97 protein-coding genes (1 of these 97 running past the window's edge) are annotated in these 103,018 nt (G+C 39.0%); 61 read left to right on the top strand and 36 right to left on the bottom strand.

The window, feature by feature from the left end; all coding sequences use genetic code 11:
* From DFQ12_RS28235 to DFQ12_RS24130, 5 genes are all read left to right on the top strand, one after another.
* Window positions 1-449, top strand: a 449-nt coding sequence (locus DFQ12_RS28235; protein ID WP_120261605.1) for an ABC transporter permease, incomplete at its 5' end; no start/stop codon positions are given.
* A gap of 24 nt (window positions 450-473) precedes the next feature.
* Window positions 474-2,921 (top strand): FtsX-like permease family protein, encoded by a 2,448-nt coding sequence (locus DFQ12_RS24145; RefSeq protein ID WP_120261604.1) that lies wholly within the window; start codon window positions 474-476, stop codon window positions 2,919-2,921.
* Between the two features lie 254 nt (window positions 2,922-3,175).
* Entirely contained in the window at window positions 3,176-5,578 is a 2,403-nt protein-coding gene (locus DFQ12_RS24140; RefSeq protein ID WP_120261603.1) for an ABC transporter permease, read from the top strand.
* Between the two features lie 99 nt (window positions 5,579-5,677).
* Window positions 5,678-6,337 carry an ABC transporter ATP-binding protein gene (locus DFQ12_RS24135; protein ID WP_120261602.1) on the top strand — a complete coding sequence of 220 codons (660 nt, stop codon included), beginning with the start codon at window positions 5,678-5,680 and terminating at the stop codon, window positions 6,335-6,337.
* Window positions 6,338-6,433: 96 nt separating this feature from the next.
* Complete coding sequence (locus DFQ12_RS24130; protein ID WP_306429556.1) at window positions 6,434-7,285, top strand: transglutaminase-like domain-containing protein; 852 nt, start codon at window positions 6,434-6,436, stop codon at window positions 7,283-7,285.
* A gap of 13 nt (window positions 7,286-7,298) precedes the next feature.
* Here the strand turns inward: DFQ12_RS24130 and DFQ12_RS24125 are convergent, their stop codons facing one another.
* Complete coding sequence (locus DFQ12_RS24125) at window positions 7,299-8,444, bottom strand: hypothetical protein (protein WP_120261600.1); 1,146 nt, start codon at window positions 8,442-8,444, stop codon at window positions 7,299-7,301.
* Window positions 8,445-8,621: 177 nt separating this feature from the next.
* Here DFQ12_RS24125 and DFQ12_RS24120 point away from each other — a divergent pair, with 177 nt between their 5' ends.
* From DFQ12_RS24120 to DFQ12_RS24065, 12 genes are all read left to right on the top strand, one after another.
* Window positions 8,622-9,272: an epoxyqueuosine reductase QueH gene (locus DFQ12_RS24120; RefSeq protein ID WP_120261599.1), complete on the top strand. Its 651-nt coding sequence runs from the start codon at window positions 8,622-8,624 to the stop codon at window positions 9,270-9,272.
* 102 nt (window positions 9,273-9,374) lie between these two features.
* Complete coding sequence (locus DFQ12_RS24115; RefSeq protein ID WP_120261598.1) at window positions 9,375-9,911, top strand: YceD family protein; 537 nt, start codon at window positions 9,375-9,377, stop codon at window positions 9,909-9,911.
* Window positions 9,912-9,925: 14 nt separating this feature from the next.
* Window positions 9,926-10,117 carry a 50S ribosomal protein L32 gene (rpmF, locus tag DFQ12_RS24110; RefSeq protein WP_077437804.1) on the top strand — a complete coding sequence of 64 codons (192 nt, stop codon included), beginning with the start codon at window positions 9,926-9,928 and terminating at the stop codon, window positions 10,115-10,117.
* A 106-nt stretch (window positions 10,118-10,223) separates the two neighbouring features.
* Window positions 10,224-11,162, top strand: coding sequence for a phosphate acyltransferase PlsX (gene plsX / locus DFQ12_RS24105; protein WP_120261597.1), 939 nt, complete (start codon window positions 10,224-10,226; stop codon window positions 11,160-11,162).
* Window positions 11,163-11,168: 6 nt separating this feature from the next.
* Window positions 11,169-12,158 carry a beta-ketoacyl-ACP synthase III gene (locus DFQ12_RS24100; RefSeq protein WP_120261596.1) on the top strand — a complete coding sequence of 330 codons (990 nt, stop codon included), beginning with the start codon at window positions 11,169-11,171 and terminating at the stop codon, window positions 12,156-12,158.
* 75 nt (window positions 12,159-12,233) lie between these two features.
* Window positions 12,234-12,704, top strand: a complete 471-nt coding sequence (gene accB / locus DFQ12_RS24095) for an acetyl-CoA carboxylase biotin carboxyl carrier protein (protein WP_120261595.1) — start codon at window positions 12,234-12,236, stop codon at window positions 12,702-12,704.
* A gap of 71 nt (window positions 12,705-12,775) precedes the next feature.
* Window positions 12,776-14,131 (top strand): acetyl-CoA carboxylase biotin carboxylase subunit, encoded by a 1,356-nt coding sequence (gene accC, locus DFQ12_RS24090; RefSeq protein WP_120261594.1) that lies wholly within the window; start codon window positions 12,776-12,778, stop codon window positions 14,129-14,131.
* A 76-nt stretch (window positions 14,132-14,207) separates the two neighbouring features.
* Window positions 14,208-15,068, top strand: coding sequence for a twin-arginine translocase subunit TatC (tatC, locus tag DFQ12_RS24085; protein ID WP_120261593.1), 861 nt, complete (start codon window positions 14,208-14,210; stop codon window positions 15,066-15,068).
* 13 nt (window positions 15,069-15,081) lie between these two features.
* Window positions 15,082-15,528: a ribose 5-phosphate isomerase B gene (rpiB, locus tag DFQ12_RS24080; RefSeq protein ID WP_120261592.1), complete on the top strand. Its 447-nt coding sequence runs from the start codon at window positions 15,082-15,084 to the stop codon at window positions 15,526-15,528.
* A 269-nt stretch (window positions 15,529-15,797) separates the two neighbouring features.
* Window positions 15,798-17,372: a M28 family peptidase gene (locus DFQ12_RS24075; protein WP_120261591.1), complete on the top strand. Its 1,575-nt coding sequence runs from the start codon at window positions 15,798-15,800 to the stop codon at window positions 17,370-17,372.
* A gap of 127 nt (window positions 17,373-17,499) precedes the next feature.
* Entirely contained in the window at window positions 17,500-18,435 is a 936-nt protein-coding gene (locus tag DFQ12_RS24070; RefSeq protein WP_120261590.1) for a DnaJ C-terminal domain-containing protein, read from the top strand.
* A 4-nt stretch (window positions 18,436-18,439) separates the two neighbouring features.
* Complete coding sequence (locus tag DFQ12_RS24065) at window positions 18,440-18,730, top strand: chaperone modulator CbpM (protein WP_120261589.1); 291 nt, start codon at window positions 18,440-18,442, stop codon at window positions 18,728-18,730.
* 36 nt (window positions 18,731-18,766) lie between these two features.
* Here DFQ12_RS24065 and DFQ12_RS24060 read toward each other — a convergent pair whose 3' ends face one another.
* The 5 genes from DFQ12_RS24060 to DFQ12_RS24040 form a co-directional block, all read right to left on the bottom strand.
* Complete coding sequence (locus DFQ12_RS24060; protein ID WP_120261588.1) at window positions 18,767-19,660, bottom strand: hypothetical protein; 894 nt, start codon at window positions 19,658-19,660, stop codon at window positions 18,767-18,769.
* A gap of 12 nt (window positions 19,661-19,672) precedes the next feature.
* The gene (locus DFQ12_RS24055) at window positions 19,673-21,712 is read right to left on the bottom strand and encodes an energy transducer TonB (RefSeq protein WP_120261587.1); all 2,040 of its coding nucleotides are present in this window, start codon (window positions 21,710-21,712) and stop codon (window positions 19,673-19,675) included.
* Window positions 21,713-21,741: 29 nt separating this feature from the next.
* Window positions 21,742-22,110 (bottom strand): BlaI/MecI/CopY family transcriptional regulator, encoded by a 369-nt coding sequence (locus tag DFQ12_RS24050; RefSeq protein WP_120261586.1) that lies wholly within the window; start codon window positions 22,108-22,110, stop codon window positions 21,742-21,744.
* Between the two features lie 149 nt (window positions 22,111-22,259).
* The gene (gene arfB, locus DFQ12_RS24045) at window positions 22,260-22,664 is read right to left on the bottom strand and encodes an alternative ribosome rescue aminoacyl-tRNA hydrolase ArfB (protein ID WP_120261585.1); all 405 of its coding nucleotides are present in this window, start codon (window positions 22,662-22,664) and stop codon (window positions 22,260-22,262) included.
* Window positions 22,661-23,380 (bottom strand): DUF1003 domain-containing protein, encoded by a 720-nt coding sequence (locus DFQ12_RS24040; RefSeq protein WP_120261584.1) that lies wholly within the window; start codon window positions 23,378-23,380, stop codon window positions 22,661-22,663. The genes arfB and DFQ12_RS24040 overlap by 4 nt, the downstream gene beginning before the upstream one ends.
* Window positions 23,381-23,588: 208 nt before the next feature.
* On the opposite strand from DFQ12_RS24040, the gene bshA reads away from it, so the two are divergent.
* From bshA to DFQ12_RS24020, 4 genes are all read left to right on the top strand, one after another.
* Window positions 23,589-24,731 (top strand): N-acetyl-alpha-D-glucosaminyl L-malate synthase BshA, encoded by a 1,143-nt coding sequence (gene bshA / locus DFQ12_RS24035; protein WP_120261583.1) that lies wholly within the window; start codon window positions 23,589-23,591, stop codon window positions 24,729-24,731.
* 74 nt (window positions 24,732-24,805) lie between these two features.
* The gene (gene pyrH / locus DFQ12_RS24030; RefSeq protein WP_075991132.1) at window positions 24,806-25,510 is read left to right on the top strand and encodes a UMP kinase; all 705 of its coding nucleotides are present in this window, start codon (window positions 24,806-24,808) and stop codon (window positions 25,508-25,510) included.
* Window positions 25,511-25,538: 28 nt separating this feature from the next.
* Window positions 25,539-26,102, top strand: coding sequence for a ribosome recycling factor (gene frr / locus DFQ12_RS24025; protein WP_120261582.1), 564 nt, complete (start codon window positions 25,539-25,541; stop codon window positions 26,100-26,102).
* A gap of 252 nt (window positions 26,103-26,354) precedes the next feature.
* Window positions 26,355-27,338 (top strand): sugar phosphate isomerase/epimerase family protein, encoded by a 984-nt coding sequence (locus DFQ12_RS24020; protein WP_244211839.1) that lies wholly within the window; start codon window positions 26,355-26,357, stop codon window positions 27,336-27,338.
* Between the two features lie 43 nt (window positions 27,339-27,381).
* On the opposite strand, the gene purE is transcribed toward DFQ12_RS24020, so the two are convergent.
* From purE to glyA, 8 genes are all read right to left on the bottom strand, one after another.
* A complete protein-coding gene (purE, locus tag DFQ12_RS24015; RefSeq protein WP_120261581.1) occupies window positions 27,382-27,891 on the bottom strand; it encodes a 5-(carboxyamino)imidazole ribonucleotide mutase in 510 nt (169 codons plus the stop codon).
* 7 nt (window positions 27,892-27,898) lie between these two features.
* On the bottom strand, window positions 27,899-29,041 hold the full coding sequence (locus tag DFQ12_RS24010; protein ID WP_120261580.1) for a 5-(carboxyamino)imidazole ribonucleotide synthase: 1,143 nt from the start codon (window positions 29,039-29,041) through the stop codon (window positions 27,899-27,901).
* Window positions 29,042-29,073: 32 nt separating this feature from the next.
* Window positions 29,074-29,577 (bottom strand): NADH-quinone oxidoreductase subunit B, encoded by a 504-nt coding sequence (locus DFQ12_RS24005; RefSeq protein ID WP_104384901.1) that lies wholly within the window; start codon window positions 29,575-29,577, stop codon window positions 29,074-29,076.
* Window positions 29,578-29,579: 2 nt separating this feature from the next.
* A complete protein-coding gene (locus DFQ12_RS24000; RefSeq protein ID WP_120261579.1) occupies window positions 29,580-30,167 on the bottom strand; it encodes an NADH-quinone oxidoreductase subunit A in 588 nt (195 codons plus the stop codon).
* Between the two features lie 127 nt (window positions 30,168-30,294).
* The gene (gene ffh, locus DFQ12_RS23995) at window positions 30,295-31,635 is read right to left on the bottom strand and encodes a signal recognition particle protein (protein WP_120261578.1); all 1,341 of its coding nucleotides are present in this window, start codon (window positions 31,633-31,635) and stop codon (window positions 30,295-30,297) included.
* Window positions 31,636-31,770: 135 nt separating this feature from the next.
* Entirely contained in the window at window positions 31,771-32,466 is a 696-nt protein-coding gene (locus tag DFQ12_RS23990; protein WP_120261577.1) for a zinc metallopeptidase, read from the bottom strand.
* 233 nt (window positions 32,467-32,699) lie between these two features.
* Window positions 32,700-33,248 carry an RNA polymerase sigma factor gene (locus DFQ12_RS23985; protein ID WP_408022393.1) on the bottom strand — a complete coding sequence of 183 codons (549 nt, stop codon included), beginning with the start codon at window positions 33,246-33,248 and terminating at the stop codon, window positions 32,700-32,702.
* Window positions 33,249-33,883: 635 nt separating this feature from the next.
* Window positions 33,884-35,155 (bottom strand): serine hydroxymethyltransferase, encoded by a 1,272-nt coding sequence (gene glyA, locus DFQ12_RS23980; protein ID WP_120261576.1) that lies wholly within the window; start codon window positions 35,153-35,155, stop codon window positions 33,884-33,886.
* Window positions 35,156-35,440: 285 nt separating this feature from the next.
* Here glyA and DFQ12_RS23975 point away from each other — a divergent pair, with 285 nt between their 5' ends.
* The 7 genes from DFQ12_RS23975 to DFQ12_RS23945 all read left to right on the top strand — a co-directional run bounded on the left by DFQ12_RS23975 (window position 35,441) and on the right by DFQ12_RS23945 (window position 43,297).
* A complete protein-coding gene (locus DFQ12_RS23975; RefSeq protein WP_108635906.1) occupies window positions 35,441-35,791 on the top strand; it encodes a HesB/IscA family protein in 351 nt (116 codons plus the stop codon).
* 335 nt (window positions 35,792-36,126) lie between these two features.
* Entirely contained in the window at window positions 36,127-39,540 is a 3,414-nt protein-coding gene (gene ileS, locus DFQ12_RS23970) for an isoleucine--tRNA ligase (RefSeq protein WP_120261575.1), read from the top strand.
* Window positions 39,541-39,543: 3 nt separating this feature from the next.
* On the top strand, window positions 39,544-39,930 hold the full coding sequence (locus DFQ12_RS23965) for a TraR/DksA family transcriptional regulator (RefSeq protein ID WP_046674049.1): 387 nt from the start codon (window positions 39,544-39,546) through the stop codon (window positions 39,928-39,930).
* Window positions 39,931-39,984: 54 nt separating this feature from the next.
* Entirely contained in the window at window positions 39,985-40,635 is a 651-nt protein-coding gene (locus DFQ12_RS23960; protein WP_120261574.1) for a lipoprotein signal peptidase, read from the top strand.
* Window positions 40,636-40,766: 131 nt separating this feature from the next.
* The gene (locus DFQ12_RS23955; protein ID WP_120261573.1) at window positions 40,767-41,711 is read left to right on the top strand and encodes a M20/M25/M40 family metallo-hydrolase; all 945 of its coding nucleotides are present in this window, start codon (window positions 40,767-40,769) and stop codon (window positions 41,709-41,711) included.
* 129 nt (window positions 41,712-41,840) lie between these two features.
* Window positions 41,841-42,755 carry an SDR family oxidoreductase gene (locus DFQ12_RS23950; protein WP_120261572.1) on the top strand — a complete coding sequence of 305 codons (915 nt, stop codon included), beginning with the start codon at window positions 41,841-41,843 and terminating at the stop codon, window positions 42,753-42,755.
* Window positions 42,756-42,769: 14 nt separating this feature from the next.
* On the top strand, window positions 42,770-43,297 hold the full coding sequence (locus DFQ12_RS23945) for an acyl-CoA thioesterase (protein WP_120261652.1): 528 nt from the start codon (window positions 42,770-42,772) through the stop codon (window positions 43,295-43,297).
* A 119-nt stretch (window positions 43,298-43,416) separates the two neighbouring features.
* On the opposite strand, the gene DFQ12_RS23940 is transcribed toward DFQ12_RS23945, so the two are convergent.
* The 4 genes from DFQ12_RS23940 to DFQ12_RS23925 form a co-directional block, all read right to left on the bottom strand.
* Entirely contained in the window at window positions 43,417-43,827 is a 411-nt protein-coding gene (locus tag DFQ12_RS23940; protein ID WP_120261571.1) for an EVE domain-containing protein, read from the bottom strand.
* 27 nt (window positions 43,828-43,854) lie between these two features.
* Window positions 43,855-44,205: a gliding motility protein GldC gene (gene gldC / locus DFQ12_RS23935; RefSeq protein WP_088160288.1), complete on the bottom strand. Its 351-nt coding sequence runs from the start codon at window positions 44,203-44,205 to the stop codon at window positions 43,855-43,857.
* A 78-nt stretch (window positions 44,206-44,283) separates the two neighbouring features.
* The gene (locus DFQ12_RS23930; protein WP_120261570.1) at window positions 44,284-44,529 is read right to left on the bottom strand and encodes a hypothetical protein; all 246 of its coding nucleotides are present in this window, start codon (window positions 44,527-44,529) and stop codon (window positions 44,284-44,286) included.
* 6 nt (window positions 44,530-44,535) lie between these two features.
* Window positions 44,536-45,903 carry a DEAD/DEAH box helicase gene (locus DFQ12_RS23925; protein ID WP_120261651.1) on the bottom strand — a complete coding sequence of 456 codons (1,368 nt, stop codon included), beginning with the start codon at window positions 45,901-45,903 and terminating at the stop codon, window positions 44,536-44,538.
* A gap of 176 nt (window positions 45,904-46,079) precedes the next feature.
* Between DFQ12_RS23925 and DFQ12_RS23920 the strand changes: the two genes are divergently transcribed.
* Window positions 46,080-48,218: a S46 family peptidase gene (locus tag DFQ12_RS23920; RefSeq protein WP_120261569.1), complete on the top strand. Its 2,139-nt coding sequence runs from the start codon at window positions 46,080-46,082 to the stop codon at window positions 48,216-48,218.
* A gap of 118 nt (window positions 48,219-48,336) precedes the next feature.
* A complete protein-coding gene (locus DFQ12_RS23915; RefSeq protein WP_045753606.1) occupies window positions 48,337-48,516 on the top strand; it encodes a hypothetical protein in 180 nt (59 codons plus the stop codon).
* Between the two features lie 75 nt (window positions 48,517-48,591).
* On the opposite strand, the gene DFQ12_RS23910 is transcribed toward DFQ12_RS23915, so the two are convergent.
* The 7 genes from DFQ12_RS23910 to DFQ12_RS23880 form a co-directional block, all read right to left on the bottom strand.
* The gene (locus tag DFQ12_RS23910) at window positions 48,592-49,383 is read right to left on the bottom strand and encodes a GLPGLI family protein (RefSeq protein WP_120261568.1); all 792 of its coding nucleotides are present in this window, start codon (window positions 49,381-49,383) and stop codon (window positions 48,592-48,594) included.
* A gap of 1 nt (window position 49,384) precedes the next feature.
* Window positions 49,385-52,102 carry an outer membrane beta-barrel protein gene (locus DFQ12_RS23905; RefSeq protein ID WP_120261567.1) on the bottom strand — a complete coding sequence of 906 codons (2,718 nt, stop codon included), beginning with the start codon at window positions 52,100-52,102 and terminating at the stop codon, window positions 49,385-49,387.
* Window positions 52,103-52,398: 296 nt separating this feature from the next.
* Window positions 52,399-53,187 (bottom strand): GLPGLI family protein, encoded by a 789-nt coding sequence (locus DFQ12_RS23900; RefSeq protein ID WP_120261566.1) that lies wholly within the window; start codon window positions 53,185-53,187, stop codon window positions 52,399-52,401.
* Window positions 53,188-53,203: 16 nt separating this feature from the next.
* Window positions 53,204-55,948: an outer membrane beta-barrel protein gene (locus tag DFQ12_RS23895; protein WP_120261565.1), complete on the bottom strand. Its 2,745-nt coding sequence runs from the start codon at window positions 55,946-55,948 to the stop codon at window positions 53,204-53,206.
* Window positions 55,949-56,133: 185 nt separating this feature from the next.
* Entirely contained in the window at window positions 56,134-56,484 is a 351-nt protein-coding gene (locus tag DFQ12_RS23890) for a hypothetical protein (protein ID WP_120261564.1), read from the bottom strand.
* Entirely contained in the window at window positions 56,477-57,028 is a 552-nt protein-coding gene (locus DFQ12_RS23885; RefSeq protein ID WP_120261563.1) for an RNA polymerase sigma factor, read from the bottom strand. The genes DFQ12_RS23890 and DFQ12_RS23885 overlap by 8 nt, the downstream gene beginning before the upstream one ends.
* Before the next feature lie 7 nt (window positions 57,029-57,035).
* Window positions 57,036-57,350: a hypothetical protein gene (locus tag DFQ12_RS23880; RefSeq protein WP_120261562.1), complete on the bottom strand. Its 315-nt coding sequence runs from the start codon at window positions 57,348-57,350 to the stop codon at window positions 57,036-57,038.
* 106 nt (window positions 57,351-57,456) lie between these two features.
* Here DFQ12_RS23880 and DFQ12_RS23875 point away from each other — a divergent pair, with 106 nt between their 5' ends.
* The 20 genes from DFQ12_RS23875 to DFQ12_RS23780 all read left to right on the top strand — a co-directional run bounded on the left by DFQ12_RS23875 (window position 57,457) and on the right by DFQ12_RS23780 (window position 81,769).
* Window positions 57,457-58,827: a dipeptidase gene (locus tag DFQ12_RS23875; protein ID WP_120261561.1), complete on the top strand. Its 1,371-nt coding sequence runs from the start codon at window positions 57,457-57,459 to the stop codon at window positions 58,825-58,827.
* 61 nt (window positions 58,828-58,888) lie between these two features.
* Window positions 58,889-59,791: a LysR family transcriptional regulator gene (locus DFQ12_RS23870; protein WP_120261560.1), complete on the top strand. Its 903-nt coding sequence runs from the start codon at window positions 58,889-58,891 to the stop codon at window positions 59,789-59,791.
* 80 nt (window positions 59,792-59,871) lie between these two features.
* On the top strand, window positions 59,872-60,852 hold the full coding sequence (locus DFQ12_RS23865; RefSeq protein ID WP_120261559.1) for a c-type cytochrome: 981 nt from the start codon (window positions 59,872-59,874) through the stop codon (window positions 60,850-60,852).
* Window position 60,853: 1 nt separating this feature from the next.
* The gene (locus tag DFQ12_RS23860; RefSeq protein WP_208642615.1) at window positions 60,854-61,327 is read left to right on the top strand and encodes a DsrE family protein; all 474 of its coding nucleotides are present in this window, start codon (window positions 60,854-60,856) and stop codon (window positions 61,325-61,327) included.
* A 1-nt stretch (window position 61,328) separates the two neighbouring features.
* On the top strand, window positions 61,329-62,246 hold the full coding sequence (locus DFQ12_RS23855) for a substrate-binding domain-containing protein (protein WP_244211836.1): 918 nt from the start codon (window positions 61,329-61,331) through the stop codon (window positions 62,244-62,246).
* Window positions 62,247-62,312: 66 nt separating this feature from the next.
* Window positions 62,313-63,104 (top strand): lysophospholipid acyltransferase family protein, encoded by a 792-nt coding sequence (locus tag DFQ12_RS23850; RefSeq protein ID WP_120261558.1) that lies wholly within the window; start codon window positions 62,313-62,315, stop codon window positions 63,102-63,104.
* Window positions 63,086-63,844, top strand: coding sequence for an ABC transporter ATP-binding protein (locus tag DFQ12_RS23845; protein WP_120261557.1), 759 nt, complete (start codon window positions 63,086-63,088; stop codon window positions 63,842-63,844). Before DFQ12_RS23850 ends, DFQ12_RS23845 begins: the two co-directional genes overlap by 19 nt.
* Before the next feature lie 122 nt (window positions 63,845-63,966).
* A complete protein-coding gene (locus tag DFQ12_RS23840) occupies window positions 63,967-64,188 on the top strand; it encodes a DUF2795 domain-containing protein (RefSeq protein ID WP_028072584.1) in 222 nt (73 codons plus the stop codon).
* Between the two features lie 79 nt (window positions 64,189-64,267).
* A complete protein-coding gene (locus DFQ12_RS23835) occupies window positions 64,268-64,735 on the top strand; it encodes a hypothetical protein (RefSeq protein ID WP_120261556.1) in 468 nt (155 codons plus the stop codon).
* A 390-nt stretch (window positions 64,736-65,125) separates the two neighbouring features.
* Window positions 65,126-66,115 carry an anthranilate phosphoribosyltransferase gene (trpD, locus tag DFQ12_RS23830; RefSeq protein ID WP_120261555.1) on the top strand — a complete coding sequence of 330 codons (990 nt, stop codon included), beginning with the start codon at window positions 65,126-65,128 and terminating at the stop codon, window positions 66,113-66,115.
* Window position 66,116: 1 nt separating this feature from the next.
* A complete protein-coding gene (locus tag DFQ12_RS23825; RefSeq protein WP_120261554.1) occupies window positions 66,117-66,743 on the top strand; it encodes a phosphoribosylanthranilate isomerase in 627 nt (208 codons plus the stop codon).
* Window positions 66,740-67,924 carry a tryptophan synthase subunit beta gene (trpB, locus tag DFQ12_RS23820; protein WP_120261553.1) on the top strand — a complete coding sequence of 395 codons (1,185 nt, stop codon included), beginning with the start codon at window positions 66,740-66,742 and terminating at the stop codon, window positions 67,922-67,924. Before DFQ12_RS23825 ends, trpB begins: the two co-directional genes overlap by 4 nt.
* A gap of 3 nt (window positions 67,925-67,927) precedes the next feature.
* Window positions 67,928-68,689: a tryptophan synthase subunit alpha gene (gene trpA / locus DFQ12_RS23815; RefSeq protein WP_120261552.1), complete on the top strand. Its 762-nt coding sequence runs from the start codon at window positions 67,928-67,930 to the stop codon at window positions 68,687-68,689.
* A gap of 289 nt (window positions 68,690-68,978) precedes the next feature.
* Entirely contained in the window at window positions 68,979-69,572 is a 594-nt protein-coding gene (locus DFQ12_RS23810) for an RNA polymerase sigma factor (RefSeq protein WP_120261551.1), read from the top strand.
* 83 nt (window positions 69,573-69,655) lie between these two features.
* Window positions 69,656-70,843 (top strand): FecR family protein, encoded by a 1,188-nt coding sequence (locus tag DFQ12_RS23805; RefSeq protein ID WP_120261550.1) that lies wholly within the window; start codon window positions 69,656-69,658, stop codon window positions 70,841-70,843.
* 194 nt (window positions 70,844-71,037) lie between these two features.
* The gene (locus DFQ12_RS23800; protein WP_167457345.1) at window positions 71,038-74,382 is read left to right on the top strand and encodes a SusC/RagA family TonB-linked outer membrane protein; all 3,345 of its coding nucleotides are present in this window, start codon (window positions 71,038-71,040) and stop codon (window positions 74,380-74,382) included.
* A 14-nt stretch (window positions 74,383-74,396) separates the two neighbouring features.
* Window positions 74,397-75,836, top strand: a complete 1,440-nt coding sequence (locus DFQ12_RS23795; protein WP_120261548.1) for a SusD/RagB family nutrient-binding outer membrane lipoprotein — start codon at window positions 74,397-74,399, stop codon at window positions 75,834-75,836.
* A 5-nt stretch (window positions 75,837-75,841) separates the two neighbouring features.
* Window positions 75,842-78,307, top strand: a complete 2,466-nt coding sequence (locus DFQ12_RS23790) for a phosphocholine-specific phospholipase C (protein ID WP_120261648.1) — start codon at window positions 75,842-75,844, stop codon at window positions 78,305-78,307.
* 350 nt (window positions 78,308-78,657) lie between these two features.
* Window positions 78,658-79,077, top strand: coding sequence for an HYC_CC_PP family protein (locus DFQ12_RS28695; RefSeq protein WP_120261547.1), 420 nt, complete (start codon window positions 78,658-78,660; stop codon window positions 79,075-79,077).
* Between the two features lie 103 nt (window positions 79,078-79,180).
* Window positions 79,181-81,769, top strand: a complete 2,589-nt coding sequence (locus DFQ12_RS23780) for a TonB-dependent receptor domain-containing protein (RefSeq protein ID WP_120261546.1) — start codon at window positions 79,181-79,183, stop codon at window positions 81,767-81,769.
* A gap of 39 nt (window positions 81,770-81,808) precedes the next feature.
* Here the strand turns inward: DFQ12_RS23780 and DFQ12_RS23775 are convergent, their stop codons facing one another.
* From DFQ12_RS23775 to DFQ12_RS28230, 3 genes are all read right to left on the bottom strand, one after another.
* Window positions 81,809-82,390: a Maf family protein gene (locus tag DFQ12_RS23775; RefSeq protein ID WP_244211835.1), complete on the bottom strand. Its 582-nt coding sequence runs from the start codon at window positions 82,388-82,390 to the stop codon at window positions 81,809-81,811.
* Window positions 82,390-82,908, bottom strand: coding sequence for a KdsC family phosphatase (locus DFQ12_RS23770; RefSeq protein WP_120261544.1), 519 nt, complete (start codon window positions 82,906-82,908; stop codon window positions 82,390-82,392). Before DFQ12_RS23770 ends, DFQ12_RS23775 begins: the two co-directional genes overlap by 1 nt.
* A 402-nt stretch (window positions 82,909-83,310) precedes the next feature.
* Complete coding sequence (locus tag DFQ12_RS28230) at window positions 83,311-83,502, bottom strand: hypothetical protein (protein WP_120261543.1); 192 nt, start codon at window positions 83,500-83,502, stop codon at window positions 83,311-83,313.
* Between the two features lie 6 nt (window positions 83,503-83,508).
* Here DFQ12_RS28230 and DFQ12_RS23760 point away from each other — a divergent pair, with 6 nt between their 5' ends.
* The 7 genes from DFQ12_RS23760 (at window position 83,509) to DFQ12_RS23730 (ending at window position 92,792) form a co-directional block, all read left to right on the top strand.
* Complete coding sequence (locus DFQ12_RS23760; RefSeq protein ID WP_120261542.1) at window positions 83,509-86,940, top strand: GAF domain-containing hybrid sensor histidine kinase/response regulator; 3,432 nt, start codon at window positions 83,509-83,511, stop codon at window positions 86,938-86,940.
* Window positions 86,941-86,957: 17 nt separating this feature from the next.
* Window positions 86,958-87,767 carry a CheR family methyltransferase gene (locus DFQ12_RS23755; protein ID WP_120261647.1) on the top strand — a complete coding sequence of 270 codons (810 nt, stop codon included), beginning with the start codon at window positions 86,958-86,960 and terminating at the stop codon, window positions 87,765-87,767.
* Window positions 87,768-87,773: 6 nt separating this feature from the next.
* Entirely contained in the window at window positions 87,774-88,334 is a 561-nt protein-coding gene (locus tag DFQ12_RS23750; RefSeq protein WP_120261541.1) for a chemotaxis protein CheB, read from the top strand.
* A 22-nt stretch (window positions 88,335-88,356) separates the two neighbouring features.
* Entirely contained in the window at window positions 88,357-89,958 is a 1,602-nt protein-coding gene (locus DFQ12_RS23745; protein ID WP_120261540.1) for a response regulator, read from the top strand.
* Window positions 89,959-90,013: 55 nt separating this feature from the next.
* Window positions 90,014-90,547 carry a plastocyanin/azurin family copper-binding protein gene (locus DFQ12_RS23740; RefSeq protein ID WP_120261539.1) on the top strand — a complete coding sequence of 178 codons (534 nt, stop codon included), beginning with the start codon at window positions 90,014-90,016 and terminating at the stop codon, window positions 90,545-90,547.
* A 366-nt stretch (window positions 90,548-90,913) separates the two neighbouring features.
* Window positions 90,914-92,320, top strand: a complete 1,407-nt coding sequence (gene lpdA, locus DFQ12_RS23735; protein WP_120261538.1) for a dihydrolipoyl dehydrogenase — start codon at window positions 90,914-90,916, stop codon at window positions 92,318-92,320.
* A gap of 67 nt (window positions 92,321-92,387) precedes the next feature.
* Window positions 92,388-92,792: an acyl-CoA thioesterase gene (locus tag DFQ12_RS23730; protein ID WP_120261537.1), complete on the top strand. Its 405-nt coding sequence runs from the start codon at window positions 92,388-92,390 to the stop codon at window positions 92,790-92,792.
* Between the two features lie 152 nt (window positions 92,793-92,944).
* Here DFQ12_RS23730 and DFQ12_RS23725 read toward each other — a convergent pair whose 3' ends face one another.
* Window positions 92,945-93,244, bottom strand: a complete 300-nt coding sequence (locus DFQ12_RS23725; RefSeq protein ID WP_120261536.1) for a DUF3817 domain-containing protein — start codon at window positions 93,242-93,244, stop codon at window positions 92,945-92,947.
* A 244-nt stretch (window positions 93,245-93,488) separates the two neighbouring features.
* Between DFQ12_RS23725 and lpdA (DFQ12_RS23720) the strand changes: the two genes are divergently transcribed.
* Window positions 93,489-94,877, top strand: coding sequence for a dihydrolipoyl dehydrogenase (lpdA, locus tag DFQ12_RS23720; protein WP_120261535.1), 1,389 nt, complete (start codon window positions 93,489-93,491; stop codon window positions 94,875-94,877).
* A gap of 77 nt (window positions 94,878-94,954) precedes the next feature.
* Here the strand turns inward: lpdA (DFQ12_RS23720) and DFQ12_RS23715 are convergent, their stop codons facing one another.
* The 4 genes from DFQ12_RS23715 to DFQ12_RS23700 form a co-directional block, all read right to left on the bottom strand.
* Window positions 94,955-95,959: a LacI family DNA-binding transcriptional regulator gene (locus tag DFQ12_RS23715; protein ID WP_120261646.1), complete on the bottom strand. Its 1,005-nt coding sequence runs from the start codon at window positions 95,957-95,959 to the stop codon at window positions 94,955-94,957.
* Between the two features lie 131 nt (window positions 95,960-96,090).
* On the bottom strand, window positions 96,091-96,621 hold the full coding sequence (locus DFQ12_RS23710) for an HAD family hydrolase (RefSeq protein WP_120261534.1): 531 nt from the start codon (window positions 96,619-96,621) through the stop codon (window positions 96,091-96,093).
* A gap of 74 nt (window positions 96,622-96,695) precedes the next feature.
* Window positions 96,696-97,175, bottom strand: coding sequence for a hypothetical protein (locus DFQ12_RS23705; protein WP_244211834.1), 480 nt, complete (start codon window positions 97,173-97,175; stop codon window positions 96,696-96,698).
* 119 nt (window positions 97,176-97,294) lie between these two features.
* Entirely contained in the window at window positions 97,295-97,945 is a 651-nt protein-coding gene (locus tag DFQ12_RS23700) for an ABC transporter ATP-binding protein (protein WP_208642616.1), read from the bottom strand.
* A 172-nt stretch (window positions 97,946-98,117) separates the two neighbouring features.
* Between DFQ12_RS23700 and sucC the strand changes: the two genes are divergently transcribed.
* The 3 genes from sucC to DFQ12_RS23685 all read left to right on the top strand — a co-directional run bounded on the left by sucC (window position 98,118) and on the right by DFQ12_RS23685 (window position 101,794).
* The gene (gene sucC, locus DFQ12_RS23695) at window positions 98,118-99,311 is read left to right on the top strand and encodes an ADP-forming succinate--CoA ligase subunit beta (RefSeq protein WP_120261531.1); all 1,194 of its coding nucleotides are present in this window, start codon (window positions 98,118-98,120) and stop codon (window positions 99,309-99,311) included.
* Window positions 99,312-99,560: 249 nt separating this feature from the next.
* Window positions 99,561-101,006 (top strand): asparagine--tRNA ligase, encoded by a 1,446-nt coding sequence (gene asnS / locus DFQ12_RS23690; protein ID WP_120261530.1) that lies wholly within the window; start codon window positions 99,561-99,563, stop codon window positions 101,004-101,006.
* A 167-nt stretch (window positions 101,007-101,173) separates the two neighbouring features.
* Window positions 101,174-101,794: an L-threonylcarbamoyladenylate synthase gene (locus DFQ12_RS23685; RefSeq protein WP_120261529.1), complete on the top strand. Its 621-nt coding sequence runs from the start codon at window positions 101,174-101,176 to the stop codon at window positions 101,792-101,794.
* A gap of 401 nt (window positions 101,795-102,195) precedes the next feature.
* On the opposite strand, the gene DFQ12_RS23680 is transcribed toward DFQ12_RS23685, so the two are convergent.
* The 3 genes from DFQ12_RS23680 to DFQ12_RS23670 form a co-directional block, all read right to left on the bottom strand.
* Complete coding sequence (locus DFQ12_RS23680) at window positions 102,196-102,450, bottom strand: SRPBCC domain-containing protein (protein ID WP_120261645.1); 255 nt, start codon at window positions 102,448-102,450, stop codon at window positions 102,196-102,198.
* Between the two features lie 16 nt (window positions 102,451-102,466).
* On the bottom strand, window positions 102,467-102,628 hold the full coding sequence (locus tag DFQ12_RS23675) for an SRPBCC family protein (protein WP_120261528.1): 162 nt from the start codon (window positions 102,626-102,628) through the stop codon (window positions 102,467-102,469).
* 254 nt (window positions 102,629-102,882) lie between these two features.
* On the bottom strand, window positions 102,883-103,018 hold the final stretch of the coding sequence (locus tag DFQ12_RS23670) for a Crp/Fnr family transcriptional regulator (RefSeq protein WP_120261527.1). 428 nt of this gene lie beyond the right edge of the window; the window shows 136 of its 564 coding nt (coding positions 429-564); the start codon falls outside the window, past its right edge — the gene reads right to left on this strand; it ends in the stop codon at window positions 102,883-102,885.

Genomic DNA, 103,018 nt, shown 5'->3' with positions numbered 1-103,018 from the left:
ATCAAAAAATCAATTACAGCTTTTTGGATGAGGGCTTTGCTTCCCTTTATCAAGATGTTGAACGGACGAAAAATATATTCAGCTGTTTTGCAATCGTCGCCATTTTTGTGGCTGCCCTTGGACTCTTTGGTCTGGCCACCTATGTGACACAACAGCGGACAAAAGAAATCGGTGTACGGAAAGTGCTTGGCGCAAGTTCCCTCAGATTGCTGAAACTGTTGTCCGGAGACTTTATAAAATTGGTGTTTGTTGCCATGGTCATTGCCTCACCTGTTGCGTGGTGGGCAATGAACCAATGGCTCAGAGACTTCAACTATAAAATAGATATCAACTGGATGTACTTTATTCTGGCGGGTATGGGGGCTATCCTCATCGCTTTAGGTACCATTAGTTATCAAACATGGAAGGCTATCCGGACCAATCCGGTCGATAGTCTGAGGGATGAATAAAGTCAACATGTTAATTTTATTATTATGATCAGAAATTACCTAAAGATTGCTTGGCGGAACATGACCAACAACAAACTCTACTCAACCATCAAGATTGGTGGTTTTGCATTTAGCGTTGCAATCTGTATACTCATCTTACTGTACATCAAACATGAAACAAGCTATGATAGGATGTATCCGGATATGGACCGTGTATTCCGGCTAGTCATTCAAGCTCCGGACGGGGACAAATCAGTGCAGTATCTTTCATTTCCGGCCCCCGCCGCTAAGACCCTCCAGGCCGAAATACCTAGTATTGAATCAGTAGGGCGGGTACTCCCCAACACTTTATTTGGCGCCGGAAGTAACCTCTTCACAGTGAATGGCAACGCCGAGAATCACTTAGACGCAGGTTTCGTTTATGTTGATCAGTCTATCCTGGAAATGTTTCCACTCCCGATTATTGCAGGACAGTTAAATCATGCTTTAGACAAACCCAATAGCCTGGTCATTACAAAAAGTAAAGCGCAGAAGTTTTTCAAGGGAAATGCTGTTGGGCAAACAATCTATCTGAACAATAACAAGAACGTTCTGTACAATATCACAGCCGTTATTGATGATGTACCAAGCAATTCAAGCCTCTATGGTTATGATTATTTTATCTCGCTTGCCGGTCAACCTTTTTACCAAGGTGAACAAAACAACTGGGGAGCAACGAATTACATCACTTACGTTAAGCTTAAAGAAAATACGGATCTCGGAACGGCACAACATGCTATTTCAAAGAACTATGTCGAGGATCATTACATTCCGATCAACAAAAAAAACGGAATGAAAATATCCCCGGAAACCATGCAATCCAAGGTGTTACTTCAAAATGCATTGGACATGCATTTATACTCCAAAAATATTTTAGAATACGCCATGGCAACGCAATATCAGGGTGATATCAAAATGGTCTGGGTATTTGCCGGGATTGCATTTTTCATCCTACTGATCGCATGCATCAATTTTGTTAATCTGTCTACCGCCAATGCCGCTACACGAGCTAAAGAGATCGGTATCCGCAAAACCATTGGATCCAGTCGAAGTACTTTAATCACCCAATTTATGACTGAGGCGGTATGTTACAGCTTAATTTCTTTAATTATTGGTCTTTTACTAGCTTGGACATTACTACCTCTTTTTAATAGTTTGGCCAATAAGACCTTAGTTATCCCTTGGGCAACATGGTACTTTATACCCTCTTTGATCTTAACCATGTTGACCATAGGCGGCATAGCTGGTATATATCCTGCGCTATACCTCTCTGGATTTCAACCGATCAATGCCCTAAAAAGTAAATCAGGTTCCAACCCAAAAACAGCATTATTGCGTAATGGGCTTGTTGTTTTCCAATTTGCAACCTCCATCATCCTGATGGTCTCTGCCTTGATCGCCAATCAACAGATCAGCTATATGCTCAACAAAGATATTGGCTTCAATAAGGATCAAGTCATTGTACTCCGTGGCATAAATAGCATTACCTCAGAAGTACAAAACCTGAGAAATGAACTGAAAGCCATTCCGGCTGTGAGCAATGTATCCATAGGTGATTATCTCCCAGTGCCATTGGATGGTGTAAAACGTAATGGCAACCCATTTTGGGCTAAGGGAAAAGAAGACCTCGAACTGCCAGAAGCTGGACAATTTTGGAATATTGATGAAAATTACGTTTCCACTTTTGGACTTCGATTAATCGCAGGTCGAAATTTTAATCCACAGATTGCTTCCGATAGTAGTGGTACCATCGTCAATAAAAAAATGATCACAACGCTGGGTATTAAAGGTAATCCAATCGGTGCACAGATTACAAACGGAAGAACATGGACAATTATCGGCGTTGTCGATGACTTTATTTTTGAATCATTAAAAGGTGAGGGATATGTCCCTGTCTGTATGACCTTGGCCAGCAGCCCATCGCTCCTTTCGATCAAGACCAAGTCAACTGATATGGCTAAAACTTTGGCTGACATAAATACCGTATGGGACAAATTTGCACCTCATCAAAAAATCAATTACAGCTTTTTGGATGAGGGCTTTGCTTCCCTTTATCAAGATGTTGAACGGACGAAAAATATATTCAGCTGTTTTGCAATCGTCGCCATTTTTGTGGCTGCCCTTGGACTCTTTGGTCTGGCCACCTATGTGACACAACAGCGGACAAAAGAAATCGGTGTACGGAAAGTGCTTGGCGCAAGTTCCCTCAGATTGCTGAAACTGCTGTCCGGAGACTTTATAAAATTGGTGTTTGTTGCCTTGGTCATTGCCTCACCTGTTGCGTGGTGGGCAATGAACCAATGGCTCAGAGACTTCAACTATAAAATAGATATCAATTGGATGTACTTTATCCTGGCGGGTATGGGGGCTGTCCTCATCGCTTTAGGTACCATTAGTTATCAAACATGGAAGGCTATCCGGACCAATCCGGTCGATAGTCTAAGGGATGAATAAAATCAGAAGATCTTAAAAATTGGTGTTTGTTGCCTTGGTCATTGCCTCACCTGTTGCGTGGTGGGCAATGAACCAACGGCTAAAGGGGGGATGAATGTTCGATTGTGAACGAAAACTGTCCGAAATCGAACATAAAAAACGCAGCAAAGCCACCTAACAAACTCATAATAAAAGCATTAAAACAATGGCAAGGGGATTGTATTTTTTAGCGGCGGATTTGATACGGAAGAGATCGAAACATAAAACCTTACAACATGGCACAAAATGATTTCAAACTAGCTTGGCGTAAACTCTTAAAAAATAAGGGTTTCACGTTCTTGAACATTATCGGATTGATGCTGGGTTTTACCGGTTTTATCCTTTCCTATCAATACATCAATCGGGAAACAAGCTTTGATAAATGGAATCCAAACTATAAGGAAATCTATCAGCTTGGTCTGGAAGCAGAAGGTGCTTTTACGGACGAAACCTCTCCTTCCCTTGCTCCGTTGCTAAAACAGAATTTACCGGATATTGTATATGCTGGTAGAAAAATGGTTTACAACTATGGTAGCTACCCACTCTTTGGGGAGAAGACGGTGCTTATCAAAAATGCTGCATTAATTGATTCTTCGACTGCGCGGATCTTTCAGGTAGAAAATGCCAACGGACCGCTATACAAAAACAAAGATCAAAAGGACGCGACCATGGTCAAAAGTCCTATTGCCGAACAGCTTTTCAAAAAGGAGGATTTAACATTTGACAGTCCCCATTCCATTCCGTCTGTTAGCCTTGCTCTGGGTGTGCGTGATATGATTTACGGCACCATCAAAAAGCAAGATCTTTCGATGATTGATTATGACCTTCTTTTTATCCGTGAACCACAGGATCTCTTTGCTGAAAATAATCCTTTTTTATACCAGACTTTTATTCAGGTCAGACCGGGTACAGATATCGCTAAGTTGACCGATCAGATCAACACAATTTATCACAAGGAAATCGCCCCAAAAGATAAAATACGCTCTTCCGCTTATGCCAAAGGCAAGATTTACTTAGATCCATTGGCCAACCTGCATCTGCGACCAAAAACCGGAAGCAACACCGCCTATATCATGACATGGATTATCGGTATTCTTTCCCTATTGATCCTCCTGCTCGCCTCCGCCAATTTCGCCAACATGATTATGGCGCAAGCCGATCAACGTCTTAAAGAGCTTGCCCTCAAAAAGATATTAGGAAGTTCGCGCTGGGCTATCGTAAGGCAATTGTTATTGGAAGTGTTTATACTGACCAGCAGTGCTGCAGTATTGAGTTTTATTACCTTGGCACTTACCGGGAACATATTACAAAGATGGTTCAATGATGATCTGAGAAGTTATATTTTAAGTTCTGAAACCATTATCCAGCTCTGTGTCGCTGTACTATTAACAACAATCCTTTCGGCAATATACCCTGCCATAGTTCTTTCAGGTTTCAAATCCGTCAATCTGCTCAAAGGAGGATTATCGGCAATACTTAAAAAAGGAACATTCCGAAATGCTTTACTAACCTTTCAGATCAGCATGGCGATTCTGTTTATTTCAGGTATGCTGGTCATTAGGGCCCAGCTACAGTACATGCAGCATACAGATAAAGGGTTTGAGCCAGCGCAAGTGGTCAACTTCAAAGGAGTGGGCATGTATTACGACTCCAAAATTGATGGTTCTTTCCACCAATTGAAACGGCGATTAGAAAATGATCCGAGCATTGAGGTGGTGGCTTCCGCAACAAATATCCCGGGAGAAGGGGAGCAACCTCCCAAAATGGAGTTCTCCTATGCACAAAAGAATATTTCCTTTGCTCATGTCGGTATCGATCCGGGCTATTTCAAAACATTAAATATCCCTAATCTACAGGGGAATATCAATCTGTCAATAGATCAGTTGCTCCGTGATTCCCTTTCCAACTATGCGGTCATCAATGAATCAGCCGCTAAAAGTTTGGGACTTTCGAATCCCATTGGCGCGAAAATCAGTGGCTGTGACGCAAATTTCGAAATCGTCGGCCTTGTCAAAGATAGTAAGGCCTATGGCTTTGAAAATGCCGTTCAACCTACCCTCTATTCATTTAAAAATGAGTGTGGGAGCATGCGTTTCCAAACGACACTTATGGTGAAAACAAGATCTGGAATGGTCGATCAGGCAATTGATGCTGTCAAGAAAGAATGGACAAAAAATACATCGGCAAAAGATCTACCTTTAGACTATTCTTTTATGGATCAGCAATATGCATTACAGCACAAGAAACAACAGGAACTACAGATCGCTTTCAATAGTTTCGCCAGCCTTTCGGTTATTATCGCCGCATTGGGACTGTTCAGTATGGCCGCTTATCAGGCCGCATTACGCAAAAAAGAAATGAGTATCCGGAAAGTACTCGGTGCCTCGGCACAACTGCTCTTTGTCCAATTAAATAAACCGTTTTTCAGGCTATTTATGATCGGTATCGTCATAGCCCTTCCTTTAGCATATTTACTCATGGACAAATGGCTTTCCAATTTTGCATACCATGTCAATATACAATGGTGGTCGTTTTTGATCCCGATATTTTGCATATTTATCTTAATATTGATTTCCATTAGCTTCCAATCGTTGAAAGTTGCAAGAACAAATCCGGTAGATAGCCTGCGGGATGAATAAGTAAAAATTAAAAGACAAAATAAAAAAGAGATACCGGGTAAGCCGAGGCTTGTACAACCAAAATCTCAATACTCAATACTAAAATCTCAATACTAGAAAATGATACAATTAAAACATTTATTCAAGTGGTATAACGTAGGTGGTACACGCTCATTTGTGCTCAAAGATGTCAGTTTAGATATAGCAGAAGGTGATTTCATATCCATAATGGGCCCTTCGGGTTCAGGAAAATCCACCCTGTTGAATATTATTGGTATGCTGGACGAACCGGATGAAGGTGAATATATCTTTATGGATGAAAACGTATTGGAGATGAAAGCAAAAAAACGGTCGCAGCTCTACCAATCTCATATTGGATATGTATTTCAGGCTTACCATTTACTGGATGAATTGACAGTATATGAAAATATAGAAACACCACTGATCTATAAAGACATTTCCAGCAAAGAGCGCAAAGCCATTGTGGCTGATATGCTTGACCGTTTTGGTATTGTAGGAAAGAAAGATCTATTTCCGGCTCAGCTGTCCGGAGGGCAACAACAGATCGTTGGTATCGCACGTGCGTTGGCGGGATCTCCGAAACTCTTGTTGGCAGATGAACCTACGGGTAACCTCAATTCCAAACAAGGCGAAGAGATCATGGAACTGTTCAAACAATTGAATGATGACGGTGTCACGATCATACAAGTTACCCACTCCGAAAAAAATGCGGAGTACGGTAAAAGAATTGTCAATATGCTGGATGGTCAGCTCAAATAATTGTATACCAATTTAACCTGAATAATCCCTACCTGGTACATGAATACTGTAGGGATTTTTTTGTATCATTTCTCAATTCATTTTTTTAACTTCGTTATGATGAATGAGAGAGAGCTGAAATCGTTAATATTCCTGTTGGACGATACCGATCAACAGATTATTCAGGAAGTGGAACATCAGTTAAAAAGCCAAGGTCCTGAAATTGTTCCTTATTTGGAAAAATTCTGGGAGTCGAGCTTTGATCCAAGAGTCCAAGGGCGGCTGGAAAACATTATCCATGAAATTCAATTCGACCAGACCAAAAATGAGTTACAGATCTGGAATCTGAGCAATTCCTTCAATCTGCTGGAAGGACTTATCATTCTCAATAACTATCAATATCCTTCTTACGAAGACCATAAAATCGTGTTGAAGATCGAAGATCTGAAAACAGAGGTCTGGCGTGGACTACAATACGATATGAGTCCATTGGAGAAGGTGAACCTGCTGAACCATGTGCTATTTGGTTCCTTTGGTTTATCTGGCAATACAAAGGATTATCACCATCCGCAAAACTCCTATATCGGTCAGGTTTTGGACACGAAGCAGGGGAATCCGTTGACCTTATCCTGTATCTATAGCATTATTGCGCAAAAGCTAGATATCCCGATCTATGGGATCAATTTACCCAAGCATTTTATCCTGGCTTATATGGATTCGGATGAGGAAGGAAATGAACATGTTTTGTTTTACATCAATGCATTTAACCGGGGGCAGATCATGCAAAAAAGTGATGTTAATTCGTTCCTGAAACAGTTAAACTTAGGTCCAGATCGGGAATTTACATTTCCCTGCGACAATGTGACTATCCTAAAGCGCGCTTTGCGGAATCTCCTGTCAGCGTATGAAGCTCATGAAAGTTCAGGCAAGCAACAGGAAATCAGAGAACTGTTCGAATTGCTTGCTTGACAGTGTGTATAAATTAAAAATTTGTCCTTTCTCGGGCATCCAAAAAGATATAATTTGGCGTCAATGTCCCATACTCTTGTGTTAGTTCCGGTGCTACATTGCCTTCATCCGTCAATTTAAACCGACTGATTTTCCTATTCTTCGCATCTGAAATATAAAGAAATTTTCCATTTTCAATACGGTCATCAATGGCAACTCCCGTAGGCTCTTCCAACCCAGTAACGGAACCACCGATCACATAATCGGCAGGGACAGTTTTTTCTCCAGTTCCAGTAAACAATTCCTTCGGGTTCCTAAAGAACAATACTTCTGCTCCTGATGTAACGGCCAATAATTTTCTATTGGGCGCATAAGAAACAGCTCCCAAGTCTGTTTTTCCCTGCACATAGACCTTCAGTGTCGGTACAAATCTAGACGCCGCAACAATCGTATCTCGAGGCCGATCAATCAGTTCTTGTTTAAGAATTGTATAAACAGCGAAACCATTACCTTTACTTGTACCATCATTTTCAAATCCTACGAGCAGCAGTTTTTCATTTTTATCAGCTGTATTCCCTTCTAATAAGGTCAATGAGGTTGGAATAATCGTCCCGAGGCTAATCTGTTTATCGATGATCTTGGAACCACCTGTTGATCCTCCTTTTCCTTCGGGGCGGCTTATCGCATATAACATATTGCCACCTGTCGCTGCAAGTAGAAAGTTGGTCACTGCCGATCCCCCAGGACCATTTTGTTGCGCATAGCTGTAATAACCTAATCCTACTACATTTCTAAAACCTGTAAACCCAAGTTGACTAGCATCACCGGGATTCCCATAAATGTCGTCCAAAGGAATCCGTTGGATAAAGGTATCTTGAGTAACGGCTCCCGAGCTTGCCTGGAAAATAGATGTTGCATTGGGATCAAAGAGCACCGGTCCACCACCTTTCGCTGGGGAAAGATATTGAACGGTATTATTCAGTGTATTGGTGTCCGCAGGATCAACAATCATAAGATTCTTGATCGAATTATTTGTTCGATAGTCAGAGAAAGAAATATACAATCGTGAAATAAGTGTCGGCAGACCATTTTCTGGTTCATCATCCAGTTTTTTACAGGAAGCAACACCTATTAAACTGGCAAATAATACAATAACACAGGTTTGAAATGAAAATTTCATATTTTTTTATTATAAATAGCTTATTGCGTCAAACATACAAATCTACTAATATATGCAGAATATCAATGAATTTATCTCATTCTTTTAGACGGATACTATGATGACTAAAACGGAAATATTTGCCATTTCGCTACTTTTTGATTAAAATTGCCTTTGTTTTTGATATCACATACGATTATGGAAAAGAAGGAATTTGTACGGGAGAAGTTGGCATTACCAGGAGAGGGCAAGAAATTGCTTTTACATTCCTGCTGTGCACCTTGTGCCGGAGAAGTCATGGAAGCATTGATTGCTTCGGATATCGATTTTACGATTTATTTCTACAATCCCAATATCCACCCACGCAAGGAGTATGATCTGCGCAAAGATGAGAATATTCGTTTTGCAGAGAAGCATAATATTCCTTTTATTGATGCAGACTATGATGTAGACCATTGGTTTGATCTGGCTAAAGGTATGGAACAGGAGCCTGAGCGAGGAATCCGCTGTACCATGTGTTTTGATATGCGTTTTGAAAAAACTGCAGAATACGCGGCGGCTAATGGCTTTGATGTGATCTCTAGTTCATTGGGTATTTCCCGTTGGAAAAACATGGAGCAGATCAACGACTGTGGCTTACGTGCAGCTTCCCGCCATCAAGATATGGAGTACTGGACGTTCAACTGGCGCAAGAAAGGTGGTTCGGCAAGGATGTTAGAAGTCTCCAAAAAAGAGAAATTCTACATGCAGGAATATTGCGGCTGTGCTTATTCGCTACGTGATACCAATAAATGGCGCATGGCAAATGGACGCGAAAAGATAGAGTTAGGTAAAAATTATTATGAATAAGTCGTGCTCTGTGTATATATAAATCATTCGGCTGGAATATTTAAAAAAATATTTCCATCCTAATGATTTTATACATACCTTTGCAGGCTCAAATGCAAGATTGTGAAACATCTAAAACAATACAGAATTCCCTTTTCGGGACTCAACGCTGGAAAGCACAATTTTGAATTTGACATTAATAAAAAGTTCTTTGACTGCTACGAACATTCGATTGTAAAAGATGGCAATCTGAAAGCAGAAGTTGAATTGCAAAAACAGGAGAACCTGTTGATTTTGCATTTTGATATCCAAGGCGAGATCCAATTGACTTGTGATACCTGCTTAAAAGAGTTTATGTCACCGATTTCAATTCAAGAACGGATATTGGTCAAATTCACGGATGAAGATTGGACAGACAATACCGAAGAGGTGTTGATCTTATCAAAAAGCGACCATGAGTTGGATATAGCTGAGCTGTTGTATGAATACATCAATTTAGCTGTTCCCTATATTGTGAAATGTGAAGAGCAGGGAGAAGGCATACAATGCGATCCTGAGATGTTGGCTTTATTTACAAGCGAGCCGGATTCAGAAGAGCAAAAAGAAGAAGAAATTATCGACCCACGTTGGGAAGCATTGAGAAATATTAAAAATAACTAAAACAAAAATACGAGATGGCACATCCAAAACGTAAAACTTCTAAATCAAGAAGAGACAAAAGAAGAACACATTATAAAGCTGAAGCTCCTAGCTTGACAGTATGTAAAGAAACTGGCGCAGTTCATTTACCTCACCGTGCTTACAAAGTAGACGGAAACTTGTACTACAACGGTAAATTGATCATTGAAAATACAGCTGTTGTCTAAGGTAAACCTTTCATAACACCAAAACATCCCAAACAAGCAATATTTTAGAAATTTGCTTTATTTTGGGATGTTTTTTGCGTATTATTGATTTACTAAATAATAACGGATGAAGATTGGTTTAGATATTTTAGGAGGAGATTATGCTCCTAAAGCAACGATAACAGGTGCGATTGAAGCACAAAAACAGCTTACTGGAGACCAAAAGATAGTCCTTTTTGGTAAAACTGAAGAGACTAAACAATTAATCGATCAAGCCGGAGGAAATTCATCTGACTTTGAATATGTGGAAGCTCCAGAAGTCATTGCGATGGGTGAACATCCAACCAAAGCAATAACTCAAAAACCCAACTCAAGTATTGCGAAGGGATTTGAATATTTAAAAAACAAAGAAATCGACTCATTCGCATCCGCCGGTAACACCGGAGCCATGCTCGTGGGATCGATGTTCAGCGTGAAAGCTATCCCAGGCGTATTACGCCCAGCCATAGCATCAATTGTTCCAAAATTGAAATCAGGATTCGGAATCTTACTGGATGTCGGTGCAAACGCAGACTGTAAACCAGAGATGCTGAATCAATTTGCAATGTTGGGCAGCCTCTTTGCCGAGCATGTATTCAATGTATCCAACCCTAAAGTAGGATTATTGAACATCGGAGAAGAAGAAGAAAAAGGAAACATCCTGACAACCTCTACCTACCCCCTACTTAAAGCCAACGACAAGATTAACTTTATCGGAAATGCAGAAGGCCGCGACCTGTTCAGTGACCATGCCGACGTATACGTCTGCGATGGATTTACGGGCAATGTGGTCTTGAAACTTGCAGAATCATTTTATGTAGTGACCCTGAAAAAAGGTTTTAAAGATGATTTCTTCGACCGATTCAACTACGAGCAGTACGGCGGTAGTCCAATCTTAGGAGTTAACGCTCCTGTCATTATTGGTCATGGTATTTCAACACCTGAGGCCATTAAAAATATGGTTTTATTTTCAAGAGATATGATCGAGTCTAAATTCATTGACAGTATCAAATCTATTTTCAATTAAGTATTTATGTCAAAGATTCATGCCGCGATTACGGCTGTAAATGGTTACGTTCCGGATTACATCCTCACCAACAAAGAGTTGGAAACAATGGTCGATACCAACGACGAGTGGATTGTATCACGAACAGGAATCAAAGAAAGACGCATCTTAAAGGGCGAAGGGCTTGCTACATCAGATCTTGCTGTACCTGCCGTTCAGGGTTTGTTGAAAAAGAGAGGAATAGAAGCGACGGATATCGATTTAATTATCTTTTGTACAAGTACACCTGATATGCTGTTTCCCGCTACGGCAAATATTTTAGCCGATAAAATCGGTGCGACAAATGCATGGGGCTTTGATCTACAGGCAGCGTGTTCGGGCTTCTTGTTCGGACTGAATACCGGAACACAGTTTATCAAAGCAGGTACGCACAAAAAAGTGCTTGTCATCGGTGCTGATAAAATGTCATCGGTAATCAATTATCAAGACCGTAATACCTGTATCCTTTTTGGAGATGGTTGTGGCTGTGTGTTATTAGAGCCAAATGAAGAAGGATTGGGTATACAAGATGCGATTTTGAAGACAGATGGTTCTGGTGGCCAATTCCTAAATATTAAAGGTGGTGGTTCATTAAACCCTGCCTCCCATGCTACGGTCGATGCAGGATTACATTATGCGTACCAAGAAGGCCGTACAGTATTCAAATTTGCAGTGACCAATATGGCTGATGTTGCTCATGATGTCATGGTGAAAAACAATTTGAAGTCAGAGGACATTGCTTGGTTGGTACCGCATCAGGCCAACAAGCGTATCATCGATGCAACAGCAGAACGTGTAGGTCTTCCGGAAGAAAAAGTGATGGTAAACATCCAAAAATATGGAAATACAACCAGTGGAACAATCCCTTTATGCTTATGGGAATGGGAATCTCAATTGAAAAAAGGAGATAACCTGATCCTTGCCGCTTTCGGTGGTGGTTTTACCTGGGGATCCATCTATTTAAAATGGGCGTATTAATTGTCCATTTTATGGTATAATTTATTACTTTTGACAGTTAGAATTTTTTAAGAAACAAACAAAACCTAGAATACTATGGGTATGGATATCAAACAAATTCAAGACTTGATTAAATTCGTTTCAAAATCAGGTGTGAATGAAGTCTCGATTGAAGAGCAAGATTTTAAAATTACAATAAAGACAAATCAAGAGCCTACGTACGTAACAGCTTCTGTTCCAGCTGTAGCACCAATTGCCGCTGCTCCTGTTGCTCAAGCAGCTCCAGTAGCTACCCCTGCAGCACCAGCTGCTAGCGCTGACGCAAACTTGATTACTGTTAAATCACCGATGATCGGTACATTCTACCGTTCAGCTGGACCTGGTAAACCATCTTTCGTTAATATTGGTGATGATATCAATACAGGTAATGTATTGTGTATTGTTGAAGCAATGAAATTGTTCAACGAAATCGAATCTGAAGTTTCTGGTAAAATCGTTAAGATTTTGGTAGAGGATGCTCAACCTGTTGAGTATGACCAACCATTATTCTTAGTTGAGCCTAAGTAATTTACAAACGTAAATGAATACTATGTAGCCTCCAAAGGGCTACATTTTTGTAAACTTCATAATTCAAGACAATGTTTAAAAAAATATTAATTGCAAATAGAGGAGAAATTGCCCTGCGCATTATCCGTACCTGCCGTGAGATGGGTATCAAAAGTGTTGCAGTATATTCGACCGCAGATAGAGACAGCTTACACGTACGTTTTGCTGATGAAGCGGTTTGTATTGGCCCTCCACCGAGTAAAGATTCTTACTTAAACATTCCGAATATTATTTCTGCAGCTGAATTGACAAATGCAGATGCTATTCACCCAGGATATGGTTTCTTATCTGAGAACGCACGTTTTTCGGCAATTTGTGCAGAGTATGGTATCAAATTTATTGGTGCTACTGCTGAGCAGATCGAAAAAATGGGCGATAAGTCCCGTGCGAAGGATACCATGAAAAAAGCCGGTGTACCTACTGTACCCGGATCAGATGGTTTGATCTCAAACGTAAAAGAAGGGATCACGCTAGCCAATGAAATAGGTTACCCTGTTATTATCAAAGCTACTGCCGGTGGTGGTGGTCGTGGTATGCGCATCATCTGGAAAGACGAAGAGTTTGAACCAGCTTGGGATTCTGCCCGTGTTGAATCTGCTGCTGCATTTGGTAATGATGGTATCTACCTTGAAAAATATGTTGAGGAACCTCGTCACATTGAATTCCAGATTGTAGGTGATCAGTTTGGTACAGTATGTCACTTGTCAGAACGTGACTGCTCGATCCAACGTCGTCACCAAAAATTGATCGAAGAATCTCCTTCACCATTTATGACGCCTGAATTAAGAGCTGAAATGGGTGAAGCTGCTGTGAAAGGTGCAAAAGCTGTAAACTATGAAGGTGCCGGTACAATCGAGTTTTTGGTTGACAAACACCGCAACTTCTATTTTATGGAGATGAATACACGTATTCAGGTAGAGCACCCTGTAACAGAAGAAGTGATCAACTTCGATCTGATCAAAGAACAGATCAAGGTTGCTGCAGGTATTCCGATCTCCGGAAAAAATTATGAACCGGAAATGCACGCGATCGAATGTCGTATCAATGCAGAAGATCCATTCAACAATTTCCGCCCTTCACCGGGAAAAATCACTAACTTTCACTCTCCGGGAGGTCATGGTGTGCGTGTAGATACACATGTATACTCAGGCTATACCATTCCACCAAACTATGACTCTATGATCGCTAAGTTGATCACTGTTGCACAAACACGTGAAGAAGCGATCTGTACCATGGAGCGTGCATTGAGCGAATTTGTGATTGAAGGCATCAAAACAACCATTCCTTTGCACCTGAGATTAATGCGTGACCCTAACTTTAGAGCAGGCAATTTCACAACAAAGTTCATGGAAACATTTGACCTAACTGAATATCCTGTAGAAGATTAAATAAAATTATCTTTACATACATAAAAAATACCATTCTTTACAATAAGAATGGTATTTTTGTTTCCAAACAATTTTTATGAGTACACCAAATTCGAAAGATCTAATACAAGCTATCAAAAATAAGGGGAAGAATATAGAAGCAGAGATGTCCTTCTTTGACCATCTTGAGGTCTTAAGATGGCATTTGGTCCGTTCAGCTATTGCAATCTGTATCTTTGCAGGTATCGCTTTCACATTCTACGATTTCGTCTTTAAAGATATTATCATGGGCCCAAAAAATCTAGATTTTTGGACCTACCGCATGATGTGTAAAGCGGCGGATGTATTTAATTTAGCCGACTTCTGTGTCAAGAAAATACCTTTTAATATTATCAATACGGAATTGGCCGGGCAATTTATGCTCCAGATCAACTCCTGCTTGTTGATGGCTTTGATGATGGGTTTCCCCTATCTTCTTTTCGAAATTTGGTTGTTTGTGAAACCGGCATTGACAGATGTAGAAAGACGTTCTGCCCGTGGGTTTGTATTTTACGCTACAGTATTATTTGTTTTGGGCGCTCTTTTCGGATACTATATTGTTGTACCATTATCCATCAACTTCCTAGCGAATGTATCCTTAAGTGACGAGATCGTCAACCAGATTACGATAGACAACTACCTGTCTACCATTGCGACATTGACATTAGGCTGTGGAATCGTATTCCTACTGCCGATCATGGTATTTATTCTGTCTAAAATAGGTATTATGACGCCTGAATTTATGCGTGCCAGTCGTCGTTATGCAACAGTAATTATTTTGCTTATAGCAGCCGTAATCACACCTTCTGCAGATATTATCACCATGTTGACCGTTGCTGCGCCGATGTTCTTATTGTATGAAATAAGTATCATGGTCTCCGCGGATGTCAAAAGAAAAAAATTAGCAAAAGAACAATAAAATAACAATAGAAATGAGCAGCGTAAAGAAAATTGCGATTGGAAGTGACCATGCAGGTTTTGAATACAAAACAGCATTGGTTAGCTTTTTAAATGAATTGGGTTATGAAGTAACCGACTTTGGAACAAACTCTCCAGATTCAGTCGATTACCCAAATTTTGCACATCCGGTCGCATCGGCGGTAGAGAACAAAGAGGCTGATGCTGGTGTTTTGATCTGTGGCAGTGCCAATGGTGTTGCGATCACAGCCAATAAACATCAAAATATCCGTGCTGCAATCTGTTGGTTGGAGGAAATTTCGGCATTGGCACGTCAACATAATGATGCCAATGTGGTGTGTGTCCCAGCCCGTTTTATCGATCTTGATCTCGCTAAAAAGATCGTATCAACTTTTATGACAACCGAATTTGAAGGTGGACGTCATGCCAATCGTGTCAATAAAATAGCTTGCAGCTGTTAATAAATTAACATATTTTAAGAAGCGGATGAAGAGTAGAATATACTTTTCATCCGCTTTTTTAGTTATATTGTGTACTGATCTAAGGTGCTAAAGATTGGCATTGCTATCATTTCATAGTGTTATGGACATAATGATACGCTGTTGTTAATTGTTATCCTTGATCATCTGATATACATACTATTTTAAACGATAACAAAGTATTGCGTACAGCAGAGCCCACGCTTACAGCAGCAGGATCTCGATACTAAATACTACATACTAAATACGAAATGAAGAAAATACATAACCTGATTTGGGTAGCGCTTTCTGTGGTGAGTTGTGCTCAGGCACAGGATGTCAGTACCAAATATGCGAATGAAATCACTGTAGAATCGACACAAAAACATCTACGAACGCTTGCTTCGGTGGACTTTGAAGGAAGAGGAACAGGACAGAGAGGTGGTCAGTTGGCTGCGGACTATATCGCAAATGAGTTCAAAAAATACGGACTTTCAGCACCCGTAAATGGATCATATTTCCAACCCCTACAGCTTATTCATAATAGTTTTAAGGTCAAGCAATTTACAATCAATGACCGGCCTTTTCAAAATGGGAAGGATATCTTTGTCATTGGAAACAATGAGGAGAAACTCTTTGAAAGCAATGAAATAATCTTCATTGGCTATGGAATTGATGATCCAAAGTATTCCGATATCACGGGCTTAGACCTGACCAATAAAGTTGTCCTGTTATTGAACGAAAGTGAACCTACGGATGATAAGGGAAATTCATGGATCACTGGAAAGAAGACTCCATCTGACTGGTCGACCAGCAGGAATAAGAAAATCAAGGAAATTCTCAAGAAGAAACCAAAGTTGGTGTTGGCTGTCAACAGCCAATTATCCCAATTGCTTGAAGAGGCAGGAGACCGCGCGACAGAAGGACGTTATAACCTAGCTGTAGATCAGCCTGCGCCCGAAAAGTCGCCCATGATCCCAGTCGTCAACATAACGGATCATGCTGCGAATTATATCTTTAACCTTGCACGTACAAATCTAGCCGCTGTTGTCGGCAAAATCAACCGCTCTGGACAAGCAAATTCTTTTGTAATTAACACCAATCTCATGGCCGACTTCGGTACAAATGCAAAACCTTTAGCTGATCCAAATATCCTGGGATACCTAGAGGGAACCGACAAAAAAGATGAAATTGTTGTCATTGGTGGACATTACGATCACGATGGCAAAGATTCCAAAGGAAACATCTTCTTTGGTGCTGATGACAACGCCTCCGGAACAACCGCTGTACTGGAACTTGCCCGCAGTTTCTCCCGCGCAAAAGCAGCTGGTAATGGTCCAAGACGCAGTATCCTTTTTATTACTTATGCGGCTGAAGAAAAAGGCCTACTAGGTTCTAAATTCTATACTGAAAACCCAGTTTTCCCACTTGCAAATACTGTTGCCTGCATCAACATCGATATGATTGGCCGTGTGGATGATAAGCACCTCAAGGGGAATCATGACTATATACATGCGATTGGTTCAGATAAACTGAGTTCTGAACTTTATCAGATCAATAAAGATGAAAATGAAAAAAACACCAAACTGGAAATAGATTATATGTATGATAATCCAAAGGATCCAATGCGTCTGTATTACCGGTCAGACCATTATAACTTTGCAAAGAAAGGCATACCATCTATCTTCTATTTTTCGGGCCTTCATCCAGACTATCATACCCCTGCGGATACGTATGATAAGATCGACTTCCCGCTTATGGTCAAACGCGAGAAGTTGGTCTTTTTCACGGCATGGCAGATCGCTAATAGAGAAAACCGCTTGGCAATAGACAGTAATAAAGAATAAGCGCATTGCTTTTCAATAAAGGCAAAAAGTCCTGGGTATTGAATACCTGGGACTTTTTGTTTTTGATCAAAATAAAGAACAAAGCCCTTATAAATTTGTTATATTTATTATAACACAGCAAAGATATATGGCTTTTGTAGATTACTATAAAGTGCTTGGCATTGATAAAACAGCCTCGGCTGATGATATCAAAAAAGCATATCGCAAATTAGCGCGTAAATACCATCCTGATGTAAACCCGAATGATAATGAGTCTAAACAGCGGTTCCAGGAGATTAATGAAGCAAATGAGGTATTGTCCGATCCTGAGAAACGCAAAAAATACGACCAATATGGTGAACATTGGCAGCATGGGGAGGAATATGAAAAAGCGCAACAACAATACAGACAATCCCAATCTAGTGGCGGAAACCCGTTTAGTGCTGGAGGAAATCCATTTGCTGGTAGTGGCGGTTCGCAAGAATATACCGGAAATTTTGATGACGGCCAATTCTCAGATTTTTTCGAACAGATGTTTGGAAGTAGACGTGGCGGTGGTAGGCAAAGTACTTTTCGCGGGCAGGACTTTAATGCCGAATTGAGTTTAAGCCTCCAACAGGCCTATACAACCCATCAACAAACCTTTAATATCAATGGTAAAAGTATTCGTATTACAATCCATGCAGGTGTAGAGGATGGACAGAAAATCAAATTAAAAGGATACGGTAGTGAAGGGATCAACGGAGGCCCTAAGGGCGATTTGTATATTACAATCAATATCACTCCCGATGCAACCTTCAAACGACAGGGAAATGACCTGTATACTTCGCTAGATATCGATCTCTATACGGCTGTTTTAGGGGGCGAGGCGACACTCGATACCTTTGGAGGTAAGATCAAATTAAAGATAAAACCTGAAAGTCAAAACGGTGCAAAAATGCGGCTCAAGGGTAAGGGTTTCCCACTCTACCGGAAAGAAGGTGAATTCGGAGACCTCTATGTCAGCCTTAATATCAAAATGCCCAGCAATCTTTCCGACGAGGAAAAAGCATTGTTTCAGCAACTGAAGGATTTAAAACAATAATCTCATGGAAACGACACTCATAAAAGTTATTGACTTCTGCCAATCCAGAAAAGTTGAAACAACTTTTCTACAGACCATGGAGGAATATGGCCTTATTCACATTATCATACAACAGGAAGAACAATTTATTGATGAAGATGAACTCAAGAAACTGGAACGTTTCTCAAATCTTTATTACGACTTGGAAGTAAACCCACAGGGAATTCAGGTGGCCAATCACCTATTGGATAAGGTCGAGCAACTTCAACATGAAGTTCTACAGCTCAAAAATAAATTAAAATCCTTGGACTATTAATCCAAGGATTTTATACCAATCCATAAAATAGCATAACTAGAATACAACATCCTTCTCTGTATTGATTTTGGTCTGCCAGACGATTTTATCTTGCAGTGTTGTATAGTGAATTTCATAGTCTCCTTTGCAAACGACAAAGGATCCAAAAAAATCTTTTGGTTTCATTAGTCGATAGACTACCAATGTACGCTTCCCTTGGACCTTCCCGTATGCTTTCATCAGCATATAGCCAGTTTTATTAATCTTCTCGTCAGGAATCTTATAGTCCAAGTGCGAACGGCTTCCATCATCGGGGCATTGTATCTCCGTCCTGCTCGGCGTAAAAACATAGCGATCCCGGTACATCGCTACATTGGATTGCACAATATTCTTCGCCCAGACAATATCATTGAAATCAGGCGGAAGCAGAAAGATCATACTAACCATCTTCTCGTGCCAAAGCCGGTCATTGAACGGAATAACAAAGTGTAGTAGCTTCTTCCCCTTAAATTCACCTATGCTATAAAAATAGCGCCCTTCCTTGTTTTCCTCACGCTGGAAAGTGGTCAAGTCGAGTAAATGACTTTTCTGGTCTTTAACATTCGGATAATTGTTTATCACAGCAAGCATATCATAATTACAATTCCCTTTCAGGCTTCCCGTAAACAATACCTTGTAAGCAGTATCCTGGTAATTTAGATGCTTAAGCACTTTTGTGTATTCTGCCTTGACCGTACTCACATTGATGGGTCCGGTATTTGCACCCCAGTTTTCCTCTTTTAAAATATCATCTCCTAAAAATACAGCAAGATTTTTATCCACATTGATGAAATATTCATCGCCCTCCACTGTATAACCATTAGGCGCTACCTGATAGGATTTGCAGGATACAAGTGTAAAGATTAGCGAAAGGGCGATAAACAAGAATAAGGTACTCTTCTTTCTAAACATCCGATCGATCTCCTACGATTTAATCTTTTGCACCTTTACCCCCTCCCAACGATAAACATTATAAAGATCTGCATTCATCTTCATTAGCCTTAACGTCAGTTCATATTGATTTTTAATTGGACTACCGTCAAGAATACCAGGTTTCCACTTTGTTCCAAATCGCAACAATCGAACAAGCTCATCACCTGCCTTCGTACTAGGAGTACTGATTACTTTAAAATTATTCAGTTGTCCATTTTTTTCGACGACAAACTGCACAACGACGTTCCCGTCTTCACCTGTCGAATTTGGATTAAAATTCTTCATGACATAATCACGCAATGCAGTCATCCCTCCTATAGGTTCTGAAGTGACATCCACCCGGCTATAATTTTTTACATATTCACCACCAGGTTTAAATTTGAAATAAAAAGCTGCCTTTGATTCCACGGGGCGACCATTTTCTAAACCTGGTTCCCACTTGGTCTGTGACAGCAATTTACTTGCCCGGTCACGAAATTCTTGACCGAGATCAGAACCAACAATTAGAGACTTTATGCTGCCGTCGGAATTAATGATGAAAAAACTCTCAATCACTGGATCAGCATCTTTATTGGATATTGCTCTAGGCATTTTAAAATTTTCGGCAAACCAAGTTCTCAACCCTTCGGCTCCAAGCTTAGGTGTAGCAACCGCTTTTTTTGCTTTAGTCGGCTTTTCTTCTTCCCTAGTCAAGTTTAAACGGATAGGTAAAGTATAGGCAACACGTACTTTTCTACCATTTTGTACGCCGGGATTCCATTTCGCAGCACTTCTCATCAACTTCAATGCAGCCTCCCCGGTGCCGTAGCCCAGATCCTTTGTGATTTTAAAGTCCGTTAAGCTTCCATCCCGCTCCACAATAAAGGAAATTTCAATAACACCGTTCACTGTATTTTCCAATGCGGCTTTTGGGTAATCATAATTGTCGGAAACCCAGGTCATAAATTTACGCATTCCATCGACTGGCTCGGGAATAACTTCAACCTCAGTAAAAATAGTGCCTTTCCTTGGACTTGTAGTATCCTGCTGGATCAATCCTGCTCCCTCACCATTTAGTGCAATACGGCCTTCAATACCAGGTTGAATAGGCTCAACAATAGCAGTCAATTTGGGTTTAGGTGTTTCGTTTGCCACCATTAGCTTTTCAAGATCTGTAGCGACGTCTTTTGCTCCTGCAATCTCTACCTGGTTGATCGAACTTTCTACATCTGAAACAATATCCTTTGCACGCGTGGTATTGAATGCCAGTGTAGACCCTGCAACAACTAGCAGCATTGGCAATACAGCGGTATATAACAAACGCTTTTTCCGCGCTGATTTATTCTTAAATAACATCATAATTCTTTTCTTTAAAAATGAATGATTAGAAAACTCATGCGTTAGTGGTAAATGATCCACCTGCAGCGCATGAGCAACCAGCATTTCGGCATAGGCCACCTTATCTGTCGAACAGATTTCGTCGGCAATACACTCATGCTGGAACTTTAACTCCTTTTGAAAGAAATATAAAACCGGATTAAACCAGTTGAAAATTTTCAACAGCTCCATCACAAGCAAATCATAGGAGTGCCCCTGATCGACATGAACACGCTCATGTGATTCAATATTACTTTTCTCCTTAATAGACTCTCCAATGATGATTTTATTGAAAAATGAGAAACTTAGATAATCATGTTCATCTCGTAATGCACGTACCAACTTCATCACTCTAAATAGCAACAACGTGAAAGCAATTGCAACACCTACCCAATACACATAACTCAAGATGTCTATCAAGTAAATTGGTTGCTCTTTGGGGCTATTGATGGCGATCTCCATATAGCCACTCAAATCCACCATAGGTATGGAGTACGCGATTATCTCTGCTTTCGGTAATTCTATAAATATCCCAATGGGTGCCAAGAGCGAAAAAATTATCATCCCAATCAAATAGACGCGATTCCATTGAAAGAAGGTGAGTTTTTGAAAAATCAGCTTATAGAGCGCAAAGCTGATAATCAATGAAACATTGACAATCAATAAGTAAATCATAATCAAAAGTTTATAAGAGGTGGTTGTTGTTACTTACTTTGTTGGATGATCGAAAGAATATCGTTCAATTCTTTGACATCCAATTTATTCTCTTCCAAAAAATAAGAAAGCATGCTTTTGGGAGAATTATCAAAATAATTATTCAACAACTTACCAGTGATTCCTTTTTTATATTCCTCTTTTGAGATCTTCGGTAAATACTGATGGCTTTTACCAAAAGACTCATGCGACACAAAACCCTTGGTTTCGAGAATACGCACTATCGTTGAAACTGTATTGTAAGCAGGTTTCGGTTCAGGTAGTCGGTCAATGATATCTTTGACAAAACCACGTCCCATTTCCCAAAGCTCCTGCATGATCTGTTCTTCTGCTTTAGTCAATTCTTTAAAATCTTCCATAACTCCTTATTATTAACAGTACCGTTGTAATCGATTACAACACAAGTATATAACTAAAGAAATAGTTTTACAACTATTTCTTTAGTTATATACTTAACATACTGAATATTAAATAAATAAAATTTAACTAAATACCTTTTTATAACAAATTAATCCTCAAAACTTCGTCTACGTGAAGCTTTCAATTGGGATTGTTGTTTCTTCCGATCTAATCTTTTCAGCACACTGGAATAAGGTATTTTGGTTTTCTTTCTTGGCTTAGTGGGTACAAGGGCTTCCTTCAGTAGATTAAGGAAACGATCAATGGCTATTTCCTTATTTCGTACTTGTGAGCGGTCCGTATCCGATTCCAATTGCAATATTCCTTCTTTATTGATACGATTCGAAAGCTTATCAGTCACCACAGCCTTTTCTTCCGCGGAGAAAATTGCAGACTGCTCCACATTCCATTGCAGGGTAACTTTGGAGGATACCTTATTGACATGTTGTCCCCCTGCTCCTCCCGATCTTGAAAATTTAAAGGTCAGCTCTCCTATTAATCCTGTTATATTCATTTGTTTTTAAACGCTTCTTCTATTTTTTCCATTTTCTGTAACAGGAAGCCCAATTTTTCTACTTGGTCACGCTGCACATCAACGAGTTCCTGTTCTTTTCTAATAATGAGGTGATCAATTTTCTCATGTAGTTCCCTGATTTCAAGCTCGGCCTTCAGATTAACCATATAATCATTCCGCGCCCGTTCACGATCCTTGGCCTCTTGTCTATTTTGGCTCATCATAATCACCGGGGCCTGCAACGCAGCCACACAGGACAAAATGAGATTAAGCAGAATAAATGGATAAGGGTCGAAACCTTTATTATTTAACCAATACATGTTGACCGCGATCCAGATCAGCAAAAATACAACGAAAGAAATAATGAACGTCCAACTTCCTCCAAATTCAGCAACTTTGTCCGCAACACGTTCGCCCACTGAGGCTGCTGTTACTCCATCGTTATCCATGCTTGCACTAATGACCTTGTTGTCCTTAAAGCTCTGTATAACCTGTTGATCCAATTGACTGAGCTGTCCCGACTCGTCTTTCAAAAATTCGGTAATATAAGCTTCCTTAAACCGTGTCAGTTCTGTCGCTGCAATATATTTATCTTTCCCAAAATTCGGATATTCCTTCCGGATTAATTTAAAAATGGGTTGTCGAATAGAGGCCCCCAAAATACGTTGTTCCAAAGGGAATTGTTGCCCCGAGATGTCACTGGTAAAATTGTCCATATACCGCTTAAATGTCTACTTAAAGATAATGCTTTTTAAGTAATCAAAAAATTCACAAAACTATGGCAATTGGTTTTTGTTATTTTAGGCATAAATAGTCGAAATTTGCAACACAAAAATTAGAGATGAAACCATCATGATTTATTCCATCCGATAAAGGCTGATTAAATCTGAATACGTCATCTGCTTTAAAAATCAATTCATAAAGATGAAAATAGGCATTGTTTGTTATCCCACGTTTGGTGGCAGTGGTGTTGTGGCAACGGAATTAGGAAAGGCTTTGGCAGCCAATGGACATGAGATCCATTTTATTACCTACCGACAACCTGCACGCCTAGATTTCTTTTCGGAAAACCTCTATTACCACGAAGTTGCAGTATCCCAATATCCGCTTTTTGACTTTTTACCTTACGAATCTGCGTTGGCCAGCAAATTGGTTGATGTCGTACGTTTTGAAAAGCTGGATCTGATCCATGTGCATTATGCCATTCCCCATGCTTCGGCTGCGTTCATGGCAAAACAAATATTACTGACGACCTATGGTATTAATATCCCTGTAGTAACCACACTTCATGGTACAGATATTACACTGGTTGGAAAAGATAAAAGCTTTAGTCCTGTAGTCACCTTCTCGATCAATCAGTCAGACGGTGTTACAGCCGTTTCACAAAATCTAAAAGATGAGACACTCCGGTATTTTGATATCACCAGAGATATTAAAGTGATTACCAACTTTATCGATCTTGATAGATTCAGCAATAGGGACCGCTCCCATTTCAAAAAAGCGATTGCTCCAGGCAATGAGCGGATCTTGGTTCATACCTCCAATTTCAGAAAAGTAAAAAATACGGAAGATGTCATCCGTATATTTAAGAAAGTACATGATGTCATCCCTTCCAAACTATTAATGGTTGGTGATGGTCCTGAACGTCGCAACGCGGAGGAACTGTCCAGAGAATTGGATGTATGTATGGATGTTCGTTTTTTGGGTAAACAAGATGCTGTGGAAGAGATCTTGTCCGTTTCCGACCTTTTCTTGATGCCTTCGAGCTCCGAGAGCTTTGGTTTGGCGGCCTTAGAGGCAATGGCTTGCCGGGTTCCGGTTGTTTCATCCAATACAGGTGGATTGCCTGAACTGAATGAAAACGGTGTGACAGGATTTCTGAGCAATGTAGGTGATGTGGACGATATGGCCAAGAATGCGATCTATATTTTGGAAGATGCTGACAGATTAGAGGAATTTAAAGAAGCAGCATTAAATCATGCAAAAAAATTCCAATTGTCCAATATTATGCCTTTATACGAACAATATTACCACGAAGTGATTGATCAAACAACAAAAGCGCAATAAATATCACTTTTGGCCTTAAGGGTTGAAAAAAAAATTTTATCTTTGACCTTTGGAAAATTTCCAAAAAAACAATTATGAAATACAAACGTATCTTATTAAAACTTAGCGGTGAATCCTTAATGGGTGACCAAAGCTATGGTATCGATATTAACCGTGTATCACAATACGCTAATGATATCAAAGAAATTCACGATCAAGGTTTAGAAATTGCAATTGTTATCGGTGGTGGTAACATTTACCGCGGTTTAAGTGCTGAAAAATCAGGGATGGACCGTGTTCAAGCAGACTATATGGGAATGCTTGCCACTGTAATCAACAGTATGGCGCTTCAAGATGCTCTTGAAAAAGTAGGTAAGAAGACACGTTTGCTAACAGCTATCAAGATGGAGCAGATCTGTGAACCATTTATTCGCAGAAGAGCTGTACGCCACTTGGAAAAAGGCCGTATTGTTATTTTCGGAGCTGGTACTGGAAACCCGTATTTCACAACGGATACAGCAGCTTCTTTGCGCGCGATTGAAATCAATGCCGATGCTGTATTGAAAGGAACACGTGTAGATGGTATCTATACTGCTGATCCAGAGAAAGATCCTAGTGCAACAAAATTCGAAGAAATCTCATTCACGGAGGTATACGAGAAAGGGTTAAATGTAATGGATATGACTGCCTTTACCCTTTGTCAAGAAAACAAATTACCAATCATCGTATTTGACATGAACAAGCCTGGCAATTTATTGAAACTTGCCAATGGTGAACATGTTGGAACTGTGGTAAAATAATTAATATCTGTAAAAAACGTAATCTTATATGAACGAACTAATTTCAATTGAATTGGACGATTGTAAAGACAAGATGTCCAAAGCAGTTGCTCACACGGAGTCAGAATTAACAAAAATTCGTGCCGGTAAAGCTTCTCCATCTATGTTAGATGGTATTTCAGTCGATTATTATGGTAGTGCTACTCCACTTTCACAAGTAGCTAACATCAATACAACTGATGCTCGGACTATTGTCATCCAACCTTGGGAAAAATCGATCATCAACGCAATTGAAAAAGCAATTACGGATGCTAATCTTGGTGTCAACCCACAGAATGATGGTATTGTGATCCGCTTGAATATCCCGCCTTTGACAGAGGAAAGAAGACGTGACTTGGTGAAAAAAGTAAAAGAGGAGACTGAAAGAGGCCGTATTGGTATCCGTAATATCCGCAAAGACACCAATGAGTCCATCAAAAAATTAAAAAATGATGGTGCCTCAGAGGACGAAATCAAAACCGCCGAAGGGGAAGTACAAAAATTGACTGATGCATACATTGTAAAAGTTGATAATCTGTCTGAACTGAAAGAAAAAGATATCATGACTGTTTAAGTTCTTATTCTTAAACACAAAACGAGGATGTTCAAAAGCTTGGACATCCTCGTTTTTTTTATTGCTGTTTTGTATCCTCTCCCCTCCACTTAGCAAATGTGCAATTTTCAGCAGGTTTGTTTTTACTTTTTAATCAAGTCTTTCTTATTTTCTGATAATTTAATATTATCCTTTCACAAAAATATTCCCGCATGTTTTATTGATTTTTGAACAAAATAATTGTACATTGTACACTAACACATAATCAGTTATATGATGAACAATTCTCGCCGTCAATTTTTAAAGCAAGCTGGAATAGGTCTTTCGGCAGCTTATCTGATGCCCAACTTGATATCTTGTCAAAACAAAACGGGTGCTGTCAGTGACAATCCTTTGCAGAATATAGGCGTACAGCTGTACTCCATACGTGATTTGATGGATATAGATCCGAAAGGATCTTTGGAGCAGGTCGCAAAAATTGGCTACAAACATGTTGAGCTTTATGGCATAGATTCTACTGCCAAACAATTTTGGAAATTACCCTATAAAGAGCTTAAAAAGATTCTGGATGACAATGGCCTAAAAACGCACTCAGGGCACTATGATATGTCTAAATACCTCAGTAAATCACATACTGATAAAGAAGATTTATCCGTTTACTTTGATGCTGCAAAAGAACTTGGACAGGAATATGTGATTGCGCCAGTAACACCGATGTTCGATATCAATGCGCTTAAAAAAGATGACTATCTCTATGCTGCCGAACAGCTCAATAAGGCTGGAGAACAAGCCAAAAAGATGGGGCTAAAGGTTGCTTACCACAACCATTTTTGGGAATTTAGGGATTTAGGGAACAATACGACAGGTGAAGATGTCATGCTGGCTTTTACAGAACCTGATCTTGTCGATTTTGAGCTTGATCTTTTCTGGACCGAGAAAGCCGGGAAAAACCCCATCTCCATATTTGAAAAATTCCCCAATAGATTTAAACTATGGCATGTGAAGGATATGGACCGTACAAAATCTAATCCGATCGAATGGCCTAAGGATGGTAAGTTACCTGTTGAACAAATCTTTAAGGATATCAGATATACCGAAGTTGGTACCGGAAGCATCGCTTTTCCGGAAATTGTCAAAGAAAAGACTAAAGCTGGCTTAAAATACGCTTTCGTAGAGCAAGACGATATCTATATGCCAAACAAGATGGAAAGTCTTAAAAAAAGCTACGATTACGTTCAGGCAAATCTTATCAAATAAAAAAGGGGAGCAATGCTCCCCTTTTTTATTTGATAAGATTTTATTAGAATTGTGTATCCTCTACTTCGACCGCAGTTTCAATCACTTTACGGGCTAATTCTTCTTTAAAATCAATAATTTTTTTGCTTATTGTCGCATCATGCGTACCTAGGATCTGAGCAGCCAATATACCCGCATTTTTTGCAGCGTTTAGCGCAACTGTTGCGACAGGAATACCATTAGGCATCTGCAAGATGGATAGTACCGAATCCCACCCATCAATAGAGTTAGATGATTTTACAGGTACACCGATTACAGGCAAATGCGTTATTGAAGCCACCATTCCTGGTAAATGCGCAGCACCACCAGCTCCCGCAATAATTACTTTCAAACCACGGAATGCGGCATTTTTAGCATAATCAAACATACGTTGTGGCGTACGGTGTGCCGAAACGATTGTGACCTCAAATTCTACTCCAAGGACTTTCAGGACATCGATGGCATCCTGCATAACCGGAAGATCGGATTTACTTCCCATGATAATGCCTACCTGGGCCTTATTATTGACTGACATAGTATTATTAAGCTTTAACTTTTAATATTTCTTGTACTTTTCTTGCGTTGGAGATGGCTTTATCCCGGTCATCATTGATGATACAGATATGTCCCATCTTACGGAATGGTTTTGTATACTTCTTGCCATACAGATGTAAATAGACTCCCTCCATCGCCAATACCTCTTCTACTCCATCATATTTTGCTAAGCCCTCATAACCATCCTCGCCCAATAGATTGATCATGACAGCAGTTGTCCGGCATCGTGTATCTCCCAATGGTAAATTGAATATTGCTCTTAAATGTTGAGCAAATTGAGAAACATAATTCCCCTCGATTGTTTGATGTCCACTATTATGCGGCCGCGGAGCTATTTCATTCACCAGAATGTCACCATTTTTCGTTAGGAACATTTCCACTGCAAGCAAACCAACGATCTGTAGATCATCCGCGATTTTCTTCGCAATTGCTTCCGCACGTTGCTGAATCTCTACACCATATAATGATGGCGCGATAAGAAACTCCACTAAATTAGCTTGTGGATTAAATTCCATTTCTACCATTGGAAAAGTGGAAACATCACCTCTATCGTTACGTGCAACAATAACAGCAATTTCCTTTTCAAAGTCTACCCACTCTTCAATCAAACTTGGCTCTTCAAAGGCATCCTGGATATCCGCTTCAGTAACGATCTTCTTTACACCTTTTCCATCATAGCCATCTCTACGTAGTTTTTGAATGTAGGGTAAACTCAACGAAGCATTTGTTAAGTTATCTTTAGTTGATATCAATTGAAACGCAGAAGTCGGGATATCATTTTGTTTAAAAAACTGTTTCTGTAATCCCTTATCCTGGATCAGGCGAATAATACGCGACTGCGGATAAACGATCACTCCCTCCTCTTCCAGTTTCTCCAATGCATCCACATTCACTTTTTCGATCTCGATAGTAATCAAATCCAGGTCTTTACCAAAATTATATACTGTCTCGAAATCGCTCAATGAACCACATTCAAATTTATTGCACAGTTTACGACAAGGAGCATTCTTATCGGGATCTAGTATATGAACGTTTACATTGTAATTAATGGCTTCCTGGATTAACATTCTTCCGAGTTGACCACCACCAAGAATGCCTAATTGCAGTTCGCCATAAAAATCTTTTGCCATAATTGATTCTAAAATCTTATAAAATTTATCTTTTAAGCTTTTTCCTTGAACAGCTGTTCACCTAATAAGCTTTCTTTATCTATCTTTTTTTGCAGTTCAATAAAAGCACCTATCAGTGCTTCCGGACGAGGTGGGCATCCCTGAACATACACATCCACCGGGATAATCCGATCCACTCCCTTCACCACATGATAACCATGCTGCCAATAGGGACCACCACAATTGGAACAGGATCCCATTGAGATCACATATTTCGGATCGGGCATCTGCTCGTATAGTTTTTTTATACGGTCAGCCATTTTAAATGTGACTGTACCAGCAATAATAATAACATCTGATTGTCTCGGTGAGGGTCTAGGAAAAACACCCATCCGATCCAGGTCATAAGTTGAAGCCATGGCTCCCATCATTTCGATCGCACAGCAGGCAATACCAAAACTCATCGGCCACATCGAAGAAAGTCTTGCCCAATTTAGCAGATCATCCAATTTGGCAACAACGACACCATTATTTTGCAGTTGACTATCTAAACTCATGCTTACTCAGGTTTTTTAAATCGAGGTTTAAAAGCGATCTTCGGCGCAGCTGCCACTTCTTGCGCAACAGTATTCTCTACGACCGCAGCCGCCGGCTCTCTATAGTCCCGCACTTGATAGCTGCTGTTGTTCAATGTTGAATAAGCACTTTGAGGAATATTTACAGGAACCTTAGGTAGAGATACATTGGGTTTTACCCATTCCAAATCTCCTTTTTTCCAGACAAAAACCAATCCCAAGATTAAAATACCGATAAACATCGCCATTTCAATCATCGTAAACCATCCCCATCTGCCGTCCGCGGCAATGTATTCCGATTGGCCAAATACTGTAGCCCAAGGAAAAATAAAGATGAGCTCAACATCAAAAAGCAGGAACACTAAAGCGATGACGTAAAATCGAGGATTGAATTGTACCCAAGAGGAACCGATAGGATCTTCGCCACATTCGTAAGTACCAGATTTAATGGGATTATTCTTTTTGGGAGAGATTAAACGTGCTAGAAAAATGGTCGCACAGACTAACAATGCCCCTATCAGCAGAATGATAAGGATTTTGCCGTATTCCGATAATTGCGCGGGGTCATCCATAATGTTTACAAATTTAACAATTATTTCGTTTACTCTAGCGAGGAACTTGAAATTACAAATTATTTATTAAAAAAAATGGGGCATTGTATGCGTACAATGCCCCATCGTATATAACTATACATTAAAATTACATTTTTCCAGGCATTTTAGGCATATTACGCATCAACTTCGCAGCCATTGCAGGATTAGACATTTGTTTCATCACTTTACGCATGTCACCAAATTGCTTCAACAATTTGTTCACTTCATTAATGTCAGTTCCTGAACCTTTAGCAATACGTAAACGACGCTTTTGGTCTATTACATCCGGATTTTCACGTTCAAAAGGTGTCATTGAATCAATGATGGCTTCGATAGGTTTGAATGCATTATCATCGACTTCAATATCCTTCATTGCTTTCCCTACTCCAGGAATCATACCCATCAAATCTTTCATGTTACCCATTTTTTTGATCTGTTGGATCTGAGATTTGAAATCATTGAAATCAAATTTATTCTTACGGATTTTCTTTTGAAGCTCCGCAGCCTGCTTTTCGTCAAACTGTTGTTGTGCACGCTCTACCAAGGATACCACGTCACCCATACCTAAAATACGGGACGCCATACGATCTGGGTAGAAAACATCAAGTGCATCCATCTTCTCTCCGGTACCAATAAACTTAATTGGTTTATTGACAACAGATTTAATTGATAATGCAGCACCGCCGCGCGTATCACCATCTAATTTGGTTAATACGACACCGGTAAAATCAAGACGATCGTTGAATGTCTTCGCTGTATTGACTGCATCCTGACCAGTCATCGAGTCAACAACAAATAAGATCTCATCAGGTTTTGTCGCTTCCTTAACAGCGGTGATCTCCACCATCAAAGGCTCATCTATGGCCAGACGACCAGCAGTATCGATGATAACAACATTATGACCATTGCGTTTTGCCTCTTCAACACCTGCTTTGGCAATAGCAATCGGGTCTGTTGATGCTCTATCAACATAAACAGGAACACCAACTTGTTCAGCCAAAACTTCCAATTGATCAATCGCTGCTGGGCGATAAACGTCACCTGCGACCAACAATGGTTTTTTATTCTTTTTATCTTTCAGGAATAATGCTAGCTTACCAGAAAAAGTTGTTTTACCGGCACCATTCAGACCTGCAATCAAAATAACAGTAGGATTTTTGCCAATCTCCAACTCTGTGACAGACCCACCCATCAATTCTGTCAACTCATCATTCATGATTTTAGTCAACAACTGACCCGGAGAAATACTTGTCAATACATTCTGCCCTAAAGCTTTTTGTCTAACATCATCTGTAAAAGTTTTAGCAGTCTTGTAATTCACATCGGCATCCAACAATGCTTTGCGAATTTCTTTCATCGTTTCAGCAACGTTGATTTCGGTAATACTGCCTTGTCCTTTTAATACCTTAAAGGCCCTATCTAGCTTATCTTGAAGATTTGAAAACATAAAATCTGAATCTTATTCTATATAAACAGCAAAGTTAAAAAAATTGTCTGTAGTAACCTCATTAACACCCCATAAAAAATGCGACTATTAAAAATAATCGCATTTCTTTGTATACTCGAGTTACCTAGCCACTCATTAGTCACTCCTACGCCCACCAAATAAGATGGAAGCATAGTATAAAAGTGTTACCAAGGCACTCAAAGCAGCAACGACATAGGTCATAGCAGCCCATTTTAATGCATCTTTAGCACCATCATGTTCCTCACCATTATAAGTAACACCCGCATGGTTCAACCATTCCAAAGCGCGGTTTGACGCATCAAATTCTACAGGAAGTGTGATAAACGAAAATATTGTTGTAATCGCCAATGCACCTACACCTACCGCTAACAACCACGGATTACCGCCTTTGGAAAAAGCAAATAACATCACACCGAGCATTAATACCCATGAAGTTAGTTTGGAAGCCGCATTGACCATTGGTACCATCGCTGAACGGAAACCCAACCATTTATATGCTTTCGCATGCTGGACAGCGTGACCACATTCATGAGCCGCGACCGCTGCTGCCGCTACACTGCGACCACTATATACTTCAGGACTCAAGTTGACCGTTTTATCCGATGGATTGTAATGATCGCCCAAGCGATCAGGGATCGACAACACCTTTACATCATATATACCATTATCATTTAGCATTTTCTGCGCAATCTCAGCACCGGACATTCCATTCCCCAATGGCATCTCTGAATACTTCTTAAATTTGTTTTTAAATCTTGTCTGGACAATTAGGCTTACCACCATTATTCCAATAAATAAAATCAAGTACATAGCTTTTTTATATTTTTATCGTTATTCTCTTTTTAATAGTTTCAATATAATCATCAAACCTCATTCCAATTCCTATAAATTGATAAAGGCATGAACTTCTAAGATAATAAAAAGCGTATAACTGACAAAAAGAACAATTTCTTCTGATGCCGACATGACATTGTAGCATAAAAAAGGGAGTGAAAAATTCACTCCCTTTGCTTGTTATTTTCTAAATTATAGTGCTTATTTCATTATCCCATCTGAAAGACCAAGTCGGAGCCTTCTATCATTTTACGCAAATTACTCAATGCATAGCGCATTCTTCCTAAGGCGGTATTGATACTCACCTCTGTTATCTCCGCAATATCCTTGAAACTCATATCACAGAAGTGGCGCATAATTAAAACCTCTTTCTGATCATCTGGTAGTTTCTGGATCATTTTCTTTAAGTCGACATCGACCTGTTGTTTCAGCATTTTTGATTCAGCACTTTCATCGCTGAATTCCAATACTTCAAAAATGTCGAAACCATCCGCATTAACAATATTTGGGGCCCGCTTGGCTTTTCTAAAAAAGTCAACGATCATATTGTGGGCAATACGGATAGCCCAAGGCAAAAATTTCCCCTCTTCATTGTACTTGCCCGATTTTAATGTGTTGATGATTTTAATGAAAGTCTCCTGGAAAATATCTTCAGCAAGATATTCGTCTTTTACTTTCATATATATAGAGGTGTAAATTTTCGATTTATATCGATTCAACAATGCCTCTAGACCGGACTCTTGGCCCCCGACATACATTTGGATCAATTCTTGATCACTCTTACTTTTCAAAAGTCTCATACGTCACTTACTTTTTAGCAGTTCGCAAATAAATTATCAGTTCTGTTGTAAAATGTAAATGTTTAGCGTATAGTGTTCCTTTCTTATTGTAAAACAATCAATTAATAGTATTTCAAAGTACCGTAAAATTATTGAGTAATCAAATTATTACATTTCAATTTAAGATTTTTTAACATTTAGGAATGTAAAAACTCCATCCACTTCGCAAAAAGGCATTTGATAAAAAAAGCTTATGCCTGATTCAATTTATCCAGTGACTAACTTTGAGACAAATTCGAAACTAACAGGGACTTTATAGGGACCTCACTCGGACCTTGTCCGGACCTCATTCGGATAAAAGCGTATAAAGTACCTATTAATCTCCTATTATATTAGGGTAAAATCCCTTTTAATTAGAAGGTTGGCACACAGTTGCCCGCAAGATAGTATGGCCTTATTTCATAGCAGATACGGAGCATAAAACTTAAAAAAAAATGCATTAATGGCTCGTATGTGGCGGAGCAAGTACGCGGGGGGTATCGTATAAGATCAAAAACGAAAAAAGCGGAATCACCCTAAGATGATTCCGCTTTTCTATATGATAAAGACTTGTCTTATTTATACAATGGGAACTCGGCCATCATGGTTCTCACTTTACCATGAATCTTATCCAATTCAGCATCGTTGGATGCATTTTTCAATGCCTCATCAATTAACTCTCCGATTTGAATAATATCATTTTCTTTGATACCACGAGTAGTGATTGCGGCAGTACCGAAACGCACACCTGAAGTTACAAAAGGAGAACGTGTATCAAAAGGAACCATATTTTTATTAGTTGTGATACCTGCTTTACCCAATACAGCTTCAGCTTCTTTACCAGAAATATCTTTGTTACGTAGATCAACCAACATCAAGTGGTTATCTGTACCACCAGAAATAATCTTATAATCTCGCTCAACGAAGAATTGTGCCAATGCAGCTGCATTTTTCTTCACCTGAACAATGTATTCCATATACTCGTCTGACAAAGCCTCACCGTAAGCAATTGCTTTTGCAGCAATTGTATGCTCCAAGGGACCGCCTTGCGTACCCGGGAAAACAGCTAAATCCAACAATTGCGTTATCGTACGGATTTCACCTTTAGGTGTTTTGATACCCCAAGGGTTTTCAAAATCCTTACCGACCATAATCATACCACCACGAGGGCCACGTAGTGTCTTGTGTGTCGTAGTTGTAACAATATGACAATGAGGAAGTGGATCATTCAATAGACCACGCGCGATCAAACCTGCTGGATGGGAGATATCAGCCAAAACAATCGCACCGATTTCATCAGCAACTTTACGGATGCGTGCATAGTCCCAGTCACGGGAGTAAGCTGAAGCACCACAGATGATCATTTTTGGTTTTTCACGAAGCGCGGTTTCTTCCAACTGTTCGTAATCAATTAGACCTGTTTCTTCTTTTACACCGTAAAATAATGGTTGATAGATCTTACCAGAAAGGTTTGCTGGTGATCCATGAGTCAAGTGTCCACCATGAGATAAATCAAGACCTAAAATTTTGTCTCCAGGTTTGATTGTCGCCAAAAAAACAGCCGCATTTGCCTGCGCTCCAGAGTGAGGTTGAACATTTACCCATTCTGCGCCAAATAATTGCTTTGCACGATCAATTGCGATGGTTTCAATTTCATCCACAACTTCACAACCTCCATAGTAACGTTTTCCTGGGAGGCCTTCTGCATATTTATTTGTCAACACTGAACCAGCAGCTTCCATCACTTGTTTTGAAACAAAGTTTTCCGAAGCAATTAATTCAATACCTTCTTCTTGGCGTTTCAGCTCATCAGCTATTAAATTAAAAATGGCTTGATCTCTTTCCATTGTTTTTAAATGTTGTAAAGTAAATTTTGTTTTTATTTTAATGCCTCAAAGATAGCATATTCCATAAAGAATATCGACAAAAAGCCATATTTTATTAAATGTTCCTAGAAAAATGGGCTTATTTATGCGAATTAGCTAATTAACGTAGTCTCCTTTTAACTCCTATCTGGAGTCTCCCAATCCAATAAAAATCGAATGTTTTGTAAATGTCAAAAAATCTATGGTGGGCGATTTGCGATTAAAAATATGTATTTTTGCTAAAGAATTGGCTAAAACATTATTAAAATGAGCACAGAACATACAGCAATTGCTCCTGTTACCTTAACGCAAGGGGCAATCAAGGAACTCAATAAATTAAAAGATCAGCAAGAAATTTCTGATGATTTTGGTTTACGTGTCGGTGTAGAAGGTGGTGGTTGTTCAGGTATGAGTTATATCCTTGGTTTTGACCAGAAAAAAGATGGAGACAGCGAGTACGAAATTGAAGGAATCCGCATTTTTATGAACAAAGCACATGGCTTATACCTTGCAGGCATGGAAATTGACTTCAAATCAGGGCTTGACGCAAGAGGTTTTACTTTCAATAACCCAAATGCAAGTAGCACTTGTGGTTGTGGAAGTAGTTTTTCAGCATAAGTTGAAATTTACACATATTCTAATGAAAAAGGGATTGCCGAAAGCAATCCCTTTTTTGTATTAGTCCTCTATAACAGCAATCCTAATCAACGGTTTCGAAAAATTCAACTGCCCTTTAATCAACTTATTCCTACTACGGTCGCCCTATCTCCTAGCTTTCAATTCGACTTCATCAGCCACCATGATCGTGTAATCGTTGATCATTGACAGTATTGGGGTTTTTCAAAAATATTTTGCACATCATATAATGATACTACAGCAACAAAGCCCTCTTTCTTTTTCCATCATAATTCACTAAATTAGCGACCTTTAGAAAAGAAGCATACAACAGTCTGATGTACAAAGAATATAAGCAGTTAAATTTACCGGAAATTGGTAAAGAGATTTTGACCCGTTGGGAACAGGAAAAAATATTCGAAAAAAGTATCAATAATCGCCCTGAGAGCAAGTCATATACATTTTTTGAAGGGCCACCTTCTGCGAATGGAATGCCTGGAATCCATCACGTGATGGCTCGTACGATCAAGGATATTTTCTGTCGCTACAAGACATTGAAAGGCTACCAGGTAAAACGAAAAGGAGGCTGGGATACCCACGGACTTCCAATTGAACTTGCCGTCGAGAAAGCTCTTGGTATTACTAAGGAGGATATCGGCAAAAAGATTACCGTAGAAGAATATAATGACGCTTGCCGCAAGGAAGTGATGAAATATACCGATGTATGGAATGACCTAACCAACAAAATGGGTTATTGGGTTGATCTTGAACATCCTTACATCACGTATAAAAACGAATACATCGAAACGTTATGGTATTTGTTAAAAGAGCTCTATAAAAAGGGCTTATTGTATAAAGGTTATACCATTCAACCTTATTCACCTGCTGCAGGTACAGGATTGAGTTCGCATGAGCTTAATCAACCGGGTACATATAAAGATGTGAAGGATACAACAATTGTTGCTGAATTTAGATTGATCAAAAGCCAGCTCCATCCAGCGATTGAAAAGTTAGTGGATGATGAAGCCGAAGATGTTGCATTTATCGCCTGGACGACTACGCCTTGGACCTTACCGTCCAATACAGCTTTGGTTGTTGGCAAGAAAATAAACTATGTCAAAATCAGAACTTTCAATAAATATACAGGTGCACCAGTATCTGTTATATTGGCAAAAGATCTGATCAGCAAGCATTTTAAAGCAGAGGGGCAAGATGCCTCTTTCCAAGACTACAAGTTGGGTGATAAAGTTATCCCTTGGGAACTTGCAACAGAATTTGTAGGGGAAGAGCTTGTCGGCTTGCGCTATGAACAATTGTTGCCTTATATCACCAATGAAGATTTACAAGAGAATGCTTTTCGTGTAATCCCTGGTGACTTTGTGACCACTGAAGATGGTACGGGTATCGTGCATGCTGCGCCGACCTATGGTGCAGATGACTTTCGTGTAGCAAAAGAACACGGTGTACCGGGTATTTTGGTCAAAGACGAAAATGGGAAAGATGTTCCTACGGTAGACCGTACAGGTCGTTTTGTGAATGAAATCACCGATTTTGCAGGACGATTTGTAAAAGAGGAATACTACAGTGCAGAAGAACGTGCGAAAGAAGATTTCAAACCTACTGACGTCTTGATCTCGATCAAACTAAAAGAGGATAATAAGGCATTTGATGTTAAAAAATACGAGCACACCTACCCACACTGTTGGCGTACAGACAAGCCGGTTTTATACTATCCATTGGATAGCTGGTTTATCCGTACTACTGCGGTAAAAGAGGATCTGGTAGCTTTAAATAAAACGATCAACTGGAAACCTGAAGCTACCGGAACAGGACGCTTTGGAAACTGGTTGGAAAACCTGGTCGATTGGAACCTTTCTCGCTCTCGTTACTGGGGTACACCACTTCCAATCTGGCGTTCAGAAGATGAGAATGAAGAGGTCTGTATCGGTTCGTTACCTGAATTAAAGTCTTTGTTAGAGGCCTCCCTGACTTCGGATGTTCTATCGGCAAATGAGAAAGCGAAAAACCAAGCCTATCTAGATAAATTTGACACAGAAAAGCTAGATTTACACCGTCCATATGTTGACGATATCGTTCTTGTTTCTGATGCTGGTCAAAAATTATTCCGTGAGCCTGACTTAATTGACGTATGGTTCGATTCGGGAGCAATGCCTTATGCACAATGGGGATTGGATCATGAGAAACTGGCAAAAGGTGAAGAGTTTCCATTTAAAGATGGATTCAATCATGCATATCCTGCTGACTTCATCGCCGAAGGTGTGGATCAGACTCGTGGATGGTTCTTTACGCTACATGCGATCTCTACAATGATGTATAAATCGGTCTCTTTCAAAAACGTTGTTTCCAATGGATTGGTATTGGATAAAAACGGAAATAAGATGTCCAAACGCTTAGGCAATGGTGTTGATCCTTTCTCAACGATCGATCAATATAGTGCTGATGCTACCCGTTGGTATATGATCAGCAATGCTGCTCCTTGGGACAACTTAAAATTCAACATGGAGGGATTGGATGAGGTACGCCGTAAGTTCTTCGGTACGCTATACAATACCTATGCATTTTTTGCGCTTTATGCCAACATTGATAAGTTCTCCTATGTAGAACCAGATATTGTATTAGAAAACCGTCCTGAAATCGACCGCTGGATTATCTCGTTACTAAATTCACTAACGAAAGAAGTGGATGAATATCTAGCGGATTACGAACCGACGAAAGCCGCACGTGCAATCCAAAACTTTGTGGATGAACACTTGAGTAACTGGTACGTTCGTTTGTGCCGTCGTCGTTTCTGGAAAGGAGAATATACCGAAGATAAGATTTCTGCATATCAGACATTATACACTTGTCTGGATACCATTGCGAAATTAATGTCACCAATATCGCCATTCTTCTCGGATAGACTGTTCTTAGATTTGAATACTGCAACCAATAAGGAACAAGTTGAGTCAGTTCACTTAGCCAACTTTCCAGTATACGATGAAAAACTAGTGGATAAAGATCTGGAAGAACGTATGGCCCTGGCGCAGGATATTTCGTCTTTGACACTTTCACTACGTAAGAAAACGTCGATCAATGTACGTCAGCCATTAAACAAAATCCTCGTTCCTGTATTGGACAGTGCTTTCCAGGAGAAGGTGGAAAAAGTAAAAGATTTGATACTTTCGGAAACCAATATCAAAGATATTGAGTTTATTACGGATACAACTGGTATAATCAAGAAAAAAATAAAACCAAACTTCAAAGCTCTTGGCGCGAAAGTTGGTAAGGATATGAAGTTAGTTTCTTCGTCTATCCAATCGTTGACTATAGATCAAATCAGCACATTGGAATCAGCCGGTGAATTGGCCCTAACAGGTACGCCATATACTATTCTATTAAGCGATGTAGAAATTATAGCAGAGGATGTGGAGGGATGGCAAGTTGCTAATCTGGGTAAATTGACCGTAGCTTTGGATGTTCATATCACCGAAGAATTGAAGAAAGAAGGTTTATCAAGGGAGTTGATCAACCGTCTACAAAATTTACGGAAGGAAAAAGGACTTGAGGTGACTGATAGAATTAACGTAAAGTTAACAGCAGCCTCAGAAGTAGTCAATGCAGCGAAAGAAAATTTATCTTATATTTGCACCGAAATTCTAGCCGATTCATTGGTATTTGAAGATTCACTAACTGAAGGAGAGACCATCGAGATCGATGGCAAAGAACTTAAGGCATTAATCCAAAAAAATTAAATTATGGCAAACAACAACGAGAAAACACGCTATAGCGATTCAGAATTACAAGAATTCAAAGATATTATCTTGGACAAGCTTAGAATAGCAAAAGAAGAGCTTTCCTCGTTGACAGCAACGCTCAATAACAGCAATGCGAATGGTACAGACGATACTGCGGGTACATACAAGACCTTAGAAGATGGCTCTGCAACTTTGGAGAAGGAACAAACCAACCAATTGGCTGCACGTCAAAAGAAGTTTATCGACAACCTGGAAGCAGCGTTGGTGCGCATCGAGAACAAAACGTATGGTATCTGTAGAGAAACAGGAAAACTGATCCAAAAAGAACGTTTGAAAGCTGTTCCGCATACAACCTTGAGTATCGAGGCGAAAAACAAACAATATTAATTTTAGGTAAAAATATATGGTCTTTGCGTAGGCAAAGACCATTTTTATAGCACAATGAAGGGGTATACGAAACCAGTCGCACTAATTGTCGCGATTCTTTTAATAGACCAATTGTCAAAAATATGGGTTAAGCTCTCTATGACAATTGGACAAAGTCATCACATATTAGGTAAATTTTTCCAAATCCATTTTATTGAAAACAATGGAATGGCCTACGGAATGGAATTTGGTGGTGATTACGGGAAATTGTTCCTGACCGTGTTTCGGATACTGGCCGTAGCTGGTATTGGGTATGGTCTACATTACATGATCAAGAATAAATACAACCGTGGCTTTATATTAAATGTCGCCCTGATTCTTGCTGGTGCTTTGGGAAATATCATTGATTCAGCATTCTATGGTGTGATCTTCAGTGACAGTACTTTTTACGACAAGGCATCTTTATTTCCGGCGGGTGGAGGATATTCATCCTTCCTGCATGGAAAAGTAGTTGACATGCTTTATTTTCCTTTAATTGAAGGTACTTTCCCTACTTGGGTACCTTTTTGGGGTGGTGAAGAGTTTCTATTCTTCCGGCCGGTATTCAACATTGCAGACTCAGCTATTTCAGTGGGTGTCGTACTGATACTATTATTCCAAAAACGGTATTTCAAAACGGAAAAAGAAGAGAAATCGAGTATCCATAGTGAAATCGTTGAAGATTAACGAAATATCTTACAAAAGCCTTGTTAATCGCAAGGCTTTTCTTTTAAAACGTTAAAAACGGGGATCGTATTCCGATTATCAAGCAATCTGGTCATATAGGTTATGACGGTCTCCATACTAAATACCAAAAAATGAAAAACATAAACTTATTCCTAATCGTCTGCGCACTTTTTGTGACAAAAGTAGCACAAGCACAACAAATTGAAATCCCGAATCTAAAAAAACATATCTACTACCTGGCGGATGACAAAATGCAAGGTCGCGGGACAGGTAGTAAAGAAGTGTTCAAAGTAGCGGACTATATCGAAAAGGAGTTTAAAAAATATAAATTACAACCCAAGGGCGAAAAAGGCTATCGCCAATCTTTCAAAGCCAAGGTATGGAAGGTAAAAGTAGCTGACAGTATTCGTAATGCTGACAATATTATAGGTTTTATCGATAATGGAGCTCCGCTGACAGTTGTGATAGGTGCGCATTACGATCACCTGGGAACAGGTCGCCAGGGTAGCTCAAAAGACTCGCTAGGTGTTGGTAAAATCCACAATGGAGCCGACGATAATGCTTCGGGTACCGCAGGTTTATTGGAACTCGCCCGTTATTTTAGCAGCAATAAGGAAAAAGAACCTTATAATTTATTATTTATCGCTTTTGGTGCCGAGGAACTGGGTTTGGTGGGTTCCAAATATTTTACCGAACACCCTACCCTACCGTTGGAAAAAATCACGGCAATGCTTAATATGGATATGATCGGCCGCTACAATCCCGACAACGGTCTTGCCGTCATCGGATACGGAACAAGCAGTCAATGGCCGACTATTTTCAAAGATATCCAAGCGCCTATCAAGTTCAACTTAAGCAAAGACGGTAACGGCGGGTCGGATCAGACTTCATTCTACAAAAAGAATATTCCAGTATTATTCTTCCATACTGGCGGACACCCCGACTATCATATGCCAACCGATGATGCAGACAAGATCGATTACAATTCATTAAAATCTATTCTTGATCTAGAGAAATCGGTAATCGAGAATATCATGAAACAATCGAGTAAAATGGACTTTATCTGGACCAACTAAAACGGATAAAATAATCCGTTGATGGCCTTTTAAAATATAGCCTCGGCTCGAGGGCAAACGAGAGCGGATTTATTAAGGTACTTTAGATACCCACGAGATTAAAACACAGATAAAAAAATAAGTATACGGATGAAAAAAATTCTTGTCACAGGATCCAATGGCTTTTTGGGTCAGAAGGTCGTCGACCTACTTGCTGGAAATAATCTTTATGAGGTTACAGCCATTTCAAAAGGCCCGAATAGAAACCCGAATCAAGCGGGATATATTTTCTATCAAGTTGACTTATTGGATCAGACCCTATTAGCGGATTTTTTATCCAACCATATTTTTGATGCGATTATACACACCGCTGCCATGACCAGTGTGGAAGCATGTGAGGCCGATAAAGCAGCCTGCCAGCTGATCAATGTAGATCTGGTACAAACACTAGCAAGTTACTGCGAAAAAAATAAGACACAGTTGATCCATCTCTCTACCGATTTTGTATTTGATGGCAAAAAAGGCACTGCCTATAATGAACTGGATGCACCCCAACCACAAAGTGAGTATGGGAAAAGCAAATATGCCTCTGAGCAAGTACTGGCGCAGTCTTCCTGTCATTATGCGGTCCTACGTACAATTTTGGTCTACGGTATCAACGGAGATCCGAATCGTTCCAATCTAGTCCTTTGGGCTAAGGCAAAGCTCTCCCAAAAAGAAGCTATAAAAGTGGTTAATGACCAATGGAGAATGCCTACCTTTGTAGACGATTTAGCGCATGCTTGTCAATTGGCTATTGAACGACAGGCTCAGGGAATATTTCATATCTCTGGAGCGGAGTTGATGTCCATCAATGAGGCGGTTTATAAAATCGCAGATTATTGGAAACTGGACAAAACATTGATTTCTGAAATCAGCGCATCAAGTATTGGACAAGCGGATAATAGGCCGCGCCAGACAGGTTTTGATCTCAGTAAATCCGAAAATGAACTGGGCTATGTACCAACAACATTTTTGAAATCTTTGGAAATAATTGATAGCCAATTCGAAGCATTTGGACGATAATGACAAAAAACGATATGATAGAGAAATTTGCTAGAGAGTCATACACGGAGATGAACGAATTGGTCCTACCTAACGATACCAATACCTTTGGAAATCTAATGGGCGGCCGTTTATTATACTGGATGGATATCTGTTCAGCGATTGCCGCACAAAAACATTGTAGCAATGTGGTCGTTACAGTATCTGTGGATAATGTATCTTTTAAGCGTTCGATCAAATTGGGTGAAGTGGTCACCATACAAGCGCAAGTGACACGTGCATTTAACAGCTCCCTGGAGGTACGCATGGAAATTTTCGCATCAAATCTGCCCGAGGGCACACGCGTAAAAACCAATGAGGCTTATTATACCTTTGTTGCTGTAGACGCCGACAACAACCCCAAAGCTGTCCCTGTATTGATCCCTGAGACAGAGTCAGAACACAAAGCTTACGAGGATGCGCTACAACGACGAGAACTTCGCCTTATTCTGGCAGGGAAATTAAAACCCGAAAATGCAAAAAAACTAAAAGCATTGGTCAGTTTGTTCAGCCAAAAGAATTGACACCTTATGCGATAATTGCAATAAATAAAAAGAGAGAAAATATATACAAGTTCTCTCTTTTTATTTATAGTCCTGTCCAAACAGGAGCAGTATGTTAGTCTAGCATTCTTCTAAATCAACTAGTCCTCGTTACCTAAGGCTAAGATTCGATCAAATTCCTCCGGTTTAAGTGGCATCACCGATAGGCGGCCCTGTCTTACCAAAGCGATATCCTGTAACTGTTCATCTGCTTTGATCGTCTCCAGGGAGACAGATTTCTTCAATGTTTCAACAGGAGCCAGATCCACGACAACCCAACGTTCATCATCTGTAGTTGGGTCCTGATAAAATTCTTTCACCACTTTCGCGACACCGACCACATCCTTTCCTTCGTTGCTATGATAGAACAGAACCAAGTCCCCTTCTTTCATCGCTTTCATATTATTCCTAGCCTGGTAATTGCGTACACCATCCCAAAACGTCCGTCCATCTTTATTGAATTGCTCCCAACTATATTTAAATGGTTCAGATTTTACTAAGAAATATTGCATAGTCAAATATTTGTTAAGCGTTAAAAACTATTGTTGCGGCATTAATACTTCCATTTTATCCGCAAAATGCGCACAGTAATCACGCAAGTCACCAATAACCTTCTCAGCCATGGGATCTCCACCGGAGGAACGGATAAAGGAATCGCCCAAGGTTTGTAAGGTTTCGTAAAAAAAACGCTTCATTTCATCATAAGGCATGTCTTTGGTCCAAAGGTCAATGCGCATTGAATTTTTATAATGTGAATCCCATAGTGCTAAAAACATCGCTTTAGCAGGTAATTCTTCTGCATTATTCCCATCTGTGGACGACCACATGATGTTTTCAGGAACATTGTTTTCGTCCAGCTCTACTTGTAATTTTATTTCCGCTTTTTTCATTTTAGTATTTAGTATTGAGATTTCAGTTTTGTAAGCCCATGGCATACATCGTATCTCTTCTTATTTTTTTATTTTCCACTACGCAAATGTCACTTTGACGATCAGACTGGCAATACAGACCACTACCAAAAACGCCAACTGTAACATCCACATTTTTTTATTCTCTTTGATAAGTACTCGAAACAAAATATCGACTACCGTCAGTAGTACCATCAAGGCTATAAATGCTCCCCATGTAAAGAGTGCCTTTTCGTCATTGGGATTTTCCATAACAAACCAAGCGACCAAGCATGCACTAGCGATATTTAATGGAGTAAACCGCATTTTTAGCTATCGCTTTTTGAAATTACGATTTGACCCTGTTGCCTTACCACCAGACTTCCCTTTGCTCTTGGCTTTCGGCTTAAAGCCTGAGGCACGTTGTGCTTCACGTACCTCCTTTTGTTTGATCACATATTTCTTTTCATGGAAGGCTCCCTGATAATCTGGATTGTCTTTTTTCTTTTGATTATCAATATCGCGTGCTATATCCTGTTTCTCCTGAAAAGGTGTTTTCTCAATAAATACCTCCTCTGGAATTGGATGCACCGGAATACTCTGCTTAATCAATTTCTCAATTTTTCGAACATAATATTTCTCGGCCTCATTACAAAAAGTGATTGCATCTCCTTCATTGAAGGCTCTACCGGTACGTCCGATACGATGCACATAGTCTTCTATAACAATAGGAACTTCGAAGTTGATTACGTGGCTCACATTGGACACGTCAAGTCCCCGTGCTGCGACGTCCGTTGCAACCAAGATACGGATGTTACCTTCCTTAAATGCATTGATCGAATTTATACGGGTATTCTGTCCTTTATTGGCATGAATGACACGAACTTCATCTTTGCCATATTTACGTTCCAGAAAATGAAAAACGTTATCTGCAACTTGTTTTGTTTTACAAAAAACAATCAGTCTGCTAAAAGCTTCATCATCTTTTAATAAATGCTGAAGTAAATTCAGCTTCGTTTTTTGATTCGGAACAAGATATAATGCCTGACTGACCGTTTTAGCTGGGGTCGCTTGTTCGGACACCTCGATAACGGTAGGAAAAGCAAGAAAATCTCCAGCGATCTTACGAACAAGCTCACTCATTGTTGCTGAAAACAATAAATTTTGACGTTTGCGCGGAACGATTTCTAATACTCGGTGGATTTTGCTGATAAATCCCATATCCATCATCTTGTCCGCTTCGTCCAAAACTAAAAATTTGAGTGATTTAACAACGATATGTCCTTCTAAATATAAATCAAGGAATCGACCTGGTGTAGCAACGATAATATCGACTCCTTTTTCAAGGGTTTCTATTTGAGTTTTTGGGCCTAATCCCCCATACAATACAACAGAACGTAAATCGAGGTAAGTAGAAAATAATTTGATGTTCTCCTCGATCTGCATCGCCAACTCCCGGGTTGGTGTCAAAATCAGTGCACGCGCATCATTTCCCTGTGCATACTTCAATTTCATCAACATGGGCAATACAAATGCAGCTGTCTTTCCCGTTCCGGTCTGGGCTATTCCCATCACATCCTGCCCCGCCAATATCGGTGTAATTGCCTTTTCCTGGATCTCAGTCGGTTGTTCATACCCCGCTTCTGTTATCGCATTTAAGATCTGTTTATTGAATTTAAAATTTTCAAATGATTGCTGCATCCGACAAAGATAAGGAAAAGAGTCCATTTGACTTTCTTTGATAACCAATACGGCACACATTTACTTTGAATTGACATAAAAATTGGGAAAAAGCACAATATAAAGTCTAATATTTTGGTTTTTAATAGAATTAAAGCATTTTTGTAGGGTATAAACAAACTTTTTATCAGGTTGATATGAAAAAATTATGGATGTGTTTGTTGTTGATAACAACAAGCTTTGCTGCATTTGCCGACGAGGGAATGTGGTTTTTAATGTATCTGAAGCGTCTAAATGAGGCCGATATGCAAAAGAAAGGCCTTCGTTTGAGCGCCGAAGAGATCTACAGCATTAACAACTCGAGCTTAAAAGATGCTATCGTGCAATTCAACGGTGGCTGTACCGCAGAGATTGTGTCTGACCAAGGCTTGGTATTCACCAATCACCACTGTGGTTATGGCGCAATTGCCGAATTGTCCACACCCGAAAACGACCACTTAACAAATGGTTTCTGGGCAAAAACAAAAAGCGAGGAATTGAAGCCTAAATCATTATCTGTACGCTTTTTTGTACGCATGGATGATGTTTCGAAACGTATCTTAGGTTTGGTCAACAATAAAATGACTGAAGATGAGCGTAACAAAATCATAGCGGCTGAGATCGCAAAAATCCAAAAGGAAAACAGCGAAAATGGCAAGTATGTTGTTGAAGTAAAATCTTTCTACCAAGGAAATGAGTATTATTATTTTGTATACCAAGATTATAATGACGTACGTCTAGTGGGAACTCCTCCAAATAGTATTGGTAAATTCGGTGGCGACACCGACAACTGGGAATGGCCTCGTCATACAGGTGACTTTTCAATTTTCCGCGTGTATGCAGACAAAAACGGAAACCCAGCGGAATATGCACAGGACAATGTTCCATTGAAACCAAAACATTTCTTGCCTGTCAGCTTAAAAGGTGTTCAGGAAGGCGATTTTGCCATGATCTTAGGTTACCCTGGTCGTACCAACCGTTGGATGCCTTCAGGTGGCATCAATCAAAACGTGAAATTTGCGTACCCTGCTTGGGTAGAGGCTTCTAAAACAGGTATGGATGCCATGAAGAAATTCATGGACCAGGATCAAGCTGTCAAATTAAACTATGCGTCGAAATACTCTCAGGTAGCCAATTACTGGAAAAATCGTCAAGGTATGATTGATGCATTGACCTTACATAAAACAGCGGCATCTAAAGCTAAAGATGAGGTTAAATTTGACAAATGGGCAAATCAAGCAGCCAATAAAGCGGAATACGGTGATGTAATCAAAACAATCAATGCATTCTATACCGCAACAAATGAGAAAGCGAAACACGATAATTACCTGATGGGTATGATCCGTTCCAGTGCAATCGCTACGCTACCTTATTCGATCGGTTCTGGTTTAGAAGTTTATGCTGCGGGTGATGAAGCGCGCAGAAAAGATATTCTTCCACGTTTAAAATCAGCAATCGATGCGGGCTACGAAAAAATGTATATGCCTTTAGAAGAACAGGTATTAATTGATGAATTGAATCTATACGCAAAAAAAGCTGGGAATATCGCTCCTTATGTTGCTGAATTAGCTGCTAAAAACAATAACGATTTCACAGCCTATATCAAAGAATCTGTAAAGAATAGCATTTTTGCCTCTGCTGAGCGTTTAAACAATTACTTGGAAAAACCAAATCCTGAAATTTTGGCAAATGATCCATTGTATAAGTTATCTTCGGCATTGATCAGCAAATACCGTGAGGAAGATCCTAGCGCGAAAGCTGAGCATGACAAGTTTGAAGGTGCTTATCGTAAATATGTTGCCGGTGTATTGGCTTCCAATCCAAAAGGTAAATTCTATCCGGATGCAAACAGTACATTGCGTCTTTCTTATGGCACTATCAAAGGCTTACCAAAAGACCCACGTAACGATGCTGACAAGAACTTCTATACAACCCTAAAAGGTACTATTGCCAAATACAAAAAAGGTGACGAAGAGTTCGATTTGCCACAACGTTTGATGGATTTGTACAAAAATAAGGACTATGGTCGCTACGCTGACAAAAAAGGATATTTACCAGTAAACTTCCTAAGTGACAACGATATAACTGGCGGAAATTCCGGTTCTCCAGTAATAAATGGCAATGGCGAATTAATTGGCCTAGCTTTTGATGGTAATATCGAAGCAATGGCTGGTGATGTGATCTTCGACCATAAGCTACAACGTACAATTTCAGTTGACATCCGTTATGTATTATTTATCATCGATAAATTTGCTGGCGCGACGAACATTATTGACGAACTTAAGATTGTTGAATAGTTTTTTTTAAGCTTTTTTGATAAAAAAAAACGAAATTTATTTTCAAATTGATTCGTTTTTGTATATTTAGGGAGTGTTTAGGAAAAACCATAAAAACTAAAATTATAATTATAAAAAAATGGAAAACTACGTAAAATTAAAAGAGTTAGTAGCTTCTATCGAAGCTGATGCAGACAAGTTCTTCAACAATGGTAATTCTGCTGCTGGTACACGTGTACGTAAAGGATTACAAGACATCAAAACCTTAGCACAAGAAATTCGTAACGAAGTTACTGCTAAGAAAAACGACGGAAAATAATCTTTCTTGAGTTTACATAAAAAAGGCCTTTCAAATGAAGGGCCTTTTTTATGCATTAATGCGACCTAAAACTTGTTACAAGTAGTAACAGCCCATCAGGAGGTTATACACCTTCACACCGAGATAATCACCCAATACAGCATCTAGTTTATCGTAAACTTGCTTTCTATTCAAAGGTTTGTCTTTTTTCTTAAGAAGCTCGTTAGAAGAAATCGTTACAGGACTCAGCTCTACTTTGGTGGCAAACATATTATAGTGAAGCTCCGGAACAGCCAAACCCAAAATCATCCCAGGTAGACCATTGAATGCAGACGGCCCGCCAGATACGGGAATTTGATCTGTATAAAATGCAACTGCATAGATTGAATCAAGTACAAGCCCATTAGCTCTGCGGCATTGGTATCCTGCGATCTCCCTATACTCGTTCGTAATTTTCCACTTAATCTTCAGAGTAGAATCGGCTATCACAATCCGTTCTCCTGCCAATTCAAAAGTAGATTTGAATTCCTTTGTTTTCAAATTCTGATAACTGCTGATTCCCGACTCAAAAATTCCCATTCGCATCAGCTGCTCAGCAGCCTCAGGGTAATCCTCAGGAACATGTTCGCAAAGGACCTCATTTGTAGAAAATTTCAAGGTCTTTTTAAGCACCTGGTTTTCTGGTGCCCCTTCCACTACTCCCTTTATTTGATTTCGGCTCTCTTCATCCTTAGAATAAGCCACATAGCGCTTAATCAAATTTTTAAGAAATACGGTTTTCTCAAAAGTAATCGTTCCCTGATCTGGAAAATAAGCATATTGCCCCTCCGCCACCTTTCCCAAACATAGTATTAAAAATAGGATTATTATATTTCTGATTGTTCTCATTTTATTTTGATTTAACTAACATCTTATTGATTTCCCAACTCAGTTTTACCATATAATACCTACCGATCGTATTAAATCGGCGCTCGGTCAGCAGTGTTCCATTTTGATTTCGCTCAAAGCCAACATTTTGGTTCAACACATCATTGATCATAAATGTCAGTTCCAGCTTCTCGTCTTTCATAAACTTTTTTGACAGTCCGGGACTCAGCACAAAACGCTCAAATTTCTTACTATAAACCGCCGTTGGTGCCTGATATATGTAGTTAAACTCTGTCCGTAATACAAATTTGGCTGGCAGGAAGTATTTAAATTCTCCATTAGAAGAGAATGTAAACCCTTTACTATCTTCCATCATACCAATCGAATTATCCTGGATGACATATCCCGGTGAAACTTCAAGTCCAAAATCCAAACCTTTTGAAGTGGACTTATAAAGTCCATAACTCAATGAATAGGTCTGAAACTTTGCATTGGCTAAAACATTATTCACGTAATTATAATTATTACCGATAGAAATAGCAGGTCCTCCACCGTGTCTCAATTGGTACTTTTTCCATAAAATCCCATAATACATCGGTCTTATGCTAATTTGATTATTGGCGTTATTGTCCAAGTTATCCCAAATAAAGGTCGTTTTACCGACAGAGTCGATTGTGGTATTTTGAACCAAAGCTTTATTCGTTCGGGAGGCATTGATGTAAATAGCATAAAACTCACCCGTAAGAATGGAGAAAGATCTAAAATTTAAATTCAATTCATTCGTATAAGATGGCTTTAGATTTTCGTTTCCTAAATATTCGTTCAATGGATCAAGATTTGAGCGTAGTGGCTGAATCTGATTGAGCGAAGGCAATCCATTTGTTCCTCTATAGATCACGGAAATCGATTTATTTTTTTTAATCTCATAATTTAAATCCAAGACGGGATTATAGACAAAAAAAGATCTGGACAAATGTGCGTCGTCCGCCCTGTTCAATTGTGACAAATCACTATTTTCAAACCTGTTGGCAATGTTAACAACGAATTTTTCCATCGGCTTATAGTTGATCGAAAGATTATAGGTGTTCTTCGTTGTTTTGTACAAAAAGTCATTGCTATACACATCATCCTTATCGTCATATTTTCCTGTGTTCAGATTTTTATTCAGGGATTCTACCGAATTACTATTACGGTTAAAATTAATACCGTATTCAAAAGCTAGTATGACCTTTTTTGATAACGGTTCAGAATATGACAGCTCACCACCAGTTGTAAATGTATTGTTATCAATGACCTTTTTCTGATCCAAGATCGTATTTCCCACAGAATCTCCATTTCTATAATAAACTAAGCTTGAATATAGCTTTTGCTCACCATCCTGCTTACTTCCTGAGGTGAAATAATTGATTGTTAATGAACGCCCCTTTTTCTTAAATCGTTTCACATAAAGTGCTGAAGCATTATACTCCTCTGACTTGGTATCATTGTTAAGATCTCGGGTATTTCCATTAACCAGCTGATCAAATTGGTTGACCGTATTTGAAATAGTCCTTGAAGAGCTGATATCCCGTCTCCTATTGGCGCCTGCCCATACTGTCAAATCGGATAAAGAATCTATTTTAAATTCATATTTCAGTCCAACATTATGTCTTTTATTATCACTGGAAGCAGCGGTATTATTATTACTAATCAAAATGGTATCCCTTGCTGCATTTCTGGTAAATATACTTCTATCCAGATCTACATTTGACTGGCTATATTTATAGTCAATCCGCCAGGAATGTTTCTTATTTGCGGTTTTATCCGAGTATAAGAAACCCGTATTGAGAGACTTTGGAATTCCTTCGCCCTCAAAGTTTCCAGAACCGTCACCATCACCGCCTATACTTGAAGCTTCCTGACCATTCAATCCTGTTTTACCTGTATTACTTGCGATCAAATAAGTTGAAACCCGAAAAGATTGATTGAAATAATTCAAAAAACCCTGACCAAGGTAAAATTTATTGTTTCCTCCTCCAGCATCTACTTTACCAAAAATACCGCGCTTGGCTTCCTCTTTTAACTTAACATTGATGGTCTGCGTGCGTACGCCATCATCAATACCTGTTTTCTCTGCTTTATCGGATTTTTTCTCATAGACCTGAATCTTATCCACCATATCCGAACGGATATTTCGGCTCACCAATTTTGGATCGTCACCAAAAAACTCCTCCCCATCAACAAGCATCTTTTCAACGGTTTTCCCTTGTGCGGTAATCTTTCCAGAGGCATCTACAGTGATCCCCGGCAAAACTTTCAAAAGGTCCTCAACCTTCGCATTCTTTTCTACCTTGAAACTCCTGGCATCGTATTCTGTTGTGTCTCCCTTTATTGTTATCGGAATCCGGCCCGTTACGATTACCTCCTGCAATAAAGTAGCGCTATTTGTAAGCCCGATCGACAAGTTTGAATAATCTCTCTTTGGTAAGATATCGGCATAATATTCGCCATATTTTGGATAGGTGACGATAAGCACATATTGGCCAGTATCTGGTTGTAGTAAAGAGAACCTCCCCTCTTCATCGGATCGGGTGAAGTCTGTCAGAATCGAATCTTTGGCAGTTAACAACATAATCGTCGCATTATGAAGTTTAAGCTTGTCTTTTGCGTCGTTAATTTTTCCCTCGATTTTGGATTGCGCCTGAACTATTCCGCATAAGCAAAGTAGAAAAAGTAAAAGTGATAAACACACTCTTTTCATAAAATTTATTAAATGGTATTTAGTGACAAATTGTAATAACAGGCAAAACTACTATTTTACTGGATATTTTTTACTCCATCATAAAAAAAATAACCATGTAATGAAAAAATCACCAACGAACTAAAGATAAGTCAATAGAAGTCAGATGATATTAACAAAATTTCACATAAGATCATCAATATTAACATTGATTTTATATTACCACTATCGACAAAGGGCTATCCATGGATAGCCCTTTGTCGATCAGAACAACTCCTGTCTTCAAATCACATCGTTTGTTGAATAAGTTGATCTTCCTACAAATTGCCTAGCTCCATAATAAATTGAACCGTTTCCTTATTCATATGCTGTGACAATACGCCTGAAATCTGATCGGTCATTGTCTTTCTGGTCATCCGTTTCACTTTGCTTTTTTCGAATCTCTTTTTATCCATAATCACATCACTGCTTAATTCGACTTTAGTGGCAAAATAGGAAACGTGTTGACTTGGCACCACTAATCCAAGGATCATCCCGGGAAGCCCGTTGATAGACTCAGGTCCACCACTGATCGGGATCTCGTTACAATAATACCCAATCACATAAATCGAATCAGCTGTAAGACCATTAGCTCTCCTACAACTGTATCCCGCAATTTCCCGATATTCATCAGTAACTTTCCATTTAATACGTTTCATGGTGTCTTCCACAATAATCTTTTCACCTACGATATCATTATACCTTTGAAAAGATCGGGTCGTCAAATTGGATAAGGTAACCCCTTCAAAGTCCAATGCAAACATCATAATGTATTGCTTGACCATCTGATCCAGATTATCATCTTTGACAGGTTCAAACAGGGTTTCATTGGTATTAAATTTTAATGTCTTTTTCAACACCACATTTTCGGGTAATTTGGGTAATACCTGTTCAAAAAATGTTTTTGAATTATTATCAGCTTTCGCAATGAATTTCTTACTCACAATATTCTTCATGTACATGGTTTTATCATAGGAAATACTCCCAGACCTTCCGAATAGCGTGTATTGTGCCTTAACGCTTAACATTGTACAACACAAAAAGAGAAAAAAGATATATTTTAACATGGTTATTAACTTAAATTTATAGAAACATTTTTGTGAAGTCCCAAGATAGCTTGAGCATATAGTATCTACGGATCGTATCATATCGACGTTGTGTAAAAATTGATGTTGATGCCGAACGGCTGAAACCTTTATTTTGGTCAAGCACATCATTGATCATAAAATCCAACATAAGTGATTCATTCTTCAGGAATTTTTTACTTACCCCGGGGTGCAACAAAAATTGTTCAAATTTTTGATCAAAAGCCTTCGTTGCTGCTTCGTAGGTATAGCTATAGTTTGTATACACTTTAAAGGTTTTGCCAATAAAATATTCTACACTACCATTTGATCCAAATACAAAGCCGTTGCTATTTGTGTTGCGCTCCAAGCTGGATTTCATTAACCGATATTGCGGACTGAAGTTCAAATCGAAATTCAATCCAGTCTTCGTATCTCTTTTAAAGTTGTATGTAAAATTGAAATTCGTTGTATTGACCTTGTTCAATTGCTGATTGAATAGATTATAATTGTCACTCATATTCAGATAAAACTGTGGCGAATTGGACAAGCCTAATTTTTTGCTCAATTTAAAATGATACCCAGACCAGATGTTCACAGAGGTGTTTGTTTTACCCTTTACATTATTCCAGGTATAGATATTGAGTCCTTTTATCGTATCTATATTTTGCGTGATCGGATTTTTATCCAAAGTGATATTTCCGCCCGCATAGACATAACTTCCTGTCAGAATACGAAATGAGTTATAATTGATATTTAAAGAGTTTCTAAAAGAAGGTTTTAAATTTTCATTTCCCAAATAACGGTTAATCTGATCCGAGTTATCCAGAATAGGCTGAATCTGAGTCATGGAAGGTAACTGATTCTTTCCTGTATAATTCAACCATAATCCTTTGGTTTTTGTAAATGAATATCCCGCACTTACATTGGGATTATACGTAAAATAACTTCTGGAAAGCCCCTCTTGGCTATAGTAATTATATTGTTTCAGTTTGTCATTATTAAAATTATTGGCAACGGTAAACTTAAACTTATCCGTCGTATGCACAATGGCTAATTTATATCTGCTGCTCCGTCTATCAAAATCGTAATTGTTACTGAAACGACTGTCCAGGTCATTATATCCCCCGTCAGCACCTTTATTGAATGATTCAACACGGGAGGAGTTATTACTACTTTCTATGCCCGTTCCGACAACAAGATTCCAAACTTTTGACAAGGGCTCTGTATACGATACCGAAGCGCCTAGCACCTCATTTTTATTATTGCGCTCCTTACGTTGATCTGTAGAGTCTATTGGCGTATAACCTGCGGTATCCTTCTTAGCCAAACTATTTTTAACCTCTGAGAATAGATAACCATCTCCTATCATTTCAGTTCGTCTGACTTGGCCATCAAATGTAAATGAACGTCCCTTTTTCTTAAATTTATGGGTAAAATAAGTACTAAAATTCAACTCGTTGATAGTGTTCTTGATCGTCTCATGAGTTTTTTCAGCTACAGTAGTATCCATATTCTGAGTAAACTGATAGGCTTCACGTTTGTTGTCCGACCAAAGATTTTTGCGGGAAGCTCCGCCGCGGATGGTCAACGTATTTAATGAATCAAAATTCAGATCATATTTTAAATTGGCACGATGTTGATCGTTCTCTGTATCGACGGATTTAGTTGATTTATTATTGATCAGCCCCGTACTAATTGTCTCATCGTCTCCATCACTGCTTAATCTTCCGTATTTATAGTTAATATTGACATTATGTTTATCCTTGTTGAATTTATCCGAAAAATTGACACCCGAATTGATCGCACGTGGTATACCGATAACACCTTGTCCGGAAAAAGGATCCGTAAAATTGGTCCAGGACATGGATCCGTCATCCCCGTATGAAACACCCGAGTCACCACCATATTTCTGTGCATCCTGCCAGTTCATACTTGTCGTCCCATTATTTCCAAAAAGACCATAAACGGAGATCTTTTGAGATCCTTTGAATTTGTTTAACATCAACTGTCCCATGTAATAGTCACTGGTACCGCCACCGAGTAAGGCTTTTCCGAACATGCCATTTTTGGCTCCATCTTTTAGTTTGACATTAATCGTCTGTTCACGTTGACCGTCATCTACACCTGTTCGCTCTGCCTGCTCGGATTTCTTTTCATACACCTGTACCTTATCAACCATATCTGATCGAATATTGCGGGTTACCAATGTCGGATCGTCACCAAAAAACTCCTCACCATCCACCAATACCTTTTTGACAGTTTTACCTTGTGCGGTAATTTTTCCGGACGCATCAACTGTGATCCCAGGCAAGACCTTCAACAAATCTTCAACCTTCGCATTTTTTTCTACTTTAAAACTACCAGCGTCATACTCGGTGGTATCTCCTTTTATAGTAATGGGAATTCGACCAGTAACAATAACTTCCTCCAATAAAGTAGCCGTTTTGGTCAGCCCAACAGCTAACTTGGAATAATCTTTATCCTTAGAAATCTCTGTATAATAATCACCGTATTTGGGATAACTTACGATCAATAGATAAGATCCTGTATCTGGCTTTGATAAAGAAAAAAGTCCATTTTCATCTGATCTCGTAAAACCTGTCAATATGGAATCTTTAGCGGTTAACAACATGACTGTTGCATCAGATAGCTTGACCTGATCTTTTACATCGCTTATTTTTCCGGCAATTTTGGACTGCCCTAGCGCTATTCCATGAACACCGAAAACGAAAAATAAGAGAATTTGCAAAACTCTTTTCATAAAATTATTGGATAGTATATTAATATCAATATAACATTAGTATATAAAACCAATGTTTTGTTACAGTAAATTTAATTTTATTTCTCAAAAAGTATTTTGAAACGGTCTACGGCTAATTGAGACGAAATAAAAAGGTTATATAATCAGGATACAGCAATCGAATAAATTCCACAAAAGATTCGGAATTATTGATAGCTTTTATCGCGTTGTATCTTGATCAATTTCCATAATTGCAGGCAGAAAAAACAGACCAATACCACAAAAACAATCTGGGAGAATATCGCTATATAATTGCGGTATGTGGCCATCATCTCCATCATCTCAAGTTTATTCATCCAATAGCTATTGAGTAGAATACCACAGATTGATCCCAAAAGGAAAAATATAATGGCATATTTTTTATCTGAAAGAGCTTTAGATTTTGCGTTTTCTAAATCTGCGATCTTGCCCATAATACGTTGTTCGAAGTCATCAAAGGGCATGCTTACTTTACTCATTTGCATGGCCTGTTTCATTTTCTTGTGTTCGTTATCCATGATATTCGGATTTTTTAATCAATTGACTCAATACCTGTTGCATATTTTTTCGTGCCCGATGCAGAATGACTTTCGTATTAGCGAGTGTCCAACCCATTATTTCCTGGATTTCTTCCATGGATTGTTCCTCCAGGTAGAATAGACGTAAGGCGACAGATTCCTTGGGAGACAAAATAGCAAGGGCATCATTAATCATTTCTCTTCGCTCATTGTCGATAATTTCATCAAGTATAGACTCATCATAAGCCTGATCATGGTCTGTGAGATCAAAGTCGATCAGCGTCAATTTCTTATACCGTATGCTATTAAAAGCAATATGAACAACGATACGATAAAACCAGGTGCTAAATTTTGATTTACCTTTAAATGAGGACAGCGACTGATAACATTTTATAAAAGCATCCTGAACAACATCCTCAGCCAAATGTTCCTGCTTAACAATGGAAAGCGCAACAGAAAAAGCCATATCTTGATACGTTTTTATAAAATACCGGTATGACTCTACATCCCCGGATAGTACTTTTCGAATATAGATTTCGTCCATTGAATGGCTAAATATCGTGTTTTTTATCCAGTCTATTTGCGACAATCATTGCTATACCAGCAGATATAATCAGAATTGCAACAGCGAGTGAATCTGGTAAGCCGGCGCTCACATAGTTTTGTATTACACCCACAATAAACAGCCCAATTCCTATGCCTAATACCAGAATCCCTGGTTTTTGCCAATCAGTAGGCTGCTTTCTTTTTTCCTCTCCGGGAATATTGATTGCTGTACTGCGATAACGCATGACAAAATAAACACAAAATGTGATACAGGTAAATAATCCCACAGCCACAACTGCTGCCATTGTCTGTTTTTCCATAATATTTGATTTAATTTTAACATTAGTCACTACCGACTCCGAAAAGGTTACAACAAATTGAGTTAAATGTGTCTATTTGTGTAAATTTGTTTCAAATACAAACAATATGCAAAACATTAAAGAATATGTAGAAGCAAACAAGCAACGTTTTTTAGATGAGTTGTTTGATTTATTGCGTTTACCTTCGGTCAGTGCTGACCCCAAATTTAAGGGCGATGTACAGAAGACTGCTGAATTTGTTGCTCAAAAATTGCGTGAAGCAGGTGCCGATAACGTAGAAGTTTGTGCCACTGCTGGTAATCCAATCGTTTATGGCGAAAAAATTATTGATCCTTCATTGCCAACTGTACTGACCTACGGTCACTACGATGTACAGCCAGCAGATCCATATGAGTTGTGGGACACCCCTCCTTTTGAACCGACTATCCGCGATGGTAAAATATATGCCCGTGGTTCGGCAGATGACAAGGGACAGTTTTATATGCATGTGAAAGCTTTCGAATATATGATGCAAAACAATGCTTTGGCATGTAACATCAAATTTATGATCGAAGGTGAAGAGGAAGTCGGTTCTGTTAACCTAGGTACATTTGTAAAAGAAAACACTGAAAGACTTAAAGCGGATGTTATTGTGATTTCGGATACGTCTATGATCAGCATGGCGCAACCGTCTTTGGAAACAGGTCTCCGTGGGCTTTCTTATGTCGAAGTTGAAGTCACTGGACCAAATCGTGATTTACATTCTGGCGTATATGGTGGTGCCGTTGCGAACCCAGCTACTATTCTCACAAAACTCATTGCTTCTCTGCACGATGAAAACAACCATATTGCAATCCCTGGATTTTACGACGATGTCGTTGAATTAACGGCTGAAGAACGCAAAGCATTGAATGAAGCTCCATTTGATATCGAAGAATACAAAGCAGATTTGGGTATTCAGAATATCTGGGGAGAGAAGGGGTATACAACTTTAGAGCGCACAGGAATCCGTCCTACTTTGGAGGTCAATGGTATCTGGGGTGGATATATCGGTGAAGGTGCAAAAACGGTGTTACCTTCCAAAGCAAATGCAAAAATCTCAATGCGTCTTGTTCCAAATCAAAATTCTGAACGCATTACGGAACTATTCAAAAAACATTTTGAGGGTATTGCACCAGATTACGTTAAAGTAGAGGTAAAACCGCATCACGGTGGTGAACCAGTGGTCACTCCAACAGACAGTGTTGCTTATAAAGCTGCTGAAAAAGCATTGCATGAAACATTTGGCGTAAAACCAATCCCTACCCGTGGTGGTGGATCTATTCCAATTGTTGCTTTATTTGAAGACGTTCTAGGACTAAAAACGGTGCTTCTTGGATTTGGTCTTGACAGTGATAACCTGCATTCACCAAATGAGAAATATGGAATCGAGAATTACTTAATGGGTATCTCTACAATTCCTTTATTTCATAAATATTACGCAGAACTAAGCAAATAATTTAGTTTTTCATTAGATAAAGGGTTATTTTTAAATTTTAGAAATAACCCTTTATCGTTTTATGGATTTTGATTTTCGTCTCATCGTTTTCTATACTGCAGCTCAGCATCTTAATTTTACCAAGACAGCTTCGGCACTCTTCATCTCACAACCTGCGGTCAGCAAAAACATCCAGGAGCTGGAAAAAAAACTCGGTGTTCCTCTTTTTGAGAGAAAGGGAAATAACCTTGACCTGACCGAATCGGGGCAAATTCTCTATAAATATGCCCAACAGATTATCAATCTCTACAATCAGGCAGGACAGGAAATACAAGAACTACAAACTGGACGTAAAGGGAATCTTGTATTGGGGGCCAGCACGACAATCTCTCAATATGTGCTTCCAACCTTACTGGCAGATTTTTTATCTCAATACCCAAACAACCGCATCCAATCTTTTCAATCCAATAGTCGAAGCATCGAAGAACAGCTTATTGACAAAACATTGGATCTTGGTATCACAGAGGGATCAACCGACAATAGGGCATTAAAATATATCCCTTTCATGAAAGATGAGCTCGTATTAGTTACCAATAGCGAAAACCCGCTATTAAAACAATTAAAAAATCCCATTCTCTCCGATATAACACGTTTACCTCTTGTTCTTCGCGAACAGGGTTCGGGTACCCGTACGATTATTGAGAATGCATTAAAAGAACAACGGATCAGTCTTGCTGAAATCCAGATCGAAATGATACTCCCATCAACAGAAAGTATCAAAGGATATCTGGCCCGCCGTCATAGTTTTGCCTTTCTTTCTATTCATACTGTTCAGCGGGAGGTATTAAATAATCAATTGACCATCGTCGATATTCCTCATTTGTCTATCGAACGTTATTTCTATTTCACGCATCTATATGGTGGTCTTGCCGGTACTCCAAACCAATTCCTACAGTTCTGTCTGAGACAAAATTTCAAGATATAACATTTGGTTATGTCTCATAAAGAAACATCGTTTTAATCCTTGTCGATAGGCTGGTAGATTTGTACAAACGAATTAGAGGCATGGAACACAAAAAACTAACAAATTATCTAAAAGCGCTCAGTTGGATCATTGTCGCACTGTTTATTACCTGTACAACGCTGTGTGTGTTTCCGCTTAAACATGCAAATAATGACAGGTCAATGGATTCACTTGCTCTCGCTAATGACTCATTGATCACACATGTATCACAATTCAAAGCTGTTTCTTTCAAAGACAATCCGGAAGGGGAAATGGCTAGTTATGGTGAAAAACTGATCAAAAACACTTACGACTACTTTTACGACGGAGACATAAAAATCGGAAATAAATTGGCTTGCAGCAGTTGTCATCTCAACGGTGGGACCAAGGCATTCGCGGCTCCTTATGTTGGTCTCACAAATGTTTTCCCAGTTTACATTGGACGGGAAAACAAAGTAGAATCTCTGGAGGAACGCATTAATGGTTGTTTTGAAAGAAGTATGAACGGTCGTACTATTCCAGAAAACAGTAAAGAAATGCGCGCTATTGTTACCTATATAAAAAACATCAGTATCAATACAGTCAATAAAGGAAGATTAGCCGGACAGGGTTTTGTCAAAATGGAGATCCCAAACCGTGCCGCAGATTTAAAACACGGTCAGCTGGTATTTGAGGGCAAATGCACGAGCTGTCATGGAAAAGATGGACAAGGCATGACCCAGCCTACCGGCAAGGGATATCTATACCCGCCACTTTGGGGAAAAGACAGCTATAACGATGGAGCTGGTATGGCACGATTGCTTACCGCAACACGCTTTATCAAAGCTAATATGCCCTTAGGAGCAAGTTACGACGCACCTCAGCTCAGCGACGATGAAGCTTATGATGTCGCTGCCTATATCAATTCTTTTGACCGACCTAAAAAAGCAAACAAGGAGCTCGATTATCCAAATTTGGCAAAAAAACCAAAGGATAGTCCCTATCCCCCATACGCAGATAATATTAGTTTAGAACAACATAAACACGGACCCTATAATTTTTAATATGATGAAAAAACAACTGACAATTGCTTGCATCCTCTTAGCGATGACAACGATTCAAGCTAAAGCACAAAGCAATAAATTATTACTCAACAACCATCAATATACGGGTGCTGTTGCAAAGAAAAAAATGTATAAGGCGATCTATCAATTGGATAGCAATGATCCAAAAACAATTGAGAAGGCCATCCGAAATATCAACAACGTTTTGAAAGATCCTCGATTAAAAGGGCATCTTCAAATTGAACTGGTTGCTTTTTCAGGCGGGACAGAAGCTTATTTAAAAAAGAATAGTCAGTATGAAAAACCACTGCAGGACCTCGTAGAAAAAGGAGTTATTGTCGCCCAGTGTTTAAACACATTGGAAGAAAAACATATTGCAAAGGAAGAATTATTCGATTTTATCGGGTACGTCCCTAGTGGAAATGGTGAGTTAATCTTGCGGGCTAATGAAGGCTGGGTTATTGTAAAACCATAGTATGATGAAAAAGCTAATCCCCTTCACCCTCGCTATGGCCTTGTTCGTATCGACAAAAACTAAAGCGCAAGAACATCGCTTTGATCCTCCATGGAATAATCCCCCGGAATCAGCACTTAATTTTACGGTTCCTGGGATCGATAATATCCCCGATCTATATGGCGATATCGAAAATCCGCAGCTAACAGTTTTCTTTGCTGGTAATCAATTTATGGTTGTCGATGACCTATTAACATCTTTCAAAAAGGAATATCCTCAGTACGAACGTATTTTTGTAGAAACATTGCCTCCCGGAATTCTGGCAAAGCAGATAAAAGGGGGCTCCATCACCATCGGTAACCTACGCATTACGCACAAACCTGATATTTACACGGCAAGCAAACGCGCAATTAATGACATGGCTGATTATTTCAGTCATACCCAGACCTATTGTTATAACAATATATGTTTGATGATCCCAAAGGGAAACCCTGCAAATATCAAAACATTGAACGATCTGGGTAACTCCAATGTGCGCATTAGCATGCCCAATCCACTATGGGAAGGCATAGGAGAGCAAATTAAAGCATCGTATAAAAAAGCAGGAGGCGAACAACTGGTCAAGAAGATTATGGAGGATAAAGTAAAGGATGGAAGCACGCATTTAACAAAAATACATCATCGCGAAAGCCCGATGCGTATCCTTTATAGTCAAGCAGATGTCGCACCGGTCTGGACATCTGAAGTTGTTTATCAAAAACTTATTGGCCATCCGGTGGAAGGTATCACAATTCCGGACAGTCAAAATACCACGGCAACCTACGTGGCCGCAAAACTAAAAAATGCACCACACGCACAGGCGGCAGATGATTTTCTGAAATTTATGGACTCCCCTACAGCCAAGCAGATTTACAAGAAGTATGGCTTTACAATAGACTAAAAAAGAAAATGGATAATTAATTATCCATTTTCTTTTTTTACTTTAGGTCAAAATTAGTTGAATTGTATGGTTCTATTGCTCAAAAAACTCCATCGTTACTGGTATTTTATTAGCGTTCTACTTGTATTCATCGTATTATTCCCCTATATCTATTTTTTGGCCCAGCATCCAGAAAAGAACTATGCGCGGATTGCACGTATGAGGCGTTGGGTCTCGATTGGAGGATCGGCATTGGCAGGCGTATTTTTTAAAGTAACTTACGAATCGAAAATAGACTGGAACAGACCGATGGTATTATGTCCCAATCATACTTCAGTGCTTGATATCACAGCACTCACCTATTTATGCCCGGTCCCATTTTCATTTATTGGCAAGGCTTCTCTTCTTAAAAATCCCGTTACCCGAATATTTTTCAAAACCATAGATATCCCTGTCACGCGAAGGAGCAAAGTATCTTCATTTAAAGCATTTCAACGGGCTAATGAGCTTGTCCAAAGTGGTCGAAGTGTCGTTATTTTTCCGGAAGGAAAGATCGATGATGGATTTCCGCCTCAAATACATGCATTTAAGTCTGGTGCTTTTCGTATTGCCGTTCAAAATGATGTGGCTGTAGTGCCTATTATTATTGAAAATGCATGGGACATTTTCTTTGATGATGGCGCAAAAAGGGGGTCTCATCCGGGAATTGTTAAGGTACATGTTTTTTCACCTATCGAAACAAAAGACTTTGACGACAACAATGCGTCCGACTTGGAGAAAATTGTATATGACAAAATGCATTCCTATTGGATTATGAAGAATAAATCGTATTTTCATCAACCAGAGAACGTCCAAAAAATATGTCAGGAAAGATATTAATCGAAATTAAAGATATTGCGCGGGAATACCAAATAGGCTCAGAAACAATTCATGCGCTCAGTTCGGTTACACTCAATATCCATAAAGGAGAATTTGTAGCACTTATGGGGCCTTCAGGGTCAGGGAAATCCACATTGATGAATATCCTGGGTTGCTTGGACACCCCTAGTAGAGGTGAATATATCCTCAATGGGATTAATGTAAGTGACATGTCCGAAGATGAGCTCGCTGAAGTAAGAAATAAGGAGATAGGGTTTGTTTTTCAAACGTTCAATCTACTTCCTAAAAGCACCGCACTGGAGAATGTTGCACTTCCTTTGATCTATGCTGGATACAATAAGGCCACACGTGAAGAGAAAGCTACTGGCGCACTGGAAAGTGTTGGACTGGGACATCGTATGGATCACAGACCCAATGAGCTATCTGGTGGACAACGTCAGCGGGTCGCTGTTGCGAGAGCGCTGATCAATGATCCTTCCATTATATTGGCTGATGAGCCTACAGGAAATCTTGACACAAAGACATCCATTGAAATCATGGGTCTGCTCGAAGAGATCCACTCCAGGGGAAACACCATTATCTTGGTCACACACGAAGAGGATATTGCACTACATGCCCATCGTATTGTACGCATGCGCGATGGACTAATTGAAAACGATTATCCCAATGCTGATATTAAATCTGTATCGCCACGACTAAGTGCGCTGAATGAAAAGGGGAGCGACTTTGAGAATATTTAAAAATATTATTTCATTATAAATCAAACACTTATATTATTGACACAAAAATAACAGTTGATTTACTTGTTTAAGTTAAATTAAATGATAGTTTTGCGAAAATAGAGAACTTAAATTGTTTTTATATGTATTGGACATTAGAATTAGCTTCGCATCTAGAAGATGCACCATGGCCAGCAACAAAAGATGAATTAATCGATTACGCTATTCGTTCGGGTGCACCAGTTGAGGTGATTGAAAACTTACAATCTCTTGAGGATGACGGTGAGCCATATGAAAATATTGAAGAAATTTGGCCCGATTATCCAACAAAAGATGATTTCTTCTTCAATGAAGATGAATACTAGAAAATAAAAACGCCTTTAGTTAAAGGCGTTTTTTATTTCAGTAAATTAATCCATTGCCGTGAAGTTCAGTCTTAAGCTTATGAAAATAAAAGTAAAGGTATTGTTGTTAACGTTTGTAAGCTGTATACTCTATATTTCCGTGTTCGCACAGGAAAAGCCGGTTATTTCCGAAAATGTTACTGTATTAAAGCAATTTGTACATCGTCTCAATGATACCAATCTCGCTACGGACATCATTTTAAGCCAGGATATATTAACAGGGAAAAATCTAGATGAAGACCAACAGGAATATCTTCTGGCCAGCATAGATGAGATGCGAATCAACGTACAGAGCAAGGATATCAACAAATTGGAATATATCAACTTTATACAGGCCGGTCGAAAAGAAACTTTCGATATTGACCTTGAAGGAATAGATCCGAAACAGGTTTATTTCGTTAGGCATCTCAATCGTTTTGTTTTTGCTACTGTTATTCGGGACAAGAAAATAGCCTCCTTTACCTTGGTTTCTAAAGGGAACAATAAAGCACATTTCGTATTCTATTAGTCTTTTATTGACTTTATTGTTTGTTGGTCCAAGTAGACATACCTTCTATGGTATGCGAGCAAATCTGATGATACAATCTTCGTATTCTCGGAATAATAGGTGGGATGCTTTCACCTTGTTCCCTTTTTCTATGACATGCTGTTTGAAAGCAATTTTAAGCGTAACAAGCTTTCTTAAAAATTTTTCAATAAAAACACTTGCATTTTAAAATTCTATCAACCATATTTGTAATAACAAAAAACGGAAATGATAATAACTGTATTAAATAAAGCTTGGTGGTGGCACAACGAATAACGTTGTGGCAAACTCCTATTGCATTATTTGATATATACATCAAGATATGATGGGCTTGCCTGAATAAGGTAAGCCCTTTTTTATTTAAAAAATATTATGAAAGAAATTTTAGCCCATTTATTTGAATACAAGTCTTTTTCGCGACAAGAAGCTTATGAGATCTTGACGAACATTGCCAAAGGTAAATATGACAGTCATCAAATCGCTGCTTTTATGACAGCTTATGGCATGCGTAGTATTCGGGTGGAAGAACTTGGTGGGTTTAGAGATGCCATGTACGACCTATGCCTCCAATTGGATTTTGATGACTACGATCTGATCGACCTATGTGGTACGGGTGGTGATGGCAAAAATACGTTCAATATTTCTACAATTGCTTCTTTCGTTACAGCCGGTGCGGGCTATCAAGTTGCCAAACATGGTAATATAGGTGTATCATCGAGCTGCGGATCTTCGAACGTAATGGAGTATTTGGGTTATCAATTTATGAATGACAAAGCTGAATTACAGCGTCAGCTTGACGAAGCCAATATATGCTTCCTACACGCACCATTATTTCACCCAGCTATGAAAACAGTTGCGCCGATACGTCGTGCCCTGGGTGTAAAAACATTCTTTAACATGTTGGGGCCATTAACAAATCCGGCCAACCCGAAATTTCAATCTGTAGGTGTATTCAGCTTAGAGCTCGCACGTCTGTATGGTTATCTATACCAAAATACAAACAAACAATACTCCATTATCCATGCATTGGATGGCTATGATGAAATATCGATGACCGGCGATTTCAAGGTCATTAACAATCAGGGTGAAAATTATTATAATATGGAGGAACTAGGCTTTAGCCCTATTCTTCCCGAGGAACTCGCTGGTGGAGACAGCATCGCTGAAGCAGCAAAGACTTTTTTATCTATCTTAAATAATGAGGGTACAGATGTACAGAACAATGTAGTTTTGACAAATGCAGCATTTGCCATAAAAACATTTCATCCTGAAAAATCCTTTGGTGACTGTTTCTATGAAGCCGAGGAATCACTTATGGGAGGAAAAGCGCTCAAAAGTTTCAAAAAAATAACAAACCAGTAAAATGGCAGTCAAGATAAAAGTTTGTGGCATGAAATACCCCGACAATATCGTTGCGGTTACTGGTCTTGCTATTGATTACATCGGTTTTATATTTTATGAAAAATCCAAACGATTTGTTGGCAACGCCAACCAGGAATATATAAAAGAGCTTAAGGGTGTCATAAAAGTTGGTGTCTTTGTGAACGCAAGCTTAACGGAAATTTATCATAAAATAGACGAATTCAATTTAAATGCGGTTCAATTACATGGAGATGAAAGTCCTCAATTTTGTGAGGAGCTTAAACAACATACCGCTGTAACCGTGATCAAAGCTTTCGGTATAGACCAACATTTTGACTGGACAGTATTGAACGCCTATACCGGAGCAACTGACTATTTTTTATTTGACACCAAAAGTAACGCTTACGGAGGTACAGGCTTGCGATTCGACTGGTCTTTACTGCATCAATACAAGCTCGAGTATCCTTATTTCCTTAGTGGCGGATTGGATGTGGACAATATCAAAGACGCTTTGCAGGCGAATGATCCCAGGTTATATGCCTTGGATCTCAATTCAAAATTTGAAGTAGAACCGGGGTTAAAAGATATCGATCTTTTAGCCCACAGTATAAATAGTATTAAACAATGAGTATATACCAAGTCAATGAAAAAGGGTACTACGGTCCATTTGGTGGCGCCTATATCCCCGAAATGCTCTATCCCAATGTAAAAGAGCTACGTGAAGAATACCTCAAGATAATCGAAGAGAAAAGTTTTCAGGAGGAATTCAATCAACTACTCAGTGACTACGTAGGGCGTCCCTCCCCTTTGTATCATGCGAAACGACTGTCTGAGAAATATGGTACAACGATCTACCTCAAACGCGAGGATCTTAACCATACTGGCGCACATAAAATCAATAACACCATCGGACAGATTCTATTAGCTGAGCGTTTAGGAAAAAAAAGGATCATCGCAGAAACAGGTGCTGGACAACATGGTGTAGCTACGGCTACCGTGTGTGCATTAAAAGGGATACAATGTGCCGTCTATATGGGTGAAATTGATATCCAAAGACAGGCACCCAATGTTGCGCGAATGAAAATGATGGGTGCGGAAGTTATTCCTGCAACATCTGGTTCAAAAACGCTCAAAGATGCGACCAATGAAGCTTTGCGTGATTGGATCAATAATCCGGTCGATACACATTACATTATTGGCTCTGTTGTAGGCCCACATCCATATCCTGACATGGTTGCCCGCTTCCAATCCATTATCTCCGAAGAGACCAAAAAGCAGTTATTAACAAAAACAGGTAAAGAGAATCCTGACATCGTATTAGCTTGTGTGGGTGGTGGATCCAATGCCGCCGGTATGTTCTATCATTTTCTGGATGATGAATCTGTACAGTTGTATGCTGTAGAAGCTGCTGGACATGGTGTTGATTCCGGTGAATCTGCAGCGACAACAGCACTCGGAAAAGAAGGTGTACTGCATGGTAGTCGATCCATATTAATGCAAACTGAAGATGGTCAGGTAATAGAACCTTACTCTATCTCTGCCGGACTTGATTACCCTGGCATCGGACCGCAACATGCTTGGTTGTTTAAATCCGGAAGAGGAAAATATGTTAGCATCACAGATGATGAGGCGATGCGTGCGGGACTGGAGCTCACTCGACTGGAGGGTATTATCCCCGCAATCGAAAGCTCACATGCACTCGCTTATTTAGGAAAAATCCCTTTCAAGGGTGATGAAACCGTTGTCGTTTGTTTATCAGGACGCGGCGATAAGGATCTCGATAACTATATGAAATACTTTGATTTTTAACGCATGAATACGATTGAAAAAAAAGAAGGCAATCCCCTTCTATCGATATATTTTACAGCAGGATATCCCGAACTGGACAGTACGATCCGCATAGCCAAGAAATTGGAAGAAGCGGGTGCAGACTTTTTAGAAATAGGTTTTCCCTACTCCGATCCTGTTGCAGATGGACCTGTTATCCAACACAGTTCAGAAGTTGCTCTGGCCAACGGAATGACTGTCAAAAAATTATTTGAACAGTTACGTGAACTACGCCAACATGTGCAGATCCCAGTCTTCCTAATGGGTTACGTCAATCCTGTAATCCAGTTCGGTGTGGAGAAGTTTTGTGAAGAATGCAAAAATGTCGGTGTGAATGGTGTCATTATTCCAGACCTACCGATGTATGAATACGAGGACCTCTATAGGGAAACTTTTGAGAAAAACGGCATCGCAAATATCTTTATCGTAACGCCACAGACTTCAACTGAAAGGATCCGAAAAATAGATAGTCTATCCAATAGTTTTATTTATTTATTGTCCTCCAATGCCACAACTGGAAAAACACTGGATGTAGGTGAGGATACCAATGCTTATTTCAAGCGGATACATGATCTTCAGCTGAACAACCCTTTAATCGTTGGGTTCGGAATTTCAAACAGAGATACATTTCAAAAAGCAAGTCAATATACCACTGGTGCGATTATCGGTAGTGCATTTGTGAAAAGATTGACGGAGCAAGATTATATGAATCAGATCCCTGATTTTATAAAATCAATAAAAGGATAGTACAACAACAAAGTGCTAACGTGAATCCAACAGAAAACAACAGATTCACGTTAGTACCTTGTTCACCATTTCAAAAAGAAGCATTATTGCCCTATTGTAGAATACCTAAAGTTCCACTCCTTTAAAAGATATTTGCAAACTTTATTCATAATTTACTAATATTGTAGCGTAAATACGCTTTAGCTGATGATATATCTTTTAAGATCGCTTGTTTAGTCTTAGAATAATATACACAATCTGATTACATTCAGTTAACAACCAATTCATGTATAACCAATAGTTTCGCAAAATGAAGAGCAAGGCTGAAGATCTGAATTATACTGCCTGGATCATTCGCTTAAATGCAGGTGAAATGATAGCTTTTGAATGGTTGTACAATACGTACAAGCATCAACTGGCAAGCAACCTGCTTAAACTCGTAAAAGCGTCCGATATTGCAGAAGATATTCTTCACGATGTTTTCGTTAAAGTTTGGGAAAATAGAACAAAGATTGACCCTGAACGTTCCTTTGAAGGTTACCTTTATCGCATAGCAGCCAATATGGTAGCTGACTTTTATCGAAAAATCAGTAAAGATCGAAATTATCAGCAATATCTTGTCAATATCCAAGAAACTGTCTACCAACATATAGATGAGCTTTTGGAAAATAAATACCGAAGAGAATTGATAGATAAAGCATTGACAGAACTTCCCCCTAAATGTAGAACGGTATTTCAATTGTGCAAAATAGAGGGGCGCAGCTATGAGGAAGTTTCAGATCTTTTACAAATATCTCCCAATACGATTAGTAACCATTTAAATCGTGCCAATAAAAAAATATTACTGTTTCTACAGAACCCAGTAAATCTCCCTTATTTCCTTCTTCTTCTGTGGACTAAATAGCTCTTTCAAAAAAATAAAAAATAATTTCAATTTCGTGTAGTGACTTTTCATTAGCAAGGCGTAATAGATATAAAAGAAGTGCCTTGGAAAAGAAAAATTTGAATAAGCTGTTTCAGGATTTTATTGTCAACCGTTGCTCAGCTGAAGACATCGAACAACTGATGCAACATTTTGGTTCTACTGCATCCATCGAGAATCTTCGTGAGCTAATAGAAGAACAGATTTCTACGCAGCAATGCGAACCACCCACCCAAGTCGTTGAGTCGATCATTTGTGCTGTTGACAAAAAAATGGCACAAACACTAGCAACGCTTCAGGAGAGAGAAAAAAAACAAAGAAAAGTACAAAAACTATGGACATTTGCTTCGGCAGCAGCAGTACTAATCCTAGGCATGTTAACCATACTTTGGCATTACAAACCAAATATATCTGAAAATCTACCGCAAAAGTTTGTCGAAAAACATCCAACAGAAATACTTCCGGGGAAAAACCAAGCACGTCTGACACTTTATAATGGCGAAAAGCTTGAGTTTAACAAGCAACACACAATTAATGAGAAGAACAGCATAGCAAATCTGAACTACGAAAAAGGTCGATTGGTTTATGGCGGAAGTTCCGCTGAAGAAACTATTCAATGGAACGTGCTCGAAGTTCCAAAAGCTGGAACTTTTGAAATACAGTTACCAGATGGATCGACTGTTTGGATAAATGCTAATTCCAAGCTCTATTTTCCAAATCGATTTCCTACAGATGAGCGCTTTGTCAAAGTCGAAGGAGAAGCATTCTTTAAAGTACAAAAAGATAAAAAACGTCCTTTTAAAGTCCAAACTGGAGATCTCAATATTTCTGTATTAGGTACTGCTTTCAATGTAAGAGCCTATCATCCCAAACATGTATCAACCACATTGGTCGAAGGATCGGTCCAATTGACCTATCATGATCAGCACATCGTCATGACACCAGGGGAAAGAGCTTTTATAGATGAAAAAAACAAGTTAAAAACACAAGCGATAGATATTGAAGGTGCTACTGCATGGAAAGAAGGATATTTCTATTTTAAAGATGAAACATTAGGTAAGATATTACAAGATATTAGTAATTGGTATGATTTGAAAGTCAGCATAGTTGGAAATTTACCCAAGGGTCTATATAGTGGTAGTATGGATCGTAACAGTAAATTAAATGGCGTACTGAAAATGCTTGCAAATGTAGGCAACCTGGATTTTATCCTTAATGGCAATCATCTTACTGTTAAACAAAAAAACAAATAAAAACGCTGCCTATGATACGAAGTTAACACAAAAAAAGCGGAGATGGTGGTAACATCTCCGCAGTCTATTCAAAAAAGCTGTTCAAAAAAATCGTTAAACAACCTTAATTCAAAATTATGGAATATTTCTGTGATCGTAAAGAAACGATACAACTATGTCGTTTTTTTACGGAACATTATTTAATCATTAGAAGAATGAAATTGACAATCATCTTCATCTTGTTCTCAATTGGGCTCAATGCCAAAACAAACGGACAACAAATCAACCTATCAGTCAAGCACATGCGCTTGGATAATGTGCTAAAAAAAATAACACAACAGACTGATTATAAGTTTTTTTATTCAAGCGACCTGGTAAATAAAGCAGAACCAGTTAATCTTACAGTAGAACAGGCGTCTTTAGATGAAACATTGGAAAAAATCCTCGCTCCGAGAGGGCTGACCTACCAAAAGATGTCGCGAACAATCACAATTACGGCAGCCCTTAGGTTACAACAAATCGAGATTTCAGGGACTGTAAGGGATGAAAAGGGACCACTTGCTGGCGTTAATATCTATACAAAAACTGACAATAAAATTGGAACCCGCACGGATTCAGAAGGAAAATTTGCATTAAAGGTATCCGTTAACTCAACACTAGTCTTTAGTTTTTTGGGATACGAGAGAAAGGAAATTACAGTGAAAGACAAAGATCTTCAGGTAGTGATGAACCCAATCAGCAATGCGATGGCGGAAGTGGTCGTCACTGCCTTAGGTATTAATAAAGAGAAGCGGAAGGTGGCTTATGCTGCACAGGAAGTTAAGGGAGAAAGTCTGTCCGTAGCCCGTGAGCCTAATGTTGCGTCCAGCTTGGTTGGTAAAGTTGCTGGTCTCCAAATCAAAACTAAATCTACCCTATTTGAAAATCCCGAAATTACACTGAGAGGGGGCAATGCTACAATCGTCATTGATGGGGTTCCTGCCCCAGATGGCTTTAATATGTGGAGCATAAATGCAGATGATATAGAAAATATTACTGTATTGAAAGGAACTGCTTCATCAGCTTTATATGGTTCAGTAGCACAAAACGGTGCTATTATGATCACCACCAAAAAGGGCAAAGGCGGAACTGCAGGAATTGAACTCACCTATAACTCTAGTACGGAATTTCAAGCCGGATTCTTACGTATTCCCAAAACACAGCAGGACTATGGTATGGGATTTAATGGAAAATACGCGTTTGTCGATGGAAAAGGCGGTGGTATCAATGATGCCTATGGTTACGTCTGGGGACCAAAATTGAATCAACCTGATCCGAGCACAAGTAGCGGTTTTGTCGAAATACCACAATACAATAGTCCATTGGATCCAGCGACAAATAAATTGAAACCCCTTCCATGGATCAGTAGAGGGAAAGAAAATTTAAATAATTTTCTCACTAATGGCTTAATAACGACCCATAATTTGAGTGTGGCCGGATCAACGGACAAGTCAGATTATCGCATCTCATTATCTCACTTGTATCAGAAAGGCCAAGTACCCAACACCACGTTAAATTCTACCACATTAAGCCTAGCAGGGAAGCTCAAACTAAACAGTAAACTCGATGCCGAGGCAACACTATCCTATAATAGACAATACTCGCCTAATTATCCAAATAGTGATTATTCTCCTGATAATTATCTTTACAACATCATATTATGGATGGGACCTGATGTCGACATTCGGGATATGCGGAATTATTGGAAACCAGGGCGGGAAGGCTCGGAACAATTAACCTATAATTATAGCTGGTATAATAACCCTTGGTTCTTAGCATACGAGAAGGAAAGAGCCTATACCAATGATGTCATTGTATCACAAGGAAATATCAAATATAAGTTTAACAACGACCTAAAATTACTCGTTCGCGGTGGCATTACCACAAACTTTGCTAACAGTGAAAGCCGCGTTCCATATAGTTATATCAATTATGGTACTTCCGCAGCACCATATGGTAATTATAGCGTCAATCGTGATAATCGCATGCGTTTTGTCAGTGATGCACTATTGACCTATGATAAAAAACTATCCCAAGATTTTACGATTAGTGCCAGTGTCGGGGCGAGTACCAGATTAGACCAGTACAATAAACTGGAGTCTAGGACAACAGGTGGGCTCTCTGTTCCAGCATGGTACAACCTGGATAATTCCAGAGACCCTGTCCGCTCTACCAATGAACGCGTAGAAAAACAAGTATATGGAATGTATGGCTATGTTGATCTGGACTATCGTAATATGGCAACTTTAAGTTTAACAGGAAGAAACGATTGGACCTCTGCTCTACAATCCCCTTACAATTCATATTTCTATCCTTCAGCTTCCTTGAGCCTGATCGTATCTGAAATGTTCCATTTACCTACAGTAATCTCTTACTTTAAACTACGCGGTGCTGTAACAGATGCCACGACCGATATCAATGCCTATAGTGCGCTATTAAGCTACGAAATCGGTAGCAGATGGAACGGAAACCCTTCTTTGTATCTTCCTGATGCCTTACGTCCTCCAGGATTAAAACCCAACAAAACAATCTCTCAGGAATACGGTGCTGAGTTACGGCTATTTCGCAATCGGATCGGCGTTGATTTCACCTATTTCAACTATGACCGGACTAACAATGTTGTAGAAGTCCCCCTATCGGAAGCTTCAGGGTTTGCAAAACTTCAAGTAAATGGTGACCGTTACCGACGGAGAGGTATCGAAGTTGTCGTATCAGGAACACCTATACAGACGGAGAATTTTAAATGGAGTACAACATTAAATTACTCCCGATTACGTAATACAGTGCTTGAATATCAAGGTGGTGAAGAAATTCGCGGTGGTGTAAAAGTGGGGCAACGAATGGATATCTATCGCGGCTGGGCATGGCAAAAATCTCCAGATGGACAGATTGTCCATGAAAATGGAATTCCGCAATACATTAATCAGCAGGTCAATCTTGGCTATATGCTACCGAACTGGGAATTTGGATTTCTGAATAGCTTTCAATATAAAAATTTCGGAATTTCCTTTGCTCTCGACGGTCGTATTGGGGGGAAAACAAATAATGCTATAGAAGCAAAAATGTATGAAGGTGGTATGCATCCCAATACCGCAAATAGTTACCGTGACGATGCTTACCGTGGAGAAAAGACCTATCTTGCCGGTGGCGTAACACAAACCGGAGGAGATGTTACCTATGATGCCCAAGGTAATATAACCGGTGATTCCCGCACTTTCGTTCCTAATACCACCAAGGTAAACTATGTGGATTGGGTTTTTGCAACTTACACAAACGGAATTGATGAGTCAACTCTCTACGATCGAACTTTTGTTAAACTACGAGAGTTGACACTAAGCTATCAAATCCCCAGCAGCCTTTTAACCAAAACACCATTTAAGACAGCGAGTTTTTCATTGGTAGGACGCAATTTATTACTCTGGTCTAAGGTCCCTTATATGGATCCTGACGGATATAGTGACTTACAGCTCGCTGAACCGACCGTTCGTAACATCGGTTTCAATGTCAATCTTAAATTTTAATTGGAGAACTTATTATGAAAAAAACATATATTCCTTGGCTCGTTTGCTTATTCACCATGGTGACTAGCTGCAAAAAATTTGATTATTATCAAGACAACCCCAATAAACCGACCAAAGCTACGCCGGCATTATTAATGACCTATATCTGTCAGAATATCTTTAACAATAATCCTATCAGTGCAGCTTATGCCTCAAGGCACCTCACTTATTATGAACGACCTAACGAATCCATCAACTACAATTGGAATCGCGGCAATTATGATAATTATGGAGGTTTACGTCAAGTGCTCAAATTAGAACCTCTTGTTACGGACAACAAAAATTTCCAAGGACTTGCTCATTTGTTTCGTGTAATCTATTTTGCGCAAATGACAGAAACCTTTGGCGATATTCCCTATACAGATGCCCTTCGCGCCGAACTAGACGGTCGCACGCCAATCTATGACAAACAAGAAGATATCTATGATGGACTACTGCAAGAACTGGAGCAAGCAAACTCTCTCCTGGATACAGGAAATGGAAAAATAGACGGAGATATTATATACGGCGGCGATGCCAATAAATGGAAAAAACTAATAAACGCTTATCGATTACGTCTGCTCATTCATCTTTCAAAGAAAGAAGGCCAAACCAAAATAGCCATTAAGCAACAATTTCAATCTATAATCAGTAATCCAGTCAAATATCCACTCATGGGGAATATTGGTGACAATGCACAACTTGTATTCAATACCTCTGATCCCTCAAACTACTACCCTACAGCAGGACACCTAAGCGTTTCAACCTTAGTATCACTCGAACAATCTTTTGTAGAAATGCTTCAGAAAAGGGAGGACCCTCGTTTATTCTCATTTGGGGACGCTATCGCTGGTAAAACAGCGGGAGTTTTCTCAAACTATAAAGGCGTAGATGCAGGGCTCTCTCCTGCCGATCAACAAGCTAGTGCCGCTCAATCTTCGCTAATTGCCAGAAGATTTGTCGATCTTCGAAGTCCAGTGAATGAACCGATGATCTTTTTAAGTTATGCCGAACAGGAATTTCTAATAGCAGAAGCAATTCAACGGGGCTGGATCTCCGGAGATATGAATGATCATTATCAAAAAGGAATAACTGCATCAATGGCTTTCTATAAAATAACCGGAACGATCGTTTCTGATTACCTGAATAAGGGTCTTGTCAAATTAGAAACAGGCGATCCGCTAACAAAAATATTGACACAAAAATATATTGCTTTCTATATGAATTCCAGCTGGGAACCTTTCTTTGAACAGCGACGCACTGGTGTCCCTGTGTTAAGAGTTGGCCCCGGAACGTTAAATGGAGGTAAAATACCAAAACGCTGGCAATATCCGCTTTCTGAGTCGCAATATAATGAATCCAACCTGGATGCAGCTGTAAAGCGACAGTTTACCGAAGGAGATAACGTAAATGCCACAATGTGGTTAATAAAATAAAAAACATGGACACAAGAAGAGATTTTCTAAAAAAAGCAGCAATGCTTGCCGGAGGAGCCTCACTTTCACAGGTTATTCCTTCTGCTATTGCAAAAGCAATGGCCATCAATCCCGCTTTGGGGAGCACCTTTTATGATGCTGAACATGTGGTTCTACTGATGCAGGAAAATAGATCTTTTGATCATGCTTTTGGTACACTACGGGGAGTGCGAGGTTTCAATGATCCAAGGGCGATCCGCCAGCCAAACAGAAACAAAGTGTGGTTACAGACGCAAAAAACAGGTGAAACATACGCTCCTTTCCGATTGGATATTAAAGATTCAAAAATTACATGGATGGGATGTTTGCCTCATAATTGGACCGATCAAACCGATGCCCGAAATAAAGGAAAGATGAACAAATGGCTAGATGTCAAACATTCTGGATTTAAAGAGTTCGCAGACCTTCCACTGACGATGGGACATTATACGCGAGAAGACATTCCATTCTACTATTCACTGGCAGATTCTTTCACGATCTGTGATCAACATTTCTGTTCAAGTATTACAGGTACAAATCCCAATAGACTCTATTTTTGGACAGCTAATATTCGGGAAAACTTAAACGGAAAGGCATTGGTATGGAACGGTGATTCAGAATTTAGTGGTAAAGCGAACTGGAAGACCTTCCCAGAACGTCTTTCAGCACTTGGTGTAGACTGGAAAATATATCAAAATGAGATTTCTTCAAGTAGTGCTGGATACAGTGGAGAAGCCAATGGATGGTTAGCGAATTTTGGATGCAACCCCATGGAATATTTCCCTCAGTATCAAGTCAAATATAGTCCGCGCTATAGAGAGCTGCTTGCACGCAAAAAAGAAGAACTGGAACAGAAAATAGCCACCACAACGACCAAAGATGCACTTGAAAAGTTACATAAGGAACATCAACATGTGCTGGAAGAGCTACAACAATACACGGCGGAAAACTTTGAAAAACTTGATGAACGAACGAAAGATATTCATCGTCGTGCATTTGTGAATAACAGTGCACAGCCCGATTACATGGAGCTCGAAACAATGCATTATCAGGAAGGCGAGCATCAACGGGAACTGCAAATCCCAAAAGGTGATGTGTTATACCAATTTAGAAAAGATGTCGAAGCAGGTAAACTACCAACGGTTTCCTGGCTTGCTCCACCTCAACTTTTCTCCGATCATCCAGACTCTCCTTGGTTTGGTGCCTGGTATGTGAGTGAAATTATGGATATCCTAACACAAAATCCGGAAGTCTGGAAAAAGACAATCTTTATCCTTACCTATGATGAGAATGACGGTTATTTTGATCACTTCGCTCCTTTTACAGCTCCTAATCCTTATGAAGCAGATAGTGGCAAAGTGTCCCCAGATATTGACCCAAAATTGGAATTTGTACGTCGCGACGAACAGTATTACCCCGAAAGTGGAAGGGAAAGCAACATCGGCTTGGGCTATCGCGTACCTCTAATCATCGCTTCTCCCTGGACAAGGGGTGGTTGGGTAAACTCACAGGTATTTGACCATACCTCAAGCTTGCAGTTTTTAGAAAAATTCATTAGCCACAAAGTAAAAAAAGAAGCAAAGGAAACCAATGTGAGTAGCTGGCGACGTACGGTCTGCGGAGATCTCACTTCTGCTTTTAGGCCTTATAATGGAGAGCTAATCAAAAAGCCATTGGTATTAGAACGTCAGCCATTTATCACAGAGATCCACCAGGCAAAATTTAAAGGTCTTCCGATGGGATTCAAAGCATTAACTGCAGATGAGATCAAGCAGATTGATCAGGATCCCGCCCGTTCACCTTATTTTCCAAAACAGGAAGAAGGGCTTCGTGACTCCTGCGCTCTCCCCTATGAACTTTATGCACATGGAGAATATCTATCTGATGGAAGGTATCAACTGACATTTGAAGCTTCAAACAAGGTATTTGGAGACCGCACTGCGGGTTCACCGTTTACAGTATATCATAGTACTCCTTATAAGGGTGAGATTGGAACTTCCCGTAACTACGCCGTATCCCCTGGAGGCAGTTTATCAGACAATTGGGCTATCCATGCGTTTGACAATGGATTATTTCAACTTGATGTACATGGACCAAATGGATTTTATCGTATGTTTAAAGGCGACACTAACCATCCAAATATCAAAATCCGTTGTACTTATGAAAAGAGCAGAGATGAAAAATCATTTACGGGACGTCTGTTGTTCACTTGTATAAATCAGGACAGTAAAGGTCATCGTCTCCTACTTGAAGACATCAGCTATGGACAGGGCAAAAAAGAAGTCCAACTCAAAAGTGGTGAGTCAACAACAATTCAGTTTGATCTTTCCAAACAAAGTTTTTGGTATGATTTCCGTATCAGCTGCAAAGATTGCAATACATTCCAAGAGCAGTATGCAGGCCGTATAGAAGCTGGGAAAAGCGGAAAAAGTGATCCACTATTAAGCCGATAACAAAAAATTGAAACGGGGTTATTTTCGAAAAGAGATAGCCCCGTCTATCTGTGATTCTTGCAACAAATAGTCAATACGTCTGAAATCTTCTATTTTCAGAAATCATTACACGCCAAACCATACCTTTCGATATTATTCCTGTATACGACGAATAACGTGGTAGAATCCTTTATACAGTAAAACTGCACCAACGATCAAAAAAACAGCTAATAAATATAAACTGATGGAGTTAATAAATAATAGACACATCATAACGGTAATTTTTGGTTTTTCATTTCTTATGTACAAGTTATAACATTTATCCAAAATATTACAAAAAAAAAATACAAATTTTCTCTACTTTTGTCGGGATGAGGAAAATTGCATTGTTTATCGGCTTATTTTTTTATTTGCTCGCAGCAAGTGGTGCAACCCTACATTTCCATTTCTGTCAAGGAGAAGCACAAAGTGTATCATTAAGCCAAAACCAAACGGCTCATTGTCCGATGTGTGCCAAGTCGCAAAAAAAACATCAAAACCACTGCCATCAAGAAGGTAGTTGCAAGGACGTAACCATCGCTGCCCAAAAAGTAGATGATTTCAACAGATTATCTCAGACACTCAATTTCAATAGTTTTTCTCCTGCAATTATTACCCTTCACTGGATACATAATTACTATCAATTTTCGTCAGATGAGGATAGTTCATCCAAATTAAGTACAAATCAGAACACCTTCCTAAAGAGATATAGTCCTTCTGTATTTATTCTAAATCAGAGTTTCAGAATTTGATTTCCTAATTTTTTGATTTTTAATCAAAATAGACGTCGAAGATATTACCTTCGACCTTACATGCTATGCACGTTTTTTTTAGGCCGTACATTATCAAAAAACTATGAATCAAATTTTAAAACAACTATATACTACAACCCTTTTATTGTTATTTTCCTTTGCAATTGTGCAGGCACAAAGCGACAGCACAAGAACGCTTACTGTAGCTGGTAACTGTGCGATGTGTAAAAAAAGGATTGAGACTGCTGCAAAATTACAAGGTGTCGAAAGCGCTGTGTGGAACGCGAGTGATAATTTGCTACATCTTAAATACAATGCACAAAAAGTTGAACTGGAAACAATAAAAAAGAATATTGCCCAAGTCGGACACGATGTAGACAATCTGATTGCAAGTGACGAATCCTATGCAAAGCTTCATGAATGTTGTATGTATCCCAGATTGGAAAACGGACAAGTTCCCGAAAAAAAGGCAGTACCTACCGAAGCTGGACATCATAATCATCCACATGCCGTGACAGGTGTTGTTGTCGAAGAGAATGAAAAAGGTGATCTAAAACCTATTGTTGGAGCTAATTTACATTGGGCGAATTTGCCAAGCAGAAACACCCGAAGTAATGAGAATGGTGTATTTAAGTTAGAACACAAAGAAGGTTTTGACAAGCTTGTTGTTAGTTACGTTGGGATGAAATCCGATACGATTACCATTAAAGACTTACACGAGGTCGTCATGATTACAGCCAAAGGTAATGTACTGATGGAGGTCGAAGTTAAAGGAACACGTAAATCCACTTATATTGATCGTATGACACCTGCAAGACTGGAGGTACTGACAGGGAAAGAATTATTTAAAGCTGCCTGCTGTGATTTAAGTGAAAGCTTTGAGACCAACGCTTCAGTGGATGTGATCAGTGCTGATGCTGTAACTGGTAGTAAACAGATTCAGATGCTTGGCTTAAGTGGTATTTATACCCAATTGACTGTAGAAAACTTACCGGGACCGCGTGGTTTGGCGTCACCTCTAGGACTAAATTCCATTGCTGGTACTTGGATCGAATCTATTCAAATTGCCAAAGGAGTTGGTTCTGTAGCTAATGGATATGAAAGTATGGCCGGTCAGATCAACGTTGAACTGAAAAAACCTCAAAACTCCGAAAGGCTGTTTTTTAATGCTTACGCCAATAACATGGGACGAACCGATGTGAATTTGAATCTTTCACAAAAATTAGGTCAACATTGGTCGACATCAGTATTATTGCACGACAACTTTATGTACAATAAATCCATGAATTTTAGCCACAATGGATTTAGGGACGTCCCAGTTGGTAACCTTTTCTCCGGAGTAAACCGTTGGTTGTATGAGAATGGTAAAGGTCTAATGGTACAATTTGGCGTGAAGTATTTAAATGATGATCGTACTGGTGGGCAAATAGATTTTAACAAAAAAACAGATAAGGGCACTACGAATCGTTATGGTCTTGGTTTTGACATCGAACGTGTTGAAGGTTTTGCTAAAATCGGTTATGTATTTCCGGAAAACAAACACCGCAGTATTGGCTTGCAATTAGCCGGCTCCAACTACAATCAAAAAAGCTATTTCGGGTTAAAAAACTATAATTCTGAGCAACAGAATGGTTACGCAAACCTATTGTTCCAGGATATCATAGGTACTGTAGCCCATAAATATCGTGTAGGTGCCTCTATCAATTACGATAACTACGATGAATGGTATTTAACAGATCAAAATTTCAAACGTAAAGAAGTCGTTTCAGGTGTATTTGCAGAATATACCTTCAGTCCATCCGAAAAATTTGATGCAGTAGTGGGTCTACGTCAAGATTACAACTCTTTGTACGGATGGTTTACAACACCACGGTTAAATTTACGCTATGCTCCTATTGCTGGAACTACATTCCGTGCAAGCTCAGGAAGAGGTCAGCGTACAGCAAATATCTTTGCGGAAAATACAGCCGTTTTGGCCAGTAGTAGAAGACTGATCATTCAGTCCCAGGATATTTATAATAAAGCCTATGGCTTACAACCAGAAGTTTCCTGGAACACAGGAATTGCGGTGGATCAAAACATGCGCATATTTGGAAGAGAAGCTTCTGCCTCGGTTGAATTTTTCCATAACAGCTTTTCCAATCAGGTCGTGGTCGACTATGAGAATCCAAGAGAAATCAGTTTTTACAACTTAACAGGAAAATCATTTTCAAACAGTTTGCAAACAGAATTTAGGTTTATGCCTGCCCCACATTTTGAAACGAGATTAGCTTACCGTCTATTGGATGTACAGACCGATTTTCAGAGCGGAAGAAAAACCAAACCCTTGTTAGCTAAACACCGTGGTTTTGTCAATTTAGCCTATAATCATCATTCCGGATGGAGCCTAGATTATACGTTAAACGTTGTTGGACCAAAACGTATACCTTCAACCATGGACAACCCCGTTGAATACCAGATGCCAACCGAATCAAAAACGTATGCTACGATGAACGCGCAGATCAGCAAAACATTCGGAAAGGACAAAAACTTCACCGTTTATTTAGGGGGTGAAAATCTTTCAAACTATTTCCAGAAAACACCGATTCTTGCAGCGGATCAACCTTTCGGAAATCACTTTGATACCTCCATGTTATGGGGCCCTTTAACAGGACGGATGTTTTATACAGGGGTACGTTATTTCATAAAATAGTACTGAGTTAATATAAAAAAAGCGGCTAAGCCGCTTTTTTTATATTAAGTTTTTCAATTCCTGATATAACCGTGCTGTCGGTAGCCCGACCACATTATTATACTCACCTTCTATCTTCTCAATGCCAATTAAACCGATCCATTCCTGAATACCATAGGATCCAGCTTTATCAAGTGGCGAAAAACTAGTAACATAATAATCTATCTCATCCCGATCCAAGACATGGAAATAGACTGTTGTCGTTTCCACAAAGGAATGTACAATACCTTGCCACTGTGTTGCGACAGCAGTGATGACCAAATGCTTCTTTCCAGATAAATTTTCTAAAGTCTGTATGGCTTCAGCCGCAGTCTTTGGTTTTCCCAAAATCTCACCCGCTGTCGAAACAACAACGGTATCGGCACAGATAACCAAACAGTCCGATTTATCCGCAAAAGCTTTCACTTTTTGCAATGCGATCTGACGGACAGCCTCAATGGCAGAAAGATTCGGATCAACATATTCATCAGTCTCCCGAACTTCTACCTCAAACTCGATTCCTAATCCCGATAATAACTGTTTCCGTCTAGGCGATTGAGAACCCAAGATAACCGTTTTATTCTTTAAATTTTCTAACATCATTAAATGCTTTTTATCGTTTCATCCTCGTACCAATTCCCCTGTACTTTAAGTACCTTTTCGATCAGTTCCCGTACAACTCCCTTTCCACCATTAAAACCAGAAATGTAATGCGATATCTTCTTGATCTCCTCCACAGCATCTGCCGGCGACACAGCCAAACCGACAGATCGCATGCAACTAAAATCAGGAATATCATCCCCGATATACATCAATTGATCAAGTCCAAGATTATATGCGTTAGCCAATGCTTTCAATAGCGAAAGTTTATCTGAGACACGGGAGTGAATTTCTTTAACCCCTAACCCTTGTAGACGCAGTTCCACCCCTTTTGAAGCTCCACCAGTAATGACAAAAATTGGATAGCCCTTTTTTATAGCCAATTGCATCGCATATCCATCTTTGATATTAAAAGTTCGCAGCTGTTCTCCCCTCTCGTTGACTTGTACAGTTCCATCTGTCAATACCCCATCCACATCCAATACAAATCCTTTTATCGTTTTAAATTCAGTCAGTACCATCGAAATATATTTTTGTAAAAATAAGGCATTTCAGTTAAATATACGATTACGCTATATCGTCTTATTTACCGCATTTCTGTCAGTAAATTATTCAAATAAGCCAAAATATCATTTATTTGTCACAACATAGTTGTATTAGCAACTTATTATAAAAAACATTTGGATGGAACCTGATATTTACCGTATCTTTGTAGAAGATAATTAAAGGTTATCTCGCTATGAAAACACTAACAGCGCTATTGAAACAGGTAATTCTGCTAAAAGCTGCATAAGATTAAAAAAACAATCAACTTAGTTTTTCAGAGCAAAAAACACGGCAACTAATTTAGTTTGGTCGCCCTTAAAAAGTCTTTTCATAATTTAGGTTTATAATTGGTTAGTAACAAACCCTGGTGCCCATCATCAGGGTTTTGTTTTATTAGGACTTTTTCTTCCCTTATTTACAATATTGTATCTATTCGTATTTGCGACTATTTTAGGAATAGCAAGTTTTTTTGTTATTTTACATATATCTTTTTTTCCCCAGGTAATATCAGGAAAACTACCTACAGAAAAATGAACGATAGTTGGGCGACCAAAATTCATTAAACTCATTCTCGCATGGATCAAGAAAACTATAGAAAGCAAATTACCATAGGCGTGATAATTTCTTTTTTGCTTATTTTTATTTCTGCCCTATACTTTTTTATCTCTTTGCATCATATTCTGGATAACGAGCGTAATATCGTTCATATAGCCGAAAATAGGTTTAATGTTATCAATGAAATTAGATCAAACATAGATGAGATCAATGATGTTAAACTTCATTATTTCACAAAAAGAGACCCAGCATTATTTATTCCATATCAGCTCGGACGAAAAAAGGCAGACGAGTCATTGAGAGCTATTAGTAAAGTGGATGATTTCTATACAGTTTCACCGCATGCGATCGAAACTATGCGCAAAGAAATTGCCCTTTTCTATGATTTTGATAAAGATATAGCCTACGCCAAAACTAACAACGGCACTTTACCACCCTACATCCACGAACAAAAAATAGCTATTTTCAATCAGATCGATATATTATCCAGGGATCTGCTCGATCAAAGAGCAAGTCGACTGGAAAAGTCCAGAAACGATCTTCAGCTCGCACAAAACATTACTTATCTCTTCATTGCGATCGGTTTAAGTGGATTTTTCTATATTCTAGCTAAAATTTTCTCGATTTCAAAAATATTAAGGTCAACAGTTAAAAGCCAGCAAGAATCAAACAACCGTCTCCAACTCCTGCAAGATCAGACCAATAATGATAACTGGATTTTAAATGCGATAAACCATATTGATGAACAGCTACGTGGTGATTATAGCGATAAAAAAATAGCAGAGATCAGCCTAAATGCTATTACGGATATGACGAAAGCATTGGGAGGTACAGTTTATATTTTTGATGATACCTATCAGGAGTATCAATTATGCCATAAAATAGGGATCGCTTCCACACAACAGGTAAAAAAGAGCATTAAGGAAAATGATGGTATTTTAGGCGAAGTAGCCAATAAACATGTCGTTGTTAAAATCAAGGATATTGATCACGCTCATCTCGTTTTAGAGACTTCTTTATCCAATAGGATCGAGACTGAAATTTACATTATTCCATTTGCCTATGAAAATCATTGCGTAGGGTTGATGGAAATCTGCTGCCCGCTGGTAAATGAAAAAGAGGAGCAGTTAAGATTCAATTTCTTGGATAAAGTAAAGGGTAACATCGCTATCATTCTTAAAGTTGCGCAGACGCACGGCAAACTCGCCGATCTTTATGAGGAACTTCAACAGCAAACTGAGGAACTGGAGGCACAGCAGGAAGAACTAAGAACGACCAACGAAGAATTAATCCACAAAACCCATTTGCTGGAAGCCTCAGAAGAAGAGCTACGGGTACAACAGGAAGAACTTATCCAGACCAACAATGAATTGGATGAGAAGGCAAAATTACTCCTTGCTCAAAATGAAGATCTAGAGAAAGCAAGACAGGCAATCGCCCAGAAAATAGAAGAAGTTGAATTATCAAGTAAGTATAAATCTGAGTTCATGGCAAATATGAGTCACGAATTAAGAACTCCACTTAACAGTATTCTTATACTTGCCAAATTGTTGCAGGACAACAAAAAGGAAAACCTGAATGACGATCAGATAAAGTATGCCTCCGTCATCCATAGTGCGGGTTCGGACCTGCTTCACTTGATCAACGAGTTGTTGGATTTAGCAAAAATAGAATCTGGAAAAGTCGAAGTTCAAAAAGAGCATATCAACACGAATTATCTAGTCAATTATATTAAAGACTTTTTTCTTGATACCGCTGAATCAAAGATTATCAAATTCAATGTCGAAATTGATGGCGATACACCGCAGGATTTTATTGGTGACGAGCATCGTATACAACAGGTTTTAAAAAATTTATTGTCGAATGCTTTTAAATTTACTGGTGAAAATGGGACCGTATCGCTCAAGATAAATGTCGAAGATGGAACCATATATTTTACAGTCCAAGATAATGGCATAGGGATCGCTCCAGAAAAACAAGAACTCATCTTCGACGCCTTCAAGCAGGAAGATGGTTCCACAAGCCGCAAATATGGCGGTACAGGACTTGGTCTGTCTATATGTCGTGAGATAGCGAGTCTATTAAAGGGAAGAATCACATTAAATAGCAAAGTTGGCGAGGGTAGCGTGTTCATTTTTAGTTTACCATTAGAAGCGGAAGCTCAAGGCGAGAAAATATCAGAATTACCCGTCATTGAAACAAATACACCAATTGCATATCCTCCATTAGAAGATATAGCGATCGGAAAAGAGCACCCAATTGACAATAGTAGTAAAAATAATAAACTGTTAATCATCGAAGACGATTTCATCTTTGCGGATATACTAAAAGATTATGCAGTTCAAAATGGTTACGACGTCTATATCAGCTACGATGGACAGGATGGGCTCAACAAAGCGCGAAACTTAATTCCTGCAGCAATCATATTAGACATTATGTTACCGAAAATGGATGGTTGGGAAGTGTTACGTAATCTCAAAAAAGCGAATTCGACGAAGGATATCCCAGTACATATGATGTCCGCAGGAACATTTCTCCATGATGAACCAATATCTGCAGGCGCTATCGGGTTTATGTCCAAACCCGTCTCTGAAGAATCTCTCGCCGAAACTTTCCTGAAGATCAAAGCTTCCACAAGCCGCCCTATTAAGAAAATTCTATTGGTAGAGGATCAAGAAATTCAAAGTGATTTTATCAAGCAATCTCTTGAAGAAAAAAATATTCAAATATTTCAGGCATTCGATGCACGTCAGGCGCTCGATCTACTGATTCAGGAAAAAATCTTCGACTGCATCATTATGGATCTAAATCTGCCTGATAAATCTGGAATCGAACTCCTCAATGAGATCAAGTCAAACAGTGATTTTAAGGATCTGCCGATTATTATTAACACCGCAATGGAGTTAAGTCCTGAACAAACATCAGAAATTTTGCACCACAGTCAGGCCATGGTGTTAAAATCAGCCAAATCCAACAATAGATTAATTGACGAAGTCAATTTATTCTTAAATAAAATCCGAAGTAGCAAAACGGAATATCATTCATTTAGCCACAGTTCATCTGTACTTGTAGAGAACAACTTGGCTTCCAAGACTGTATTGCTGGCTGACGATGATATGCGGAATATATTCGCTTTAAGTACCGCGTTCGAAAGCTATGACATGAAAATAGAGATCGCCAATAATGGTCAGGAAGCATTGGATATCTTAGCACGTAATGAGCATATCGATATTGTTTTGATGGACATTATGATGCCCGTTATGGACGGCTATGAAGCCATCGAAAAAATAAGGGAGAACAAAAAGTTTTCGAACCTTCCCATTATAGCTGTTACGGCGAAGGCTATGAAAGGTGACCGGGAAAAGACAATCGCTGTAGGAGCAAACGATTATATTAGCAAACCCGTTGATGTGGATAAATTGATATCCTTAATGCGTGTATGGTTGAGTTAAGCAATAAAATAGCAGCAATGATTACTTTTGAAGAGTTGGAGGAAATTATTGACGTTGTCAAAAACCTCCACGGTTACGATGTTTCCGGATATACAAGGTCATCCTTAAAGCGGCGTGTCACCAGAATTATGGAACTCAACAAGCTAGATCTGGTTGAATTAAAATCTAAATTAATTAACCAACCTGGCTTCAGTACTTATCTTTTACAGGAAATTACTGTCAATGTGACTGAAATGTTTAGAGATCCGGAATTTTACAAAGCGTTAAAAAATGATGTATTTCCTTATCTGGCAACCTATCCTCATATTAAGTTGTGGAGCGCAGGTTGTTCCACAGGGGAAGAAGTCTATTCATTGGCAATTCTACTAAAAGAAGCTGGGCTTTATCAGCGTTCGTTTATTTATGGAACGGATATCAACACAAAAGTATTGGAAAAAGCCAAAAGAGGTATTTATTCTCTGGCAAAGGTGAAAGACTACTCTGAGAATTTCATTAAAACAGATCCCAAAAGTTCTTTATCCGAATATTATACGGCGATGTACAATGCTGCCACGATAAATAATAGCCTTAAGAAGAATGTTCTTTTTTCCCAGCACAGTTTGGTTTCCGATCGGGTATTTAATGAATTTCAGCTGGTCACATGCAGAAATGTATTGATTTATTTCGACACAAACCTCCAGGAAAAGGTATTGGATTTATTTTATAATTCGCTCTGTCACCTAGGTTTTTTATGTTTGGGTTCAAAAGAGTCTCTGATCAACTACAAAAATGCGGCAAAATTTAAGGTTATAAACAAAAAGCACAATATTTATCAAAAAATAGCTTAGATCAAGATGGAACGGAAAATTCTTTTATTAGCGGGATCTGCAGGCGGCTTTAGTGTTATTCTAAATATCCTAAAAGGATTGGAACGCCCTATTCAAATACCGGTCATCGTTATTGTGCACAGAAATCCTAAATATGCATCGAGCATCGAAGATACATTATCAAAAGCATTATTGCAGCGGATAAAAACAGCAGATGATAAAGAAACCATAGCAGATGGAACAATCTATTTTGCTCCGGCGGGTTATCATTTGCTCATCGAGCCTGATTATAGCTTTTCCTTGGACATCTCTGAACCAGTCCAATATTCAAGGCCATCGATTGATGTGACCTTCGAATCTGCAGCCGAAGTCTATAAAGAAAACTGTACTGCTATTTTATTTTCCGGAGCAAATCAGGACGGCGCGCAGGGGTTATTGATGATTAAAAAATATGGTGGTAGCACTTTTGTACAAGATCCACTGGATGCGGAAGTTCCAATTATGCCCCAGGCGGCCATAGAATTAAATGCGCAAGATAAGATCTTAACAATAGCCGAAATAAAGGATTACATCATGCAATTAACCTAAAGTTGTATTTAGATTTGATATAATGAAGAAGATTAATATATTGATCGTCGATGATAAAGTTGAAAATATTATCAGTCTCACAGCCTTGCTGGAAGATATCGAATATGTAAATATAATTAGCAGTACGGATCCCAACGAGGCCCTGAAAATCTGTTGGAAAGAAGAAATAGATCTTGCCTTAGTTGATGTGCAGATGCCCGAAATCAATGGATTCGAATTTGTTACTTTTTTGAAGAAAAACCCTAAAACGAATCACATTATTCCGATCATGGTAACCGCAATTTCGAAAGAGGATAAGTACCTTATTCAAGGACTTAACAGTGGAGCTGTAGACTACCTGTATAAACCTCTTAATCCAGAAGCGACCATAGCAAAAGTCAAATCTTTTGTTCAGCAGCTGTTAATACAACAGGAAATTAAAGAGAAAAATATCGCTTTGGAAGAATCGAAGCAAGCGATTCTTAAAGCAAAAGAGGAAGCTGAATTAGCAAGAAAATCTAAGGAGACTTTCTTGGCCAATATGAGTCATGAAATCCGTACCCCCATCAATGGTATTATGGGGATTACCCAAATGTTAAAAAACTCACAGCTTAGTATCGAACAAGAAAACTGGATCAATAAACTCGATTCAGCATCTCAGAACCTACTAACAATTATCAATGACATATTAGATCTCTCCAAGGTCGATTCTGGCATGATGAAACTTAACATGGAATCCACTTCAGTACATGATATTACGGATGATTTGAATAACTTATTTATAGATAAGGCAAATTATAAGGGATTAAATTTTTATATAGATGTGGACGACCGGATAAACAGTTATTTTTTAACTGATCCTCTTCGTTTAAAACAGATTCTAACCAACTTTATCTCCAATAGCTTCAAATTTACCTCCGCAGGTTCGGTCATTTTAAAAATTCAACTTCTAACGGAAAGTGATCAGCAAATTGGTTTACAGTTTCAAGTTATAGACACAGGCATAGGCATAGCCGAAGAAGCTTTGGAAAAAATATTCATTGCTTTTGAGCAAGGGGAAGACAGTATCACCAAAAAATTTGGCGGCACTGGATTGGGCTTAGCAATTGTCAAACGCATCGCTGCCCTTCTCAATGGAAAAGTATTCGCATCGAGCGAATATGGTAAAGGAAGCATATTTTCTTTTGAATGTGCCTTCGACAAAATAGAAGATAAACCCCTAGAAAAAGAAACACAAGTGCTTTATACAGAGTTACCGAAGTTTAATTCACCGATGATCCTTATCGCCGAAGACAACGAATTAAACAGCTTTATGTTAGCAAATATCCTAAAAAGTTGGAACTGCGAAATTACACTGGCAACAAATGGACAGCTTGCGTTGGAGGAAATAAACAGAAAAAAAATAGATCTGGTATTTATGGATGCACATATGCCCCTAATGAGCGGTTTTGAAGCTATTAAAGAAATACGTCGCCATACCAACCCAATAATTGCGAATATGCCCATTATCTCTATCTCAGCTTCAGTTTTAAAGGCGGAACAACAAGAAGCCATGGATGCAGGGGCAAATGAAGTTGTTGGGAAACCATTTGATCCTATCAAATTATATAAAACAATTGATGCTTTATTGTCAAAATTGAAATGATTGTTTCTATTTACCAATGAAATCATTAATTTTAAAGAATTAACAAAACGTAATAATGAAAAAACTTTTTATGATACCAGCAGTTGCAGTTGCATTGTCAATTGCATCTTGTGGCGGAAACAGTGAGAAGTCTGGCAAATCAGCTAGTACAGAATCGACAACTTCAACAGAAAACCAAGCGACAGAAACAGTACCTGGAATTGAAAACGTGGCTATTTCTAACAGCTTATCTTTAGAAGGTAACGATCAGATGAAATTTGACAAGGACTTATTCCGTGTTAAAGCTGGTGAGCCAGTAGAATTATCTTTCAAAAATGCTGGTACCATGCCAAAAGAATCTATGGGACATAATGTTGTCATCCTTAAACCGGGTGTAGATCTTCCAACTTTCGGCGCTGAGGCAGCAGCAGCGGTGGCTGATGAGTATGTTCCAAAATCAGCATTATCCTCTATCGTGTCCCATACGAAATTATTGGGCCCTGGTGAAACTGATAAAATTACATTTACTCTTGAAAAAGGAGTATATTCTTTCATCTGTAGTTTCCCTGGACACTATGGTGTAATGCAAGGCAAAATCGTTGCAGAATAACAACATAAAAGCAAAAAGGATATTCAATTCTGGATATCCTTTTTGTTAACTATTTTTTTGCGCTGGGATAGAAAAAAATCCGCTCAAGTACGCTTTCAATATCCATTATTGCCTATACTCTGTTGCTCTTCATAATCCTCTTTCAATATTGATACATCGATATACTTTTCTTCTAGAAGCTTCACCTCTCTATATATTTTTCTTTCATACAAATTATTGACCTTAGATGATCTTAAAGGGGGTAAGCCGCATTTCTTTTATCAAAAAAATGTAAAGTAAGTCTATTCGGTTACAAATCGCAAGTTTTGATTTCCTATCCCATTAATAATCATTAAATTTGTACTACTAAAAATTAAAACGTAATCAATGCAATACGACGTAATTGTAATCGGAAGTGGTCCAGGCGGATATGTAGGAGCTATCCGTTGTGCCCAATTAGGATTAAAAACAGCTGTTATTGAAAAATATAGCACATTTGGCGGTACTTGTCTTAACGTTGGATGTATTCCTTCGAAAGCGCTTTTAGATTCATCGGAGCATTACCACAATGCTGCCCATAATTTTGATGCATTCGGCATCAGTTTAAAAGATCTTAAGGTAGATATGGCAAAGATGATTGCTCGTAAAGACGATGTCATTGCGCAAAATACTGCCGGTATCACTTTCTTATTTAAGAAAAACAAAATTGACAGTTTCCAAGGTGTAGGTTCATTTGTGGATAAAAACACCATTAAAATAACAAAAGCAGATGGTTCTACAGAACAGATCACTGCCAAAAATGTCATCATTGCAACAGGATCAAAACCGACTTCGTTGCCATTCTTGCCAGTTGACAAAAAAAGAATTATTACTTCTACTGAAGCCCTTAATTTAAAAGAGATCCCAAAACACCTTATCGTCATCGGCGGTGGTGTAATTGGTCTGGAATTAGGTTCGGTATATGCTCGTTTAGGTTCAAAAGTCTCTGTAGTTGAATTTGCGAAATCTATCATTGGTACAATGGATGGTGGCTTAGGAAAAGAATTGCAACGTGTTTTGAAAAAATCATTGGGCATGGAGTTCTACCTAGGACATAAAGTAACAGGTGCTACAGCAAAAGGTAAAACGGTAAAAGTAACTGCTGAGGATCCAAAGGGACAAGAAATCACATTGGATGGTGATTACTGTATCGTTGCTGTTGGACGTACAGCTTATTCTGAAGGTTTAGGCTTGGAGAACATTGGCATTACATTAGAAGAAAGAGGTAAGAAAATCCCTGTAAACGCACACTTAGAAACTTCTGTTCAAGGTGTATTCGCAATTGGTGATGTCATTACTGGAGCGATGTTGGCGCACAAAGCGGAAGATGAAGGGGTATATGTCGCGGAATATATTGCTGGACAAAAACCACACATCGACTACAACTTGATTCCAGGTGTTGTGTACACATGGCCTGAAGTAGCTTCAGTTGGAAAAACTGAAGAGCAACTTAAAGAGGCTGGTGTGAAATATAAAGCTGGATCTTTCTCTTTCAAAGCTTCTGGCCGTGCAAAAGCATCTGGTGATACAGATGGTTTTGTAAAAGTACTAGCTGACGCAACAACCGACGAGGTATTAGGCGTACATATGATTGGTCCGCGTGCAGCCGACATGATCGGCGAGGCTACAGTAGCGATGGAATATCGTGCTTCTGCAGAGGATATCGCACGTATCTGTCATGCTCACCCAACCTATACTGAAGCTATTAAAGAAGCGGCATTAGCCGCAACTGCAAATAGAGCAATACACGCGTAAGCGTTAAACAGAATAAACCTAAGGGGAAAAGGAAACTTTTCCCCTTTGTCATAAATACCTATATCAGATGAATTTTTATACAAGAAAATGGGTCAAACCCGAAGACCTTAACCCCAATGGAACATTGTTCGGCGGAACACTTTTGCGTTGGATAGATGAAGAAGCTGTTATTTACGCTATTGTACAATTGGGAAACCCTAAAGTGGTTACAAAGTTTATATCCGAAATAAACTTTGTAAATTCAGCCAAACAGGGGGATATTTTAGAATTAGGTATTGAAGCGATCAATTTCGGAACAACGTCATTGACGATGCGTTGTGAGGTCAGAAATAAAATTTCAAAGAAAACAATCCTATCCATCGACAAATTAGTGTTTGTCAATTTGGACGACGACGGAAATCCCACCCCACATGGAAAAGATAGTATAACGTATGCTTATATGGGCATCGAGAAAACAGGGCGAGATGACTAAACATCTCCCCTGTTCCTTTGATATTAATAGGTGTTTTTTATAAAGCTCTATTTGGAAATTTGCGATCACAAATTATCAAGCACCATGCGGAAAGCTTAACTTTCTAAGCCATGGGCTCACACTTTTGGAATCTCTATGCAAATATCTCACTATTACGATTTTTGTCTTTTGCCGTCGATTTCCTTCTTTAGATCCAGCTCCACCCAAAATCCCAGGATTGGAACCAAAGAAGCCAAAAAGTACTTTATAGCTTTTAGAATAGGCCATTTATATTCGACAGTAGACATGATGAGCATCACAACGAATATAACGACAAAAAAGCCATGAATGGATCCCGCAATCTTAACAGCCTCTGGTATTCCAGCGAAATATTTCAAGGGCATTGCAATAAAAAACAAGCAAATCGTGGAAATAGCCTCCCACAACGCAATCTGTCTAAATATTCTTAACATAATGATAAACTGAGTATTGTGAACTTCAAAAATAAGACTCTAAATACGGTTGCCCCATTATTTTTTACCCTTTTACCGAGTCGTGACATTATCCCGAATACATTGACATTGTTTTATCAAAAACCGCCAATTTTACAATAAATAGTTCATATTCATCAGAAAAAATACGTACTTTTGAATGAATATAAGGTTCGGTACCTTGGTATTTGAAGCTATAACACTCAACTACAGAATATTTATTTATATGAATTACGACATCATTGTAATCGGTAGTGGTCCAGGCGGGTATGTTGCTGCCATTAGAGCCGCTCAGTTAGGGTTCAAAACAGCGATTATTGAACGCGAATCATTAGGCGGAATTTGTCTAAACTGGGGCTGTATCCCTACAAAAGCATTATTGAAAAGTGCTCAAGTATTTGAATATTTAAACCATGCCGCAGATTACGGCATCAATGTTCAAGGTGGTGAGGCTGATTTCGAAGCTATCGTCAAAAGAAGCCGCGGCGTAGCTGAAGGAATGAGTAAAGGTATTCAGTTCTTGATGAAAAAAAATAAAATTGATGTCATCAATGGAACTGCAAAAATTAAAAAAGGTGGTAAGATCGATGTAAAAGGCGCAGACGGTTCTACCAAAGAATATGCAGCAAAACACACCATCTTGGCGACAGGTGCACGTTCACGTGAGTTGCCTAACTTACCACAAGATGGCAAAAAGATTGTTGGCTACCGCCAAGCAATGACATTACCTAAACAACCAAAATCTTTAGTTGTTGTTGGTTCTGGTGCTATCGGTGTTGAATTTGCTTATTTCTATAATGCAATTGGAACAAAAGTGACTATCGTTGAGTTTATGGATAGAATCGTTCCAGTTGAAGATGAAGAAATCTCAAAACAACTAGAAAAAAGCTTAAAGAAACAAGGTATTAATATCCTTACTAAATCAGAAGTTCAATCTGTTGACACATCTGGAGAATTGAGCAAGGTTTCTATTAAAACTGAAAAAGGTGTTGAAGTAATCGAAGCAGAAGTTGTATTATCTGCAGTAGGTATTGCTCCTAATATCGAAAACATAGGCTTGGAAGAGGTTGGTGTAAAAACTGATCGTGGCCGTGTTGTCGTAGACGATTTCTACAAAACAAATATTGAAGGTGTATACGCTATCGGTGATATCGTTAAGGGTCAAGCTTTAGCGCACGTTGCTTCAGCAGAAGGTATTACTTGTGTTGAAAAAATCAAAGGTCTTCATGTAGAACCTATTGATTACAACAACATCCCTGGATGTACTTATTGTTCTCCAGAGATAGCTTCTGTTGGTTATACTGAAAAAGCAGCTAAAGAAGCTGGATATGAAGTTAAAGTAGGTAAATTTCCATTCTCTGCTTCAGGAAAAGCTTCGGCAGCTGGAGCAAAAGACGGTTTCGTAAAAGTTATCTTCGATGCAAAATATGGTGAATTCCTAGGAGCACACCTTATTGGAGCTAATGTTACTGAAATGATCGCTGAGGTTGTTGTTGCCCGTAAATTGGAAACAACAGGACATGAAATGATCAAAACAATCCATCCGCACCCAACAATGAGTGAAGCTATCATGGAAGCATGCGCCGATGCGTACGGTGAAGTGATCCATTTATAGTCACAATATAAACATAAAAAAGAGGGGAAGATCGAATGATCTTCCCCTCTTTTTTATGTTACTCTTTTGGTTGAAAATTACATTACCAACCTCGACTTAAATACAATTTGTTGGTCTGCTACATCTGAATTCTCGATTCGTTCAAATAGAATTTCGGCTGCCTTACGCGCTTGCATACCTGGAAACTGTTCGATACGACCCATTGGTGGGTTTTCCATGTATTGCCAAAGAGGATAATTAGCATAGCTAATAAAGAAGATATCTTGATTTAAAACCAACCCTTTGTTGCGCGCTGCCTTCATCAAATCCAGTGTAACAAAGTCATTGAAAGAAATAATCGCTGAAGGTCGTTCGGACATCGCAAATATACTGTCCATTGCTTTCTCATTTCCTTCGGTGCTCAGGTCTGTTTCAATAATATTTTTTTCCAAGATATCCATCCCATTTCGCTTCATTGCAGATAAATAGGCTACTTTTCTATCCTCACTCGCAGGCAAAGTCTTTGGCCCATTGACCAAAGCAATGACTTTATGCCCACGGGCAACAAAAGCATCAACAGCCTCATTCATTCCTGTGGATAGATCGCTTTGAACTTTATTGATATTCGGCAAACTAGGAACACAATCAAAAAAGACAACCGGGATTCCAGATGACTCCAATTTCTCGATAAACTCCAAATTAGTCGTTTTCTTACCGATAGACATCAAGATACCATCTACCCTATGATTTTTAAATGTTTTTAAAATCTGTTCTTCCCGATCAGGATCATCCAACGACTGCCCCATTAAAACAGTGTACCGTTGTGCCGAAGCAACATTTTCTATTTCGCTGATTGCAAAAGAAAAAAATGGTTCTGAAAGACTGGGTAAAATCACAGCTATGGTAAACGTTTTACGCTGTTTAAAGAAAATGGCTGTTTGATTGGGTTCGTAGTTCAATTCTTCGGCCATTTTTTTCACACGCATTGTCGTTACCAATCCAATACTTGGATGGTCATTCAATGCTCTTGACACCGTGGAAGGACTGATTTTCAGCTTCTTGGCAATTTCCTTAATCGTGGCAGGCTTGTTCACTTTATTCATAAATCCAAGGGCTTTATATAAAAATAGGGCTTTTATATCCCTAATCATAATTTTTTTTCAACAATGTTTATTCAGTATATTTTAAAGTCAAAACATTGTTGGTAGATAATACAAAGATAATCAATGAAAACTTAGTCCACAAATTGAATCGCAGTGATATCCACTGCAAATTCCTGTACTAAAAATTGAGTAGGGTCTATCTGCCGGAAATCAAGTTCATCCTGAAAATAAATTTTCACTCGATTGCTAAACTCACCCCAGTCTACAAATTTTACCTTATTCAATTGTTCCAGTGGATTCCCTTTCGTCAAAACACATATTTCCTTACCTTCCGCATCCAATTGCGAAAATAGTGCAGTAATATGGTCAAAAAGATGCAACTTAAGTGGTAATACAGCATTTACATGTAGCCGTTCAAAATGCTCCTTGTACTTCATATCAAATCCAAAAGTCGCTTGCGCATGTTCAAATAGGGATTCCTCGCCCTGATTTTCCAAATGATTTTTCATAAAGTTGACCAAATCACCCTGTGGGGGGAAGGTCTCCGTGAATTCTATAAAGTTAGCAAAGAGATAATAAACTTGGAGTAAGTAGTCTTTTTTCGGAAAAAGAACATCATCCAATTCAAAGACATACACTTTTTTTTCTTCTGGAAACATCATCACTAATAGACCTTTAAATTAAAAAAGTTGAACAGATTATGCCCAACAGATACCAAATTGAGAATAGGATTATATTACTTCGACACACAGACTAAAGCGAACTCTTCAGCCGAATCCGAAGTGATCATAAGTCCATCCAATGTACTTTCATAAATCTCCTCGCCCAACAAATTATTGCCCTTTGAAAGCAAAACATAAGGAAGATCAGCCGGAGGGTTTTCAATGATAGAAAATGTTTCAAGGAAATCCTTATCTGGAACGAGAACTGAAATCTGATATTCTTCAAATAAAACTTTGGCTTCGGCCAATGGTTCCAGTTCGAAACCGCCTAAAGGTAACACATAATCAACCTTTTGATCTAAACTCAATTTTAGCACCTCATGCGCAAAAGTTGGTAGCAAGCCCTTTGGAATGGCTGCATAATTCCCAGATTTTAAAAGTAATTCCGGAATCTCTTCCGAACTCGCATACAAAACTTCAAAACTACCTGAAAGTTTTCTAGCAATACGCATTGCCAGCGGTCTGGTTCCGAAAGTTATCAATATTTTCTTCATCAAAATAAAATGTTATTCATCGGCAATTAAGCCCTCAAAGATTCGTCCAATAAATCAAGCTGGCTCCTTTCGTCCCATATCTTGATCTATTAAACACAATGGATTTCCTATGAAATAGGTTACACCACCAATCCGTCACGCATATGAATTGTTCGATCCGATATACGGGCCAATTCTTCATTATGGGTAACGATGATAAATGTTTGTTGGAATTTGTTTCTAAGATCAAAAAACAACTGATGTAAGGCCGCTGCATTTTCGGAATCCAGGTTCCCTGAAGGCTCGTCAGCTAAAATGATTGAAGGATCATTCATCAGCGCCCTAGCGACAGACACACGTTGTTGTTCACCTCCAGACATTTCAGCAGGCTTATGATCAATACGATGAGAAACACCGAGTAGCTCCAATAGTTCTTTCGCTTTCGTTTCGGCTTCAGCCCGTCCCTGGCCACGGATAAATGCAGGAATACACACATTTTCCAATGCGGTAAATTCAGGCAATAAATGATGAAACTGAAAAACGAAACCAATATGCTCATTACGAAATGCACTCAGCTTTTTGGCACTCAGTTTATGGATATCGACACCATCAATAAATATCGAACCTTGATCAGGTTTGTCCAACGTTCCGATAATATGCAAAAGTGTACTTTTACCTGCCCCTGACGCTCCGACAATACTCACGATTTCACCTTTTTCCACGGTTATGTCGACGCCTTTTAAGATGGGCAATGCCCCATAAGCTTTGTGAATTCCTTTGGCTTGTAACATCATAGGGCAAAGATAAATAAATTTACGATATCACACCTTTGAATAAATAAGCAGTTATTTCTCTATTTCAGCCATTTTATTTTTCACAAATGTCAAAAAATAGATAAAAGAGCAATTTATCCCTTGTCTTATCCCCCAAAAAAACATATTTTTACGCCAAATATTTTTGCAAATGAACATTCACGAATATCAAGGAAAACAAATACTAAAGAGCTTTGGTGTGCGCGTACAGGAAGGTATCGTAGCAGATACTCCAGAGCAAGCTGTGGAAGCGGCTAAAAAGATGAAAGAAGACTACAATTCCGACTGGGTTGTTGTCAAAGCTCAAATTCACGCTGGTGGCCGTGGTAAAGGTGGTGGTGTCAAGTTAGCTAAGAACTTAGATGAAGTCAAACAAAAAGCAACTGACATCATTGGTATGCAATTAGTAACGCCTCAAACTGGACCTGAAGGTAAAAAAGTAAACAAAGTTTTGGTTGCTCAAGACGTTTACTATCCAGGTGAAAGCGAAACAAAAGAATTCTACATGTCTGTATTATTAGACCGTGCTACAGGACGTAACATTGTTATGTACTCTACAGAAGGTGGTATGGACATTGAAGAAGTTGCAGAAAAAACACCGCACTTGATTTTCAAAGAAGAAATCGATCCAAAAGTAGGCTTACAAGGATTCCAAGCACGTAAAATTGCTTTTAATCTAGGTCTTTCTGGTGCTGCACACAAAGAAATGGTAAAATTCGTTGCTGCACTTTACAAAGCATACGATTCTACTGACTCTTCTATGTTCGAGATCAATCCGGTATTAAAAACTTCTGATGACAAGATCTTAGCAGTTGATGCCAAAGTAAATCTTGACGAGAACGCATTGTACCGTCACCCTGATTACGCAGCTATGCGCGATGTAACAGAAGAAGATCCAACGGAAGTTGAAGCTGGTGAATCAAACCTTAACTATGTTAAACTTGACGGTAACGTAGGTTGTATGGTAAACGGTGCTGGTCTTGCAATGGCAACAATGGATATCATCAAATTAGCTGGTGGTGAACCTGCAAACTTCTTAGATGTTGGTGGTACTGCAAATGCTGAAACTGTAAAAGCTGGTTTCAATATCATTTTGAAAGATCCTAATGTAAAAGCAATTTTGATCAACATCTTCGGTGGTATCGTTCGTTGTGACCGTGTAGCGCAAGGTGTCATTGATGCTTACAGTGAAATTGGTAATATTCCTGTTCCTATCATCGTACGTCTTCAAGGTACAAATGCTGAAGAAGCGAAAAAATTAATCGATGAATCAGGCTTACAAGTTTATTCTGCAATCTTATTGAAAGAAGCTGCTGAATTAGTAACTAAAGTGTTGAAAGGTTAATTCCTTCAATCATCATAAAGCTTAAAAGCGGGACAACTCAGTTGTTCCGCTTTTTTTTGCCCCAAAGGCAGCTCTTTTTTGCTCAGTTTGACGCAAATAGTGGCCGGGAAAAATTAAGCTTAGAAGCTTATTGATCCTTCATTCAGCGAATTAAATCAACATTTATACCCAATAAACCAATAGAATAGCTTATTTTTGTATTGCTTTTTTAACAAAGCATCTTTTACAAGTCATTCTCCAAAAATTAAGATGGAACACACAAGAATAAAGGAACTATTGAATGCCACAGAATTCGGCAAAGAGGTCGTTGTTAAAGGTTGGGTAAGAACTTTCCGTAACAATCAATTTATAGCAATTAATGACGGTTCGTCAATCAATAATATTCAAGCAGTAGTCGATTTTGAAAATACACCTGAAGATATCCTAAAGCGTATCACTACCGGAGCTGCAGTTCGTGTAAAAGGTCAATTGATAGAATCGCTAGGTAAAGGACAAAAAGTAGAAGTTAAAGCTACTGAAGTAAGCATTATAGGTGATTCAGATCCTGAAAAATACCCTTTACAACCCAAAAAACACAGCTTAGAATTTCTACGTGAAATTGCTCACTTACGTTTTCGTACAGGCACATTCAATGCTGTATTCAAAGTTCGTAATGCCTTAGCTTTCGCTGTACATAAATTTTTCCAAGAAAATGATTTTGTGTACATGCACACACCGATTATCACAGGTTCTGATGCAGAAGGTGCTGGTGAAATGTTTCAGGTGACTACCTTAAATTTGAGCAACCCGCCGCGTAAAGAAAATGGCGAAATTGATTTCAAGGAAGATTTCTTCGGAAAATCGACAAATCTTACTGTATCTGGTCAATTGGAAGGTGAACTCGGAGCAATGGCTTTTGGGAACATCTATACTTTTGGGCCAACCTTTAGAGCTGAAAACTCAAATACAACACGTCACTTGGCTGAATTCTGGATGATAGAACCGGAAATGGCATTCTATGAATTGGAAGACAATATGGATTTGGCTGAGGCCTTGCTGAAATACGTGATTAAATACGCTTTGGAAACTTGTCCTGAGGAAATCGAGTTTTTGAAAAGCCGTTTGTTAGAAGAAGAGAAATCAAAACCAGCAGCAGAACGTTCTGAATTAAATTTGGTTGAAAAACTAAACTTTGTCTTAGAGAACAATTTCGAACGTGTAACTTATACTGACGCTGTTGAAATACTAAAACGTAGTAAGCCAAACCAGAAGAAACAATTCAAGTATCTAATTGATGACTGGGGAGCTGACCTGCAATCTGAACATGAACGCTATTTAGTGGAAAAACACTTCAAAAAACCTGTTATCCTAACCGATTACCCAAGAGAAATCAAATCTTTCTACATGAAACAGAATGAGCCTGATGCTCAGGGTCGTAATACTGTTCGTGCCATGGATATTCTTTTCCCAGGTATCGGTGAAATGGTCGGTGGTTCGCAACGTGAGGAAAATCTTGACCGTCTATTAGCACGTATGGCCGAAGTAGGTATACCAGCAGAAGAAATGGAATGGTTCTTGGATACACGCCGCTTTGGTTCCGTGCCACATTCAGGATTTGGTGTAGGCTTTGAGCGCCTGGTATTATTCACAACCGGAATGACAAATATCCGCGACGTAATACCATTCCCCCGCACACCGAAAAACGCAGAATTTTAATATAAAGAACAACAGCCAAAACAAAATATTTTGGCTGTTGTTCTTTTAAATATATACGTATTGGAAGAATAGTTTTGAAGCTTTGACATCATCCGCTTCCTGCTCGAAAGTGACCAGATTAAAAACTAAAATCACCCTACGCCATTATAAATTTTACCAGACTAGATATGCTTATCAAAATATATAACGACAATCCCAATCCAAAAGCCATCGCGCAGGCCGTTGATATCCTTAGGCGTGGTGGTGTAATCATTTACCCTACAGATACCGTTTACGGTATAGGCTGTGATATTACACAACAAAAGGCAATTGAACGTGTCTGTGAGATTAGAGGCTTAAAGCCTGATAAGGCCAACCTATCTTTTATCTGCTACGACCTGACCGATATTTCACAATACACCAAATCTTTCGACACCGCCGTCTTTCGTGTCCTTAAGAAGGCACTACCCGGCCCTTTTACTTTTATCTTTAACGCTACCACCAAAGTTCCCAAATTATTAAGTTCAAAGAAGAAGACTGTGGGTATTCGTGTACCTGACAATAACATCGTTCGGGAAATTGTGAAACAATTAGGCAATCCGATTGTGACAACTTCCATCCACGATGAAGACGAAATTATCGAATACTCTACGGATCCCGAATTGATCTATGAGAAATATCAAGATCTCGTGGATGCCGTTATTGACGGAGGTTTTGGGGACAATGTTGCTTCAACAGTAGTAGACCTGACAGAGGGAACCTTTGATGTTGTTCGTGAAGGAAAAGGTGATCTGGAACAATACCTATAGTATTTAGTATTCTCCAAATAGTGCAGGACTATTTAACATTTCAACAAACATCTTAACACACCAACAAAGATCAACCCAGATTAGATTGTTGGTATTTTGTGCATAAGATCTACTTTCCCATACTTCAATACTCACTTTTCCACAAAAACAACCACTTATTAACAGTTAAAATGTTAATAAGTGGAACGTATACATATAACCATTGATCTAAAATGTGCATAACCCAGCATTTATTAACAATCAAATGTGAATAAGGTAAATAAGCAAATCTAGAAAATACCGATAAATGTGTAAAACTAAAGTGTTATCAACACAAAAATGTTTATAACAAGCTTAAAAGCTCTTCGGCATCGAAATATGATGTGTATAACAGATCCAAATTCACATAACAATGTTGAAAGTTAACAACTCAACTCCACACGTTGCTTCAATGCCGTATTGAAAAGCTCAAACCCCTGCCTCGTTGTCAACAATAACTTTCCGCAGAATGGGATTAATAAACCAGAAAACAGCTCACCTTGAATGAGTCGAACCTCCCCCTCCTCCATCTGTTCCAATATAAAATAATGCTCACCATCAAAGATTCCCGGAACAAATAATTCACCTTTCCAACGCAGCTCGCGGTTAGAGTCAATACGTAAAAAGCGTGGGTTCATCTTTATTTTAAAACCATCAGGTTGTTCCAGCATGACTGAACAGCTGTCCCAATACAGGTTCCTGTCCAAAACTTTTAATCGTTGGACTCCACTCTGGATAAGTTTTGAAATCTGTTAATACTTGCCATACTTGCTCAATTGTCGCTTTAATTATGATACTTGTCTCAATTTTTTTCATTGTTTCAATATATATTTATATCCCTGCAAAATGAAGCCCACATCCTTACCCCAATAGCCCTTATCGGTTGCTATACCCTATGATGGATTCATTGAATTGACGATACTCCAGAAAACAAGTGTGTACAAAGTGTTTCAAATTGAATACCTTATTACACAGAAGCCTTAGCCCAATTCAAAGCCTATCGGCTCCTCATTTACTATTGGAGATAAAACAAAACTAGGATAAGAAATGGAGACAGCTCTTGACTTTTGTCAAGAACTCATTTTTGCGCGGATACGACTAAGTGTTTCGGGGCTCATACCCAAGACTGAGGCTATATAGTGAAGTGGTACTTGATGGAATAGGGATTTATGTTGCTCAAAATACTGTTGATAACGCTCTTCTGCC

The sequence above is a fragment of the Sphingobacterium detergens genome, assembly GCF_003610355.1.
GTDB classification, from domain to species: Bacteria; Bacteroidota; Bacteroidia; order Sphingobacteriales; family Sphingobacteriaceae; genus Sphingobacterium; species Sphingobacterium detergens.
The sequence above is the reverse complement of the archived record's forward strand: the minus strand, read 5'-3'. Positions and strand labels throughout refer to the sequence as shown.

What these genes read in the sequence shown, in the direction of transcription:
- DFQ12_RS24145 (WP_120261604.1), top strand. Translation starts at nt 474, where the DNA reads ATGATCAGAAATTACCTAAAGATTGCTTGGCGGAACATGACCAACAAC.
- DFQ12_RS24140 (WP_120261603.1), top strand. Translation starts at nt 3,176, where the DNA reads ATGGCACAAAATGATTTCAAACTAGCTTGGCGTAAACTCTTAAAAAAT.
- DFQ12_RS24135 (WP_120261602.1), top strand. Translation starts at nt 5,678, where the DNA reads ATGATACAATTAAAACATTTATTCAAGTGGTATAACGTAGGTGGTACA.
- DFQ12_RS24130 (WP_306429556.1), top strand. Translation starts at nt 6,434, where the DNA reads ATGATGAATGAGAGAGAGCTGAAATCGTTAATATTCCTGTTGGACGAT.
- DFQ12_RS24125 (WP_120261600.1), bottom strand. Translation starts at nt 8,444, where the DNA reads ATGAAATTTTCATTTCAAACCTGTGTTATTGTATTATTTGCCAGTTTA.
- DFQ12_RS24120 (WP_120261599.1), top strand. Translation starts at nt 8,622, where the DNA reads ATGGAAAAGAAGGAATTTGTACGGGAGAAGTTGGCATTACCAGGAGAG.
- rpmF (WP_077437804.1), top strand. Translation starts at nt 9,926, where the DNA reads ATGGCACATCCAAAACGTAAAACTTCTAAATCAAGAAGAGACAAAAGA.
- plsX (WP_120261597.1), top strand. Translation starts at nt 10,224, where the DNA reads ATGAAGATTGGTTTAGATATTTTAGGAGGAGATTATGCTCCTAAAGCA.
- DFQ12_RS24100 (WP_120261596.1), top strand. Translation starts at nt 11,169, where the DNA reads ATGTCAAAGATTCATGCCGCGATTACGGCTGTAAATGGTTACGTTCCG.
- accB (WP_120261595.1), top strand. Translation starts at nt 12,234, where the DNA reads ATGGGTATGGATATCAAACAAATTCAAGACTTGATTAAATTCGTTTCA.
- accC (WP_120261594.1), top strand. Translation starts at nt 12,776, where the DNA reads ATGTTTAAAAAAATATTAATTGCAAATAGAGGAGAAATTGCCCTGCGC.
- tatC (WP_120261593.1), top strand. Translation starts at nt 14,208, where the DNA reads ATGAGTACACCAAATTCGAAAGATCTAATACAAGCTATCAAAAATAAG.
- rpiB (WP_120261592.1), top strand. Translation starts at nt 15,082, where the DNA reads ATGAGCAGCGTAAAGAAAATTGCGATTGGAAGTGACCATGCAGGTTTT.
- DFQ12_RS24075 (WP_120261591.1), top strand. Translation starts at nt 15,798, where the DNA reads ATGAAGAAAATACATAACCTGATTTGGGTAGCGCTTTCTGTGGTGAGT.
- DFQ12_RS24070 (WP_120261590.1), top strand. Translation starts at nt 17,500, where the DNA reads ATGGCTTTTGTAGATTACTATAAAGTGCTTGGCATTGATAAAACAGCC.
- DFQ12_RS24065 (WP_120261589.1), top strand. Translation starts at nt 18,440, where the DNA reads ATGGAAACGACACTCATAAAAGTTATTGACTTCTGCCAATCCAGAAAA.
- DFQ12_RS24060 (WP_120261588.1), bottom strand. Translation starts at nt 19,660, where the DNA reads ATGTTTAGAAAGAAGAGTACCTTATTCTTGTTTATCGCCCTTTCGCTA.
- DFQ12_RS24055 (WP_120261587.1), bottom strand. Translation starts at nt 21,712, where the DNA reads ATGATTTACTTATTGATTGTCAATGTTTCATTGATTATCAGCTTTGCG.
- DFQ12_RS24050 (WP_120261586.1), bottom strand. Translation starts at nt 22,110, where the DNA reads ATGGAAGATTTTAAAGAATTGACTAAAGCAGAAGAACAGATCATGCAG.
- arfB (WP_120261585.1), bottom strand. Translation starts at nt 22,664, where the DNA reads ATGAATATAACAGGATTAATAGGAGAGCTGACCTTTAAATTTTCAAGA.
- DFQ12_RS24040 (WP_120261584.1), bottom strand. Translation starts at nt 23,380, where the DNA reads ATGGACAATTTTACCAGTGACATCTCGGGGCAACAATTCCCTTTGGAA.
- bshA (WP_120261583.1), top strand. Translation starts at nt 23,589, where the DNA reads ATGAAAATAGGCATTGTTTGTTATCCCACGTTTGGTGGCAGTGGTGTT.
- pyrH (WP_075991132.1), top strand. Translation starts at nt 24,806, where the DNA reads ATGAAATACAAACGTATCTTATTAAAACTTAGCGGTGAATCCTTAATG.
- frr (WP_120261582.1), top strand. Translation starts at nt 25,539, where the DNA reads ATGAACGAACTAATTTCAATTGAATTGGACGATTGTAAAGACAAGATG.
- DFQ12_RS24020 (WP_244211839.1), top strand. Translation starts at nt 26,355, where the DNA reads ATGATGAACAATTCTCGCCGTCAATTTTTAAAGCAAGCTGGAATAGGT.
- purE (WP_120261581.1), bottom strand. Translation starts at nt 27,891, where the DNA reads ATGTCAGTCAATAATAAGGCCCAGGTAGGCATTATCATGGGAAGTAAA.
- DFQ12_RS24010 (WP_120261580.1), bottom strand. Translation starts at nt 29,041, where the DNA reads ATGGCAAAAGATTTTTATGGCGAACTGCAATTAGGCATTCTTGGTGGT.
- DFQ12_RS24005 (WP_104384901.1), bottom strand. Translation starts at nt 29,577, where the DNA reads ATGAGTTTAGATAGTCAACTGCAAAATAATGGTGTCGTTGTTGCCAAA.
- DFQ12_RS24000 (WP_120261579.1), bottom strand. Translation starts at nt 30,167, where the DNA reads ATGGATGACCCCGCGCAATTATCGGAATACGGCAAAATCCTTATCATT.
- ffh (WP_120261578.1), bottom strand. Translation starts at nt 31,635, where the DNA reads ATGTTTTCAAATCTTCAAGATAAGCTAGATAGGGCCTTTAAGGTATTA.
- DFQ12_RS23990 (WP_120261577.1), bottom strand. Translation starts at nt 32,466, where the DNA reads ATGTACTTGATTTTATTTATTGGAATAATGGTGGTAAGCCTAATTGTC.
- DFQ12_RS23985 (WP_408022393.1), bottom strand. Translation starts at nt 33,248, where the DNA reads ATGTATGTCGGGGGCCAAGAGTCCGGTCTAGAGGCATTGTTGAATCGA.
- glyA (WP_120261576.1), bottom strand. Translation starts at nt 35,155, where the DNA reads ATGGAAAGAGATCAAGCCATTTTTAATTTAATAGCTGATGAGCTGAAA.
- DFQ12_RS23975 (WP_108635906.1), top strand. Translation starts at nt 35,441, where the DNA reads ATGAGCACAGAACATACAGCAATTGCTCCTGTTACCTTAACGCAAGGG.
- ileS (WP_120261575.1), top strand. Translation starts at nt 36,127, where the DNA reads ATGTACAAAGAATATAAGCAGTTAAATTTACCGGAAATTGGTAAAGAG.
- DFQ12_RS23965 (WP_046674049.1), top strand. Translation starts at nt 39,544, where the DNA reads ATGGCAAACAACAACGAGAAAACACGCTATAGCGATTCAGAATTACAA.
- DFQ12_RS23960 (WP_120261574.1), top strand. Translation starts at nt 39,985, where the DNA reads ATGAAGGGGTATACGAAACCAGTCGCACTAATTGTCGCGATTCTTTTA.
- DFQ12_RS23955 (WP_120261573.1), top strand. Translation starts at nt 40,767, where the DNA reads ATGAAAAACATAAACTTATTCCTAATCGTCTGCGCACTTTTTGTGACA.
- DFQ12_RS23950 (WP_120261572.1), top strand. Translation starts at nt 41,841, where the DNA reads ATGAAAAAAATTCTTGTCACAGGATCCAATGGCTTTTTGGGTCAGAAG.
- DFQ12_RS23945 (WP_120261652.1), top strand. Translation starts at nt 42,770, where the DNA reads ATGATAGAGAAATTTGCTAGAGAGTCATACACGGAGATGAACGAATTG.
- DFQ12_RS23940 (WP_120261571.1), bottom strand. Translation starts at nt 43,827, where the DNA reads ATGCAATATTTCTTAGTAAAATCTGAACCATTTAAATATAGTTGGGAG.
- gldC (WP_088160288.1), bottom strand. Translation starts at nt 44,205, where the DNA reads ATGAAAAAAGCGGAAATAAAATTACAAGTAGAGCTGGACGAAAACAAT.
- DFQ12_RS23930 (WP_120261570.1), bottom strand. Translation starts at nt 44,529, where the DNA reads ATGCGGTTTACTCCATTAAATATCGCTAGTGCATGCTTGGTCGCTTGG.
- DFQ12_RS23925 (WP_120261651.1), bottom strand. Translation starts at nt 45,903, where the DNA reads ATGCAGCAATCATTTGAAAATTTTAAATTCAATAAACAGATCTTAAAT.
- DFQ12_RS23920 (WP_120261569.1), top strand. Translation starts at nt 46,080, where the DNA reads ATGAAAAAATTATGGATGTGTTTGTTGTTGATAACAACAAGCTTTGCT.
- DFQ12_RS23915 (WP_045753606.1), top strand. Translation starts at nt 48,337, where the DNA reads ATGGAAAACTACGTAAAATTAAAAGAGTTAGTAGCTTCTATCGAAGCT.
- DFQ12_RS23910 (WP_120261568.1), bottom strand. Translation starts at nt 49,383, where the DNA reads ATGAGAACAATCAGAAATATAATAATCCTATTTTTAATACTATGTTTG.
- DFQ12_RS23905 (WP_120261567.1), bottom strand. Translation starts at nt 52,102, where the DNA reads ATGAAAAGAGTGTGTTTATCACTTTTACTTTTTCTACTTTGCTTATGC.
- DFQ12_RS23900 (WP_120261566.1), bottom strand. Translation starts at nt 53,187, where the DNA reads ATGTTAAAATATATCTTTTTTCTCTTTTTGTGTTGTACAATGTTAAGC.
- DFQ12_RS23895 (WP_120261565.1), bottom strand. Translation starts at nt 55,948, where the DNA reads ATGAAAAGAGTTTTGCAAATTCTCTTATTTTTCGTTTTCGGTGTTCAT.
- DFQ12_RS23890 (WP_120261564.1), bottom strand. Translation starts at nt 56,484, where the DNA reads ATGGATAACGAACACAAGAAAATGAAACAGGCCATGCAAATGAGTAAA.
- DFQ12_RS23885 (WP_120261563.1), bottom strand. Translation starts at nt 57,028, where the DNA reads ATGGACGAAATCTATATTCGAAAAGTACTATCCGGGGATGTAGAGTCA.
- DFQ12_RS23880 (WP_120261562.1), bottom strand. Translation starts at nt 57,350, where the DNA reads ATGGAAAAACAGACAATGGCAGCAGTTGTGGCTGTGGGATTATTTACC.
- DFQ12_RS23875 (WP_120261561.1), top strand. Translation starts at nt 57,457, where the DNA reads ATGCAAAACATTAAAGAATATGTAGAAGCAAACAAGCAACGTTTTTTA.
- DFQ12_RS23870 (WP_120261560.1), top strand. Translation starts at nt 58,889, where the DNA reads ATGGATTTTGATTTTCGTCTCATCGTTTTCTATACTGCAGCTCAGCAT.
- DFQ12_RS23865 (WP_120261559.1), top strand. Translation starts at nt 59,872, where the DNA reads ATGGAACACAAAAAACTAACAAATTATCTAAAAGCGCTCAGTTGGATC.
- DFQ12_RS23860 (WP_208642615.1), top strand. Translation starts at nt 60,854, where the DNA reads ATGATGAAAAAACAACTGACAATTGCTTGCATCCTCTTAGCGATGACA.
- DFQ12_RS23855 (WP_244211836.1), top strand. Translation starts at nt 61,329, where the DNA reads ATGATGAAAAAGCTAATCCCCTTCACCCTCGCTATGGCCTTGTTCGTA.
- DFQ12_RS23850 (WP_120261558.1), top strand. Translation starts at nt 62,313, where the DNA reads ATGGTTCTATTGCTCAAAAAACTCCATCGTTACTGGTATTTTATTAGC.
- DFQ12_RS23845 (WP_120261557.1), top strand. Translation starts at nt 63,086, where the DNA reads ATGTCAGGAAAGATATTAATCGAAATTAAAGATATTGCGCGGGAATAC.
- DFQ12_RS23840 (WP_028072584.1), top strand. Translation starts at nt 63,967, where the DNA reads ATGTATTGGACATTAGAATTAGCTTCGCATCTAGAAGATGCACCATGG.
- DFQ12_RS23835 (WP_120261556.1), top strand. Translation starts at nt 64,268, where the DNA reads ATGAAAATAAAAGTAAAGGTATTGTTGTTAACGTTTGTAAGCTGTATA.
- trpD (WP_120261555.1), top strand. Translation starts at nt 65,126, where the DNA reads ATGAAAGAAATTTTAGCCCATTTATTTGAATACAAGTCTTTTTCGCGA.
- DFQ12_RS23825 (WP_120261554.1), top strand. Translation starts at nt 66,117, where the DNA reads ATGGCAGTCAAGATAAAAGTTTGTGGCATGAAATACCCCGACAATATC.
- trpB (WP_120261553.1), top strand. Translation starts at nt 66,740, where the DNA reads ATGAGTATATACCAAGTCAATGAAAAAGGGTACTACGGTCCATTTGGT.
- trpA (WP_120261552.1), top strand. Translation starts at nt 67,928, where the DNA reads ATGAATACGATTGAAAAAAAAGAAGGCAATCCCCTTCTATCGATATAT.
- DFQ12_RS23810 (WP_120261551.1), top strand. Translation starts at nt 68,979, where the DNA reads ATGAAGAGCAAGGCTGAAGATCTGAATTATACTGCCTGGATCATTCGC.
- DFQ12_RS23800 (WP_167457345.1), top strand. Translation starts at nt 71,038, where the DNA reads ATGAAATTGACAATCATCTTCATCTTGTTCTCAATTGGGCTCAATGCC.
- DFQ12_RS23795 (WP_120261548.1), top strand. Translation starts at nt 74,397, where the DNA reads ATGAAAAAAACATATATTCCTTGGCTCGTTTGCTTATTCACCATGGTG.
- DFQ12_RS23790 (WP_120261648.1), top strand. Translation starts at nt 75,842, where the DNA reads ATGGACACAAGAAGAGATTTTCTAAAAAAAGCAGCAATGCTTGCCGGA.
- DFQ12_RS28695 (WP_120261547.1), top strand. Translation starts at nt 78,658, where the DNA reads ATGAGGAAAATTGCATTGTTTATCGGCTTATTTTTTTATTTGCTCGCA.
- DFQ12_RS23780 (WP_120261546.1), top strand. Translation starts at nt 79,181, where the DNA reads ATGAATCAAATTTTAAAACAACTATATACTACAACCCTTTTATTGTTA.
- DFQ12_RS23775 (WP_244211835.1), bottom strand. Translation starts at nt 82,390, where the DNA reads ATGATGTTAGAAAATTTAAAGAATAAAACGGTTATCTTGGGTTCTCAA.
- DFQ12_RS23770 (WP_120261544.1), bottom strand. Translation starts at nt 82,908, where the DNA reads ATGGTACTGACTGAATTTAAAACGATAAAAGGATTTGTATTGGATGTG.
- DFQ12_RS28230 (WP_120261543.1), bottom strand. Translation starts at nt 83,502, where the DNA reads ATGAGTTTAATGAATTTTGGTCGCCCAACTATCGTTCATTTTTCTGTA.
- DFQ12_RS23760 (WP_120261542.1), top strand. Translation starts at nt 83,509, where the DNA reads ATGGATCAAGAAAACTATAGAAAGCAAATTACCATAGGCGTGATAATT.
- DFQ12_RS23755 (WP_120261647.1), top strand. Translation starts at nt 86,958, where the DNA reads ATGATTACTTTTGAAGAGTTGGAGGAAATTATTGACGTTGTCAAAAAC.
- DFQ12_RS23750 (WP_120261541.1), top strand. Translation starts at nt 87,774, where the DNA reads ATGGAACGGAAAATTCTTTTATTAGCGGGATCTGCAGGCGGCTTTAGT.
- DFQ12_RS23745 (WP_120261540.1), top strand. Translation starts at nt 88,357, where the DNA reads ATGAAGAAGATTAATATATTGATCGTCGATGATAAAGTTGAAAATATT.
- DFQ12_RS23740 (WP_120261539.1), top strand. Translation starts at nt 90,014, where the DNA reads ATGAAAAAACTTTTTATGATACCAGCAGTTGCAGTTGCATTGTCAATT.
- lpdA (WP_120261538.1), top strand. Translation starts at nt 90,914, where the DNA reads ATGCAATACGACGTAATTGTAATCGGAAGTGGTCCAGGCGGATATGTA.
- DFQ12_RS23730 (WP_120261537.1), top strand. Translation starts at nt 92,388, where the DNA reads ATGAATTTTTATACAAGAAAATGGGTCAAACCCGAAGACCTTAACCCC.
- DFQ12_RS23725 (WP_120261536.1), bottom strand. Translation starts at nt 93,244, where the DNA reads ATGTTAAGAATATTTAGACAGATTGCGTTGTGGGAGGCTATTTCCACG.
- lpdA (WP_120261535.1), top strand. Translation starts at nt 93,489, where the DNA reads ATGAATTACGACATCATTGTAATCGGTAGTGGTCCAGGCGGGTATGTT.
- DFQ12_RS23715 (WP_120261646.1), bottom strand. Translation starts at nt 95,959, where the DNA reads ATGAATAAAGTGAACAAGCCTGCCACGATTAAGGAAATTGCCAAGAAG.
- DFQ12_RS23710 (WP_120261534.1), bottom strand. Translation starts at nt 96,621, where the DNA reads ATGATGTTTCCAGAAGAAAAAAAAGTGTATGTCTTTGAATTGGATGAT.
- DFQ12_RS23705 (WP_244211834.1), bottom strand. Translation starts at nt 97,175, where the DNA reads ATGAAGAAAATATTGATAACTTTCGGAACCAGACCGCTGGCAATGCGT.
- DFQ12_RS23700 (WP_208642616.1), bottom strand. Translation starts at nt 97,945, where the DNA reads ATGTTACAAGCCAAAGGAATTCACAAAGCTTATGGGGCATTGCCCATC.
- sucC (WP_120261531.1), top strand. Translation starts at nt 98,118, where the DNA reads ATGAACATTCACGAATATCAAGGAAAACAAATACTAAAGAGCTTTGGT.
- asnS (WP_120261530.1), top strand. Translation starts at nt 99,561, where the DNA reads ATGGAACACACAAGAATAAAGGAACTATTGAATGCCACAGAATTCGGC.
- DFQ12_RS23685 (WP_120261529.1), top strand. Translation starts at nt 101,174, where the DNA reads ATGCTTATCAAAATATATAACGACAATCCCAATCCAAAAGCCATCGCG.
- DFQ12_RS23680 (WP_120261645.1), bottom strand. Translation starts at nt 102,450, where the DNA reads ATGAACCCACGCTTTTTACGTATTGACTCTAACCGCGAGCTGCGTTGG.
- DFQ12_RS23675 (WP_120261528.1), bottom strand. Translation starts at nt 102,628, where the DNA reads ATGAAAAAAATTGAGACAAGTATCATAATTAAAGCGACAATTGAGCAA.